Origin of the sequence: Flammeovirga sp. SubArs3, assembly GCF_947387565.1 — a bacterium.
GTDB lineage: Bacteria > Bacteroidota > Bacteroidia > Cytophagales > Flammeovirgaceae > Flammeovirga > Flammeovirga agarivorans.
In genome coordinates this window covers 117,843-216,389 of sequence record NZ_CANDOA010000009.1, presented here as the reverse complement: position 1 = coordinate 216,389, position 98,547 = coordinate 117,843, and the positions used below count along the sequence as shown (strand labels likewise).

General features: G+C 34.4%; 88 protein-coding genes and 1 other RNA gene (1 of these 89 cut by a window edge). 58 read left to right on the top strand and 31 right to left on the bottom strand.

Going from position 1 to position 98,547, the window contains the following annotated elements; genetic code table 11:
- The first annotated feature begins 203 nt into the window (after nt 1-203).
- Both QL232_RS22195 and QL232_RS22190 read left to right on the top strand, forming a co-directional pair.
- On the top strand, nt 204-1,664 hold the full coding sequence (locus QL232_RS22195; RefSeq protein ID WP_281615811.1) for a DUF5687 family protein: 1,461 nt from the start codon (nt 204-206) through the stop codon (nt 1,662-1,664).
- Nucleotides 1,665-1,668: 4 nt separating this feature from the next.
- Complete coding sequence (locus QL232_RS22190) at nt 1,669-2,382, top strand: ATP-binding cassette domain-containing protein (protein ID WP_281615810.1); 714 nt, start codon at nt 1,669-1,671, stop codon at nt 2,380-2,382.
- 101 nt (nt 2,383-2,483) lie between these two features.
- On the opposite strand, the gene QL232_RS22185 is transcribed toward QL232_RS22190, so the two are convergent.
- A complete protein-coding gene (locus QL232_RS22185) occupies nt 2,484-3,341 on the bottom strand; it encodes a lysophospholipid acyltransferase family protein (RefSeq protein WP_281615809.1) in 858 nt (285 codons plus the stop codon).
- A 183-nt stretch (nt 3,342-3,524) separates the two neighbouring features.
- Between QL232_RS22185 and QL232_RS22180 the strand changes: the two genes are divergently transcribed.
- Both QL232_RS22180 and QL232_RS22175 read left to right on the top strand, forming a co-directional pair.
- The gene (locus QL232_RS22180; protein WP_281615808.1) at nt 3,525-4,292 is read left to right on the top strand and encodes an AraC family transcriptional regulator; all 768 of its coding nucleotides are present in this window, start codon (nt 3,525-3,527) and stop codon (nt 4,290-4,292) included.
- 83 nt (nt 4,293-4,375) lie between these two features.
- The gene (locus tag QL232_RS22175; RefSeq protein ID WP_281615807.1) at nt 4,376-4,963 is read left to right on the top strand and encodes an SRPBCC family protein; all 588 of its coding nucleotides are present in this window, start codon (nt 4,376-4,378) and stop codon (nt 4,961-4,963) included.
- Between the two features lie 57 nt (nt 4,964-5,020).
- Here the strand turns inward: QL232_RS22175 and QL232_RS22170 are convergent, their stop codons facing one another.
- Nucleotides 5,021-5,686, bottom strand: a complete 666-nt coding sequence (locus tag QL232_RS22170; RefSeq protein ID WP_168885255.1) for a hypothetical protein — start codon at nt 5,684-5,686, stop codon at nt 5,021-5,023.
- 49 nt (nt 5,687-5,735) lie between these two features.
- Complete coding sequence (locus QL232_RS22165; RefSeq protein ID WP_281615806.1) at nt 5,736-6,842, bottom strand: glycosyltransferase family 4 protein; 1,107 nt, start codon at nt 6,840-6,842, stop codon at nt 5,736-5,738.
- A gap of 75 nt (nt 6,843-6,917) precedes the next feature.
- On the opposite strand from QL232_RS22165, the gene rpiB reads away from it, so the two are divergent.
- Nucleotides 6,918-7,352 carry a ribose 5-phosphate isomerase B gene (gene rpiB / locus QL232_RS22160; RefSeq protein ID WP_281615813.1) on the top strand — a complete coding sequence of 145 codons (435 nt, stop codon included), beginning with the start codon at nt 6,918-6,920 and terminating at the stop codon, nt 7,350-7,352.
- Nucleotides 7,353-7,377: 25 nt separating this feature from the next.
- Nucleotides 7,378-7,851, top strand: coding sequence for a DUF4293 domain-containing protein (locus QL232_RS22155; RefSeq protein WP_281615805.1), 474 nt, complete (start codon nt 7,378-7,380; stop codon nt 7,849-7,851).
- Nucleotides 7,852-7,956: 105 nt separating this feature from the next.
- On the opposite strand, the gene QL232_RS22150 is transcribed toward QL232_RS22155, so the two are convergent.
- Nucleotides 7,957-8,451 (bottom strand): hypothetical protein, encoded by a 495-nt coding sequence (locus tag QL232_RS22150; RefSeq protein ID WP_281615804.1) that lies wholly within the window; start codon nt 8,449-8,451, stop codon nt 7,957-7,959.
- A gap of 54 nt (nt 8,452-8,505) precedes the next feature.
- Nucleotides 8,506-9,633 (bottom strand): TRAP transporter substrate-binding protein, encoded by a 1,128-nt coding sequence (locus QL232_RS22145; RefSeq protein WP_281615803.1) that lies wholly within the window; start codon nt 9,631-9,633, stop codon nt 8,506-8,508.
- A gap of 389 nt (nt 9,634-10,022) precedes the next feature.
- On the opposite strand from QL232_RS22145, the gene rplC reads away from it, so the two are divergent.
- The 12 genes from rplC (at nt 10,023) to QL232_RS22085 (ending at nt 20,549) form a co-directional block, all read left to right on the top strand.
- Entirely contained in the window at nt 10,023-10,643 is a 621-nt protein-coding gene (gene rplC, locus QL232_RS22140; protein ID WP_168885250.1) for a 50S ribosomal protein L3, read from the top strand.
- Between the two features lie 7 nt (nt 10,644-10,650).
- Nucleotides 10,651-11,268, top strand: coding sequence for a 50S ribosomal protein L4 (gene rplD, locus QL232_RS22135; RefSeq protein ID WP_168885249.1), 618 nt, complete (start codon nt 10,651-10,653; stop codon nt 11,266-11,268).
- 11 nt (nt 11,269-11,279) lie between these two features.
- Entirely contained in the window at nt 11,280-11,567 is a 288-nt protein-coding gene (rplW, locus tag QL232_RS22130; protein ID WP_044229482.1) for a 50S ribosomal protein L23, read from the top strand.
- Between the two features lie 142 nt (nt 11,568-11,709).
- Nucleotides 11,710-12,534 (top strand): 50S ribosomal protein L2, encoded by an 825-nt coding sequence (rplB, locus tag QL232_RS22125; RefSeq protein ID WP_168885248.1) that lies wholly within the window; start codon nt 11,710-11,712, stop codon nt 12,532-12,534.
- An 8-nt stretch (nt 12,535-12,542) separates the two neighbouring features.
- The gene (gene rpsS / locus QL232_RS22120; RefSeq protein WP_066212191.1) at nt 12,543-12,821 is read left to right on the top strand and encodes a 30S ribosomal protein S19; all 279 of its coding nucleotides are present in this window, start codon (nt 12,543-12,545) and stop codon (nt 12,819-12,821) included.
- Complete coding sequence (gene rplV, locus QL232_RS22115; RefSeq protein WP_168885247.1) at nt 12,821-13,219, top strand: 50S ribosomal protein L22; 399 nt, start codon at nt 12,821-12,823, stop codon at nt 13,217-13,219. The genes rpsS and rplV overlap by 1 nt, the downstream gene beginning before the upstream one ends.
- A 14-nt stretch (nt 13,220-13,233) precedes the next feature.
- Nucleotides 13,234-14,010, top strand: coding sequence for a 30S ribosomal protein S3 (gene rpsC, locus QL232_RS22110; protein WP_168885246.1), 777 nt, complete (start codon nt 13,234-13,236; stop codon nt 14,008-14,010).
- A 436-nt stretch (nt 14,011-14,446) separates the two neighbouring features.
- Nucleotides 14,447-15,850: a sodium-dependent transporter gene (locus QL232_RS22105; protein ID WP_168885245.1), complete on the top strand. Its 1,404-nt coding sequence runs from the start codon at nt 14,447-14,449 to the stop codon at nt 15,848-15,850.
- 274 nt (nt 15,851-16,124) lie between these two features.
- On the top strand, nt 16,125-17,669 hold the full coding sequence (locus QL232_RS22100) for a glycine--tRNA ligase (protein ID WP_281615802.1): 1,545 nt from the start codon (nt 16,125-16,127) through the stop codon (nt 17,667-17,669).
- 76 nt (nt 17,670-17,745) lie between these two features.
- Nucleotides 17,746-18,408 (top strand): glucosaminidase domain-containing protein, encoded by a 663-nt coding sequence (locus QL232_RS22095; protein ID WP_281615801.1) that lies wholly within the window; start codon nt 17,746-17,748, stop codon nt 18,406-18,408.
- A gap of 62 nt (nt 18,409-18,470) precedes the next feature.
- Nucleotides 18,471-19,574, top strand: a complete 1,104-nt coding sequence (locus tag QL232_RS22090) for a helix-hairpin-helix domain-containing protein (RefSeq protein ID WP_281615800.1) — start codon at nt 18,471-18,473, stop codon at nt 19,572-19,574.
- A gap of 111 nt (nt 19,575-19,685) precedes the next feature.
- Nucleotides 19,686-20,549, top strand: coding sequence for a M28 family peptidase (locus QL232_RS22085; protein WP_168885242.1), 864 nt, complete (start codon nt 19,686-19,688; stop codon nt 20,547-20,549).
- A 1,247-nt stretch (nt 20,550-21,796) separates the two neighbouring features.
- Here the strand turns inward: QL232_RS22085 and QL232_RS22080 are convergent.
- Nucleotides 21,797-22,495, bottom strand: a complete 699-nt coding sequence (locus QL232_RS22080; RefSeq protein WP_281615799.1) for an SAM-dependent methyltransferase — start codon at nt 22,493-22,495, stop codon at nt 21,797-21,799.
- 170 nt (nt 22,496-22,665) lie between these two features.
- Here QL232_RS22080 and QL232_RS22075 point away from each other — a divergent pair, with 170 nt between their 5' ends.
- Nucleotides 22,666-23,784 carry a Na/Pi symporter gene (locus tag QL232_RS22075; RefSeq protein ID WP_168885240.1) on the top strand — a complete coding sequence of 373 codons (1,119 nt, stop codon included), beginning with the start codon at nt 22,666-22,668 and terminating at the stop codon, nt 23,782-23,784.
- Nucleotides 23,785-23,854: 70 nt separating this feature from the next.
- Here the strand turns inward: QL232_RS22075 and QL232_RS22070 are convergent, their stop codons facing one another.
- Both QL232_RS22070 and QL232_RS22065 read right to left on the bottom strand, forming a co-directional pair.
- On the bottom strand, nt 23,855-24,814 hold the full coding sequence (locus QL232_RS22070; RefSeq protein ID WP_168885239.1) for a hypothetical protein: 960 nt from the start codon (nt 24,812-24,814) through the stop codon (nt 23,855-23,857).
- The gene (locus QL232_RS22065; protein WP_168885238.1) at nt 24,790-25,593 is read right to left on the bottom strand and encodes a sulfite exporter TauE/SafE family protein; all 804 of its coding nucleotides are present in this window, start codon (nt 25,591-25,593) and stop codon (nt 24,790-24,792) included. The genes QL232_RS22070 and QL232_RS22065 overlap by 25 nt, the downstream gene beginning before the upstream one ends.
- 101 nt (nt 25,594-25,694) lie before the next feature.
- Between QL232_RS22065 and serS the strand changes: the two genes are divergently transcribed.
- The 3 genes from serS (at nt 25,695) to QL232_RS22050 (ending at nt 28,705) form a co-directional block, all read left to right on the top strand.
- Nucleotides 25,695-26,969 (top strand): serine--tRNA ligase, encoded by a 1,275-nt coding sequence (gene serS / locus QL232_RS22060; protein ID WP_168885237.1) that lies wholly within the window; start codon nt 25,695-25,697, stop codon nt 26,967-26,969.
- A 141-nt stretch (nt 26,970-27,110) separates the two neighbouring features.
- On the top strand, nt 27,111-27,368 hold the full coding sequence (gene rpsT, locus QL232_RS22055) for a 30S ribosomal protein S20 (protein WP_168885236.1): 258 nt from the start codon (nt 27,111-27,113) through the stop codon (nt 27,366-27,368).
- Nucleotides 27,369-27,598: 230 nt separating this feature from the next.
- On the top strand, nt 27,599-28,705 hold the full coding sequence (locus QL232_RS22050; protein ID WP_281615798.1) for an acyloxyacyl hydrolase: 1,107 nt from the start codon (nt 27,599-27,601) through the stop codon (nt 28,703-28,705).
- Here QL232_RS22050 and QL232_RS22045 read toward each other — a convergent pair whose 3' ends face one another.
- From QL232_RS22045 to proS, 3 genes are all read right to left on the bottom strand, one after another.
- Nucleotides 28,706-29,677: a radical SAM protein gene (locus QL232_RS22045; protein ID WP_281615797.1), complete on the bottom strand. Its 972-nt coding sequence runs from the start codon at nt 29,675-29,677 to the stop codon at nt 28,706-28,708.
- An 85-nt stretch (nt 29,678-29,762) separates the two neighbouring features.
- On the bottom strand, nt 29,763-30,470 hold the full coding sequence (locus QL232_RS22040) for a NeuD/PglB/VioB family sugar acetyltransferase (protein WP_348646760.1): 708 nt from the start codon (nt 30,468-30,470) through the stop codon (nt 29,763-29,765).
- Nucleotides 30,471-30,499: 29 nt separating this feature from the next.
- Nucleotides 30,500-31,975 (bottom strand): proline--tRNA ligase, encoded by a 1,476-nt coding sequence (gene proS, locus QL232_RS22035; RefSeq protein ID WP_168885232.1) that lies wholly within the window; start codon nt 31,973-31,975, stop codon nt 30,500-30,502.
- A gap of 197 nt (nt 31,976-32,172) precedes the next feature.
- Between proS and QL232_RS22030 the strand changes: the two genes are divergently transcribed.
- The 11 genes from QL232_RS22030 (at nt 32,173) to QL232_RS21980 (ending at nt 47,040) form a co-directional block, all read left to right on the top strand.
- On the top strand, nt 32,173-33,159 hold the full coding sequence (locus QL232_RS22030; RefSeq protein ID WP_211093417.1) for a hypothetical protein: 987 nt from the start codon (nt 32,173-32,175) through the stop codon (nt 33,157-33,159).
- Nucleotides 33,160-33,281: 122 nt separating this feature from the next.
- A complete protein-coding gene (locus QL232_RS22025; RefSeq protein WP_281615796.1) occupies nt 33,282-35,045 on the top strand; it encodes an outer membrane protein transport protein in 1,764 nt (587 codons plus the stop codon).
- 4 nt (nt 35,046-35,049) lie between these two features.
- Nucleotides 35,050-36,264: an HD domain-containing protein gene (locus tag QL232_RS22020; protein WP_281615795.1), complete on the top strand. Its 1,215-nt coding sequence runs from the start codon at nt 35,050-35,052 to the stop codon at nt 36,262-36,264.
- Nucleotides 36,265-36,342: 78 nt separating this feature from the next.
- A complete protein-coding gene (lpxD, locus tag QL232_RS22015) occupies nt 36,343-37,386 on the top strand; it encodes a UDP-3-O-(3-hydroxymyristoyl)glucosamine N-acyltransferase (RefSeq protein ID WP_317169966.1) in 1,044 nt (347 codons plus the stop codon).
- An 82-nt stretch (nt 37,387-37,468) separates the two neighbouring features.
- The gene (locus tag QL232_RS22010) at nt 37,469-38,869 is read left to right on the top strand and encodes a bifunctional UDP-3-O-[3-hydroxymyristoyl] N-acetylglucosamine deacetylase/3-hydroxyacyl-ACP dehydratase (protein WP_168885229.1); all 1,401 of its coding nucleotides are present in this window, start codon (nt 37,469-37,471) and stop codon (nt 38,867-38,869) included.
- Between the two features lie 89 nt (nt 38,870-38,958).
- On the top strand, nt 38,959-39,753 hold the full coding sequence (lpxA, locus tag QL232_RS22005; RefSeq protein WP_168885228.1) for an acyl-ACP--UDP-N-acetylglucosamine O-acyltransferase: 795 nt from the start codon (nt 38,959-38,961) through the stop codon (nt 39,751-39,753).
- A 100-nt stretch (nt 39,754-39,853) separates the two neighbouring features.
- Entirely contained in the window at nt 39,854-40,468 is a 615-nt protein-coding gene (locus tag QL232_RS22000; RefSeq protein ID WP_168885227.1) for an ABC transporter ATP-binding protein, read from the top strand.
- A gap of 82 nt (nt 40,469-40,550) precedes the next feature.
- The gene (locus tag QL232_RS21995; RefSeq protein WP_168885226.1) at nt 40,551-40,961 is read left to right on the top strand and encodes a hypothetical protein; all 411 of its coding nucleotides are present in this window, start codon (nt 40,551-40,553) and stop codon (nt 40,959-40,961) included.
- Nucleotides 40,962-41,137: 176 nt separating this feature from the next.
- The gene (locus tag QL232_RS21990; protein WP_281615794.1) at nt 41,138-42,373 is read left to right on the top strand and encodes a dicarboxylate/amino acid:cation symporter; all 1,236 of its coding nucleotides are present in this window, start codon (nt 41,138-41,140) and stop codon (nt 42,371-42,373) included.
- Nucleotides 42,374-42,534: 161 nt separating this feature from the next.
- Complete coding sequence (locus QL232_RS21985; protein ID WP_281615793.1) at nt 42,535-44,736, top strand: cation:dicarboxylase symporter family transporter; 2,202 nt, start codon at nt 42,535-42,537, stop codon at nt 44,734-44,736.
- A 120-nt stretch (nt 44,737-44,856) separates the two neighbouring features.
- Complete coding sequence (locus QL232_RS21980; protein WP_281615792.1) at nt 44,857-47,040, top strand: L,D-transpeptidase; 2,184 nt, start codon at nt 44,857-44,859, stop codon at nt 47,038-47,040.
- 88 nt (nt 47,041-47,128) lie between these two features.
- On the opposite strand, the gene QL232_RS21975 is transcribed toward QL232_RS21980, so the two are convergent.
- The 5 genes from QL232_RS21975 to QL232_RS21955 all read right to left on the bottom strand — a co-directional run bounded on the left by QL232_RS21975 (nt 47,129) and on the right by QL232_RS21955 (nt 53,576).
- Entirely contained in the window at nt 47,129-47,356 is a 228-nt protein-coding gene (locus tag QL232_RS21975; protein WP_168885222.1) for a hypothetical protein, read from the bottom strand.
- Between the two features lie 121 nt (nt 47,357-47,477).
- Nucleotides 47,478-48,410: a hypothetical protein gene (locus tag QL232_RS21970; RefSeq protein WP_168885221.1), complete on the bottom strand. Its 933-nt coding sequence runs from the start codon at nt 48,408-48,410 to the stop codon at nt 47,478-47,480.
- Between the two features lie 81 nt (nt 48,411-48,491).
- Nucleotides 48,492-48,986, bottom strand: a complete 495-nt coding sequence (locus QL232_RS21965) for a hypothetical protein (RefSeq protein WP_281615791.1) — start codon at nt 48,984-48,986, stop codon at nt 48,492-48,494.
- A 124-nt stretch (nt 48,987-49,110) separates the two neighbouring features.
- Nucleotides 49,111-52,635 carry a SpoIIE family protein phosphatase gene (locus tag QL232_RS21960; protein WP_281615790.1) on the bottom strand — a complete coding sequence of 1,175 codons (3,525 nt, stop codon included), beginning with the start codon at nt 52,633-52,635 and terminating at the stop codon, nt 49,111-49,113.
- A 326-nt stretch (nt 52,636-52,961) separates the two neighbouring features.
- Entirely contained in the window at nt 52,962-53,576 is a 615-nt protein-coding gene (locus tag QL232_RS21955) for a DUF4230 domain-containing protein (RefSeq protein ID WP_168885218.1), read from the bottom strand.
- Nucleotides 53,577-53,864: 288 nt separating this feature from the next.
- On the opposite strand from QL232_RS21955, the gene QL232_RS21950 reads away from it, so the two are divergent.
- The gene (locus tag QL232_RS21950; protein ID WP_281615789.1) at nt 53,865-56,786 is read left to right on the top strand and encodes an SNF2-related protein; all 2,922 of its coding nucleotides are present in this window, start codon (nt 53,865-53,867) and stop codon (nt 56,784-56,786) included.
- A gap of 124 nt (nt 56,787-56,910) precedes the next feature.
- Nucleotides 56,911-57,001, top strand: an RNA gene (gene ffs, locus QL232_RS21945) — signal recognition particle sRNA small type.
- A gap of 60 nt (nt 57,002-57,061) precedes the next feature.
- On the opposite strand, the gene QL232_RS21940 is transcribed toward ffs, so the two are convergent.
- The 8 genes from QL232_RS21940 to QL232_RS21905 form a co-directional block, all read right to left on the bottom strand.
- Entirely contained in the window at nt 57,062-59,293 is a 2,232-nt protein-coding gene (locus QL232_RS21940) for an FAD-dependent oxidoreductase (protein WP_281615788.1), read from the bottom strand.
- Nucleotides 59,294-59,295: 2 nt separating this feature from the next.
- Nucleotides 59,296-59,721 carry a DUF2141 domain-containing protein gene (locus QL232_RS21935; protein ID WP_281615787.1) on the bottom strand — a complete coding sequence of 142 codons (426 nt, stop codon included), beginning with the start codon at nt 59,719-59,721 and terminating at the stop codon, nt 59,296-59,298.
- A gap of 144 nt (nt 59,722-59,865) precedes the next feature.
- Entirely contained in the window at nt 59,866-60,723 is an 858-nt protein-coding gene (locus QL232_RS21930) for a LytTR family DNA-binding domain-containing protein (protein WP_281615786.1), read from the bottom strand.
- A 104-nt stretch (nt 60,724-60,827) separates the two neighbouring features.
- Complete coding sequence (locus QL232_RS21925; protein ID WP_168885213.1) at nt 60,828-61,394, bottom strand: hypothetical protein; 567 nt, start codon at nt 61,392-61,394, stop codon at nt 60,828-60,830.
- Nucleotides 61,395-61,653: 259 nt separating this feature from the next.
- Nucleotides 61,654-62,181 carry a ribosome maturation factor RimM gene (rimM, locus tag QL232_RS21920; protein WP_281615785.1) on the bottom strand — a complete coding sequence of 176 codons (528 nt, stop codon included), beginning with the start codon at nt 62,179-62,181 and terminating at the stop codon, nt 61,654-61,656.
- A 21-nt stretch (nt 62,182-62,202) separates the two neighbouring features.
- The gene (locus tag QL232_RS21915) at nt 62,203-62,955 is read right to left on the bottom strand and encodes an SPFH domain-containing protein (RefSeq protein ID WP_281615784.1); all 753 of its coding nucleotides are present in this window, start codon (nt 62,953-62,955) and stop codon (nt 62,203-62,205) included.
- Between the two features lie 3 nt (nt 62,956-62,958).
- On the bottom strand, nt 62,959-63,519 hold the full coding sequence (gene pth / locus QL232_RS21910; protein ID WP_281615783.1) for an aminoacyl-tRNA hydrolase: 561 nt from the start codon (nt 63,517-63,519) through the stop codon (nt 62,959-62,961).
- Nucleotides 63,520-63,570: 51 nt separating this feature from the next.
- Nucleotides 63,571-64,065 carry a hypothetical protein gene (locus tag QL232_RS21905; protein ID WP_281615782.1) on the bottom strand — a complete coding sequence of 165 codons (495 nt, stop codon included), beginning with the start codon at nt 64,063-64,065 and terminating at the stop codon, nt 63,571-63,573.
- An 80-nt stretch (nt 64,066-64,145) separates the two neighbouring features.
- On the opposite strand from QL232_RS21905, the gene QL232_RS21900 reads away from it, so the two are divergent.
- The 4 genes from QL232_RS21900 to QL232_RS21885 all read left to right on the top strand — a co-directional run bounded on the left by QL232_RS21900 (nt 64,146) and on the right by QL232_RS21885 (nt 66,647).
- Nucleotides 64,146-64,913: an alpha/beta fold hydrolase gene (locus QL232_RS21900; RefSeq protein WP_281615781.1), complete on the top strand. Its 768-nt coding sequence runs from the start codon at nt 64,146-64,148 to the stop codon at nt 64,911-64,913.
- Between the two features lie 66 nt (nt 64,914-64,979).
- Nucleotides 64,980-65,639: a nitroreductase family protein gene (locus tag QL232_RS21895; protein ID WP_317169965.1), complete on the top strand. Its 660-nt coding sequence runs from the start codon at nt 64,980-64,982 to the stop codon at nt 65,637-65,639.
- A gap of 137 nt (nt 65,640-65,776) precedes the next feature.
- Nucleotides 65,777-66,202 carry a hypothetical protein gene (locus QL232_RS21890; RefSeq protein ID WP_281615780.1) on the top strand — a complete coding sequence of 142 codons (426 nt, stop codon included), beginning with the start codon at nt 65,777-65,779 and terminating at the stop codon, nt 66,200-66,202.
- Nucleotides 66,203-66,233: 31 nt separating this feature from the next.
- Nucleotides 66,234-66,647, top strand: a complete 414-nt coding sequence (locus QL232_RS21885) for a hypothetical protein (RefSeq protein WP_168885205.1) — start codon at nt 66,234-66,236, stop codon at nt 66,645-66,647.
- A gap of 91 nt (nt 66,648-66,738) precedes the next feature.
- Here the strand turns inward: QL232_RS21885 and QL232_RS21880 are convergent, their stop codons facing one another.
- Together QL232_RS21880 and nagB are read right to left on the bottom strand one after the other, a co-directional pair.
- On the bottom strand, nt 66,739-67,986 hold the full coding sequence (locus QL232_RS21880; protein ID WP_281615779.1) for a DUF1343 domain-containing protein: 1,248 nt from the start codon (nt 67,984-67,986) through the stop codon (nt 66,739-66,741).
- Between the two features lie 185 nt (nt 67,987-68,171).
- Complete coding sequence (gene nagB, locus QL232_RS21875) at nt 68,172-70,100, bottom strand: glucosamine-6-phosphate deaminase (protein ID WP_168885203.1); 1,929 nt, start codon at nt 70,098-70,100, stop codon at nt 68,172-68,174.
- A gap of 406 nt (nt 70,101-70,506) precedes the next feature.
- Between nagB and nth the strand changes: the two genes are divergently transcribed.
- The 15 genes from nth to QL232_RS21800 all read left to right on the top strand — a co-directional run bounded on the left by nth (nt 70,507) and on the right by QL232_RS21800 (nt 84,190).
- Nucleotides 70,507-71,172 carry an endonuclease III gene (nth, locus tag QL232_RS21870; protein WP_168885202.1) on the top strand — a complete coding sequence of 222 codons (666 nt, stop codon included), beginning with the start codon at nt 70,507-70,509 and terminating at the stop codon, nt 71,170-71,172.
- 198 nt (nt 71,173-71,370) lie between these two features.
- The gene (locus QL232_RS21865) at nt 71,371-72,000 is read left to right on the top strand and encodes an RNA polymerase sigma-70 factor (RefSeq protein ID WP_168885201.1); all 630 of its coding nucleotides are present in this window, start codon (nt 71,371-71,373) and stop codon (nt 71,998-72,000) included.
- Between the two features lie 52 nt (nt 72,001-72,052).
- The gene (locus QL232_RS21860; RefSeq protein WP_281615778.1) at nt 72,053-73,351 is read left to right on the top strand and encodes a FecR family protein; all 1,299 of its coding nucleotides are present in this window, start codon (nt 72,053-72,055) and stop codon (nt 73,349-73,351) included.
- Nucleotides 73,352-73,444: 93 nt separating this feature from the next.
- On the top strand, nt 73,445-74,020 hold the full coding sequence (locus tag QL232_RS21855; protein WP_281615777.1) for a Crp/Fnr family transcriptional regulator: 576 nt from the start codon (nt 73,445-73,447) through the stop codon (nt 74,018-74,020).
- Nucleotides 74,021-74,139: 119 nt separating this feature from the next.
- Nucleotides 74,140-74,877, top strand: coding sequence for a type 1 glutamine amidotransferase domain-containing protein (locus QL232_RS21850; RefSeq protein WP_348646761.1), 738 nt, complete (start codon nt 74,140-74,142; stop codon nt 74,875-74,877).
- 168 nt (nt 74,878-75,045) lie between these two features.
- Complete coding sequence (gene mnmE, locus QL232_RS21845; protein WP_281615776.1) at nt 75,046-76,425, top strand: tRNA uridine-5-carboxymethylaminomethyl(34) synthesis GTPase MnmE; 1,380 nt, start codon at nt 75,046-75,048, stop codon at nt 76,423-76,425.
- A 196-nt stretch (nt 76,426-76,621) separates the two neighbouring features.
- Nucleotides 76,622-77,170: a helix-turn-helix domain-containing protein gene (locus QL232_RS21840; RefSeq protein ID WP_281615775.1), complete on the top strand. Its 549-nt coding sequence runs from the start codon at nt 76,622-76,624 to the stop codon at nt 77,168-77,170.
- The gene (locus tag QL232_RS21835) at nt 77,167-77,940 is read left to right on the top strand and encodes a hypothetical protein (protein WP_281615774.1); all 774 of its coding nucleotides are present in this window, start codon (nt 77,167-77,169) and stop codon (nt 77,938-77,940) included. Before QL232_RS21840 ends, QL232_RS21835 begins: the two co-directional genes overlap by 4 nt.
- 163 nt (nt 77,941-78,103) lie before the next feature.
- Complete coding sequence (locus QL232_RS21830) at nt 78,104-78,409, top strand: helix-turn-helix domain-containing protein (RefSeq protein WP_281615773.1); 306 nt, start codon at nt 78,104-78,106, stop codon at nt 78,407-78,409.
- Entirely contained in the window at nt 78,409-79,494 is a 1,086-nt protein-coding gene (locus QL232_RS21825) for a tyrosine-type recombinase/integrase (protein ID WP_281615772.1), read from the top strand. Before QL232_RS21830 ends, QL232_RS21825 begins: the two co-directional genes overlap by 1 nt.
- Nucleotides 79,495-79,577: 83 nt before the next feature.
- Nucleotides 79,578-80,969 carry a DUF3987 domain-containing protein gene (locus QL232_RS21820; protein ID WP_281615771.1) on the top strand — a complete coding sequence of 464 codons (1,392 nt, stop codon included), beginning with the start codon at nt 79,578-79,580 and terminating at the stop codon, nt 80,967-80,969.
- A 143-nt stretch (nt 80,970-81,112) separates the two neighbouring features.
- The gene (locus QL232_RS21815; protein WP_281615770.1) at nt 81,113-82,270 is read left to right on the top strand and encodes a DUF6371 domain-containing protein; all 1,158 of its coding nucleotides are present in this window, start codon (nt 81,113-81,115) and stop codon (nt 82,268-82,270) included.
- A 1-nt stretch (nt 82,271) separates the two neighbouring features.
- Nucleotides 82,272-83,300: a hypothetical protein gene (locus tag QL232_RS21810; protein WP_281615769.1), complete on the top strand. Its 1,029-nt coding sequence runs from the start codon at nt 82,272-82,274 to the stop codon at nt 83,298-83,300.
- An 11-nt stretch (nt 83,301-83,311) separates the two neighbouring features.
- Nucleotides 83,312-83,968, top strand: a complete 657-nt coding sequence (locus QL232_RS21805; protein ID WP_281615768.1) for a hypothetical protein — start codon at nt 83,312-83,314, stop codon at nt 83,966-83,968.
- 12 nt (nt 83,969-83,980) lie between these two features.
- The gene (locus tag QL232_RS21800; protein ID WP_281615767.1) at nt 83,981-84,190 is read left to right on the top strand and encodes a hypothetical protein; all 210 of its coding nucleotides are present in this window, start codon (nt 83,981-83,983) and stop codon (nt 84,188-84,190) included.
- Nucleotides 84,191-84,381: 191 nt separating this feature from the next.
- Here QL232_RS21800 and QL232_RS21795 read toward each other — a convergent pair whose 3' ends face one another.
- The 4 genes from QL232_RS21795 to QL232_RS21780 all read right to left on the bottom strand — a co-directional run bounded on the left by QL232_RS21795 (nt 84,382) and on the right by QL232_RS21780 (nt 87,591).
- Nucleotides 84,382-84,636 (bottom strand): hypothetical protein, encoded by a 255-nt coding sequence (locus tag QL232_RS21795; protein ID WP_281615766.1) that lies wholly within the window; start codon nt 84,634-84,636, stop codon nt 84,382-84,384.
- 24 nt (nt 84,637-84,660) lie between these two features.
- Nucleotides 84,661-85,176: a hypothetical protein gene (locus tag QL232_RS21790; RefSeq protein ID WP_281615765.1), complete on the bottom strand. Its 516-nt coding sequence runs from the start codon at nt 85,174-85,176 to the stop codon at nt 84,661-84,663.
- A 9-nt stretch (nt 85,177-85,185) separates the two neighbouring features.
- A complete protein-coding gene (locus QL232_RS21785; protein ID WP_281615764.1) occupies nt 85,186-86,649 on the bottom strand; it encodes an AAA family ATPase in 1,464 nt (487 codons plus the stop codon).
- A 123-nt stretch (nt 86,650-86,772) separates the two neighbouring features.
- Entirely contained in the window at nt 86,773-87,591 is an 819-nt protein-coding gene (locus QL232_RS21780; protein ID WP_281615763.1) for an Eco57I restriction-modification methylase domain-containing protein, read from the bottom strand.
- A gap of 303 nt (nt 87,592-87,894) precedes the next feature.
- Here QL232_RS21780 and QL232_RS21775 point away from each other — a divergent pair, with 303 nt between their 5' ends.
- A complete protein-coding gene (locus QL232_RS21775) occupies nt 87,895-88,083 on the top strand; it encodes a hypothetical protein (protein WP_281615762.1) in 189 nt (62 codons plus the stop codon).
- A gap of 288 nt (nt 88,084-88,371) precedes the next feature.
- Here QL232_RS21775 and QL232_RS21770 read toward each other — a convergent pair whose 3' ends face one another.
- Nucleotides 88,372-89,808: a DUF1214 domain-containing protein gene (locus QL232_RS21770; RefSeq protein ID WP_281615761.1), complete on the bottom strand. Its 1,437-nt coding sequence runs from the start codon at nt 89,806-89,808 to the stop codon at nt 88,372-88,374.
- 207 nt (nt 89,809-90,015) lie between these two features.
- Between QL232_RS21770 and QL232_RS21765 the strand changes: the two genes are divergently transcribed.
- The 3 genes from QL232_RS21765 to QL232_RS21755 form a co-directional block, all read left to right on the top strand.
- A complete protein-coding gene (locus tag QL232_RS21765; RefSeq protein ID WP_281615760.1) occupies nt 90,016-91,005 on the top strand; it encodes an AraC family transcriptional regulator in 990 nt (329 codons plus the stop codon).
- Between the two features lie 175 nt (nt 91,006-91,180).
- The gene (locus QL232_RS21760) at nt 91,181-92,857 is read left to right on the top strand and encodes a tetratricopeptide repeat protein (protein WP_281615759.1); all 1,677 of its coding nucleotides are present in this window, start codon (nt 91,181-91,183) and stop codon (nt 92,855-92,857) included.
- Between the two features lie 307 nt (nt 92,858-93,164).
- Nucleotides 93,165-98,547: the 5' portion of a S8 family serine peptidase gene (locus QL232_RS21755; RefSeq protein ID WP_281615758.1), read on the top strand. The gene runs 2,210 nt beyond the window's last position; 5,383 of the gene's 7,593 nt are visible here — the first part of the coding sequence; it begins with the start codon at nt 93,165-93,167; its stop codon lies beyond the right edge, outside the window.

The window sequence follows — 98,547 nt, the reverse complement described above, 5'->3', positions numbered from 1 at the left end:
CGAACAGAGCAGTTAAGCCCTACAGTGCTGATGGTACTGGGTTAACCCCCGGGAGAGTAAGTCGGCGCCACATTCATTAGATATAGAAGGTTAGTTAACACAAGATGTTGGCTAACCTTTTTTTTATATCTATATTTAATATATAAATAAGGAACAGCTGCTTTGTTCCATTTAATCTCTCTTTTAATCAATCCTTCAACTAAATGTTACTAAAACTAACGTACAATTACTTCTTGGAGAAGAAACGTCAAGTTTATGATATTCCAAGTGTAGTAACTTCATTCTTTTTGGTGCTATTGCTTCTATATTTTTCCGCCATAACAGTTCTTATGGGGGTTTTTATTGAAAAAATAATAACTAAGGAGTTCCCAGATCTAGATGTTTTAAGCGTACTTAATAAGTATATATTTTACTATGTACTTGGAGACCTTTTAGTAAGGTCGATTTTAGAAAGTACGACAAAGTTCAACTTGAAGCCATACTTGTACTTACCAATTAAAAAATCAACTCTATTGGTATTTCTTCAAGTGAGATCTTTATTTACTTTCTTCAATTATTTCCCCTTTTTGTTTTTGATATCCGTTTGTTTTGGGTCAGGAGTAGATAAAAGTTCATTGATTATTTGGTTAGTTGTTATGACTCTTCAACTATTTATCAACACGTCACTGTCCTATAATTTTGGTAAGACAATCGGGAAAAGGTTTTGGAGTTGGGTCTTGATAATGGCAGTGCTATCGGGTGTTTTGTATTTGGATTTTAAGCAATACATTTTCTTATCAGATTATTACCAAGTAATAGTAGATAAAGTTATAGCGATGCCTTTGCTATTAATAATTCCTGTAATCATTTATTGTGCTGTTTTTGCGATCACACATCAATTGTTGAAGAAAAAACTATATTTGGATGATGAAACAAATTCGACTTCCTATTCATCTTTTGATCTTGGAAATTTCATTCAAGGAGATTCGCAACTTTGGACCTTTATTGTTTATGAATCAAAAATGATTCTCAGGAACAAGAGAATGCGTCAGTCTTTAATCATGTCTGTTGTATTTATTTTGTATCCATTCTTCACCATTTTTGATAAGAATTCTGGAGATGTTCAATTGTTCTTTTTCTCATTTTTTCCTGCAACGATGATTCCTTCAACCTTTGGGCAATTTATGTTTGCATGGGAAGGTTCATACTTTAGTTTTATCAGAACTCAACCTTTTACGATGAAAGAATACGTAAAAGCGAAATATCTGATGTATGCAGGCTTAACAACGCTTGTTGTATTGCCTTTAAGTTTAATCTATTTAGCTATTAAGCCAATTGTAACAGTCATGATTTGTGTAGGCTATTTCTATAGTGTAGGAGTCAATCTTTTACTAATGATGTTTTTAGCCACTTACAATGAGAAGAAGGTAGATTTAGATCAACAGAATGCATTTAATTTTCAAGGAGTGCAAGCAAAACACATGCTGATGGTTTTCCCAATATTAATGGGAGTTCTCATCATATTTGGTGGATTTTATTATCTCATTTCGTTAAAAGCTGCACTTATTTCTATCGTAGTTATAGGAGTGCTGGGAATGCTGGTACATCGACCGTTAATCAATTTAGTTACTGATAACTTGATTGAAAAAAGATATAAAATGACTGAAGGATTTAAAAATAGCTAAGATTATGATACGAGTAGAAAAACTGACTAAAGTATATAAAACAAAGACAGCACTCTCATTAGATAACTTATCAATACAGCCCCAAGAAATTATTGGATTAGTTGGTAATAACGGAGCTGGAAAAACAACATTTCTAAGTTTATTATTAGATCTGATAGAAGCGTCTGAAGGCAAAGTTGAAATTAAAGAGGAAGATGTTTCCAAAACAGAAGATTGGAAAAAATTTACAGGTTCTTTTTTAGACGATACCTTCCTAGTTCCATTTATGACATCTTATGAGTATTTAGAGTTTGTAGCTAAGTTACATGGTTGGAATAAAGGTGATTTGGAAGATTTCTTAGAGCAAACAAAAAACTTCTATGGCGAAGACTTTATTTCTGGCAAGAAGTTAATCAAAGATTTATCCAAAGGAAATAAAAATAAGACAGGTATTTTAGGTGCTTTAATCGGTAACCCTGATCTATTAATTTTAGATGAGCCCTTTGCAAATCTAGACCCTACTTCTCAACAATGGTTACGTATGAAAATACAAAAATTAGCAGAAGAAGGTGTAACAGCTATTGTTTCAAGTCACGATTTACAACACGTTACTGGGATAAGTACAAGGATCGTTATGTTAGAAAATGGTGAAGTTGTGAAAGATGTTGAGAATTCAGATTCAACACTAGAGGAGTTAGAAAAGTATTTTGGAGATAAAATCTCAGAAGATTTGATATAAAACTTAAAATGTTGATAACTTTTCAAAATTACACTTGGTGAACAATGGTAATCTTGAAAAGTTATCAACATTCCTGTTAGTTGTGAATACTTATCAACAGATTATGCTGATAACTTCCAACGATTATGACTCCATAACCATAAATATGGTTGTTGATTGATATTTTCTTCAAGGGCTTTGGAGTATTTTTCAATAACTGAATGTCTCTGAGATTCTCTTGGCGATTCATCTAACACTATAAATTGGGTCTCATAGACTCCCCTTTTTACTTTAATACATTGTGGATAAATAACAGCACAGTTGTTTTTATTGGATATCACATCTGCTCCCATTAAGAATGCCGTTTCTCTATGAAGAAAGTGTGTCCAATATCTTGAAGATTTGTGACTAGGGCTTTGGTCACCAATAATTAAATTAAAGGTTAATTTCTTCTCTGCTTTCAACTTTAATAGTGTCTTATACCCATTTTGAGAAGGAATACATAAAACCCCCAATCTACTTCTTATTAATTTCATCAACTCATCAAAGTATTTATTTGAAAGTGGTTGATAGAATGCCGTTACTTTATGATCTAGAAATAATGGTAAAAAAGTACACCACTCCCAATTCCCTAAATGAGCGGAGTACAACACAATATTTTTATTTTGATGATAGAGTTCTTGAATTAGCTCTGGATTTTTTATTTTAAATCGTTTTTCGATTTCCCGTTTATTCATGGTTAGCGTTTTGATACTCTCGAACATTATATCACAGAAGTGATGATAAAATCGTTTTTCGATTTCTCTTATTTCTCGATATTTCTTTTCAGGAAATGATTTGATTAAATTATCCATTACAATGTCTCTTCTGTATTGAAATACTTTAAAGATAAATACGTACAGAATGTCAGAAAAAATATAAAGAACATTGATAGGGAGTAGGGATAATAAATAAAAAGGAGAAAACTTTAGCTTATTCATTGTTTTAGTAAAGTTAAGTGGTTTGATGTTAAGTTCACATTAGAGACAAATGAAACAAGATTTACCCCTATCTTTAAATAAGATTTTTTTTAACTTTTAAACTGTACTCCAATTCATCGTATTAGTTATTCATTGAATGATCAGCTTATTCTAGGCAAAGTTCAATTTCGACCTCCATATAAGGTGCAGTCACCTTTAGATAATCAAGCTCGATTAATTTATGTTTATCGGGGTAAATCAAAAATCATTTCATCTACAGATTTAATTCATATTAATGGTGGAGATATGTTGTTGATGAGATGTGGACAATTTGTAAATCATTGGTTGGAGAACAATGAGGAAGAGCCTTATGAGGTAATTGCTTTTCAGTTATTGCCCAATGTATTGCAGGATGTTTACAACAATGAATTGCCCATTGAATTACAATCTTTGAAAAATGAAGTAGAAGTGCCTCCTCTAATCAAAATATCTTCGAACAAGACTATTGACCATTTTTTTGAGGGATTAAGGTTTAATATTGAAAATAAGAAACTGGTGACAGATGAATATTTGAAGATCAAAGTACGAGAACTAATTAGTATTCTTATTTCTATTGATACTTCAGAGGCTAACTTTTTTTTAGGACAACTATTTCAATCGAAAGCGTATCAATTCCAGGAGGTAATAAATAAAAATCTCTTTGAAAATTTGAAGCTTGAAGACTTTGCTTTTTTATCAGGTATGAGTCTTTCCACCTTTCAGAGGAAGTTTAAGGAGATTTATAATATGACTCCCAAAAAATATATTGTAGGTAAACGGTTAGAAAAAGCTGAAGGACTGCTGAAGACTACTTCACTTAGAATATCCGATATAGCTTATGATTGTGGATTTGAAGATATAGCACATTTTTCTAAGTCTTTTTCAGCTATGTATAAATCATCGCCTAGAGATTACAGAAATAGCATTGACTAGTTTTGACAAGTTTTTGAAAAGATATCACAAGAGATAGGGAATAGGATAAGGTAGCTTTGTATATATCAATAATTCAACTAATTATGAAAATTAAAAGCATTATTCTTATGTCAGTTATCTCTATGTTATTCTCATTCAAAAATGCATCTGCTCAAAAAGTAAAAAGGACACATACTTTCTCAATTGAAAGAGTGATCCCGTCATCGGCGGAAAAAGTATGGAATGTTGTTGGGAATGAATTTGCAGATGTATCAAAATACCATGCAGGGATTGTCAAATCTGAATTAATTAATGGGAGTACTAAAAGTGAAATAGGGTGTGAGCGAGTTTGTCAATTGGACGATAAAGGGAAAAAACTAGTGAGGGAGGAGCTGGTTGAGTTCGATGAGCAAACTATGTATTTTAAAGCTAAAGTTTTCGATGGTGAAGGAGTACCTACAGTACCAGAATATACTTTTGCGGAATATGAAGTAAAGCCTATTGATGAAGAGCGTTGTAAATTAATTATCACACAAACATATAGAACTAAACCTGCTTTTATTGGAGGAATTGTAAAGGGAAAGTTTAAGCAATACACTAAAGAGCAAATGATTTTTATTGAGCATTATGTACTGACTGGTGAGGCAGTGAGCAAAGAAAATCAAAAAGAAATCTTAGGTAAGTATCAATAAGGTCTTTTAGCTTGATGGAAATACTCAATAATTGCAGATAATTTATTGAGTATTTTTTTATCCATTTTTCATGTTATGAAGAAGGTTGAATGTCTTGTTGATTTCCCTTTTTTCAATAACAATAGAGAATTCATGTTTGGTTGAGATAAATTCCACTACGTTAATTTTATTCCAGGCTAAAGTCTTCAAAATAAAATAAAAAACACCGGGTGCATCCTTGTCATAAGACATAGGCATCCTCATGGTAACAGCGGCAAGTTCTTGTATTTCTGTCAGCTTTTCTTCTTTCAGAAACAGTTCTCTTACTTTAGGGGCAAAAGATTTACTGGTAATTATATTGGTTTCATGCATTCCTTTAGAAGAGGCATGAAATAGGTCACTACTATTGCCTTGTACAAGTTCCAATAAGTTTTTTTGGCAACTAATCAGTGTTGGAGAGTTCTTATAAGCAAAATCGACAAGATCCGAACGGACGAGAATATCACCCATATGTCGAATGTATTCCTTTGCTTGTTCCTCCATTCTCGAAGGTTCAATTTTATGGGCCATTCTTTTTAAAGCCATTACAATAGCTCCTTCTTGGATCTCTTTATCCATTAATACATTTACCTCAGGGTTCATTTTTCTAGCCAATGCACTGTAATTGACAATGCCTTCTGAAATTCCTTCCTGAAGAAATGGTGATTTATTGATTAGATCCGCGATCGTTTCTGCTAAAGTCATTTTTAAAAATATAACGCCAAAAATTCTCTTAAAATTAAGTCCTAAAACCTTATGATAAAAGTCGCTTTAAAATTCGATCTGTGATCTTTTCCCAATTATGATAAGCATAGAACGAATTCGGAGTAGGTACTTTCTCTTTTCCGGATAGTTTTATGATTTCATCACTAAACGCTTGTGCATCTTGATCAGGGATCACTTTTATTTTTTCTCCTAATGTAGAAGTGTTTACTCCATAACTACCGCTTTTGTAAGAAATCGCCGTTGCGCCTAATGAAAGGGATTCCATGAGTTTGATTTTTACTCCTCCACCAATCCAAATAGGATTAAGCATTAAATCCGTTCCTTTAATATATAAATCAAGACTGTCTACAAAACCTAACCAAGTGATATCGTTTGAAGACGAGATATAGTTACTTTCTTTTTCTGATAACCCTTTTCCTGCAAGAAATAAGTGAAATTTAAAGTCTGTGTTTTTTCTTAAAATAGGAATGATTTCATATAACAAATTTTCTAATCCTTTTTGATTAGGAGCATAGTCCATTGGACCAAAATAAAACAGAGTAGTTATATCATTATTTAAGTGATATTCTTTATAAAGCTGTTTTTTATTATTAGGAATATCTAAAGGAAATTGGTTAACAGAAGTACCGTATGGCATATCGATACATTTATTAGGGTCAATGTTCATAGAGTCCATAGCAAACTGTTTATCTTCATTTGAAATGAAAAGGACCTGGTCAGCGTTTTTGTAGGTGAACGTTTCTAGTGCTTTCATAAGTGGCCACCAGATCTTTCCCATACTCTTAAATCTCATGAATTCAATATTATGAGAGAATATAAGAAGTTTTACTCCTAAAATTCTAGCAACTGGGATCATCAATAACCCCATAAAGGGTTGATTTAATAAAATATGTGTAGCTTTGAGCCGTTTTGCAGATTTATATATTTTCCAACCGACAAAAGGATTTATATATTTTGTAATTTTGTCGGCGAATACTTTTTCCACTTGAAAAGGAATCTCCAATTCAGGGTTGTTTGTGGTTGTAATACAAGTCAGTTCTGTTTTTTTGGAAATTTCTTCACAGACATGATAACAAGCTTTATGACCTCCATTTGTTGGAGGAAGAAAACGATAAGGCTCAATAACTATAAACATAACGTGAAGTAAGAAAAAGTATTGATAACTTTGCAAGTATCGTAGTAATAATACGCTTTAAAAACTTATAATTATATCATTATGAAATTGGCAATTGGTGGTGACCACGCTGGTTACGAGTATAAGAAGGCAATCATTGAACATTTAGAAAAAAATGGTCATGAAGTGAAAGATTTTGGTCCTTTCTCTGCTGAGTCTTGTGATTATCCAGACTATGTTCACCCGTTGGCAGAAGCTGTTGAAAATGGTGAAGCTGAATTTGGTATTACTATTTGTGGTAGTGGTATCGGAGTTTCAATGGTAGCAAACAAACACCAAGGTGTAAGATGTGGATTATGCTGGGAACCTGTCTTAGCACAATTAACACGTCAACATAATAATGCAAATGTATTATCAATGCCTGCTCGTTTTATTTCTTTAGTAAGAGCTATTGAAATTGTAGATACTTTCATCTCTACAGAGTTTGAAGGTGGACGTCATCAAAATAGAGTAGATAAGATTGCTTTATAATTAAACCTAAAGAGAAAATTTTAAGATGATTCAAAGAATTCAATCAATTTTCCTTTTCTTGATTGCAGTAGCGATGACTGCTGTAATTTTTGCTCCAATTTGGGCAGGACAAGGAGAAGGAGTAACAGCAACTTTAACAGCAACTGAATTAACGATCGATAAAGGAACAGAAGGTGATGCGATCAATACAATCGCTATTGCTATCGTTTCAGGTTTATCTGCAGTTGTTGCTTTATTTTCATTGATTTCATTCAATGATAGAATGAAACAAGTGAAAATTAATTTATTGAATGCTGTTTTGATTTTTGCAGTGATCGGTTTAAATATGTACTATGGGTACATGCAAGGGACAGAGATCGTTGGAGAAAACAATGGTAAGTTCGAAATCGGATTCTTCTTACCTGTATTTGCGATTGTATTTAATTCGATGGCAAATAGGTTTATCCAAAGAGATGAGAAAAAAGTAAGAGATTCTATTAGCGGTCGTTTAAGAGACTAAAGAGAGTTTCTCATAATAAAAGAAGAGGTAAGATAGATTATTAAAATCCGTCTTATCTCTTTTTATTTGTTTTAAGTGATAGAATCACTTTAGAATTATCAATTCCTAGATTTCGAATGAACGAACTGTTTCATCGATTTTTAAAGTACCATCGTTATATTCTTTAACGAATTTCTCGATGACCTCATCAGTTACTTCAGCAACATGAAGACAGATGTCGATTGGAGTACCATTTCCTTCATCATCTTCAGGACGTTCTTCAACAAATTCACCTACATCGTAAGTGTCGTCTTTTGATAAAGTTACAATAGCTTCATCAACAGCATCCATGTGAGGACCATCCATTGTATCGAAGTCAGCATCAGCGAACTTTGGATTCTCGTTGATAACATGTTGAACAGCTTCTTCATGAAGTTTCATCACATATTCCATTTCTAAAGTATATAGGAAAGCATCCATTACTTTTTCTTCACCACCTTTAGTACTGATGAATTGGAATTGTGCTTGACTATCGTCGTTCTCTTCTGGAGAAGAGTAAACAAATGATTTACCAGCTGCCTGACAAGCTGACTTTACGTTGTTTAATAATTTTGAGCTCATGTATTATATGAATATCAATATTTTAAGTGTCGCAAAGTTAAGATAATAATTGGTTTAAAGGTATTCTTGTATAGCATCAGTTGAAATTGTTGACCATTGTTTAATATTTTCTTTAAATGACGTAAAACTCTCGTAAACTCTTTTTGCAAATTCATCCGATTCTATAAGATCTTGAATAACGATGTCTGCATTCTTTTTCAATTCTTTCATTACGTCTTCGGGGAATGGTAAAATAATATTTTGTCCTTCTTTTTGAATCTTTTTTAGGTATTCAGTATTGAACTTTTCAAATTCAGACATCATACTACCATTGTATTTCAATGATACCGTTTTTATTAACTCTTGAAGATCTTCAGGTAATTTATCATAGGCTTCTTTATTACATACTAACTCTAAAGTAGCAGATGGTTCATGCCAACCAGGGTAGTAGTAATATTTTGCAATTTTATTAAATCCCATTAGGTAGTCATGGTAAGGCCCAATCCATTCCGTAGCATCAATTACACCTCGTTCTAGGTTGGTGTAAATTTCTCCTCCAGGAACAGTGACAGAAGTACCTCCAGCTTTGGTAAATACTTTTCCTCCTAATCCAGGGATACGCATCTTAATTCCTTTAAGGTCTTCAACAGTGTTTAATTTTTTATTGAACCAGCCTCCCATTTGTACTCCAGTGTTTCCACAAGGAAAAGGTTCTAAACCAATTTTATTATATAGTTCTTTCCAAAGTTCATTTCCGCCACCATATAATAACCAAGCATTTTGTTGTCTTGTATTCATACCAAATGGTGTTGCTGTGAAAAATACTGAAGCAGGAATTTTACCAGCCCAATAGTATGCAGCTCCATGCATCATTTGTACTCCGCCCAATTGTACTGCGTCGAAACATTCTAGTGCAGGTACTAATTCACCAGCTCCATATACTTTAATATTAAGACGCCCATGGGATAACTCTTTTAGTTCTTTGGCTAGATTATTAACACCTTCTCCTAGAATAGGAAAGTTCGGAGGCCAAACTGTCACACATTTCCAATTATATATTTTTTCTTTCTTCTTACTTTTTGTGCTTTCAGAATTTTGTTCTTTACTGCATGAAGACAAAGCCGCAGTGGATGCTAATGCCGCTCCACTTACTTTTGTAAACTGTTTGATAAAATGTCTTCTGTTTTTCTTGGGAGTAGACATAGTTAAGAAAGTATGTTAATGTAAAAGTCAGTTTATAGTAAATTGAGTCCATCCCTTTAAAAAGTACTCAATTTTATAGTGTTTTCATTTTGAATGAGATACAAAAATCCACTTTTCAGTATAATGATAGCTATAATGTCTGATAAATGTTAATAACATTAACCTATCTGACTGTTTTTAAGTGATATATAAATAAAAATTTGGCAAGTAAAATAATATGCTTACCTTTGCAAGCCGTTTGGAAGCTGTACACTATTGTTTAAGCTCCATGAAAGACACCAGATTGAAGGACCAGACGGGGAGTTCAAGATGAGTTTTTCTAACATGAGTGAGATAGTGATGAGTTGATATTCAGGCGTTAAATTAATTAATTTTTAAAGTAAAGAACAATGCCAGGACTTATTGCAAAAAAAGTCGGTATGACTAGTATTTTTGATGAAAACGGCAAGAACATCGCTTGTACGTTGATTCAAACTGGTCCTAACGTTGTGACTCAGGTTAAGACGGTAGAATCTGATGGCTATACAGCTATTCAGGTGGGCTTCGACGAGAAAAAGGAGAAGCGTACGTCCGCTGCTATGAAAGGTCACTTCTCAAAAGCTGGTACCACACCAAAACGTAAAGTGGTAGAATTCCGTAACCCAGTTATGGAAAGAGCTCTAGGAGATGTATTGAAAATGGACGAAATCTTCGCTGAAGGTGAATTCGTAGACATCGTAGGTACTTCTAAAGGTAAAGGTTTCCAAGGTGTAGTTAAGAGACACAACTTCGGTGGTGTAGGTCAAGCTACTCACGGTCAACATAACCGTTTAAGAGCTCCAGGTGCGATTGGTGCATGTGCAACTCCATCACGTGTATTCAAAGGTCTTCGTATGGCTGGACGTACTGGTGGTAAGCGTGTTAAAGTGATGAACTTACGCGTTATGAAAATGTACCCAGAAGACGGTTTAATCCTTGTTTCTGGTGCAATTCCAGGTGCTAAAAATTCTTACGTAATCCTTGAAAAGTAATCAGTAGATGGAAATCGCAGTATTGAACTCAAAAGGCGTTGAGACTGGTAAAGTTGATTTACCAGAAGCAGTATTTGGTATCGAGCCAAATGATCATGCTATCTATCTTGACGTAAAAGCGTATTTGGCGGCACAACGTCAAGGTACGCATAAAGCAAAAGAGCGTGCGGAGATCGTAGGATCTACTCGTAAGCTTAAAAAGCAAAAAGGTACAGGTACAGCTCGTTCGGGCTCTATCAAATCACCTGTTTTCAGAGGTGGTGGACGTATCTTTGGCCCACGTCCAAGAAATTACCGTCAAGACGTTAACAGAAAAGTTAAACAATTGGCTCGTAAGTCGGCGTTGGCATACAAAGCAAAAGAAAGCAATGTAACAGTTTTGGAGACTTTATCTTTTGATGCTCCACAAACAAAAGCGTACAAAGAGGTTCTTTCTAACTTAAACTTATCAGACGTTAAAACTCTTCTAGTATTAGGTGAGCAAAATGACAACGTTTATAAGTCTGCTAGAAACTTACCAAAAGCAAACGTAGTAGTTGTTGATTCATTAAACACTTACGAAGTATTGCACGCTGATAAGTTAATCATTGCTCAAGACGCAGTTGAAAAATTTTCTAACCTTTAAGCCTTAAAATAATGCAAGTATTAGTAAAACCTATCTTGACAGAAAAGGCTGCACTTGCTCACGAAGGTGGTGTTTACACTTTCGTTGTGGCTAAAGGAGCTAACAAGGTTCAGATCAAACAAGCTGTAGAAGCTAAGTATGGTGTGAATGTGGAAGCAGTTCGTACTGCTATCCTTCCAGGTAAATCAAAAACTCGTTACACTAAAGCGGCTGTTATTAACGGTCACACATCGTCTTTCAAAAAAGCGATGGTAAAAGTAGCTGAGGGTGAGATTATCGACATCTACGAAGGTCTATAGGATCTGATCTTATAATTGAAAGTATCTCGTTCAGAGTCTTCGGACTCTGAACATTGGTATAAGTTTAACCAATTTGCTGTGTATAGATGTGCTAGGAAAACCTATCTAGTGATCTGTAAGAGCAAATACGAAAGTTTGAAAAATGGCTGTTAAAAAGTTAAAGCCCACAACTCCGGGACAGCGATTCAGAATCGCTCCTACTTTCGAGGAAATCACGAAAAGTACACCAGAGAAGTCACTGACAGTTGGTAAGCACCGTTCTGGTGGTCGTAACAACTCAGGTAAAATGACTGTACGTAACAGAGGTGGTGGACACAAGCGTCGTCTTCGTGTTATCGACTTCAAGCGTAACAAGCATGGCGTTCCTGGTATCGTGAAATCTATCGAGTACGATCCAAACCGTACTGCTCGTATTGCCTTAATCTACTATGTAGATGGTGCTAAGACGTATATCGTAGCTCCAGAAGGATTACAAGTTGGACAGACTATCTTGTCTGGACCAGGTGTAGCCCCAGAAGTAGGTAATACACTTCCATTGTCTGAGATCCCTGTAGGTTCTATCATTCATAACGTTGAGTTAAAACCAGGTAAAGGTGCTGCTATGGTACGTTCTGCTGGTGCTTATGCTCAATTGTTAGGTCGTACTGGTAGATACGCTACAATTAAATTACCTTCAGGCGAAACTAGATTAGTACTTTTAGAGTGCTACGCTACAATCGGTACTGTATCAAACGGCGATCACATGAACGTTCGTTTAGGTAAAGCAGGTAGAAAGCGTTGGTTAGGTCGTAGACCACGTGTTAGAGGTGTTGCAATGAACCCAGTTGATCACCCTATGGGTGGTGGTGAAGGTAAATCTTCAGGAGGTCACCCTCGCTCTCGTACTGGTGTTTACGCTAAAGGTCAGAAAACACGTAATACTAAGAAGTATTCAAGTAAACTAATCGTTTCAAGAAGAAAGAAGTAATTTAAGTTATGGCAAGATCGCTAAAGAAAGGACCTTATATCGATTTTCGTTTAGTTAAGAAAATCGACGCAGCTAATGAGTCTGGGAAAAAGTCTGTTATTAAGACTTGGTCACGTAGATCTATGATCTCTCCAGATTTCATCGGTCATACATTTGCTGTACATAATGGAAATAAATTCATCCCTGTTTATGTTACTGAAAACATGGTAGGCCATAAATTAGGTGAATTCGCTCCAACTCGTACATACAAGGGTCACATCAACAAAAAAGATAAAGGCAGAAAATAATGGAAGCAGTAGCAAAACTTAACAATTGCCCTATCGCTCCACGCAAGATGATGCTTGTAGCGGACGCAGTAAGAGGTGTGCAAGTTATTGATGCACTGAATACACTCCGTTATGCTCAAAAAGCTGGTGCTCCTCTAGTAGAAAAGTTAATTCTTTCTGCTGTGGCAAACTGGGAAAACAAAAATCCTGACGAGTCTGTAGAAGATGCAGATTTATATGTGAAATCAATCTTTGTAACTGGTGGTCGCCAATTAAAGCGTTTCCGTCCAGCTCCACAAGGTAGAGCTCACAGAATCCGTAAGCGTTCAAACCATGTAACAGTGGTAGTAGACGCTCGTAACACAAGCCTTATCGACGTAGTCGCTGAGGGTACAGAATCAAACGAGTCAGACAACTAAAATAAGTTTTTCCCATGGGACAAAAAATTAATCCAATTGGTCTTCGTTTAGGCTATATCAGAGGATGGGAGTCTAGCTGGTATGGTGGAAAAGATTTCTCTGACAAATTAGTCGAGGATAACAAGATCAGAAAATATATCGCAGTTCGTCTTCCGAACCCACGTGCAGGTATCTCTCGTGTAGTTATCGAGCGTACTATCAAGCGTGTTACTTTAACTATTCACACGGCTCGTCCAGGTGTAGTTATTGGTAAAGCTGGTGCAGAGGTTGATAAAATCAAGGAAGAATTAAAGCGTTTAACTGGTAAGGATGTTCAAATCAACATCTCTGAAGTTAAGCGTCCTGAAACTGATGCGAAATTAATCGGTGAGTCAATCGCTCAACAATTGAAAAGCCGTGTATCTTACCGTCGTGCGATGAAGCAAGCAATTGCTAACGCTGTTCGTCACGGTGCTCAAGGTATCAAAGTAAAGCTTTCTGGTCGTTTGGGTGGTGCTGAAATGGCTCGTACTGAACTTTACAAAGAAGGTCGTATTCCATTGCATACATTGCGTGCGGACATCGACTACGCTTTATCTGAAGCTCTTACAGTATATGGTATCATTGGTATCAAAGTTTGGGTATTCAAAGGTGAAGTATTAGGTAAGAGAGACCTTTCTCCTCAAGCTGAAACTGGACGTCGTGATAACCGTAGAGGTAACGACAGAGGTAACAAGCGTGGCGACCGTCGTAGAGGTGGCCGTGGTGGCAGAAAAGGTGGTGGAAACAAAGGTGGTAACGCTAAAGCGTAATTACCTAAGTTAAATTACCAAGCCGACAGGTGGACCCAAGTAGTTTCAAACTACTTGGGTCTTTTTTTATTCTGAAATTAATATACTAATCATTAAATTGACAAAGGATTATCATATAAATTAAGCCTCTTTTTTAAGATTTGTTCTTACATCAAACTTTAATTTAAATAGACATTTATTCTGTATTCATAGAAAATAATTATAGAATAAAATTTGGGTAGAATTGATTGATATTATACTTTATTCTGTTTTAAGTATTCACAACATAACAAGTGATAATATTTAACATTTGCTTGACTAAATTCTTGTAGCATAAGCAGATAAGTATTTTATTGCGGCTTCATTTGTTTCTGATCTAACATTAAACTTCTTCAGAGCAATGATTATGATAACTCATTGTAATTATTATCACACGATTGAATTATAACACAACTATATGGCGGGGGTAACAGACAGTAGCCGAGGTGGCTTCTCAAACAAAATCGGATTTATACTAGCAGCAGCAGGTTCAGCAGTAGGTTTAGGTAATATATGGAAGTTCCCCTTTGAAGTAGCAGATGGAGGAGGTGGTGCATTTGTAATGATGTATTTATGCTTCTGTTTTCTTTTATGTTTTCCGGTGATGATGGCAGAAATTGCTATCGGTAGAAAAACTAATAAAAATGCAGTAGGTGCATTTAGTGCCAACGGACATAAAAATTGGTCTTGGGTTGGTAAAATGGGTGTCTTATCAGGAGCCTTAATATTATCATTTTATAATGTAGTAGCCGGTTGGGCTTTAGGATTTGCCATAGAGATGTTCTCGGGCAATTTTGAATTAGGAAAAAACTTTGGAGACTTTGTAGGTAACTGGCAATTGAACTTGTCGTTCTCTACAGTATTTATGTTTCTAACAATATATATCGTAATGAAAGGTGTTTCTGGTGGTATTGAAAAAGCATCAAAAATATTAATGCCTTCATTATTGTTTTTAATCTTGTCATTAATGGGATATGCCTTAACTCAAGATGGTGCTTGGAGTGGTGTAGAATTCTATTTAATCCCAGATTTTTCTGAAATCACTTTTGAAGTAGCTTTTTCAGCGATGGGACAGGCTTTCTTTTCTTTATCATTGGGTATGGGTGCATTGATTACTTATGGTTCTTATGTGGGAAAGAAAGATAATATCGCCCAGTCAACAGCAATGATTCTATTAACTGACGTGGGTATTGCCTTTATTGCAGGCTTAATGATGTTTGCGTTTATCTACTCACAAGGACTACAAGGTTCTGGTGGTGGAGCAGGCTTAATTTTTACAGTTCTTCCAAGTGCATTTGAATCGTTAGGACCATTGCTAGGTAGAATTATCGGAGGTTCATTCTTTGTACTTTTATCTTTTGCAGCGTTAACTTCAACAGTATCTTTATTGGAGGTGCCTGTAGCTTATGTTGTAGATGAGTTTGAAATTCGTCGTAACAGAGCTGTATGGTTAGTTGGAGGTGTTGTTTTTGCTTTAGGTATTCCATCGATGTTAGGTAATGGTACGGTAGACTTCTTTACTAATTTTATGACTTATAGTAGTGGTAAAACAGTATCGTTTATGGACTTCATTGAAAACCTAGCATCAGATACTTTCTTACCATTAGGTGGATTCTTTATTTCTATCTATACAGCTTGGATTTGGAGGGGAGATAATTTCAAAAAAGAAGTAGAACAAGGTAATCCAGGGTTTAGCAAATCGTTTATTGGAAACTATACGATTTTTGCCTTAAAGTATATGGCACCAATTATTTTAGGAGCGATTACTATTGTAACAATATTCAATAAGTTTTTAGGGATTGATCTTTTAGCAGGACTATAAAATGCTGAAAATTGATTTATAAGTATATACGAAAGAGGATATCAAAATTTGGTATCCTTTTTTATTTGATAATCTAACTTTGACTTTAAAGTGATACTTAAGAATCACTTAGTATCATAATGAAATAAATAAAGACTGGTCTTTAAGATTAGTAGAATCGTTAAAATTGATCTACTTTTTTATGATTTTCAATCATTTCGAAAAAATTAAATGTTTTAATTCCTACGATTTACTAATTTTGCGGCTGAATTTTTGAAAAAAGATCATTATTAAGATGGCTAAACAAGATAAAGAGAATATGTTCCAAAAGGTCGTATCTCATGCAAAAGAATATGGTTTTGTATTTCCTTCATCAGAAATCTATGGAGGTCTTCAGGCAGTATACGACTATGGATCAAATGGTGTTGAATTAAGAAACAACATTAAAAAGTATTGGTGGGCTTCAATGGTGCAAATGCACGAAAACATTGTAGGTCTAGATGCCTCTATCTTTATGGATCCTAAAGTATGGAAAGCTTCTGGTCACGTAGACGCTTTTAATGATCCTTTAGTTGATAATAAAGATTCTAAGAAAAGATATAGAGCAGACGTTCTTATTGAAGATTTAATGGCTAAGTATGGAGCTAAAATCGTAAAAGAAGTAACTAAAGCTCAAAAGAAATTTGGAGATGCTTTTGATAAAGAGCAATTCCTAGCTACTAACCCTAATGTTTTAAGAAACCAGAAGAAAATCGACGAGATCGAAGCAAAGTTTAAAATTGCTTTAGAGAACGAAGATATGGAAGGGTTAAAAACGATTATTGAAGAAAACAATATCGTTTGTCCTATTTCTGGAACTTGTAATTGGACCGATGTACGTCAGTTCAATTTAATGTTCTCTACAGAACTAGGTGCAGTAGCAGGTGATTCTAACAAAGTTTACCTTCGTCCTGAAACAGCACAAGGTATCTTTGTGAACTACTTGAATGTAATGAATACGTCAAGACAACGTCCTCCTTTCGGTATTGCTCAAATTGGTAAAGCATTCCGTAATGAGATCGTTGCTCGTCAGTTTATCTTCCGTATGCGTGAATTTGAGCAAATGGAGATGCAATTCTTCGTTCAGCCAGGTACTGAGATGAAATGGTATGAATTCTGGAAAGAGACTCGTATGAAGTTCCACACTATTGTTGGTAACCCTGACAATTATGTATTCCATGACCATTTAAAAACAGCTCACTATGCAAATGCAGCTGTAGATATCGAATTTAAATTCCCATTTGGTCAAAAAGAATTAGAAGGTATCCATTCAAGAACTGATTTTGACTTATCTGCTCACCAAGAGTTATCAGGTAAGAAACTTCAGTATTTTGATCATGAATTAGGTAAGAATGTCGTACCATATGTAGTAGAAACTTCAGTTGGTTTAGACCGTATGTTCTTATCAATCTTGACAGGTGCTTTCACTGAGGAAGAAGTTGATGGTAAGACAAGAACTTACTTGAAATTCCACCCAGGTTTAGCACCAATCAAAGCTGCTGTATTCCCATTAACGAAGAAGGATGGTCTTCCTGAAAAGGCAAGAGAAGTAATGAACGAAGTGAAATTTGATCACAACGTATCTTACGAAGAAAAAGATGCTATTGGTAAGCGTTATACTCGTCAGGATCTAATTGGTACTCCTTACTGTGTAACTGTAGATCATCAAACTCTAGAAGATAATACTGTAACGGTAAGAGAGCGTGATACTACTGAGCAGTTTAGATTACCTATCAGTGAATTGAAGGCATTCCTAGACAAAAATTGTTCATTAACAAGCCTGTTAAAGCAATTAGTTTAAGGAACTAAATTTGTATATTTAAGCTCAAGTGCTCTAAAAAGTGCTTGAGCTTTTTTTATAATTGTCATTTTTTAGAATGAGAACAAACTACGTAAAATTTATTGTAATTCTATCTATACTATTTTCAACAGCTTGTCAGACGACAAGTCAGTATACTTATCAGAAAAGAGTAGAGAGAAGGAATCAAAAATTAATAGCAGAAAACGGAGGTAATAATTCTGTACCATCTAATAATAACAGCTCAGAAACTGGAGGTAAGAAAAGAAAAAATGTAGAAGATAAGATACCACCAGGAAAAAAGTTATCGGTTCAAGAATACGTAGATATGTATAAAAAGTATGCGATAGAATCGATGCATCATAAAAAAGTACCAGCGAGTATTACACTAGCTCAAGGTGTATTGGAGTCAGGTATTGGTAATAGTAAATTGGCTAGAGCCACAAATAATCATTTTGGTATAAAATGCGGTAGTAATTGGAATGGTGATACATTTGACCATGATGATGATAGACCTAACGAATGTTTTAGGGTATATGATTCTGTATTAGATTCTTATGAAGATCATGGGAATTTCTTAAGAAAAAGTAGATATGCCCCATTATTTGAATTAAAAATAACAGACTATAAAGGTTGGGCTAAAGGGCTTAGAAAGTGTGGTTATGCTACAGACTCGAAGTATCCTTCTAAATTAATCAGTATTATAGAACAATATCGTTTATACGAATACGATAGAAAATAATAAAATAACTCTCTCTTCAATCTTAATATCATTGTTTAACGATTCTCTTACTAACTCTCTTTGTGAAAAAACTATTGATTGAATTAATGGAAAGCTTATCTCTAAATAAGCATTCATTAATTAGTGTACAACTATTGCTCCTAATTATTTCATTTATATGCTTATTGATTTTCTACATTTCTATTTCCCGGCAAAATGAGGAGAATAATATGATACAAAATATTCATTTATCCTCAATCAATAAAAAAGAAGTAAAAAAGATAGACCCTAATTTCTCGACAGCACGAGATTGGAATAGTATAGGTATTCCTTATTATTTAGGGAATAAAATTGTACGTTATAGGCTTAAGTATGGTCGATTTTCAAATATATCAGACCTTGAAATTATTGATGGCATTGATAGTGCGGTTTTATCTAGAATCTCGGAGTACTTGGTAATTCATCCTTGGAAAAAAGATACTAATAAAGGATTTACAGTTAAGAAAAAAAGTATCAGACCAACACCTCATGTCGTCATTCAGAAGCCCAAAAAAGTATTTAACCCTTTTCTTTTTAATCCTAATGATGCGACCGAAGAATTATTAGACAGTATTGGATTCACAGTTCGATTTACCAAGAGTTTGTTAGCTTACCGTAGTAATGGAGGGAACTTTAAGGTAAAAAATGATCTTTTAAAATTATATGGGATAGATTCATTAAGTTTTTCAAAATGGAAAAAATTTATTGATTTACCTGATTCGTTAACCACGGAGAAAGAAAAAAAGATTCTTTTCAATTTAAACTTAATTTCGGTCGATGAATTGAGACTAATAAATGGCGTTGGAAAAAAAACAGCTGAAAGAGTCGTAGATTTTAGAAGGAAATTAGGTGGTAGTTTTTATCACATGAATCAGTTGAAAGAGGTATTCTCATTAGATTCTACCCGTATAGAAAAACTATATGAACATACATTTATCACTCAAGAATCGGTGATAAAGATAAATATCAATACTTGCTCTTTTGAGCAATTAGCAACGCACCCATATCTGTCTTATCGACAGGCCAGGTGGATTGTAAACTATAGAAAACAACATGGTAATTACTCAGAATTTAAGGATCTGTTAAAAATTAAGCCCCTTAAATGGGATGATTTAAAGAAGATATTGCCATATTTAGAGATTAAATGATTATCATGTCATATTATGTCGCGAATCTTCATCATAGCATTTCTAATCTGTATATTATTAAACACCTCATACTTAAAAGGTCAAAACCGAAAAATTGACCCTATTAACCTATTGACGAACACCAGAATATTATCTTCTCCAGAATTTGAAGGAAGAAGAACAAATACCAAAGGTGGATTTAAGGCTAGAGATTATGTAGCAAATATGTTCAATGAAATTGGTTTAAAACCTTTAAACCAAGGGAGCTTTATTCAACCTTTTAACTTTCATAATAGACTTTTCAATATTACAGCGAAAGGGTATAATGTTGTTGGGTATGTTGAAGGAACAGAATGGCAAAACCCATCAGAAGGATGTTTACTAATCGGTGCTCATTATGATCATTTAGGTACTTTTGGAGGAAATATTTATTACGGAGCAGATGATAATGCTTCAGGTGTATCAGCTTTGTTTGAAATAGCGAGATCATTTGTAGAAAACCCACCACTATATCCAGTAGTCTTTCTTTCTTTTGATGCTGAAGAATTGAGTTGTACTGGTTCTCACTATTTTGTAAAATCTCAACTCTTACCCGTAGAAAGTATGTTTCTTTTTGTCAATATGGATATGATATCCATCAGCGATAAAAAAGAAATTATGGTAGCAGGTACTCATTATAATCATGAGTATAGAAAACTAATCCAAGAAAGTGCTTCGAAGGTACCTATGAAGGTGAAATTTGGACATGATAGAAGAAGAGATGATGGTCAAAATAATTGGGTATACTCTTCAGATCATGGAGAGTTTCATAAAGTAGGAGTCCCTTTTGTATACTTTGGTGTAGAGGAACATGAACATTACCATCGAACGACTGATACTTTCGATAATATTGACATTGGTTTCTTCGTAGAATCTAGCCAAATGATATTAAATTTCATGGATAAAGCCTCAAACAAAAAAAGCTTCCTACGTCTCCATAGAAAGCTTAATAAGTAGCTGTAAGGGAAGGATTCGAACCTTCACGGAGTGCTTAGCCTCTTGACAAATCGTGTATGCATCGCACGTTTAGTGGTCAACCCATTACCAAGTGTTTATCGCGAACCTCCACCCCCGAGACAGGAGGGCATGTCTGCCAGTTTCATCACCTTACAGTGTATTTCAATAGTTAATTCTCCGGTTGAGAATTTGTGTAGCTGTAAGGGAAGGATTCGAACCTTCACGGAGTGCTTAGCCCCTTGACAAATCGTGTATGCATCGCACGTTTAGTGGTCAACCCATTACCAAGTGTTTATCGCGAACCTCCACCCCCGAGACAGGAGGGTATGTCTGCCAGTTTCATCACCTTACAGTGTATTTCAATAGTTAATTCTCCGGTTGAGAATTTGTATAGCTGTAAGGGAAGGATTCGAACCTTCACGGAGTGCTTAGCCTCTTGACAAATCGTGTATGCATCGCACGTTTAGTGGTCAACCCATTACCAAGTGTTTATCGCGAACCTCCACCCCCGAGACAGGAGGGCATGTCTGCCAGTTTCATCACCTTACAGTGTATTTCAATAGTTAATTCTCCGGTTGAGAATTTGTATAGCTGTAAGGGAAGGATTCGAACCTTCACGGAGTACTTAGCCTTCTTGGCAAATCGTGTATGCATCGCACGTTTAGTGGTCAACCCATTACCAAGTGTTTATCGTGAACCTCCACCCCCGAGACAGGAGGGCATGTCTGCCAGTTTCATCACCTTACAGTGTATTTCAATAGTTAATTCTCCGGTTGAGAATTTGTGTAGCTGTAAGGGAAGGATTCGAACCTTCACGAAGCATTTAGCCTCCGAGCAAATCGTGTGTGCATCTCACGTTTCAGTGGTCAACCCATTACTCAGCGTTTGTCATGAACTCTTCACCCCCGAGACAGGAGGGCATGTCTGCCAGTTTCATCACCTTACAGTATTATGTTTTCTTAGAGGGGTTTGATTATCGTTTAATCTTTTTCCCTTTTCGTTGATACAAAGTAATGGAATTATATTTTTTAATGCAAATATTTCAATGAAATAAATGAATATTTATGATATTCATATAATTGTGTAAAAATGTTTGATATATTTTCAATTCAACCCTTTTATAAGACGGCTCTTTTAGTAAAATTTCAATTCTTGAATTTCTTAATAAAAAAAGCTTCCATTTCATGTATGGAAGCTTTCTATATCTAACACAAAAAATATCAGTGTTAGGGTACTTTTAAGTGTAGTTAGGCTTGTAAAATAAATATGGTTGGTTTCTTATGAATATCCACCTTTGTTTTACTCCATTCTTTAAGTGTTTTAGTTTTGATGTATTCATCTTCAGCATTGATATTACAAGCAATGCATAGTTTCGTTGTTGGAGAAAGGTTTTTACATAAGTCTTCGATCATGGCTTCATTTCTAAATGGAGTTTCCATAAAGATTTGTGCTTGATAAAGTTTAGAGGAATCCCTTTCAAGGTTTTTCATTGCTTTGACCTTATCTACTTTCTGAATTGGAAGATATCCGTGGAAAGCAAACTTTTGGCCGCTAAGCCCTGAAGCCATTAGTGCTAATAAAATTGATGATGGACCTACGAGAGGTTTTACTCTTATGTTTCTTTTATGAGCATATTGAACAGCTAGTGCTCCGGGATCTGCAACACCTGGGCATCCGGCTTCTGAAATTACACCCACATTTTCTCCTTTTGGAATATTTTTGAAAAGCTTCTCTACTTGTTCAGGTTTTGTCTTTTTATCCAGAATTTGAAAGTTTAATTCCTGTACGGTAACACCTTCAACTTTCCAACCTCCAATAAACCTTCTAGCAGTTCTTAAATCCTCTACTAAGAAATACTTTGTTGTACGAATGGCTTCTTTTGTCTCTGGAGGGAGTACAGCATAACTATCTGCTGCTAGAAGACTTGGGATTAGATATAAATTCACTTTATTATATTTTAGTATAAAAATTGTCTAGATAATGTAATTTTGTGTAAAATTACATTAATTCATTTTTTATTAATATTCCATGTTCTAAAAGCTATTAAACAATTTACTATTTTTGCGAGCTTAATGGATTATTCTAGAATTCTAGACGATACAATAAACTACATAATTTGAAGAATATACAAAATATAGATGTTAAAGGTGTTGTCATGAAAACCTTCGCAATGTTGGCGTCATTTTATGTGATGTTTTTAGCATTCGGAGTAATGAAATACTCTTTTACATTATTAGGAGGACAGTGGGCTGAGGATTTAGTTAAAGTATCCCATAATCCTTTTATTTACTTTTTTATTGGTTTATTAGGGGCGGCAGTATTTCAAAGTAGTTCTGCGGTAACAACAATTGTTGTAGGAGCAGTTGCTTCAGGAAATATGTCTTTAGATGACGCAGTTTTTATCGTCATGGGGGCCAATATTGGTACTACAGTTACAAGCACTATTGTCGCATTATCATATATAGATGAAAAGTCAGTGTTTATGAGAGCACTCTCAGGAGCTGCTTTACATGACTTTTTTAATATTAGTGTAGCCTTAATTTTCTTACCATTAGAGTTATTTACTGGTTTTTTATCCAACCTTTCACAAAAAATTGCCTTTAGTATCAATATTTCAGATATGGCGATTTCAAAAAACTACTTTAGTAATGTGGGTTTAGGGTTAGATAAATTGGTAAAGCTACTGTTTTCAAACTTGATCGATTACCCTTGGGGTATTTTACTGATAGCAATTTTAATGATTGTTGGAGCCTTGAAGTTAATTGGAGGGGTTACTAAACAAGTCTTGATGGAAGGGAAGGATTTCAATAGAGGAGAAGGTTTCTTTTTTAAGAATGATGCTGTTGCTTTAACCACAGGTACAGTTTTAACTTCGATTGTCCAGTCAAGTTCAATCACATCATCATTGATTGTACCTTTAACAGCTACTAAGAAAATTACTTTGCCTCGGGCATATATGTTTATTATGGGGGCTAATGTTGGTACTACTTTTACTGCACTTTTTGCTGCTATGGCAACAGGTACAGAGTTTGGAGTAGAGATTGCATTGACCCATTTTCTTTTTAATTTCCTAGGTGTATTGATATTTATATTAATACCTGGAATACGTAAAGTACCTATTTGGTATGCTAAGAAATTAGGGTTTATGGCTGCAAAAGATAGAATATTTGGTTTCTTGTACCTATTTACTTTATTCTTCGTAGTTCCTTTTATCCTCGTTTGGATAAGTTTATAATGAGCCTAAATAAAAAAGGTCTGTTTTCAATATTAGAAAACAGACCTTTTTTATTTACAGTAAAGTGGATTTAATTCCAAATCTCGGCTTCTTCTTTACTGTAAGTATATTTCATAGGCTTTTCTTTCATAGAGTTGGTTTTCCCTTTGATAGAAGAATTTTGGACAGTTTTGAAGTGAGGGGCAAATCTTTGTTTTTGTACTTGCTTACCTGCATTTTTACCATGCCCTTTACCATAATGCATCTTTGTTAAGGTAAGCTGTTGTTTAACTTTAATATAGTTAGGTTCGAAGTTGGCTGCTTTTTTTGCAATACGTCGATTTCTAGACCTGTCTACTACAACATATCCTCTATATTTTGCAGCATCTTTTACTACCTTTCTTCCTGGCTTTTTCTCTACTACTACATATCCTTTGTAGCCGGCAGCATCTTTAACAACTTTCCTTCCTGGCTTTTTCTCTACTTCAACATATCCTTTATATTTTTGGAAAGATTTATTCATCCTCTTTCCTGTAGTTTTATCTACGACAACCTCTACAGGATTATTTTTATGTTTCTGCACAGATTTATCTCTCTGTGTATGATCAACTTTTATTACAACAGGGTTTTTACCATGTTCACTTACTGCTTTCTTTTTATTTCTAGGATCTGCATTTACATAAGGTTTGAATTTCTTCATGTCTTTTGAGACACTTTCTCTCGCCTCACTTGAAAACTTTACAGTAGGATTGGTTTTGTGTGCATTACGTACCCCTTTCTTTGTTTTCTGCTCTTCTAATGGTTGGTTGGTTTGTGCTTTTTTATCAGAATAATAAACTCCTGAGTTACTATTCGTAGCACTCTTTTTAAGTTGTTTATTTTTTCTTCTTTGTTGATGCTGCTTGACAACTTTACTGTGTTCTGATTGACTTGAGGTATGGTCAGTCCTTTTCTCTTGAGCATTAGAATTGATGCTGATAAGAAGAAAGAACGAAATCACTCCAATAAGAAGAAATGAATTGAATTTTATGTGATATATTCTATTAACCATGTTAGTAAACCAAACATTTTTAAAATTGAGACAGCAACCATAGAAACAAGTAGCCATTTTATAAATATATTGACTTTTTCTGATCCTGATGCAAACTTACCTGCAAACCATGTGCCTATCACTTGACCAATAGCCAATAGTATCGCTGCGACCCATATAACTTGTCCTTTATAAACAAAAACTAAAAACACCGGGAATGTATACGCAGCAATGATCAGCATCTTTACCGCATTAGCTCTAATTAAACTCATTTTTCCTAGATTGGAGACACTTACTAAAATCATAATTCCGATACCTGCTTGTACAAAACCACCATAAAAACCAATACAGAAAAAGATGATATTGTCTCTCCATATCACAAAACTAGGTTTTTGATGTGCAGAAAAGTGTATTGAAGTCTTTTGTTTATTGCCTTTAATAATTGGGTAAAGCATGGCGGTCATGATTGAACCAATAATATATTGTAATGTTTGTTCATCTATATCAGCTACTGTAAATGCCCCAACAATGGCACCTAAAAGTGATGGAATTACATACTTCATTGAAGACGGAATATCCAATAAGTTACTTTTAGAAAATGTATAGGTACCGGTTATATTTTGAAATAAAATACCCAAGCGATTGGTGCCATTGGCAATTCCAACAGGCATACCAAGAAACATTAACAATGATAGTGTGAATAATGAACCGCCTCCTGCGAGAGTATTTACAATTCCAGCTATTATACCAGTAATTACATAGGCAACAATTGATGATGGGTCAAATAGATGAGAATCCATGGAAAGTTTTTAGGATTAATTTCTTTTTAGAAATATTTAGTAAGTGCACCTATTAAAAGTTAACTATATTTGCGGTTGAAATTCAAATAAATTGGTCAAAAATGTTATTAGTTTCATATATATCAGAAAATAAACAGGAAGTAATCCAAGGTTTAGAAAAAAGATACATCGAAAATGCTGCAGAAATCATTGAAGAGGTATTGAACTTGGATGAAGATCGTCGTCGCTTCCAGAAGGAAAGAGATGATGCTTTAGCAGATGCAAATAAGTCAGCTAAAGAAATTGGCATGTTGATGAAATCAGGCAAGAAAGAAGAAGCTGAAAAAGCTAAAACTTCTGCCTCTGAAAATAAACAAAAGGCCAAAGATCTAAGCTCTAAAGTTTCTGAGATTGAAAACGAACTAAAAGATAAATTATATCACATTCCTAACGTTCCTCACCCATCAGTGCCATTAGGTAAGACTGATGAGGAAAATGTAGAAATGTATAAGAAGGGCGATATCCCAACTTTACCAGAGGGAGCAAAGCCTCACTGGGACTTAATCGAACAATATGATATCATTGACTTCGAATTAGGAAATAAAGTTTCTGGAGCGGGATTCCCATTCTACAAAGGGAAAGGTGCTCGTATGCAAAGAGCCTTAATCAGCTTTTTCTTAGACGAGGCAGTTACTGCGGGATATTTAGAAGTACAACCTCCAATTGTAATTAATGAAGCTTCAGGATATGGTACTGGACAGCTACCAGACAAAGAAGGTCAAATGTACTTTATGGAGGCAGATAACCTTTACATGATTCCTACTGCAGAAGTGCCAATTACAAACATGTTTAGAGGTGATCTATTACAAGAGAATGAACTACCAAAGAAAATGGCAGGGCATACACCATGTTTTCGTCGTGAAGCTGGTTCATGGGGAGCTCACGTAAGAGGTTTAAATAGATTGCACCAATTTGATAAAGTAGAGATTGTTGAAATTCAAAAACCTGAAGATTCGGCAGATGCTCACGAAAGAATGGTGAAACATGTAGAAATGCTTCTTGAAAAATTAGGTTTACCATACAGAAGATTATTGTTATGTAGTGGTGACCTCAGTGTAAATGCTAATCTTTGTTTCGACTTAGAAGTATTTTCTGCAGCACAAGATCGTTGGTTAGAAGTTTCTTCAATTAGTAACTTCGGAAATTACCAAGCCAACCGTCTGAAATTAAGATACAGAGATAATCATAAAAAGACGCAACTACTTCATACTCTGAATGGTTCGGCTCTTGCATTGCCTCGTGTATTGGCTGCAATTTTAGAGAATAATCAGACAGAAAAAGGGATTTTAGTACCTGAAGTTCTTCAAAAATATACAGGATTTGATATAATTGACTGATAGATAGCAATATTTATCGTTGTTAACGTATTAGTTACTTGTATTTTAATTTTAAATACAATATTTTTGCATTCCGTTTGGGAGAAGTTCGTGAGGATTGTTCTACCAGACTTTATCTAAGAATTTTAATACTTATATATAATGGCAAATCATAAGTCAGCAAAAAAGAGAATTCGTTCGAATGAGGCGAAGCGCTTGAGAAATAGATATCAACTTAAAACTACTCGTACTTTTGTTAAGCGTTTACGTGAGACAAAAGATCACGCTGAAGCACTTGAGTTGTATAACAAAGTTGCATCTATGATCGACAAGTTAGCTAAGCGTAACATCATTCATAACAAGAACGCAGCTAATAAAAAATCTAAATTAGCTAAGCACGTTAACAAACTTGCTGCTTAATTTAGAAGTCAACTACTAGTTGAAAAAACATTCAGGTCAAGGTTTATTTAAATCTTGGCCTTTTTTTATATCTTCACTATTATCTTTCAACAATTCATCGACATACTTTTTTAACTATGCATATCAAGCAATTATCATTAAGTGTTTGCTTTATTTTGTTGTTTTCAATCACAATACAAGCGCAAACATATGATTTCTTAAAGTCGGATACGACGGATTCAAATAAAACAATGCCGAGGCAAATCTTTGGGCAAACTAAAGTACATTGGGGCGGGCATTTTTCTACAGGAGTAGATGGTTTAGAAGAAGTAGAAAATAACTATTTCAGTGCCTTAGAACTAAGAGTGGGCTGGAAAGGTTATGGTAGAAAAAAGTGGCAAGAGCTATTTGGTTATCCTAGTTATGGTTTTGGTCTTTACCAAGCAACATTTTACCCTGAAGCTAATATTCTTGGTAGTCCATCTGCTGTATATGGATTCTTTAATGCACCATTTAAAAGATATAATAAGTGGAGTCTCAATTATGATTTAGGGGTAGGTTTAGCTTATGATTTCTTTGGTTACGACCCAAAGGAAAATCCAGATCAAACAGCAATTGGTAGTGAGTTTAATGTATACTTTACAGTTTCAGTAGAAGGTCAGTTTAAAATTTCAAGACGATTGGATGGTACGGCTGGTCTATTATTTACTCACTTTTCTAATGGAAGAACTAGAACGCCCAATAAAGGGGTAAACTTATACGGTTTAGATCTAGGAGTAAAATATAACTTTAATGGCTATGTACCTAAAAAAGGAGGACGATCATTAAAGAAAGATCAAGACCCAAGAGTGAAAACAGTTCAATATGATTTACCTGAATTTCAACCTTTCTGGGAATACTATGTTTTTGGTGCTGGAGGTTGGAATACTTCACCGTATGATATTGAAGATAGAGAAAAGTATTATGGGGTGGCTACTATTGGTATGGATGTAGCAAGACATTACAGTTATAAAGGTAAATTCGGTTTAGGTATAGATATTTTTAGAGACGGATCGTTGGTAGAAGAATATCAAAGTCAATATCCAAACGGAGTACCAAACAGTAAATTATGGTATGCAGGTATACATGTATCTCATGAGTTATTAGTACATCGCTTTACATTGGTGACACAAGTTGGTGTTCCATTTATGAATGTAGAAGGCCGTGGTGGCTGGTATGCAAGAGTAGGCGGTAGATATGATCTAACAAGAAAAATCTTTGCTCACTTAGCACTAAAAACTCCAGGAGGCTTTATTGCTGACTTTGTAGAGTGGGGTATAGGTTTCAGAATGTATGGGAAGAAAGGTCCTAATATGTAATTAGAAGACATTTTTCCATGTCCCTTTCCACCAATTGTATTTAATGGTACTGGGCAGGGATTTCCAAAAATATTTGTTGATTTCAACACCAAAAGAAGGTTGCATATAGCAGTTAATTGCACAGCCTTCACATTCGGGCAATTTTCCTTCTTGTTGGACAATTGCCTGAATTTTTTTTGACTGGTATAATTCAAACAACTGATTATTTATAGGGAATTTATCTTTACCTAAATGATAACAAGGCAGTGTTAATTCATTTTTTGGTGAGATGACGATACTTGAACTAGCCGCTTTGCAAATAGGATGGTCGATGTGATTACCTCCATCTTCTCTAAGAGCTAGGAAGGCATCATTTAGAAAAACATACTTTTTATTTTTCCACTTCTTTAAATGATTGATTTCTTGTGATCCTAACGAAGATCCTATGTTGTCGTATTCAAAGATTGGATTAATAATTAATACGAGTTTATTAGGAAGTGTAATTTGCTGATAGATCTGCTGTATTTCACTGATATTATTATCCATAGCAGTAAACAATATATCAGGCTTTTCTCCTAACGATAAAGCAATCTTGATAGATTCTAAGACCTTGTCATAGCATTGAACACCCCTTCCTTTATCATGTACTTCTTTATCGAAAGAATCCAAAGAAAAGTGTAACATATCAATGAGACCTTTTAGTTGTTTTGCTCGTTTTGGGTAAAGGAGTCCATTGGTTGTTACAGTAGTGATAAACCCTCTTTTTTTTGCTAGTAATAACAGTTCATGTAATTGTTGATGTAATAAAGGCTCTCCCCCTGTAAAGTCAATCACTTTAACTCCCAATCGCTTAAGGTCTTTGAAGTTCTGATCGGCTTCTTTAAGAGTAATATAAGGTGATGGTTTTTCCCATATATCACAAAAATGGCATTTTGCATTACATCTATATGTAACGTAATAATTACAAAGTACAGGATGGGAAATGAGACGCATCTTAACTAGTAAATAGGAATTAGTAGACAGTAAGAAATATTCAAAAATGCTGAAATAACCTATTGTCTACTAATCAAAAACTATATTATATTTCCTTTGCAGGCATTCCAAATACTGTAGTATTTGGTTTTACCTCCATCATTACTAATGATCCAGGACCAATTTGAGCACCTTCTCCAATAATTACATTTGGAGCGATGATAGCACCCGAACCAATAAGAGCACCCTTACCCACTTTGGCACCTGCACCTATGATAGCACCTGAACCTACAGTTACGAGTTCTTCCAATTGTGCATCATGTTCTAGTACAGCGTTTGAATGGATAATACAGTGGTCTGAAATCTTTACATCATAGCCTAGACGGGCACCTGCATTGATAAAGTTTCCATAACCAATAAATGCTGATTCAGAGATACTAGTATCTTTATGGATAGCGTTAACAGGCTGAACTTTACGACGCTCTTTAAGCATTTTTACAATGCGCTGGCGTGTTTCATGGTCTTCAATAGCAACAAAAGCATCACACTTTTTACCAATATGCTTCAAGAAACCATCGTTTGATGGAGATCCCATTACAGTTACTTCACCAATTTCAGCACCATGTAATTCATCATCTGCATCAAGAAAACAGAAAACAAGAATGTCTTGACTCTTGAATATATCCAGAGCTGCTTTTCCTAATCCGCTAGCTCCGAAAATGATAACAGGATTAATTTCCATAATATCTATTTGTAATTGATTTAATGTTCTTTTAAAAAAGAACGGATAGTATCTGTAATTTACAAATACCATCCGTTTCTAAAGGTTTTATAGAGCAAAAATTAATACGCTTTTGCAAAAAGAACGCGTTGAGTAGATGGTTTACCTGTTAAAATACAAGTACCTTCTTCTTGCTCATTATTTAAAGGAATACAACGAATTGTAGCTTTCGTTAAATCCTTAATTTTCTCTTCTGTTTCAGTTGTTCCATCCCAGTGAGCAGCAATAAAACCACCTTTGTTTTCAAGAACATCTTTGAATTCATCAAAGTTTTCAACCTTTGTGATATGAGACTCACGGTAGTCTAATGCTTTGTTGTAAATAGCAGCTTGGATCTCATCCAATAATTGCTGAACAGTTTCAACAACACCGTCAAGTTGATGAGTATTCTTCTCTTTTGTATCTCTACGAGCAATCTCAACAGTGCCGTTTTCTAAGTCACGTTGACCCATAGCGATACGAACTGGAACACCTTTTAATTCCCAATCGGCAAATTTGAAGCCTGGACGAAGTGAGTCGCGGTCATCAAATTTCACAGAAATATTTAAAGCTTGTAATGCTTTTTGGATCTCTTTTGCTTTCTCAGAAATAGCATCCAATTGTTCTTGTCCTTTGTAAATAGGTACAATTACTACTTGGATAGGAGCTAATTTTGGAGGTAATACTAAACCTTCATCATCAGAGTGAGCCATAATTAACGCACCCATTAAACGAGTAGATACACCCCAAGAAGTACCCCAAACATGTTCTAGTTTGTTGTCTTTGTCAGAGAATTTCACATCAAATGCTTTTGCGAAATTTTGACCTAAGAAGTGAGATGTACCGGCTTGTAATGCTTTACCATCTTGCATCATTGCTTCGATACAGAAAGTATCTACAGCACCTGCAAAACGTTCGTTTGCCGTTTTTACACCTTTTACTACAGGAACACCCATGAAGTTTTCAGCAAAGTCTGCATAAACTTCAAGCATTTGTTTTGTTTCTGCTACAGCTTCGTCTTTAGTAGCGTGTGCAGTATGTCCTTCTTGCCATAAGAACTCCGAAGTACGTAAGAATAAACGCGTACGCATTTCCCAACGCATTACGTTAGCCCATTGGTTTACCAATAAAGGAAGGTCTCTATACGATTGAATCCAGTTTTTATAAGTACTCCAGATTACAGTTTCAGAAGTAGGACGAACGATTAGTTCTTCGTCTAGTTTTGCCTCAGGGTCTACAACAACACCCGAACCATCCTCTGCATTCTTTAAGCGGTAATGTGTAACAACTGCACATTCTTTAGCAAAACCATCTACGTGGTCTGCTTCCTTGCTTAAATAAGATTTTGGAATTAAAAGGGGGAAGTAAGCATTTGAGTGACCAGTATCTTTAAACATTTTGTCTAAAGTCTGTTGCATTTTTTCCCAAATTGCATAACCATATGGTTTAATCACCATACAGCCACGAACTGCAGAATTCTCTGCTAAATCCGCCTTTTTTACTAACTCGTTGTACCAAGCTGAGTAATCGTCGCTTCTCTTAGGTAAGCCTTTTGCCATGGTATATAATTATCTGAAATTGATTACAATCTTTGTTTAAGCCTCTTGAACTGTTAAAGTTAATGATATATTGCTTAATATTCTTATATTTGTAAAGAAGCTATCACTAACCTAATTTTTGTGCTTCACAAGAGGTTTGCAAATATAATAATTTTTTGTCCTCTTGCTGATTTAAAACCAATGTAACTAGGTTTATTATGAATAAATGGATATACACCGCTCTCAGTACTTTATTTGCCGTTTCTACTTCTTTTGGTCAGGAGTTCGACGACATGTATTTTACAAAGGCGGATAGAGAAGCATTAAGTGCTAAGCCTATTGCTGTTCCAGCAGACTTAGGATCGCACAATTTTCCGGCTTCACCAGACAGGCAAAATCCACAAAGCAGATTTTCAAATCCTGATGGTGTAGGCACAGGATACGGATATAATTATTATGTAACTGAAGAAGGAGTAATCCCTACTTCTATTCCTACTGAAGGAAATGCATACATGGAAGCAACACAAGGTGTAAGTATTGCTGAACAAGCAGGTACATCTAAGAAAGGAGGATTTTTCTCTAATCCTTCAATTAGTCTTGGCATGAGTGCAGGTACTTTTGGTACAGGAACAAGTATTGGTATTGGCTTTGGAAACAGTTCAGCATTCCAGCTTGGTTTAGGTATTGGAATGGGAATGGGTATGGGCATGTATCCTGGTTGGGGTTACCCTGGCTATGGTATGGGAATGTACCCTGGTTACGGAATGGGCATGTATCCAGGCTATGGCATGGGTATGTATCCGGGATATGGTTATGGATATCCAGGTTACGGAATGGGTATGTATCCTGGTTATGGATACCCAGGATATGGATATTATCCAGGTGGACGAGTTGTTGTTAACAGATCACCGGAGTATACGGCGAGAGTTAATAATGTAAGAACTCGTGTAAATAGCCCAGCAAATAAGCAGTTGCGTTACCCTTCTAGGTATCAACAACCTACAGGAACAGCGTCTTCATCGAGAGTTAATAATGGAACAAGACAGAATTCTGGTTGGAACCAAAGTAGACCATCTTCTGATCCATTTAAAAATAACAACTTTAACAGACCATCTTATAACAGTAATTCATCATTTAGATCATCTCCATCTGGAGGAGCAGGTAGAAGCTCAGGATCTGCAGGAAGATCTGTTAGAAGAAGATAGTTCATCTGTAAAGAAATTAATAAGGATGTTTCTAGTTATGGAACATCCTTTTTTTATAAATTTGTATATAACAAACAACAAGCCCTCTCCTCGTTTTTTTGAAAATACTCATCAATAAAAATATGATAAATAGAACTTATAGGAGATTATTTTTTTTAAGTGCATTATTCCTAATTTTTAGCTTATCAACATACGCACAAAATTTATATCCACCGATTGGTTACTATAATGATGCAGTGAGATTTTCTCAGCAGAATTTAGCAGGATCATCAAGAATCCGAGCGATTGGTGGAGCAGGTGTATCCTTAGGTGGTGATATTTCCCATGCCATGCTTAACCCTGCGGGATTAGGTTTTTTCAGAAAGTCGGAATACCACGTTTCTATGGGTATAGGAATGACAGGGACAGAAGCTTCTGGTAATGGTATTACAGGAGATGCTAACCAAACTAGATTTTTTCTTCCTGAATTAGGTATTGTTTGGGCCAAATCAAAGTCTGATAATAATAGCGGCAGTAAATGGAGAGGTGGTTCTTTTGCCATTACTTTCAATAGAATTGCTGATTATAATAGTGACTTGACTTATATAGAGGATGGAAGTAACCCGACTTCTTTATTGAATTACTTAGAAGAATCTGCCTTTGGTATTGCAAAATCGAACATGGATTTAGCATTACAGGATTACAACAATGGTTATGCTTTATTCTCTTTAGCAGAAATGGCTTATGCTATTGATTTGATTAAGCCAGTATATGGAGATGATCCTGATAGTTATAATTACTATTTTATTGCTGATAGAGATAATGGATATGGAGTGCCTTCAACACCAATTCAAGAAAGAAAGCAATCTGTAAAGACTAGAGGAGGACAATATGAGACAACGTTTGCCTATGGAGCAAACTATGATGATAAATTATATTTAGGAGCTAAGTTTGGAGTTCAAAATGTGAACTACTCAAAAACAACTGAATATTATGAGTTAAGAAATGAAGAGTTAACTTACTTAGGTTTAGCTGAAGATTTTCAAACTAATGGTTGGGGTGTTAACCTTTCTGTAGGATTAATTTGGAGACCAGTTGATGCGATTAGAATTGGTGCTACTTATACTTCTCCAACTTGGTATGCACTTACAGACTATTATCAAGCTACTATGGCAAGGGATTATGATAACAAGTCATGGGATGATGCTGAATACCAACAAAATCAATTTGTGACGGATCCTAATGGAAATTATACCACCAATGTATATAACCCTGAAGGAGCATTGTTGAGCAATCCGAACGCTTCTGATACAGGATCATATAATGGAATGAAGACAGCTTCTCATGAGCGTTTAAGAACAAACTATAACTTAAATACACCTTGGAAAACGTCTGGTGGTATCTCAGCATTTTTAGGTAAAAAAGGCTTTATTACTGCTGATGTAGAATATGTAGGTTACTCTGCAATGAAGATTAACAAGGGAGAGACTGTATATTTGGAAGGCACTTTTGATGCATTTACTGTTCCATTAAATTTTGAAGGAGATAACTTTATTTTAGGTGAAGAGTATAGAAATACCATCAATATTAGACTAGGTGCAGAATATAGATTAAATCCTAAGTTTATGTTGAGAGGTGGTTTTGCCTATTATCAAGATCCTCACAAAGAGGAGTATAATTTAGGAGTTGACCAAAGTAAACAGTTCTATACCGGAGGATTAGGTTATAGAAATAAGAAATTTTATATGGACTTTGCTGTGATCTTCAGTACATGGAAAAGTATAGACAGTCCGTATCAATTATCTGATAATGCATCTCAGGATGGGCAAACTATTTTAATTTATCCTATAGCAGATGTAAATAATACTCGTACTGAATTACAATTAAGTATAGGTAAACGCTTTTAATACTATGTACAAAATTATCAACGACCCAATTTATGGGTTCGTCTCTATTGATTCAGAGCTAATACTAGAACTGGTTAATCACCCAATATTTTTAAGACTGACTAGAATTAAGCAGATGGGGTGCTCAAGTGTGGTTTATCCCGGAGCACAGCATACAAGATTTAGTCATGCATTAGGTGCAATGCATTTAATGAAGTCTGCTATCGAGTCGTTGGTAAGAAAAGGTACAGAAATATCAAAAGAGGAAAAAGAGGCTGCAATGATTGCTATTCTATTGCATGATGTAGGGCATGGTCCTTTTTCTCATGCTTTAGAACACATACTATTGGATGTACATCACGAAGAGCTTTCTTTATTTTTAATGCACCGATTGAACGATGAGATGGATGGCCGTTTACAAATGGCTATTGATATGTTCACAGGGGATTATCAGAGAAAGTTTTTTCATCAAATGGTTTCTAGTCAACTGGATATGGATCGACTGGATTATTTGCAGAGAGATTGCTTTTTTTCAGGAGTAGTAGAAGGCAGTGTAGGAGCAAGCAGAATAATCAGGATGTTAGATGTCCATGATGATGATATAGTTGTCTTAGAAAAAGGTATTTATAGCATCGATCGTTTTTTAAATGCTCGTCGAATGATGTATTGGCAGGTTTACTTGCATAGAACAGGTTTGGCGGCAGAATTAATGCTACAAAGTGTAATTAGAAGAGCTAAGTATTTATTAGCTAAAGGAATTGATTTAGTGTGTGATCCTAACTTGAAATTCTTTCTAACTCAATCTATCACAAAAGCAGATTTTGAAAATGACAGTTCCATTGTAGAACATTACTTACAATTGGATGACTATAATATTTGGACAGCTTTAAAAAGTTGGCAATTTGGTGATGATCCAGTATTGAGATTACTTATTGATGGTCTATTAAATAGAAAACTTTTCAATGTTGATATGTCAATTGAAGAAATCGATGAGGAAAAGTTAAAATCTGTTCAAGAAAAATTATTATCAAAAGGTTTTGAAAAGGAAGATTTGTCTTTCCTTTGCCTCAAAGGGAGTGTAAGTAATGCTGCTTATACATCTGATAGAGAGAATATTAAGGTAAAGATGAAAGGTGGGGCAATTATTGATATTTCTGATGCTTCTGACTTACCAAATATTGAGGCATTAACGAAAATTGTCACAAAATATTACCTATGCCAACCCAAAGTTGTATCTTAGCGTGATTTTTTGTCTGTAGACAAGAAAAATAAAGAAAAAATCAATAATTCTTAGAAGTCATATAGGGAAGACCATACTATGAAATTGGAAATTACCGTACAACAGATTGCGATGTTACTTCAAGGAGAAGTAGTTGGAGGAGATGCTGAGGCTAAAATTTCAACAATTGCAAAAATCCAAGAAGGAGAAGCAGGAGCTATTTCATTTTTAGCAAACATGAAATACGAAGAGTTTATTTATTCTACGAAGGTGAGTGCGGTAATAGTGAGTAAAGATTTTGAACCGAAAAAGGAAGTACCTTGTGCAATGATTGTTGTAGAAGATGCTTACGCTGGTTTCACTGATTTACTTACAGAATATCAAAGAATGTTGAGTCTAGCTAAAGTGGGTATTGAACAACCTGCTTTTATTGACGAAAGTGTTGAGATGGACAAAGCAACTGCTTATGTAGGTGCTTTTGCATATATATCTAAAGGAGTGAAAATTGGTAAGAATGCCAAAATTCACCCTCAAGTATTTATTGGAGAAGGAGTTGAAATTGGTGACAACTGTGTATTATATGCAGGTGTAAAAGTTTGTCATGGTTCAAAAATTGGTAATAACTGTACTTTACAGGCAGGGGCCGTTGTTGGATCTGATGGATTTGGTTTTGCTCCTCAGAAAGATGGTACTTATAAAACTATTCCTCAGATAGGAAATGTTATCCTTGAAGACAATGTAGATATTGGAGCTAATACTGTTGTAGATAGAGCGACAATGGGGTCTACAGTCTTGAAAAAAGGAGTGAAGCTTGATAACTTAATTCAAGTAGCTCATAATGTAGTTGTAGGAGAAAATACAGTAGTTGCTTCTCAGACAGGTATTTCGGGATCAAGTGAAATTGGTTCAAATTGTATGATCGGTGGACAAGTTGGTGTATCTGGTCATATTAAAGTAGCAGATAGGACTATGATTGCAGCACAATCTGGTTTAGCTCAAGGAGTTAAGGAAGCAGGAACTCGTATTATGGGATCACCTGCAATCCCTTCGATGGAGCACTTAAAATCCTTTGCTGTTTACAGGAAGCTACCTGAGCTACAAAGAATTGTGAGAGATCTTGAGAAAAAAGTATTAAGTTTGTAGTCGCATTGGCAACAATCGCGAAATTTTATAAAAGAAATAACCAAGTAGTACGGCAAGAAAAATTGCTAAATCTATATAGATAATGTATACGAAACAGCATACAATTAAAGCACCAGTGACCGTTGAAGGCGTTGGAATCCACACAGGAGCCATTAGTAAAATGGTATTTTTACCTGCAGAAGTTAATCACGGATATAAGTTCCAAAGAGTTGATATCGAAGGTCAACCAATCGTTGATTGTGATGTAGACAACGTTGTAGACGTATCAAGAGGTACAACAATCGAACAAGATGGTGCAAGAGTAAATACTGTTGAACATGTTTTAGCCGCATTAGTAGGTTTACAAATCGATAACGTATTGATTCAAATCGATGGTCCTGAACCTCCAATTATGGAAGGTAGTTCTATTAAGTTCGTAGAAGCTTTAATGGAAGTGGGCTTAGAAGAGCAATCTATGTTACGTAACTTCTTTGAAGTACCAGAAGGTGTATTTTACAAAGAAGATGATAGAAAAGTAGAAATCGCAGCATTACCGTTAAACGATTACAGATTAACAGTAATGGTAGATTATAATTCACCAGTATTAGGTTCTCAGCATGCCGCTTTAAATAACATTGAAGATTTTGCTGCTGAAATTGCTTCATCAAGAACTTTCTGTTTCTTACATGAAGTAGAAGCTTTACGTAAAGCAAACCTTATCAAAGGTGGTAACTTCAACAATGCTATTGTAGTAGTAGACCAAGTGGTTTCGCCAGAAACTTTAGATGAGTTAGCGGAATTATTTGAATTACCAAGTGTTGAAGTAGCAGAAGAAGGTATTTTGAATAACGTAGAACTACGTCATCCAAATGAACCTGCTCGTCATAAACTATTAGATATGGTAGGTGACTTAGCGCTAGTTGGTCGTCCTATTAAAGGTCAAATTTTAGCAGCAAGACCTGGTCATGCGGCAAACGTAGCCTTTGCTCGAAAGTTAAAGAGCTTAATGTTAAAATCAGCTCGTAAGAATGTACCTACTTACGATCCATTACAGCCTGCAGTTTATGATGTGAATCAAATTGAGGAAATGTTACCTCACAGATATCCATTCAGACTTGTAGATAAAATTACAGAATTGACAGATAATTATGTTATTGGTATCAAAAACGTAACTATCAACGAAGAATTCTTTGCAGGTCACTTCCCTAGCAACCCAGTAATGCCGGGTGTACTTCAGATTGAAGCAATGGGACAAACTGGTGGTATCTTAGTATTGAACACAGTAGACAACCCATCAAATTATTGGACATACTTTGTAGGTGTTGAAGAGTGTAAGTTCAGAAGAATGGTAATGCCGGGTGATACATTAATTATCAAATGTGAATTATTAATGCCAATCAGAAGAGGTATTGCTAAGATGAAGGGTCAAGCTTATGTTGGTGATAAACTAGTAACAGAAGCGATCATGACTGCCTCATTAGTAAAAAAAGATAATAACGCTTAAAAATAATTAGGGAGGAGTAAATGAAATAATTCGTTTACTCGTCCTTTTCTTGCAAATTACTGTAAGAATAACTCATCACGATTTAAACGATGTCAAAAAATCCTTACACTGAAAAATATCCAATGACCAATATCCACCCTGATGCAAAAATTGCAGATAGTGTGGTAGTGGAACCTTTTGCTACAATTGAAGGTGATGTTGAAATTGGAGAAGGTACTTGGATTGGCCCTAATGCGGTCATTATGGACGGTGCTCGTCTAGGAAAAAACGTAAAAGTATTTCCTGGTGCTGTGATTTCAGGTGTTCCTCAAGACCTGAAGTTTCAAGGAGAAAAGACGCTTACTTACATTGGCGACAATACAACTTTAAGAGAATGTGTGACTGTTAGTCGCGGTACTACAGATAAAATGAAAACAGTAGTAGGTAGCAACTGTATGTTGATGGCTTACGTTCATATTGCTCATGATGTAATTATGGGTGATAACTGTATTCTTTCTAATTCTACTCAAATTGCAGGTCATGTTGAAATTGCTGATCATGTAATTATTGCAGGTACTGCTGCTGTTCATCAATTTGTGAAGATTGGTTCACATGCATTTATTGCTGGAGGGTCTCTTGTAAGAAAAGATGTTCCTCCATTTGTTAAAGCTGCAAGAGAGCCATTAAGTTATTGTGGTATTAACTCTGTAGGGTTAAGAAGAAGAGGATTTGAGAGTGAGGCATTGCAAGAAGTTCATGAAATGTATCGCTTAATCTATACTAGAGGTTTTACTATGGCTGAGTCTATGCGTCAGCTTGAAGAAGAAGTAGATCCTTCAGAAGAGAGAGATGCGATCTTAGAATTCTTGAAAAATTCAGAGCGTGGTATCATTAAAGGATACTAAGCAATTGATATAAAAATATTCTAACCATCTTTTCGATAGAGAAGATGGTTTTTTTATTCAAAGACTTTACATATTACAAGCGATAAATAGGCTTTTGGAAATGAAGATTACATTAGAAGGTTTAGGTAAAAAGTTTGCGAGAGAGTGGATATTTAGAGGGATAGATTACACATTAGAAAGTGGAAAATCATATGCAATTACAGGAGGTAATGGCAGTGGTAAATCAACTTTGCTAAAAATATTATCTGGAGTAGCAGACCCTTCTAAAGGTAAAATCATTTATGAGACAAAGCATAAAACCGTTGGTGTAGAGGAGATATGGAGATATTTAGTGTTAGCAGGTCCTTATACAGAATTGATTGAAGAGTATACTTTGCTGGAACAACTGACTTTTCATACTTCACTAAAAAAAATGACAAAGTCTATTGATGAAATCATCGAAACATTAGGGTTTGAGTCTGCAAAAAATAAGCAGATACAAGATTTCTCATCAGGTATGAAACAAAAGCTAAAGCTGGCTTTGGCCTTTTTTACAGAGTCAGAAATACTGTTTTTAGATGAGCCAACTTCCAATCTAGACCAGAAAAATATCGATTGGTATCAATCATGGTTGCCTCAGGTAAGTAACGATAGGTTAGTGGTAATCTGTAGTAATCAAACCTATGAATATGAGCACTGTGATGAAATTATTTCAGTGGAAAGCTTTAAAATATAATAACTTATATTATATTTGCTAACGTCGGTCTCCTTATTTCAATTGTCTCTATTACATTCTAAAACTTATAAAATCTATTGTAATGAAAAACATTTGGAAAAAAACAATTCTATTCTTTTCGTTAATTGGACTAATAGCGATGGTGACTAGTTGTGGAGGTAGTGATGATCCGGATCCAGGTACTACTACTGTAGTTTATGCTGCGAACCCTTCATCTACAAACCCAGCAGAAGTTACTGCGGACTTCAAATTAACGGTAGATACATCGAGTGGAAATGTGACTGTTTCAGGTTATGATGCATCATGGCCAATGCCTTCTGGCTTCTCTAACACTACTTTCTCAGCTACAGAATTTGCTGACTTAGGTTGGGATGACGCTACTTCAATCACTGGAGATGCTGCAACTGTATCTTTAGTTTACACTGAAGTAACTTCTTCTGCTAGAGTAAAAGAAACGGAAACAACTTACACTTATGTGTTTGATAAGCAATAAAGGATTTAGATTGTAAAGACTTATTGAAATTTAGACCCTGTTACTGAAAGTGATGGGGTTTTTTTTATGCCCAATTTTTAGAAACCGAACTATTTAAAAGCAATAACAATCAGAATGCTAATAATTTAAAGTCAAACATCTATTTTTAGCATATAATATTTATTTAAACTTATCATATGAAATTCTTTAAAATTGACCTAGGGGTTGCTATTCTAATTGCCATGGTATTAGGAGCAGCACTGGGTGCTATTTTCGGTGAAGATGTATCTGTAATTGCACCTGTAGGGAAAATTTTTATCAAACTACTATCGATGTTGGTTGTTCCATTAGTGTTCTTTTCAATCATAATGGGAGCACAGGCATTAGGGCAATCAAAAAATGCAGGGAAAATTGGTACGCTTACTTTTGGTTACTTTGGATTAACCTCATTCATTGCTGTATTTTTTGGGATTATTTTTCCTGTTCTGTTCAAACCGGGTTCTGGTTTAGATATTTCAGACCTCGCAAAAGATATGATGGACTCATCATTAGTATCAAAAGGTGAAGTTGCAGGCTTTTGGGATACTATGCTAGGAGCTATTCCAGCCAATCCATTTAGATCACTAACTGAGGGTTCAATTTTACAAATTATTCTTTTCTCATTATTCTTTGGAGTAGGAATTGGTAAACTTCCTGATGAAAAGAGAGAGTTAGTAAGTAAAACGATTGAAGGAATCAATGATGTATTAACTTGGATGATTATCAAAGTGATGTGGATTGCTCCATGTGGAGTATTGTCGCTAATGGCTGATGCTGTTGGAACTTTTGGTTTTGATGTACTATCAAGTATTGGTCAGTTGTTTATTTTATACATGGTCGCCCTACTCATCGTGGCGTATCCTATGTTTGGTGCTTTTGTCCATTTATTTAGTAATGTATCTGCGAAGAAGTTTTTTAAAGAGATGATGACGCCTCAGATCTTCGCCATATCTTCTGCTTCATCTTTAGCAACTCTGCCATTAAACTATGAAGCATGTGATAATATGGGAGTGAAAAAATCAATTTCCTCTTTTGTATTACCCTTAGGTGCGACTGTAAACATGGCAGGAAATGCAGTGTTTAATCCAATGGTTGCTATCTTCTTTGCTCAATTATATAATATCCCATTAGGGTTTGGAGATTATATTGCTATTGCAATTGTCTCTGTATTAGGTGCTGTAGGGACAGCAGGAGTTCCCGGGCCTACTTTGTTATCTGTAGCGGTCTTAATGGCTGTAGGGATACCTGTAGAGGCTTTACCGCTTATTTTTGGCGTAGATAGAATATTTGATATGTTCAGAACCGCTGTAAACATCACAGGCGATGCTTCTTGTGCTGTTGTTATGGAGAAAATTGATAATATGGGATCTACAACTGTAGAGAATCAATCATAAAGGTGAATAAAAAGCTTAAAGAGCTAAAAAAGATATAAAAAAATAGGCTACTCTTTTTTAATATAGGGTAGCCTTATTTTATTTTTTTCTAAATTGTACGACAAGATTTACAGATAATTTTTTGTACTCTGTAACTGCTTTAATAACTACACTCAATTTTTATGTCATTTAACTCATCTACTGAAGTCAAAGAAAAAAAGCCAATGACTTTATCGACTAAAATCCTTATTGGTCTTTTTAGTGGAGTTGCTGTAGGTCTATTTTTTGGAGAGTATTGTAAACACCTTAGTATTTTAGGTGATGCATTTATTGGTCTACTTCAGATGACCGTTTTACCGTATATCGTTTTTTCATTAATCGTAAATATTGGTAGACTATCATTAGAAGAAGGTCGAAAATTAATTATTCAGGGAATTAAGTTTCTAGCAATACTGTTGGCTATAGGGCTTACAGTGGTATTGATTTTACCTTTTGCATTTCCAGAATGGAAATCAGCCAATTTCTTTAGTACCAGTTTTGTTGCTCCCCCTCCAGAAATTGATTTCCTTGAGTTATATATTCCTTCTAATCCCTTTTTTTCTTTAGCGGAAAGCAAAGTACCGGCAGTGGTGCTGTTCAGTATTCTTGTGGGTATTGGCGTAATGCAGATAAAAGGTAAGGATAAAGAAATGTTACTGCATAGTTTGGATGCTTTTAACAAAGCATTAAACCAAGTAAACAAACTAGTAGTAAAACTAACACCAAGTGGGGTATTTGCCATTGCAGCAAGTACAGCGGGTACAATGACTTTAGATGAGTTGGGGAAAATGCAGGCTTACTTGCTTACATATCTTGTCGCGGTGATCATTATGGTATTTTGGGTGTTGCCTATGATTATTTCTTCATGTACGCCATTCAAATACAAGGATGTTTTCAAGTATACTAAAGCGACTCTAATTACAATATTTGCCACAGGTAAAATTATTGTAGTACTTCCTCAGTTGATAGAAGACGTAAAAGAGCTATATAAGAAATATGAGTTAGATAACGAAGAAAACAATGCTGGTATAGATATTTTAATGCCATTAGCCTATCCATTTCCCAACTTAGGTACCTTGGTGATTTTTATATTTGTTCCTTTTGCTGCTTGGTTTATAGGTAGTGGAATTGCACTTAAAGATACTCCGGTATTCGTTGGAGCTACGCTATTAAGTAGTTTTGTTGCTCCGGTGACTGGTATTCCATTTATGTTGGATCTACTGAAAATCCCGAAAGATATGTTCCAACTCTTCGTTGTATCTACGGTATTTACAGATAGAGTAAGAGTAGTATTAGGAGCCATGCACTTAATTACATTGACTATCCTTACAACTTCGTCTGCACATGGATTCTTTAAAATAAAGAAAAGTAAAGTATTGTTTAGTTTGGCCGTGACTGTTGGTCTTTTTGTCGCCACTCTAATCCCTCTTAGGATCTTCTTGGCTTATTCCTTGAAAGATGCCTATAAGAATGATCAAGTAATTGCAAATATGCAGTTAATACATAATCTAGTTCCTTTTACAGTTTTACCGGAATCAGTTCCCAACCCTGATCCATTAATGGAAGGTGAAACAGTATTGGAAAGAATAAAGCGTAGAAAAAAATTAAGGGTAGGTTTTTATGAAGATGAAATCCCTTTTAGTTATTTCAATGCTAAAGGTGAGTTGGTAGGGTTTGGTATTGATATGGCTCATGAATTAGGTTCTGCTTTGGATGTAGAATTAGAGTTTGTACCGATTACTATTGGCGATATGCCAGAAGAGTTAGGGAAAGATCATTTCGATATTGTAATGTCTGATATTTTTATGTCGACGCAATATTCAGCGGAGTTGTCTTTCTCTAAGCCTTATCTAGATGTAACCATGGCATTGGTGGTAAAAGATCATGACGATGCTTACAAATCATATGAGAAAACTGCAGCATTAGATTCTTTCACCATTGGATATTTTGAGAGGGGTGATGTCGCTAAAAAATTCTTGAATTACTTCCCAAATGCCAAAGGTGTAAGGTTGGATTCGGTAAATCAATTTTTTAAACAGCAACCTGGAGTTGAGCCACACTTAGATGGATTATTAACCAGTGCTGAAAGAGGAGCTGCCTTGACATTACTCTATCCAGAATGTCAAATTGCAAATCCACTGCCTTATAAAATTACCTTACCGCTTGCCTATCCTGTAGGTAATAATGATGAGGCAATGGCTAATTTTGTTACAGATTGGATTGAAGTCAATAAGAAAGACGGAACAATACAACGCTTCTATGATTACTGGATTCTGGGTGATGATCAGCTGAGAAGACAGGAACATTGGAGTGTAATAAAAGATGTTTTACATTGGGTTGATTAATTAATTGTCAAGAAGTGAGATAATTCTTACTTCTTGACAATTTTTTTTTAAATTACTATCCATTATTTTTTAATCTATAATGATAAATTATTTAGACTAACTCCTATAAAATCAATGCATATGCAAGTTAAATGCTCTTATCTTGTTTACCTTTTCATAGGTTTATTCTATTTGAATTCTTGTGCTCCACATCAACAAACAACAGACGTAAGTAGTCAAGATATTTTTGATACTCCAGACTTTAATTGGAGAGAACTTACTGGTGAAGATGTTTATGTGAGTTCTAGAGCGATGGTGTCTGAAGAAGTCTTGGTCGCTGTAAGTGCATCTACAGGTATGCAGGAGCTTTTTGATGCCAAAGAGAAAATGCCAGAAAGCTTAGCTTCTCTAACTCAACAGTTCATCAATGAATTGTATGAGAACTTTCCCAAGATGACGGAACATCAAAGACAGATGCTTACTGAGAATGCATACTGTCGAATGAGAGTATTATCTAAAGAGTCGGAAGAGAAAGATTTTGAATTAATCCATCAAAAATTAAGCAAAGCATTTATTTATTTACGACAAACCAAAGGTATCCGATCAGGGTATGCTTTTGTTGGTAATATTGCAAAGGCCAATGTCGGAGGACAGAAAGGATATTTGGTTAATATGTCTACAGGAGAGTTGGTTGAAATTCCAATTTCTTCTGCATGGAAAGGAGTAGGGTTTACGGAAGACTCAGGAAAAACACCACTCGGGTATTTTATGATCTATGAAAAATATTCACAGCCGGGGTGGCAATCAAGAACTAAAACAACTTCACCTAAAAGATTCTTTTGGAAGATTCATAGTCAAACATACGAAGGTGAAGCAAAATATATCTACAGAAAATCAACGAAAGAAGAGAAGGCTTTTATCTGTACAAATCAGTTTGGTCTAATTGGTCAGAATATGGGGTCAGAGTTTGTTGATCTTGCAGGTACTAAGTTCCTGGATAAGTCACAAGATGATTTTGCTTTTATTGATAATAGTAATTCTGGTATTCGTCAGTTATATATTCATGGTACTAATAGAGAAGACCAATTAGGTTTTGCTCTTTCTGGTGGATGTGTCAGGGTTTCAAATATCAATTCATTTATCATCAAAGAAATTCTGAAAAAACAGAAGACGATGCCTGTATTTTTGGATGCAGTTGCCTTGCATCCTCCGAAAAATATTAAAGTTCCTGGTTTCGATGATACAGATTTAGAATCTATTTATAACGAGCAACAAATTGTTATTCGTAAACAGAATATGTTGGATTCAATCACCTTGAATCAAAAGTTATATTCTAAAGTGTTACCTCCATTAGCAAGTTCAATTGCTTACCGAATGTCTAAGATCGATAAACAATCTGCTGATATTACAATCAGTATTAATGTGCCCTTCCCAGAATCAGCAATGAAATACTGGTTGCATATTCAAGACTTAGATGATTTATCAGACATTCCATTTCAACAGCATTACGGTTTTAGAGGGGAGTATTATAAAGATCAATTAAAGTTATCTAGTAATCATCCGTTCTTTAGAAATTATGATTACAGTGAGATCAGTACCTATTTTACAGGTCGCTTGAACGATACTCAAGATGTTCTAGTAAAAGACTTGAGTGACGAAATTGTCAAGTACCAAGATTTGGATACTGCTTTGATCTTTAAAAATATCAATATTTCTCAGCAGACCGTAATCGATAAATATTTCGAGGATGGTATTGATTCTATCAGAGGTTTAGAGTTCTTGTCAATATCAGATGAAAGAAAACGAGTACTCCATTATATGGGGCTTTTAGATACCTTAGCGATGGAATATCCAAGTCGTTTTAGAGAGTGGGAACACTTAACTTGGATCAATAGCTTTATGGATAAAAGAGAAGAGTGGCCAGGAATTCAATTTGAAGGCTCTATTGACTATTATGATGCTATCTTGGCTCAAGCATATATTTATGCTTTAGGAGAGATGGAGTTACAGCGTAGAGACATTAAAGAAGGTAAGTTGGTTCCTATTAGTGGGCAAGAGTATCAAAACTACCTTACTGAACGATTAGGAGGAGAAGGAACCCTTAACTTATTAGATGAGGCAGGGCTTTATGCTTTATTCGAATATTCTCATAGTTCAGAGAATCCGCATAATATAAAAATCACAACAGTGACCAACCCAAAAGCCGAAATGCTTTGGGGAATACACATGTTAGCCGAATCCTTTTATTCAAAATATAAATGGATATCGAATCAATATGTTATTACCTCAGAAGTGAATGGGGAAGCAATAACATTAGCAGATTAAAAAATAAATGTCGAACAAGAGGTAAACTTTCTATAAGGTTTACCTCTTGTTTTTTAAGATACCTAATAAAAAAAAGGAGCTTCCGTACTTAGACAGAAACTCCTTCCAATTCTATATAGATATCGATGACGCCATCCTCTTCAAGTAAATTTGATTTGAATAGTTCATCTTCAGTAAGGTCAAAACTAGATTCTTCGAAATAAGATTCGCTTGTGTTGTCGTCGAAGAATAGGGTTACTTTAAAGGATAAAGTATGTGAGTCAGTATTTTCAAAACCACCTTCCCACAAGTATTGTTGTTGATTTGCTATACTCATGATACAGACTTGTTAATTACTAATTAAAAATAATCAATCTGATCAAAAAAGTATAGTTTCCTTACTCTAATATTAGCTAATATTTAATAATTAATACAGCTTTAACTTTGGAGTAATATGATTAGAATTTCCAACCAACATACATACTTAAAGCAAATGTTCTAGTTAAACCATCAGGTCTTGCTTCTCTTGCCATTACAGGAAAACCTAAGTCAGAACCAAAAGTATATTTACCAACTGTTCTTGATATACCGCCAGTAATATTCAGCGTTAATCCACTAGAGTTTTCAATGTTCTTACGTTGGTTGTTGTCTTCTGTATCGATATAAGAATCTTCACCCATATGTACAATACCAAGTAAACCTGCTTTCCATGACCATTTTTCGAAGTTGGCTTTCGCATATTCAGCCCTGATAGCCATATCTGCAGCTCTTTCATATCCTGTTGTTGTTTTAAATTTTGCATCAGGATCTGGATCATTAGAAATGTATGTACTGCTATTTTGAGTTAGAGGTTGTTGATATCCTACAGAAAATAAGAAGTGATCAACATTGACAGCAACTCCGCCTAATAAATCAAAAGTACCTAAACTGGGCTGGTAGGCCATTGGTAATGCTACACCATTATCCATTACATTACCATCGTTTAAAGGTATTTTTGTACCTGCAAAGATGGTAGTTCTAACTTTATCATTTTTATAAACAGGAACAGACAATGAAAGCGTAATATCTCCAAGTCCTGTTGCAGTCCCTAATTCACCTGTGGAGATGACATAAGGCATCAGAAATTGAAAATAAACTTTATCATTAATGTTGTAATCAGCTTCAACTTGTAACCCAATAATACTGGTTTGTTTTTCTCCTAATGAATATGATGGCTTAAATCTAATTTCTCCTTTAGAAGGGTCATCTTCAGATATTTCATTATGAGTCATTGGTCCGATGCTACAAACACCAGCATCAGAGCAACCTTGTGCGTTTGAGTAGTTAGTTGTTACGAATGTTGAAAGCATAAAAAACGCTAGCGAACTCTTAAGCAACAGTGAGTATTTCATAGCGATAAATTGTGTGAGAGAAATGAATAATAGGATTAAGTTTTGTGAAATATACAAAAAATATTTGTTTGAACAATGATTTTAGAACACAGGATAGTTCGTAGAGATTTTTTTGAATAGGGAACTTACCTCTAAATCATCAGCTTTTGTAAAGACTAATCGTCTTGTAATGTCCTTGTGGGGAATATGAATATTGATTTGATGTGAACTGTGATCGTTCATCATTGTAAATAGTTTAATATTCTTCTCTTCATTAAAAAAGACCTTCTTTTTTGTTTCTTTTAACTCTAAAAAGTGAAGGTTGGTGGTAGGACAATTTATAGCAATAAGCTTCTCATCTTCAAAGAAGAAATGCCAATGTTCATTATGAGTAGTATCAAAAATGCGGATTACTTTTCTCTCGGTTACATCTACTTTGTCTAATAACCCTTCATCATCAATTTTATATATAACCGATGAGGAGATATTACTAGTTTGTGCACAAAGGGGGTTTTTAGTTAAGCTAAATAAGCAGATAAAAGTAAGTGCAGAGAAGTAATGATTTATTCTGTGTCTATATTTCTTATTTAATTTCACAGATTAAAGGTACGACCTACTTTTAAAATAGAAAAATGATTTTTAAGAATTTTTCACAAGTCAAAAAAATAGCGATAGAATGTATATTCTACCGCTACTCTATTCATTTTATGAATGATATCTTTTAGAAGATAGTATGACGATCGATTTTCTCCTCATCAGCAAGAAGTAAGGCATCTTCTTCTTCTTCGTTAATAATAACGTGAGGACGTACACCGATAATCAACATATCATCAATTTGTCTCTGATCTCCTTGGTGCATCCATTGATCCATGAACTTAGAAAGAGAGTCTCTTTGTACGTTCATTTCTTTCTGATGGATATTGAACAGAAGTTCTTTAAATGGTCTTTGCATTAGTTTTCTTCCATTCGGACCACCAAACTGATCTTGGTAACCATCCGAACAGATATAGAATACTTTAATTTCCTCGAGTGGTAATGAATAAGAATCAAAGACTTTTTTCTGATTCTTCTTACCACCAATACCGAATTTACCACCTTTCAGACGTTTCAGTTCTTCTGGTTCGCTGTTTTCGATATAATATAGAGGTCTACCTGCACCTGCGAAAGTAAGTGTTTTTCTCTTTGGTGAAACCACACAGATAGCGATGTCCATACCGTCACGGCTATCATCGTTTTCAGCTTGGTTCAAGGCTTGACGAATCATATCGTTCATCAACTTTAGAATTCTACCTGGATCAAGAATACCTCTTTCGTATACAATTTGGTTAAGAAGGTCATTACCAATCAGTGACATGAAGGCACCCGGTACACCGTGACCAGTACAATCGGCTGCTACAATAATGTAGTTTTCGTTTTTCTCACCAAACCAATGGAAGTCACCAGATACAATATCTCTTGGCTTTAAATAAACAAAACCATCCCAGTGAGTACCAATTGCTTGCATTTTATCTTCCATATCTGATGGTTTACCAAATACGGCAGTTTGCATTCTACGAGCATAATTTACGGAACTCTTTACCTTGTCATTGTGCTGAGAAAGTAGAAGGGCTTGTTCTTTTACAAGTTCGTTTTGTCTAAGGATCTGCTCTCGGTGAGATTTCATTTCGTGGTGTTGTTCACGAATTGTTCGAGAAGTTTCCTCAAGCTGACTGTTCTGATCTCGAAGTTTTGACGCCGCTTTTTCAGCATCTTTCTTAGCTCTTTCCAGTTCTTTTGTATTGTGGTTTAGAATGGCCTCTGATCGTTTTAGTCGGTTAAAGGCTTTTTCTAATTCGTAGTTCTTGTCTGTTAATTCTCGCGCTTGGTTCTCTACCTCCTTAGTACGCTTGTTTACCTGCTCCTCTAATCGCTTCTGCTCTCTTCTAGATCGGTAAGCATTAAATTGGATAGTAATCACAATGATTAAAATCGATACAAGGATATAGATCAAGTTACTCCACCATTGTTTGTAGAATGGAGTATATACAGAGAATCTATAAGTTAAAGGTCTTGACCATGAGAAGTTACCCGTTTTTCTACCTCTAATTTCAAGAGTATATGAAGAACCTGGTTCTAATTGGTCTATTAATAGACCTTCTGATTCTTTATCGAAGTTTGTCCATTCATCCTTTCCAGGGTAACCTAAAATTCTTTTTTGGAAGGCTACGTTTTGTGTTGGATATACTGAAATGTGGAAACCCACTTTTAAATAACTATCTGAAGGAACTTCTACTGTTTCGTTTAAGTCTATTCTGTCACTACCTACATTAATCTGTTCTAAGATTGGTCGAGGAGTTTCTTTTAATACCTGAAGGTTAGGAGCGAATCCAATACCTTTTGTTGTTGAGATGAATAACTTACCATAATCATCAATATATAGACCCCTAATGTTGAAGGTAGCATCAGGAAGACCGTCTTTGTTGTTATAAACAAGGTACTCATCATGATCGAAGTTATAACGAATTAACTCATTCGAAGAAGCAACCCAAAGTTGTTTTTGAGAAGGGTCAACTGCTAAAGCATTGTTGGTAATTGTTGTGAAATCACCAAAATTCAAACGTTTAAACTCTTCATCTTTTAAGATTAAAGTACCATAAGAAGTACCTAATATTACTTCACCTGTCTTTAAAGTAGTGATGTCATTCGTTTGGATATTATTTTCTACTTTAAACTTCACATCAGCAGTTAGGTTGTTAAATGCATCTACTGCTTCGTTGTATTGGAAGATCAAACCATCTTTAGAAGTACCACCAACGAAGATTTCTCCCGCATCGTTAATTTTAATAACAATTGGTCTACTAGAAATACCTTGTTCGACACTATAAATCTTTGGTTTGTTGTTTCTACCAATTTTGATCGCACCAACTACACCATCCTGACAGATCCAAAGGTTACCTTCTTTGTCTTGTTGTAAGATGAAAATGGCACCACCTAGATTCGATAAGTCAATCTTTTTCACTTCTCGACCGTTTCTCCATAATTGGATCAGACCATTCGCATCTGAGGTGTAAACACCTTCTTTTGTTGGTAAGATTCTTAAGAAAGAGTTACCCTCTGACGTTTTTACTTTACGTTCTAGGTTGAAATCTTTCAACGAGTTAACAGTACCCATATATAAGGTTCCACCATCTGAAAAATATAGATGATCGTCGTTACCGTTGATATTCTGTATGTATGATGTTGTTAAGTTGGATGCGAAAACGTTGAATGGTAACTGTTGGAAAAGAGAAATACCATTGTCTTTCGCTAACCAGATATCTAAATCGTTATAATAGATAGAATTACCATTATATACACCTAGTTCAGGGTCTCTGTAAAGGTTAAACCCTTCATATGTTGATTCTAAACGGTATAAACCAGATACAAAACCAGTAATTAAGAATTGGTCAGTACCAATCTCCTGGATATATGATGCATCAAATGGTTTTCCGATTTGGTTTCTTACTACTTTGTTTTTGAATACATCAATAAGTGATATACCCTTTTTACTATCTGCAGCAAGGAATGATGATTCAGTATACCAAACTACATGTTCGATATTCCTTAATCCAGAATTTCTTGTAATTAAGTCAAACTTGTTTTCTTCTGCATTGTATTTATATACTGATCCAGAATAATGGAAAGCATATAAGTTACCAGACATATCTTCTGCAAATTGGAACGATCTACTTTCGTTTTCACTAGGAAGATTGAAGTCATTAAAGACCATTTCAAACTGTCCATTTTCATTTTGCTTGAAGATCTGGTAATTATCAGCAGCCCATAGCTGACTTTTCTGGTCCTCGAATAAAACCTTACCATAGTGTAATTTACCAGGTGTAGGTTCTTCCGTTTCCATTTTGATTAATGTCTTGAATTTTACAGTGTTGGGTTTACTGAAAATCTGTACAATCTCCTTATTAGTAATTGCATATAAAGAACCATCTTTCTTTCGTAAGATATGCTTTACATAGTTACTCGTAAGGTGCTTAGATCCAAGGCTTTTAAATTTGTCACCATCATAACGTACTAGTCCGTTATCACTAGCAAGCCATAAGTAGCCAATGGAGTCTTTTGCGATATACTTCGTATAATCGGCTTTTAGACCATTATCTTTTGAATAGTGCGTACTGAGAATATTTTGTGCTGACAATGGGATGTTAGCAAAGCAAAGCATTATCAGAATTAAAAAATACGCTTTGTGTAGTTGTAAGTAATTTTGTCTCATGGCAATAATTCGCGAATGACAGAGTTCGAATAATTGTGACCAAATGATAAAAAAATGCACTGGTTTATGACTGTATTTTAATATTATTTATTAAAAAAATCAAAAATATAACGCCTAATGTATCAATTTAGTGTAATAAAAATGGGAGAAGAACGCCTAATGTACAGAAATGTATAAAAAATCACTTTTTGAAAAGCCAGTTTTTATCACCAAAAAATAATTAGGTCCACTAAAAATAATCAACCAAAAGTGTTAATATCTAGATAAAAGAAATTAAATAAGTGCTTTATAATGAGTAAAATAGGATGTAAGAAATTACCTCTTTTTTACTTATGCATATAATTTAGATGCACACTGTCTTTAAAATTGATCTTGATATTTTTATTACCACTAATCTTAGACAATATGGGTGCCAAATATTGTTTAGCGTTTTCTTTTGCGCGAGCTTCAAGTTGCATTTCTTGCCCTGTAACTTTCAGTTTCTTTTCAGCCTCAATATATAATTGGTTCATGGCGTCAGGGCCAGCATGTTCTGAAGAGTAGATTTTTACTTCTTTAGGATTCACTCTACCATCAATATGAAGAACAGGTAAATCAACAATCACAGTAGAGTCCATTAAATGGATATCCTTTTCATGGATCTCATTAAGATTGATATAAGCAACAATCTCTCCTCCGATAACAGCAAGAATTTTAGATTTGAATAATTCGTTGGCTACGGGTATATCTGCTAGGTATTCATTGTCAGCAGTATATTCCGCTACATCACGTACATGCGCTTTGTACAACTCTAAACGTCCTAAACCTTCAAGTTCTTCAACAATAAGTTGGTGTTCGTTGGCTTTGTCAGAGTAATTCTCGCAGTATAGGTCATAGCCGATATAGATCGACATGATTACAGCAAGTAGTGTTAGAATTGTAGTATGTAACTTGGAGGACATATAATTTCTTCTTCGTTAGCGAATTATTTCACTCAAAAATACCTGTTTACGACTAACTTAAACAAATATTCAAATCATTGAATTACAAATGTTTGCATAATTAGTGTTACTTAGTGCAACATTGGGGTTTATTTTAGATATAATTAACAATCTGCAAAATCCAATTAAGCTTTGTTGAAATAAAAAAATATACTTTTTTGGTTTGTCCTATTGTGCATCAATAGAAATATGCTAGTTTTGATAATTTATTATTGGAGTAAACTGCACAAAGAAAAGTGTATTGAATAGATGAAGGTTTCCACAAGTCAACCATTTCAGTTAGTATATTCATTATTTCAACACCAGTTTTTAGGGTATCTGTTTGAATCGTTTGTAGTTCAGTTAAATAAAGAAAATAAACTGACTTTACAGCATCAAAACATTTCTTCTAGGAATGCTCATGAGTTTAGTAGTAAACTAGACCAAACAGATTATGAGTTGATTACCCTAATGGATGAAATTCAACCCGAAGCTATTGTCAACCGTTTTGGTGGCAAGAAAAGAATGAAGCCTAACACTTTTTTCTTAACGATTTTTGATGAGAATAAAGGAGATAAAGTGTTACAGAAAAAAATACTGGACTTTGTTGAAAAGCAACGTTCCAACATCCTGGGCAAGCTTTATGGGAAGATGGTTTTTGAAATGGGAAAAGATGGAGATCCAATTTTTAAAACGATTCGAGTCCAAAAACAAAAAGCAGAAATCGAATTTCGCTTTTGGAGAAATAAAGAAGAGAAAAATACTAACTATAGACCTTTTATGTACCATGATGGTGAAAAGGTCGAGTTTCAATACAAAAACGCTGTCTTACTATCCAACACCCCAGCATGGCTTCTGTTAGAAGGAAAGCTGTATACCTTTAAAGGTGGTGTGGATGGCAAAAAAATAAAACCATTCCTCTATAAAAACTTTATTGCTGTTCCTCAAAAAATGGAGGAGAGCTATTATGAAAAGTTTATCACACACCTTATCGAAGATTATAAAGTAAAAGCTTCTGGTTTTGAAATCATCAATAGAAATGAAAAGCCACATGCATTTTTACGTCTAAAGGAACTTCACATTGAAGGACATGAAGAGGGGGATGTTGTGGATCGAAGTATACCAACAGATGTAGAATTAGGTCTTTTCTTTGATTATGCTGGAGAGGAAGTAAGTGCTGCAGATATTGGTAAAAGAAGTAAAGTAACTCTCGAATATGAAAATGATGAGTTTACATTTACCAAGACTTGGAGAGATAAAGACTATGAGTATAACATTATGAAAATAATGGAAGATACTCAATTAGATATTGCAACGAAAGGTGTTGTTACTTTATCAAAAAATGATGCTTTTACCTGGATTTCTCATCACTCTAAATTATTAAAAGAGCAAGGGCTTGAAATAAAACAAGAGGTAGATGATCAGAAGGTTTACTTTGTTGGAGAATCTACGTTAAATCTCGAAGTATCAGAAGATAAAGATTGGTTTGATATAAAAACAAAAGTAGTTTTTGGTGAATATGAAATTCCGTTTAAAGTAATTAGAAAACTGATTGTTTCTGGTAGACATGAATTTGAATTACCGAATGGAGAAATCGCAGTAATACCTAACGAGTGGTTTGCTCAATACCAAGAATTATTTTATTTCTTAGATAACGAAAGTGATGAGCCGCGTCTGCATAAACATCACTTAGCATTAGTTCAGGAGTTACAGGAAGGATCTTTGGCAAAGGTGAGTTTCGATAGAAAGCTTGCTCGCTTAAACGACTTCGATCAAATTGAAGAATATAAAGTACCAAGATCTTTTAAAGGTAAGCTTAGACCTTATCAAAAGGCAGGATACAATTGGATGAGATTCCTTTCTGAATATAACTTCGGAGGATGTTTGGCCGATGATATGGGACTTGGTAAAACGGTACAAACGCTAAGTATTTTAGAATACGAGAGGGTATCTGAGAACGGAACTTCATTGTTGATCATGCCTACTTCATTGGTATACAACTGGGAGATGGAGGCAAAGAAATTCACGCCTAAAATGAAGATCCTCAATTATACCGGTACTAATCGTTCAAAAGATCCTGAGCAGTTTGGAAAGTATGATATTGTAATTACCTCGTATGGAACAGCAAGAATAGATGCCGAAATTTTATCTCAATATTATTTCAATTATACTATTCTAGATGAGGCTCAAACGATTAAAAACCCTTCTTCTATTGTTACAAAGGCTGTAAATCAGTTAAAAAGTAGAAAAAGATTACTGTTGTCTGGTACTCCTATCGAAAATACAACGATGGATTTGTGGTCTCAGATGAACTTTGCTAATACTGGTCTTTTAGGTAGTCAGAACTTCTTTAAGAAAGAGTTTCTTAATCCAATTGAACGAAAGAAGGACGAAAAAAAATATGCAAAATTATATCGTCTGATTAAGCCATTTATTATGCGTCGCCATAAATCTCAAGTAGCATCAGAGCTGCCAGAGAAGGTAGAAAAGGTGATGTATATCGATATGACTCCTGAGCAAAAGAAAAAGTATGAAGAGGTGAAATCATCTTATAGAAATGATATCCTTGAACATATTGAGACAACAGGAGTGACAGGTTCACAGTTTATGCTATTAAAAGGGCTTACAGAACTGAGACAATTGGCTAACCACCCTAAGCTAATAGAAGAAAGTTACGGACATTCTGCAGGTAAATTTGACGAAGTGATTCGTTCTTTAAGCAATGCCATATCAGAAGGTCATAAGATTTTAGTGTTTAGTCAGTTTGTGAAACACTTGTCTATTTTCAGAAAGGAATTGGATAAGCAAGGAATGAAGTATGCTTACTTAGATGGAGCAACTAAGGATAGAAAGAAGGAAGTAAATGACTTCCAAAACAATTCTGATATTCAAATTTTCCTTATTTCACTAAAAGCAGGTGGATTAGGGCTTAATCTAACAGCAGCAGATTATGTTTTCATTCTAGACCCTTGGTGGAACCCTGCAATTGAAGCACAAGCTGTTGATAGAGCACATAGAATCGGTCAGGAAAATCAGGTGTTCGTGTACAAGTTTATCACTAGAGGCACCGTTGAAGAGAAGATTCTTGCTTTACAACAAAGTAAGAGAGAATTGGCGGATACACTAATTACAACAGAAGAGAGTTTTATGAAAAAACTGAGTAAAGACGATATCAAGACACTTCTTTCATAAATTTTTTGAAAAAAAATAAACTTTAAATTGTTGATAATAAAATAATTATAATTAACTTGATAGTTTTTGAATGAAAAAACAGAAAAAACCCTTGTGGAATAAAAAAATGTACGTACCTTTGCATCGCAAGTCAGGTCGATTTGCTCCCTAGAATCCCCCAGGTACGGAAGTAAGCAAGGGTAATAGGTTGAGCGATGCGTTCCTGGCTTGTTTTTTTATATCCAAAAGATACCTCAAAAAAGGGTAGACAGTTATTAAAATTGTCTACCCTTTTTTTATCCAAAATCGTCTACTAAAATATCCTCATTGTTGATACTAGGGTTACTCAATAACATTTCTTTCATTCCTTTATTGAAGCTAGAGTTTCCAACAATATAATATTGGAAATTATCCCATTGTTGAAGGTGTGAAAATAATGTTATTGCAGATATCCTTTCTTCCGTTTCTGTAAAAACAGGAACATAGTGGAAGTTCTCTAACTGCACTTCTTGTAGCTCATGATGATAAGCCGTTGATACTTCATTTTTGTTTGAATAAAACAAGTATACTGGGTTAGAATAATGCTGGTTTTCTAATTCTTTGAGTAAAGGTAGGATAGGGGTAATTCCTATGCCTGCAACAATAAATGAGATCCCTTTTGTAGCATTCTGAGTAGAAAAACTTCCTATAGGACCATAAATTTTACATACGGTATTTAAGTCCATTTCTTTAATCGATTTTTTGAAAGAGCTGTCACTATATCGCATAGCAAGTCTAATATTTTCCTCGCTAGGATGTGAGACGATGGATAAAGGTCTATGAGATATATCTAAATTTGTGTATTTCGGCGTAAGTAGATCTAAAATGAGGTATTGTCCTGCATTGTATTGAAAGGATACAGGCTTAGTAAAAGATAGCTCAACGGTATCTTCTGCTATTAACTTTTTCTCAATTAGAGTTACTTTGTTTTCTGTATCTAATGATGGTTCATTTTGGTCTTTAGAAACTACATTAGGTTGGTCTTGAATTTGAGTAGCACATAAATATCCACTGATAATTGCCCCTGTAAAACCTCCTCCGGGGAATGACCAAGAACCTGCAAAGTATAAATTAGGAATGGGTGATTTTAATGGTGTTCTATTTCTACCACTCTGACCTTTTATCTGTGCATACCCATAAGGCGTTCCATTTGGGCTATTAATATAACTTCTAATTGTTTTTGAGGTAGCTACTTCATAATGCTCAATTTCGTTTTTTATGCCCGGAAACTTCTGATCTAAGCGTTGAATAAATATTGATGCTACTTCCTCTTTTTTTGCTTTATAAGCATCAGAAGATAAACTTTCCCAATCTTGTATATAATCAGCACAGCAAATTACACCGAAGGATTTTCCTTTAGGAGCTAATCCTGCATCAATTTGTGAGTAGTCTACAAAAACAAAGTTGCGTTTTGTCCAATCTCCTTGGTAATTCTTGTGAACATCTTTTAGCGTTTCTACTTCTTTATGGGAGAAAAAGGTAGAATAATTTACGCTTCCATATTGTTTGATATCTCCTTTAAAGCCGATATAGATACTCAATAAAGAACAAGATGGTTTTAAGTGTCCAACTTTTTGATTGATTTTTAATGCCTCTTTATTGGGGAGCATTTTTTCAAGTACAGGAATAGCTGCATTGGAGATGATGTTTTCTGCGTAGACTCTATTTTCCGATGAATTCTGGTACTTATCATGATAAAGCACACCTTTTGCCTTACCCTCTTCAATAATTACTTCTTTAACCGTTTTGCCTAAGACTACCTGTCCTCCATTATTATTAATAATGGATACCAAATAGTCTGAAAGTTTTTGAGATCCACCTTTGATGAAATATCCACCTCCATTGATATAGCTGGTTTGTGCGGCAGCAAAGTAGATCATTGACATAGAGTATGGGTCATCATGGTAATAAAGCAGGTTGGCCTGAAGTAATAGCTTTAGATCTTCGTCTTTGAAATAATAATCCAACCACGCCCCTAAGCTCTTTCTAGAAGCCCTAACAATGTTAGGAAACTTAAGGGGCATGATCGGCAGAGTGATTGTTTGTTTCCATTTTTCTAAAGGAAACTGAGGTAATTCTGTTAGTATGTTATCCATAAAGGTGAGGAACCTTTGGATGTTTTTCGCCTCATTTGGAAAGTAACTTACCAATTTGTCGTAGGAGGCTTTTTTTCCGTGTGGGAGTGTAAAATCTAGTTTTTCTGATTTTAATCTAAAAACTTCAGGTACTTTAATAAGATTAATATTTTTATCTATTTCTAGATATTCGAAGATATCTTTTTTGATATCCTTCTCATAAAGCCCATCCATCTCATGGAGTCCCACCTCCATGATATAATCCTTTCTTTTAAAAGTAGTCGCACATCCTCCGGCCACATAATGTTGTTCCAATAAAAGCACTCTGTGACCTTTTTTCGTTAGTGTAGCACCGGCAACTAAACCACCTAAACCGGCGCCAATAATGATAGTGTCAAATTGATAATAGGTCATTTCTATTCTAAATTGATAGTAAGCTTTTTAGTGTCATTATTTTCAACTGAAAATGAAGCATCCTTAAATTTAGGAGGAGCGAAAGTACCAAATACATTATTAGAAAAACCATATTTTTCAGTTGGTTTTCCTACCCAATTTGTATTGAGTTCTTTGTCTTCATTCTCGTCATGCCACACAGCTATTGCATATTCCCCTTCAGGAATATTTTCTAAGGTAATGTAAACATCACCAGTCGACGGTTCAACAGAGACCCCCTCGATATGTTGTCCATACTTTGGAAAGTCATTACTGTTGTCATACAAGCCTACTTGTATTTTACCTTGGGTATTTTCAATCCCTTTAACGTGTATTATAATGGTAGTTGTCTTAAGGGAAAAGAAAGTATGTACGATACATATAAGGCTTAACAGGAAAGTCGTTTTCATAACCGTATGATTTTTGGTTCGTAACTCTAATGTATAAGCACTTTTTTGAAAAAGAAACCGATATGTGATGAACAGGAGATAATGGGGTGTATGGGCCTAAAAAATGAGGTTTTTGGGATGAATGGGACGAATGGGACGGCCTAATTATTTATAAATACTGATCATTTCTTTAGAAAAACTTCTTGATACAGGGATTGAAAAATCAAGGTTTTCTAGCTGTAGTTCATAGTTTCTAGCATTACCACTTACTTTTTGAATTTTATCAAAGTTGGCAATATAAGATCTATGACACTGGTGTACATTGTGATCTTCTTGAATTTGCTCTTTTGCCTTCTTTAAAGATAATCGTATCACTTCCTTTCGAATAGAACCGTTTTTTTCGCTGTAAACTTCTAAATAATTCCCTTCTGATTTGATACATAAAAATTGATGTAGTGGAATAGAAAATGATTTCTTTTCTAATTGGAAAAAGATAGTTTCCTGTGTTTCTTCAAGTTCTTGTTCTTGAATTTGTGTATTAATATGTTCTGCTTTCTGTTCCTTGTCTGATCTAAGTTTCCATTCTAAGAATAGTATAAAAACTATAGTGGGGAAGATACCTACAGAAATAGTGATTCCTATGAACTTAATAAATGAATGACTGATAAATAAAACCTCTTGCCCAATTGTAGAAGTATACAACCAGTTACAAATAGAAATGAGCAAAATAATTACTGAAGAAAAAAGAATGGCTTTAAGAACTGTCCACTTTTCAGGGTTGAAAATTTTTGTAAATATTTTCGGTAAAATGAAGAAGCAAAAAGCAACGTTACAGATTGTTATCAATGCGTACCCACCAATCAATAGAGGCTTATAAAAGACAACATCAGCAATACCAAAGGGCTGGAAGATATAAAGAAAGATGAAGACAAAAAGACCGAATAGAAATGAGGCTATACTTTTTATTTTATTGTCTTCGATTAACGGAAATGCAGCGTTTAGTTTATTGAGTAGATTAGTCATATTTAATTTAGGGATTCCTCGTATTGCAAGTACAATAAAAAAATCCTCATTCACTAATAAATTTTAGCAAAAGAGGATTTCTTAAGAATTATATAATCTACAGTTTATTTCTTCTTTTTAAAGTCTAAAGCCTTGGATACCATAATACCCCAGAACCACTGACCAGATGAAGTAACACCTGCTTCTACACCTAGCTGAGCTTTCATCTTAGTTAAGTTGTAGTATACATCAAACCAATAACTCTGGCTCCAGCTTGAGTAAGTCTCTGCAGGAATTTCTGATGTACCTGTACCGTCTCTTAATGTTTCATGCTGATTTAGCGTCCAGCCAATAGCAAAATCCCATCGTCCACCAGGAGCCCAATAATAACCATTGGTAAAAGAATAATTATTTAGATCCGACTTGACATCCTTATTGTATACCAAGTAAGGTAAAAATTCACCAATTAAACGGCCATAACCAATAGACAATGAAACGTTTTCGTTATCAAAGTCTTGGTACCCCACACGGAAGTTCAGTAAGTTTTTCTCATCGACGTTTTGCCAGACTGAAATTTGTTGAACGTTCCCCATTCCATAATAGTATTGTACGGAAGTTTGTGCTTCTGCTTCATTAGTGAACATCGCGCCACCAATAAAGAATAATCCAATTAGAAGTAGTAGTTTTTTCACGTAAAAGTAGTTTAAATACTTGATGATTCTTTGTAAACAGTCTCTTCTTTCTTTAGTGTAGTGTGAAGAGTATTATTAAAGTATGTATGCAAACAAATGTACGTGATTGGTGAGTAAATGAATGTTTATTCGTTTAAATGGATGATAACATAAACATCTGTTATCTAGATAAATATTAAAGCCCTTTCGGATTATATTAAATTATCCAAAAAGGGCTTTAATTTACTGTGTTATAACAGTTTTGGTTGTAGTGAAACAACTATTCTTCTAGGTAGATATCTAATAGACCTTCAGGTAAGTTGGTATGAAGTGTTTTGGCTTCATAGTCAGCTTTTTGTACAATATCTGCACTCACCGGAATAAGGATTTCTTTTCCTAAATGGTCCATCTCAATTAGATCTTGTGCACTGTTAGTATATACTTTTGTAACCACACCAAGTTCACCTAAATTCTGATCGACTACCTTAAAGTTAATGATATCATGATAGTAGAACTGTCCTTCTTCCAGTTCAGGTAGAGCTGAAAGAGGTAAGTAAAGCTGTACATCTTTTAGAGTTTCAGCATCTTCTAAAGTTTCAATATCTTCGAACTTTGCAATAAATCTATTATTATGTAATGATAGGTACTCCAAGAAGTAAGGAATCAAGTTTCCTTTTCTTTCTAAGAACACTACATCCAAACCTTCGTATTCTGAAGGATCATCAACGTCGGCAAAAATTAATACTTCACCTTTAAGACCGTGAGTTTTAGTGATTTTACCAAACTCAAAACATTCGTCTTTGTTCATAATATCTGAATTCTCCTTTATTTAAATTTTTTCTGTCATTAAGAGACTGATCAACTGCACCTGCATATTTGATTTTTCTTTGTCTGACAATGGTTTCAACTCGTGTATATCATTCACTAGTTGTTGAGCAAGCGTTAAAGCTTCCTCAGGGTTATGCTTTTTCTTTAATGATCGGATACCATTAAATCGAGCACTTTCTAATACTATACCTGCTTCAAGAAACTTCTTCTTTAATGCAGTAGCATATGCACTATTGATAGTACTTGAATGTAAACGCAAAGAAACGCGTTCTGTTCCATTATTTTCATATGGATACATTTCTATTAACGTTTGAGCAGTTTCTTTGGCAATAGATTGAGCAGATTCTTGTGGATCAGAAAGTTCATAAAATACCTTTGCAGCGTCTTCCACTCTCCATCTGATCTCAACACTCATTTCTAATTCAACACCATCTTTTGCAAAAGTATTCCATGGACCAATGTGATTGATATGATCTTTTTGGTTTAGTCGTTGAATTTTTCTGAATGGATGAGTCCAATAAAAACCAGAGTTTTTGACTGTCCCCTTATATTTTCCCATAAGAGAAACTAAAACTGACTCACCATTTTGAGCAGTAAAATACCCTCTTATTAAAACTAGGTCGATAAAGAAAATCAGCATAGCTACTGCCCCTAAGTTGGGAAGTGACAATACATAGGCCGCTCCTGCAAAAAGTGCTGCCTGAATGATTATCATCCAGTAACCAGATAAGCTTTTTAGTTTTTTGTCAGTCATTGATTATTTGTTGAATTGATTCATAGTTCTTGATAACCCAATTGCTGAGAAAGAAAGACACATATCAACAGATTTGTCAATTAATCCATCAAGATCAATTTTTTCATCTTCTGAAAACTCTCCAAGAACAAAATCTACTTGTTTTCCTTTCGAAAAGTTATCACCAATACCAAAGCGTAATCTTGGGTAGGCGGAAGTGGATAGTTGTGCTTCTATATCTTTTAAACCATTGTGACCAGCGGCTCCACCTTTGCCTCTCATTCTAAGAGTAGTATATGGAAGTGCTAAATCGTCTACAATGACTAGAATATTTTCAGTAGGTATTTTTAATTGATTCGCCCAATATTTTACAGCTTTACCACTAAGGTTCATAAAAGTTGTGGGCTTAATCACAGTAATACTTCTTCCTTTATTTTTAAAATCAGTAACGTAAGCCAATCGATCCATTTCAAATTTAGCATCAAACTTTTTTGCTAAAGCATCAGCTACCATAAAACCTATATTATGGCGTGTTTTTTCATATTCAGGACCAATGTTGCCTAAGCCGACGATCAAATATTTCATAGTTCTAATGATTTTTCTTTTGAAGCTGCAAAGATAGTTTTTTGCTTCTTCTTAATAAAGAGATAAGACCAACGCTTTGTGATTCAACTCAATTTGAAGGAGTTTTAGAGAATCGTTAACAACCTTTGGGTATGAATATAGGTAGGAAACCACTCGTCCGCCTTCTTTCTTACGTTGGATATTGTCGTCTAAATCAAGTTGATGCTCCATATTGTATTTATAGGCATCCCAAACTTGTTGTTCAATCATATCTGTAGGTTGTTGGCATTCTACCCATATCTTATTGATAAAATTGCTTGTACTATCCGGTAGTAATTTTAGATCATATGAACTACAATCCTCTACTTTGATCGTTTTAGCAAGTTCTTGACCTAAAACATAGGCTCTTTTGGCGATCTCAGGTTCTTTAATCCTTTTAATCTTTCTTTCTTTTATTTGTCTATTGACATCATTCGCATTGATTTTATCAGAAGTTTTAAGTCCACAGGCACTAAAAACGCTAAAAATGATGCTATAAAGTAGAATATTTTGATAGAATCTTTTCATTATCTCTTTTGAAAAAGATGATTTTATAAATTGCACTTCAAAACTAAGCGTTTCGTCTTTTAATTAAAATTACAGAGTAAATGAATTTGTTTTATAGAGAGCTAGGAGAAGCAGGCAAAACACCAATAATTGTACTTCATGGTTTATTTGGCCAATGTGATAATTGGTTGACATTGGGTAAACAAATGACTGAGAAGTTTCATGTTTTTTTAGTTGATCAAAGAAATCATGGTCAATCTCCGCATAGTGAGGAGTTCTCTTATCAAATTTTAGCAGACGATTTAAAAGAGTTTATAGAACAACATCAATTAGTAAAGCCAATTATTTTGGGGCATTCAATGGGTGGTAAAACAGTGATGCAGTTTTCTGCTAATTACCCTGAGATTGCTAAAAGAATGATCGTGGTTGATATTGCTCCAAGATTCTACCCAGTTCACCACCAAACGATTTTGGAAGGATTGAATGCTATTCCAATTAGTGAAATAAAAACTAGGGGAGAAGCTGATAAAAAATTGGCAGAATATATACCTGGATTAGGAGAACGTTCGTTCTTATTAAAAAATATATATAGACCAAAAACTGGAGGCTTTGCTTGGAGAATGAATTTACCAGTTCTTACAGCAAAAATCGAAGAAGTAGGAAAGGCACTAGATTGTAACCATATTATTGAAGTACCTACCTTGTTTATTGGTGGAACAAACTCTAACTATATTCAAGCTTTTGACATGTCTGAGATTGACGAAAGGTTTGCTTCCGTCCAAATTGAGATGATTGCTGATGCAGGACACTGGGTACATGCCGAAAAACCTAAGGAGTTATTGGAAGCCATATATAATTTTGTTTTATAATTTTGGTTAGTTTATATTGTACTTAGTCACTATAATGACCGATATAAACAATACGATCTATACTCAGTGGAAAATTTTATACCGTATAAACATGATGAGTTATCCAAAGCAGAGATGATTCAGTCTGCTAAAGATTACTTTGAAAAAATAAATAAAAGAAGATCATTAAGGGAGTTTTCAGACAGACCAGTAGACAAAGAAGTGATTGCTAATGTAATCAAGGCAGCAAGTTGTGCACCATCGGGAGCAAACAAGCAACCTTGGATGTTTTGTGCTGTATCTGATCCTGAGGTAAAAAAGAAAATTCGAATAGCAGCGGAAAAAGAAGAATACGAAGGCTACCATGGTAGAATGAGTGAAGAGTGGTTGGAAGACTTAAAACCATTTGGTACAGATTGGAATAAACCATTCTTAGAAAAAGCTCCATGGTTGATCGTTGTTTTTAAGCAAGTCTATGAAATAGATGAGTTTGGAGTTCGTCATAACAACTATTACGTCAATGAATCTGTAGGTTTAGCAAGTGGATTTTTACTCAATGCTATCCATGAGGCAGGGTTAGTAGCGTTAACACATACTCCATCTCCAATGAATTTCTTAGCGAAGGAATTAAGTCGACCCGCTAATGAAAGGCCATTTCTATTAATTCCGGTAGGCTATCCTGAAGAGGAAGCAACAGTACCTAATATTACAAGGAAGTCTTTAGAAGAAATTAGTCAGTGGTATTAATAGCTACATTTTATAATTAAAAGGTGAATAGGTGTTCTAAACTTATTCACCTTTTTTTTTCAGTTTTTCTTACCATACCTCAATAGAATAAAAATGTTTGATATCTAATTTTGTAGTCATCAATAAATCAGATAGATATGAAAAACATTATCACCAAAAATTATTTTCTTGTTACAGGTATTCTGACCTTATTGGGTGCATTACCTGTCATGTTATCGCCAGAGTTAGGGACCTATTTATTATTTGATTTTACATCGAATACTCCAACTGAATACTTACCTATTATTATTCATTGGGGTGTTATGGCAGTTGGATTAGGAGGGATTATGATTGCAGCCCATTATCATCCTACAATTCGTTGGGCTACAGCTTTATTTGCTGTTATATCAAAAACATATATTGTTTTCTGTATAGTATGGTTCATTTTATCAGATTATAACCAAGTTTCCATCCACTCTTTTGGGGTAGTAGCAGATTATTCTATGCTTATGGTATTGGAAGCATTAATGGTAATTGCAGGTGTGTTTACACTACAGACATTATCAGAAAAAAAATTAGCCTAAACTCTTATTTATTACCCAAAATAAAAGAACAATGAACGAAAAAGCGATAAAATATTATTTCTGGATTACAGGCTTTATTACTGCTGTAGCCAACATTCCTATGATCTTTTCTCCGTTTCTGGGAACAGAAGCTTTATTAAAATTAAATTTACAGCAATTACCTTTTGCAGCTCCACTTTATGGACATTGGGCCATGATGGTAACTTGTATTGGTGTGTATTTATTTATGGCTGCAACAAATAAAAAATACAGAACTTCTGCTGTTTTATATTCTAATTTTGAAAAGGGAATTATGGCATTAATGGGGTGGTATTTTATGTTTACACAACCCGACATTACTATAAACCATTACTTGATTGTGACTATAGGAGATACTTTATTTACCATTGGAGGTATATTTTATTTACTATCACAAGCCAAAGAAAGAAGAATAGCAGTAGCTTAACCTCTTCTTGGAGGAAATAAAAAAACAGTCATCTTGTTATGTGTGAATAACATAATAAGATGACTGTTTTGTATCAAACCGTAAGGTTATTTTATCGATACATCATATACCCAGATGCTTTTTTAAGGAAAGTAGTTTCATCTTTTCTCCAATAAGCTTTGATGTCCTCAAAAGAAAAGTTCTGAGTGAATTTCAATCTTATCTGATCACTACCACATACTTTATCAAACATGCTGTATCTGTTTTCCTTCCCTTGGAACAGATTTTTTGTTGGATATAATTTCTTTAGAACAGCTAAGGCATGGAATTGAATTTCAGAAAGTCTCACTTTATCAAAGTCTATGATATATACTTGAACACCATGTAATTTCACTCCTTTCTTATCTTTATAATAAGGTGTAAATGTAATTTGTCTGAAGTACACACCTTCCAATTTTAGAGCATTCATTGCTGCAGCATATTTTAATCCATCGATCCATTCGGCAGCAAAAACATCAAACGGTAATGTATAACCAATACCAATAAAACTAGCTTCCAGTTCACCGATAATACCTGTGGCAGGGTAAAGTTCAGCGGTAGCTACATTTGGAATATGTGGTGATGAGGGAACCCAAGGTCTTCCTGTATCTTGAAAACGCATATTTCTGTTCCACCCTTTCATTGGGATCACTTTCAGTTTACACTGTTTCTTACCTTTAAGCCACCCTTCATAGTTCATCATATAGGCAAGTTCACCAACAGTTAAACCATAGATGTAAGGAATAGGAAATTGACTTACGAAAGAAAAGAAACCGGGTTCAACAATATTTCCTTCAATTTTCTTTCCCCCTAATGGGTTCGGTCGATCTAAAACAATTACTTCTTTGTTATTTTCTGCCGCAGCTTCCATCACAAGTCCTAAAGTACTGATGAAAGTATAAGACCTTACTCCGATATCTTGAATATCATAAACAATAACATCAATGTTGCTGAGCATTTCGGGAGTAGGCTTTCGTGTTTTTCCATATAATGAGTAAACATTAAGTCCTGTAATTGGGTCGATATAGCTGTTGACATGAGCACCTGCATCGGTATCACCTCTTGCACCATGTTCAGGTCCATAAATAGCCGTTAGGTTTACATTCGGAGCCTGATGTAAAATATCAATGGTAGAGGTGAAATGAATATCAACACCCGTCGGGTTAGTCACTAATCCAACTCTTTTACCGGCTAGTGCCTTGAAGTTTTGGTCGCGTAAGACTTCAATACCTACTTTAACATAGTTGTTTTCTTGGGCGATTAAAGTGGTATTTGTAATTAAGAGTAGAGTGATTAAAAAGAAAAAATACAGCCTTTTCATCAATAGAATGGATAAACGTTCTTGAATTAAAATCAAAAAATAATCATTCTAAAAAAACATTCCTAATGATTAAAAGCAATGCAAAGTGGGGAGAGTTTAGAATGAGAAAGTTATGTGCAAAGAAAAAGCATCCAAGCTGACGCTCGGATGCTTAATAATTCAATTATCGCACTCACTTAGTATTTTTAGAAATGGTAACGCACAAACGCTTCCATTGCTTCATATTCTGCCATACCTAGTGCATTGTATAACTTGGCAGTATCTGAGTTACGCTCTTCCGCTCTTTGCCAGAATTCACGGTCATCAGTACCTTGGAATACAACACCATCTTTTTGAGATTCGTGGAAGAAAATTGCTGTACGCTTTTTCAACACTTGCTCAGGAGACATTGGAACAGCCATTTCGATTTCGTCGATTGGCCACTCATGCCATGCGCCTCTATACATCCATACCCAACAGTCTTTCATGTAATCTTCAGCTTTTAGCTCTTCAAGAGAAGCGAAGATGGCATCAAGACAAACACGGTGAGTACCATGTGGATCGGCTAAATCACCTGCTACATAGATTTGGTGAGGTTTGATTTCTGAAATGATCTCATTGATGATCTTAATATCAGCTTCACCTACAGGGTTTTTACGAACTTTACCAGTTTCATAGAATGGTAAATCTAAGAAGTGAACTTGTGATTCAGGAATACCTGTGTAACGACAAGCTGCAATAGATTCATCTCTACGAATCTGACCTTTGATTTGACGAACTGCAAATGAATCGATGTCTCCATCTTCTTTAGCATCCAAGAAACCAGTGATTTCTTTGAATTTTGATCTAGACTCTGCAGAATCGAAACCTAAGTTCTTCATCATTGACTGAGTAAACATTGCATATCTACGTGCATCGTCATCTGATACGGCAATGTTACCAGAAGTTTGGTAAGCGACGTGTACTTCATGTCCTTGATCCACTAAACGTTGGAAAGTACCACCCATTGAGATTACATCATCGTCAGGGTGTGGAGAGAAGATAATTACACGTTTTTTAGCTGGTTCAGCTCTTTCTGGACGTTGTGAGTCGTCTGCAGAAGGCTTACCACCTGGCCAACCAGTAATTGTGTGCTGCAACATGTTGAATACTTCGATATTCAATTCGTATGCAGAACCTTTTGTTGAAAGCAAGCTATCAAGACCGCTTTCTAAATAATCATTAGTAGTAAGTTTTAAGATTGGCTTTTCAGCTTTGTATGCCAACCAAACAACAGCCTTTTTCACCATTGCTGGTGTCCATTCTACTTCACGAACTAACCAAGGAGTAGTTACACGAGTTAACTGCTCAGAAGCTGCTTCGTCAAGGAAAACAGAAGTATTATCGTGATTCTGAAGGAATGTTGCAGGAACCTGCATTGAAATGTTTCCTTCTACCATTTGTTTAACGATAGGAGCTTTACCAGAACCCCAAGCCATCATTACGATACGCTTAGCTTTCATAATTGGTTTAACACCCATTGTAATCGCGCGTTTTGGAACGTTTTCGATACCGCCAAATGATGGAGCAGCATCAATACGAGTCACAGCAGCTAAAGTAACCATACGAGTACGGCTGTTTACTGTAGAACCAGGTTCGTTAAAACCAATGTGACCAGTACGTCCAATACCTAATATCTGTAGATCCAAACCACCTGCTTGCTTAATTTTTGCTTCGTAATCAGCACAGAAAGCATATACATCTTCCATTGCTAATGTACCGTCAGGGATATGGATATTTTTCTCTTGAATATCGATGTGATCGAATAAGTTTTCATTCATGAAACGAACATATGAATGTACCGAATCTGGTTGCATTGGATAATATTCATCCAAGTTGAAAGTGATCACATTTTTAAATGAAAGTCCTTCTTCTTTATGTAGACGAATTAACTCATCATATACTTTAAGAGGGGAAGAACCTGTAGCAAGTCCTAGAACAGCATTTTCTCCTTTTGAAGCTTTATCACGGATCAAATCAGCGATCTCATGAGCAATAACAACTGATGCATCAGCACTTGTGTTAAAAGTAAGTGTTTCTAAACGTTCAAACTCTCGGTCTGTCATCATTTGTTGGTTCAAAATTGTAGTGTTCATGTTAATAATGCTTTGTTTAAATCAATTGTGGTTATTCAAATGATTTTAAGATGTAACACATTCATTGTGTTGTGATTAAATCATTGAATACGTTACAAAATTAGAGATACGGGGGGCGCATCCATAATTATTTCGATACAAGACGTTCGTCGATAGATAAACGCCGTTGGTCGTTGATAAGTTTGCTTTTGAGCGATATCTTAATATTTATTTAATATATAATCTTACAACACTCCAAAATGAGGATTATCGGAATTTTTTTAGCCTAAAAAGCTGATACTTAATTTAAGTGTATAAAAAACGTCTAATAGTACAATTGTGCTTCAATTTTAAGGGTTGCAAAATTTAAAATGGGTAATATTTTCGGAATCATATAAATTGCAAGATCAAACATCAAAATCATAAAATGACAAAGCAAGAGAAGGTTCAAGATATCGTAAATACTTTACAGACTTTATATCCTAATCCACCTATTCCATTAGATCATAAAGACCCTTTTACATTATTAGTGGCTGTAGCATTATCTGCTCAATGTACAGATGAAAGAGTGAACAAGATTACACCCTTATTATTTGCAAAAGCAGACAACCCTTATGATATGATGCAGTTAACGGTTGAAGAAATTAAAGAAATCATTAAACCATGTGGATTATCGCCAATGAAGTCGAAAGGGATTCATGGAATGTCAAAGATTATTGTAGAGAAGTTTGATGGTAAGGTACCAGATAATTTTGAAGACCTTGAGTCACTTCCAGCAGTTGGGCATAAAACCGCTTCTGTAGTGATGTCACAGGCTTTTGGTGTTCCTTCTTTTCCGGTTGATACTCACATTCACCGTTTAATGTACCGATGGGGACTTTCTACAGGAAAAAGTGTTACCCAAACAGAAAAAGATGCCAAGCGATTATTTGAAGAAAAAGATTGGAACGACTTGCATCTACAAATCATTTATTTTGGTAGAGAGTATTGTCCTGCACAGAGACATGACCCTAATACCTGTCCTATTTGCTCGAAACATGGTCGAAAGTCCCTTTTCAATGCTCCAGCAAAAAAGAAAAAGACAAAGAAGTAAATCAGCAATTTTGTCTATAATCTTCTAAAACCGTCAAATTAAAATGACGTAATAGGAAAAATAATTCGTCATTACATAAAAAAAAGCCGAATATAAGCCTGTAAAGTAGGATAGGGATATTTATCATATACCTTACTTCCTAAAACTTTGTATATTAGGCAACAAAATAAAACTTTCGTATAAGTGATATTAGTATAAATGAGTTTTGAAAATATAGAAGAAGGCGAATTGATCGACTTAGTAAAAGGAGGAGATCGATTGGCTTGGGAATATATCACAAAGGAATATTATCAAGCGATTCTTAATTTTATTAACAGCATGGTCCACGATTGGGAAACTGCTGAGGAATTAGTGCAAGACATCTTTGTGAACTTTTGGACGAAGAGAGAAAACCTAAATATTAATTTATCTTTAAAAGCATATTTATATAGAGCGGCAAGAAACCATACGCTCAATTTTATAAAAAGAAGAAACTTTGAAAGGGAATACCAAAGAGGGGTAGCCGAAAGAATGGAAGTTTCGAAAAACGAAACAGAAGATGCTTATCATTTTTCTGAATTAGAGAAAAGATTAACTTCTGCTATCGAGGAACTACCGGAAAAAATGAGAGAGATTTTTAAAATGAGCCGTTTTGAAGATCTAACTTATAAGGAGATTGCAGAAGCATTGGATATCCCTGTAAGAACAGTGCATTATCAAATCGGGTTAGCTTTAAAACAACTAAGAGAAAAGTTAAAAGGGCATGCAGACCCAAGTTTAATGTCGTTCGGTGGATGGGCAATAATTGGATTAATTATAGAAAATCTTCTTGAGGGGAAATTTTTTTAGATTTTTTTTGTCCACAACATTTACCTAGTTGTCAATAGATTGAAGCGTAACTATGCCTAAGCTTTACGTTTCTACTGTGGATCGAAAAGGTAAGAACTTTCACGAAATACTAGAAAAAAGATTAACGAGTAATTATAAATTTATCCGAATTTTTATGGATAAGGAAATTAACATTGATTGGACACTGATTGCTGAGTGTTTGGGCGGTGATGACCAAGCGGTTGTAAAAGCCAAAGAGGTTGCTGCTCAGGATGCTACTTTCAAAAGTGTTTTATCAGAAGTGACGGAGATCTGGAATACAGCAGGCTCCATGGAACAAGGCCGACGTTCGAGGACGAATGTTGAAGCTTTGGATGAAAAAGTAGATCAGATCTGGCAAAAGATTTTAGAAATCGAATCTGAAGAATCTGAAATGGCTGCTTCATTAGAAGAAAATAATTCTAATGTAGATCAGGATGTTCTTGACATCTGGAAAGCATCTTCTTCTTTGGGTCATAAACAAAGAAAAGAAGTTTCTGGTGAAGAGATGGATGCTGCTATGGCAAAAATGCTGCTTCGTATGAGTGTTGATGAGAAGGAAGAAAAGCCTCAAAACACCACTTTCAAGGTAGAAAAGAATACAGCTGTATCTCAGGGCAAGAAATCGATGTGGAACTTCCAAGTAAGAATGGCTGCTTCTGTGGCTGTATTACTAACGGTTGGTTTTACGTTGTACTTCTCTTTAACTGGAGAGGCTGATCTGAAAACATTTGAATCAGGAAGTGTTGTAGCATTGGTTGAATTACCAGATGGTACTGAGGTATGGTTGAATAAAAACAGTTCAATTACCTACCCAGAAGAATTTGCTAGTGATTCAAGACAAGTAACTCTAAAGGGGGATGCGTTTTTTGATGTTCATCGAAATCCACAAAAGCCGTTTAGTATTATCACTGATAAAGCAAAAACGACTGTATTGGGAACATCTTTTCATTTGAAAGAGAATGAAGTAGAGGTAGTGACTGGTAAAGTAAGATTTGAAGATAAAAACTCGGGTGACTATGTTGTTTTAGTTAAAGACGAAAAAGGTATTCTGTCTACAGAAGGAGTTAACAAACTTACTTACGATAGCCATGATGCATTGTCTTTAAGACAGTCCAATTTAGTTTTCCAAGGAAATACTTTAAAAGAAGTGACAGAAGTATTGTCAAAAGCATATGGTGTTGATATAGTTATCGAAAACCAAAACTTAGAGGCAAGAAAATTCACAGGAACATTTAATAACAAATCAATTGAAACAGTTATTGAACAAGTAACTGAAGTAATTGGTTGTTCATCAGGTGTTACAGAAGATGGTAAAGTATTATTAAAATAGATTACTGATTATCATTCAAAATATATCAAGGCTACTCTTTAATAGGGTAGTCTTTTTTTGTATCTTATTTTTTCGGACTGATTAAGATTTTGAATGGAAGATTTGATAAAAGCAGCTTTTAACGGAGTTGATTTAACTGAAGAGGAATGGCAGTTTATAAAGGCTCGAATAGCACTTCAGCATTTTAAAAAAGGAGATATCCTCTTAAAGGAAAAAGATGAAGTTCTCACCCAATATTATGTGATAGAAGGCTGTCTCCGCTCTTTTTTTATTGATACTCATGAGAGAGAACATACTTTGCAGTTTGCAATTCATGATTGGTGGATAAGTGATTATACTGCTTATTTTGATGCATCAACAGCTATACTTACAATAGAATGTATTCAGGATACAACGGTTTTAGAATTATCAAGAATAACTCAAAAAGAGGTTTTTGAAAAGATTCCCAAAGTCGAGAGTTTTTTTAGAGATAAGCTAGAACATAGCTTTGGAGCTTTTCAACAGCGTATAATAAATAACCTTTCAAAAACAGCGAAAGAGAAGTATCTCGATTTCCTAACATCGCATAAACAAATCGAGAAGCATATTAAGAATTATCATATTGCTTCTTACCTTGGAATCACTACAGAAAGCTTAAGTAGAATAAGAAGAGAACTAGCGAAGCAATAACTTTTCTTATCATAGATCAATTTTATAAGTGAATTTATTTTTTGAGTTTTGCATTGTTAAAAAATAAAATTCAAATGATCAATTTAAAGCATTTATTAATCGGTCTTATCTCTTTATTAATGTTCCAATCTTGTGGTTCAGAAAAGACCTCTCAATCAAATACAGAAGCACAACCAAAAAAAGTTTTATTTGTACTTACCAGTCATGACCAAATGGGAAATACTGGTGAGAAAACAGGTTTCTGGATAGAAGAATTTGCCACTCCATATTACTTCCTAAAAGATCAAGGAGTTGAAATTACATTAGCATCACCAAAAGGAGGGCAACCGCCTTTCGATCCAAGAAGTGATGCAGACAATGCACAAACACCATCGACAAAACGTTTTAAAGCGGATCAAGAAGCACAGAAGCAGATGGCGAATACACTAAAATTATCTGCCGTAAAAGCAGATGATTATGATGCTATTTTCTATCCTGGTGGTCATGGACCCTTATGGGATTTATCAACTGATAAAACGTCCATTGCTTTAATTGAGTCTTTTTATAACGCAGGTAAGCCTGTTTCTGCCGTTTGTCATGCTCCAGCAGTATTCAAAGAAACAAAGGCAAAAGATGGTTCACCTCTAGTAAAAGGGAAAAAAGTAACAGGTTTTTCAGATGAGGAAGAAGCAGCAATTAATTTAACTGAAGTTGTTCCTTTCTTAGTTGAAGATATGTTGAAAGAAAATGGAGGTATCTACTCTAGAGGAGATAATTGGGCTGCTTATGCAGTAGAAGATGGCTTATTAATTACAGGTCAAAACCCTGCTTCATCAGAGTTAGTAGCTAAAAAGTTATTAGCAAAACTGACAAAGTAGAACTTATAAATATCGGTTTGTCCTTGTATTCAAAGGATGAAATTAAAGGTGATAAAGCTCCAAATGGTAGTTTTATCACTTTTTTATTGCTCATATATGAATGAGTCTGAATAAAAGTTTTCTTAATAAAATAAGCTGTATCTTTGCAAGGAATTTAAAATCAATCGAATGCATCATACGATAGAATTAGATACAATTGTTGCATTAGCAACAGTACCCGGTCAGTCTGCAATACACGTGATAAGACTTTCTGGTCCGGATGCGATTAAAATAGTAAACAAAGTATTTAAAGGAAAAGATCTAGAAAAACAGGCAGGACATACCGCTCATTTCGGAACGATTCGCGACGAAGAAGGCGTAATTGTCGATGAGGTTTTAGCTACAATTTTCTACGGTCCTAAATCATATACAGGTGAGAATACGGTAGAAGTGTCTTGCCACGGTTCACAATTTATTGCAGACCAACTTCTACAACTTTTTATGAAAGTAGGAGCGAGGTATGCAAAAGCAGGTGAATTTACACAAAGAGCTTTTGCGAATGGCAAATTAGACCTAGCACAAGCAGAGGCCGTTGCCGACTTGATCGCAGCAGATTCACACGCTTCAAGAGATGCCGCAATGCAGCAAATGCGAGGTGGTTTCTCTCGAGATATCAAAGCACTTAGAGAAAAGTTGATTCACTTTGCTTCGATGATAGAGTTGGAATTAGACTTCTCGGAAGAAGATGTGGAATTCGCTTCAAGAGATGAACTAGTAGAATTAATCAATGAATTGAAAAGAGTAATTAAAGCATTGATTGATTCTTTCTCTATGGGTAATGTCTTGAAGAATGGTGTACCTACTGTTATTGCAGGTAAGCCAAATGCGGGGAAATCAACCTTACTAAATGCATTACTGAATGAGGAAAAAGCCATAGTTTCTGATGTAGCAGGAACAACCAGAGATTTTATTGAGGATGAAATCAATATTGGAGGTGTTACTTTCCGTTTTGTTGATACTGCAGGGCTTAGAGAAACTCAAGATAGAGTCGAAGCCATTGGTGTACAACGTTCTTATGAGAAGATGAAAAAAGCATCATTAATCATGTATATGTTTGATGCAGCAACGTCGTCTATTGAGGATGTAAAACTAGAAGTTGATGCATTAGAAAAGTTAGGGGTACCTTATATTTTGGTTGCCAACAAACTGGACCAATTGGCCAATGGGTTAGCTGCTGATTTCAATGAATTCTCTGATCATTTGATCAAAATCTCAGCAGATCAAGGTACTGGTGTGGAAGAATTGAAAGAAAGAGCCTTACACTTGGTTAACCTTGACAAAGTTCAATCAGGGAATACAATGGTTACGAATGCACGTCACTACCAATCACTTCGAGAAACTATGAAAGCATTAGATGATGTGATTAATGGTGTTGAAATGGGTATGACTGGAGACTTCTTAGCATTGGATATCCGAAATGCACTATACCATTTAGGTGAGATCACTGGTGAAGTAACTACCGATGATTTACTGGAGAATATCTTTAGTAAGTTCTGTATCGGAAAATAAATAGGACTTTTACAAGTTTACTTCATTGAAAGTGATACTCAATGATACAAAAAAGGGGAGAAATCCCCTTTTTTCGTATTTGGATATTACTTTTTTGTTCTGCAATTTGTCCGTCGGAAATTAATTAAAAATTCAATAGTCAATTAGTGGACTCATTGGTACAAGATGATACACATTGATATAACATGGTACAGAAATGCAGATAGAAAAGAGGTGCCAGTATTGCAATAAAAAGTTTATTGCTCAGAAAGTAACTACTCGATATTGCTCTCATTCTTGTAATCAGAAACATTATAAGCAAAAGAAAAAAGATGAAAAAGTACAAAAAGTTAAAGAAGATACAAAAGCAGTTGATTTAGTCTATATTCAACAAAAAGAATTATTGACACCCACTGAAGCAAAGCAACTATTAGGGATAGGGAAAACATATATGTATAAGCTACTTTCTGAAGGTAAGATAAGATCAATTAGAATTACTCCTAGAAGTATCAGGATACCAAAAACAGAAATTGAAAACTATTTATTGGAGCAATTGAATAAAGAAAAATCAAAAGTTCAACCGCCCCCTACAACGCTTTCTAATAATATGAATTTCTATTGGTCAATTTCAGAGATTGAGAAGATTTATGAAATTTCTTCTAAAGCTCTTTATGACCTACTAAAGAGAAATAATATTCGTAAGCTCCAGAAAGGAGCAAAAGTATATGTAAAGAAATCTGACATCAAAAAAATATTTGACTTATGAAGTTACTCATTGAAAAAATTATGGATAGTGTTTCTACAATTACAGCACTTTCAGATAAACTGACAGAATTGAACCCTGAAGAAGAACAAATTTTGAGTGGTCAATACGACTATAAAGGGCTTTTTGATTTTATTGGACCTTGGATTTTTGACATGGATAAAGAGTATCGATATATTCATGATGCTAAGGATAGAGAGTCTTATAAGCAAACCTATTATCGTCAGATAACTTTAGTGACTCAACATTTTAATGATATCTTATCAACTGAAGAGTATTATGAGGAATTAGAAAGTAATGAAATTGAATCCTTAGAAAATGCTCTATTTATCCTTAGAGATAAGGCTAGTTTATTTTATAGTGATGCAATCAATTTTGAAAAAGGAATTATATCCGATCAAATTTCTAATGTGGAGAATGCTATATGCATTTTTATTTATGCTGATTTAGGAGATACCTATACCACTAATGTAGAATGGAAAGAGAATGATGAAATATCAAATAAAAAAATTGCCCAGTTCTTTTTTGTTCCTGATTTAAAAGTATGTTTAAAAGGTATAGATGATGTCGGTTTTTGGAGTTACGTCTATAATAATCAGAGAGGGAAATTAGATTTATTTGGTAAGTTTTCTTCTAAGCAGATAGTATTAGAGATGGGTAGAATAAAAAAAATATTATCATCCGATGCTTTATTAAGGTATGATAATATTAGATTTATCTTAGAGGATTTACTCATGAAAATTGAGGAAGCGAGCGAACTACTACTAAATTAATTTGTGAAAAGCAAATTTATAAGCTTTGAAGCTTGTTATTTTCTACTAGTGTTTTTTTCGTACCACCTTGCGTAAGTAATCAGAATTTAAAACAAGCTCTGAGATTATTCACCCAAGAACTAACTGACTACAAGAATGATTAAAGAGTTGAAATATTTATAATATGGCATTACAAAACGCTGATATTATTCTACATGGAATGAACTATGAAACATTCGTAGAACAATTAAGAAAAGATTTATTTAACGACAATGGTTATGTATTTAATAAATTCTTGACTTTTCAACAAACGATGGACTTTTTGGGTTTTTCAAGGGCTCATCTTTACAGATTAATCCGAACAGGTGAGATTCCTTTTAAGCAAAGAGGATCAAAGAAGTTTTTCCTTAGAGAAGAATTAGAAGAGTGGATTGCAACAGGTGATACCTTACAAGAGTTTGATATTGATAATTTAAACGACGAATTTTAATGAAGATTGCCGTTAGAAGATATCGTTCTCGATCTAAAAAAAAGGAAAATAATAATCGTATATATTTATACCTCGATTTTTATCATTTAGGTGTAAGAAAAAAAGAATACCTTAAAGAATTTGTTTTTGAGGTAGCGAAAAATAAGGAACAAAAAGATCACAACAAACGAGTTATTGAATATACAAAGAGGGTTCGAGCAGAACGATTACTAGAAATTCAGTATGATCCTCAGAATCTTTTTGTCCATGAACGTAGAAAGCAATTGGTTGTACCAAAGCTAAAAGAATATATTAAAGATAGAAAAGGAGGTGATAATTGGAAGTCTATGTTTAAAAAGGCGGAAAAATATCTAGCTTCAAATTTGACTTTTGAAAACTTTTCTCATCGACATATTAATGATTTTCGTCAAAAGCTATTAGATGATGAAGCTATAAATCAAGATACTGCTTCAGCATATTTTAATTTGATGATGATTTTTTGCAGAGAGAAGGTTGAAGATGGTGTTTTGTCATCATCTAAGATGAAACTTTCTAGGGTAAAGAACATCCCAAATCAAAAGAAGATACAACCGTATCTGTTAGAGGAAGAAGTAACACAATTAGTCAATACTGATTTTCATGATCAAAACTTTAAGAATTACTGTACTCTTAGCATTTTTTCAGGATTAAGAGGTTGTGATATTCGAGATTTAAAATGGACAGATATTGAAGAATCATACCTAATGAAGACTCAAAATAAAACAAAGAATGATGTTTTCATTCCTAAAAATAAGATGGTCAATCAAATTTTAGAATGCCAAAAGGAGATAAACAGTCAACAAGAATACATTTTTGATTTGCCTACTTCCTTTATGGGTAGAAAAAAACTTTTGAATGACTATTTGGCGAAAGCAGGAATTAAGAGAAGAATCACATTTCATTCATTTAGAAGAACATTTGGTACGTTATTACATGCTACAGGAAATGACCTTTACACAATTAAAGAGATGTTAGGTCATCAGAATATAGCAAACACTGAACGTTACGTCTATTTTATGAATGACAAAAAAGAAAAAGCAAGTAAATCTTTAGATCAATTTATGTAAGAATAAACCGCAAGGCATAAAAAAAGTATAACAATGGGGGTTGTTATACTCTTCAAATTTGTGTCTTGCACAAATCTCTATGTATGGTAAAAGTACCAAAAAAAGTAGACTTGAACAACATTTCAAGCCTAGAAGAGACTGTATATCCAGTAAATACAGAAAATAAGGAGGTGAAATATCCATTTCCTATACATGTATTTCCAAAACACATTCAGGATCTCCTATTGGAATTACAGGGTGTATTTTCATTTGAGATACCATATACAGCAATGACATTACTTGTTGTATTTAGTGTGATTGTAGGAAAATACATGAAAGTTATTGTAAAAGAGGGGTGGGTAACTATACCTAGTATCTATACTGCTATAATAGGAAACTCAAGTATAGGCAAATCTCCTGCAATCAATATTATACTAAAAGTTTTGACTTCTATTAATGAGAAAGAGATAGAACGATATGAAATAAGAAAATCTGAATGGGATGATGCAATTGCAGGAATGAGTGAAGCAGAAAAAAAGGAATATAAAGCAGAAAATGAAGAACCTACTCGAAAGCGATTAATTACTTCTGATGCTACTCAAGAATCACTTTGCCATTTATTAGCAAAAGATGCTTTGGTGCTTTACAAAGATGAGTTGATAGGTTGGATCAAAAGTATGAATCAATATCGTCAAGGTGCTGATACTGAGTTTTTCTTGAGTGTATTTAATGGGCATGTTGGTGAGGTGGATCGTGTAGGTAAGAATCTCTATGTGAAAGATCCATTTCTTTCAATAATTGGAGGCATTCAACCTAGTATTTTGCCTCAACTTACAAAGAATGGAAATGGAGAAAATGGATTCTTATATCGAATTCTATTTGTCATGCCAGAAAATGAGAGTGTAAACTACCTTTCAGAGAAAGAGCTCTCCAGTAATCGTTTAGAAACATTCTATAAGAAAATGGAGGGGTTATATGATGTCCTAGAAGGTGAGGAAATGAGATATATTCCTTTATCAAAGGAAGCAAGAGCCTATTTTATTAGTAGCTTCAATCATTATTTGAAAGTAGCATCTGAAACTAAAGATGATGCTATTATTTCCGCTTATAAGAAAGTTGGTGATTACATGCCACGTTTTGCATTGTTGCTTGAAGTGCTTCATCAATTATTTGATGATGAACTTGGCGTATATGTAGAAAGTGTATCGTTAGTAAGTATGGAAAAAGCTAAATTGCTTTGTGATTATTTCATAGAAACAGCAAATGTAGTGTTAGAGCAAACTCATGGTAAACCCACATTGCAAGGGAATCATCAATCCTTTTTAGATTTGATTCCTGAAAATACGCTTGTAACAACATCTGAACTTAATAAAATCGCTGAACAAGTGGGGATTAAAACTTCCAACTTCAAAAACAGAGTACTCCCAAAATTACTTGAAAAAGGGATACTGATGAAGACAGATAAAAGGGGTGAATATATCAAAAACGTCAGCTAGTGTATACTATGTATATTCTGTATACTAAGGACAAAAAACACCCATTTTAATATCAAAAAACAGTTTTTCAAAGGAATGTTAGTCTACATTGTGTGTATACTATGATGTAGACTAACACCCAAAAATTAATAAACAATAAAAAAATGACACTTTTAAATCAAAAAACATGGAGTATCCGGCTTGATACTCGACAGGGAACTCACACCCCAAAAAAAGTGATATGCCCCAATTGTGGGAAGAAATCATTTGTACAGTATCGTAATTTCAATACAAATGAATATCTCCAAGAAGACGAAGGAAGATGTGACCGTCAAGAGAAATGCGGTTATCATAAGAAGCCTACTTATTCCAAAAGCGATGTGATCTTTCGACCTAAAAAGATTTCTGTAAAAGAAGAGTTTGGTGTTTTAGAGAAGCAGTCACTTTATCAGCAAAAAGGAGAAAGTCAATTTGCTAATTCGATACTAAACAAATTTGGAACAGGTGCCTATTGGTATTTACATCTGAAGTATCATTTGAATGCTTACAACTTCAAAATCAATCATTCTTTAGATGATGCAGTGATGTTCTGGCAAATCGATAAGCAGAATCGAATTCGCACTGCTAAACTAATGAAGTATGACCATCAACTGAAACGGGTGAAAAGTGGATATTCAACGGATTGGTTACACAGCACTCTAAAGAAAGAAGGTAAACTAAACTCAAACTTTCATTTAAAGCAATGCTTCTTTGGAGAGCACCTATTGAATCAAGATTTGAATAAGATAATTGCTATTGTAGAGTCTGCAAAAACAGCTTTACTAGGTGATCTTTGGATGCCACAATATACATGGTTATCAGCAGAAGGATTGAATGGTTTGACACTCGAAAAGGCAGAAGCTTTAATAGGTCGAAAGGTAATTCTGATACCTGATTTCAGTGAACAATCTAGAGAACTATGGAAAGAAAAAGCAAAGGATATCCAATTGAAATACCAAGTGGATATACAGCTGTCAAACATTGGAGAATCATTAAAAGATGGCTCTGATTTAGCCGATCTAATCCTAAGCAACAAAGAAATAATCGATAGTATCAAACAACGTTTTGGCAACGACTTAATGCTACATCCTAAAAACATAGTGGGGCTTTATAAACCACTGTTTAAGAGTGGATATTCGTATTCTTTTATGGATATACAGGATGTTTTAAGTAGTTGTAATACAAGTGTGTATTCTGTATATCCATGTCTGGATAAAGTAATGATCTCATTAATCGAATGGGGTTGCAAAGAAATTATTAATGACAAAAAAATAATATTTTAAAATGAGAAAAATTGAATTGGCAAACTATATAAAATTGGTCGATAGTTATGCTGAATTATTAGAATCAAGACCTTATGGAATGCGTTATAAAGCACTCTACAAAACAGTTCATGTATTGGTTTATTTTCTACCAATTATGAGTATTTGCTCAGGAGTCTGGTTTGTGAAATCAACATTTGATTTACTCTTTCAACCTATGGTTGCATTAATCACTTCGGGGATTGTGATATTGATTTGGGAGTATGCAAAGTCAGTGAGTATTTCGTCTTTGTTTCAATCCAAATACAGAAAAGAACCCATTGGTCTATTGGCAATATTAGCATTGCTATTTAGTATAGGAAGTATCTATTTTTCCTGTAAAGGAATTGATCAATGGTATGTTGAAGTAAAATTAGATACGACTGAAATAACCGCAAACTATGCATCTGAAAAGTATTCGTTGGATAGTATTGCTAATACAAGGAAAAGCTTCTATGAAATGAAGCTTCTACAATTGGATAAGGCAAGTAAGAAACGCTGGGGGCAGATGCTTTCAAAAGAGGAAAATCTAAGGGTTTTACAGTATGAAGATCGAATTAGACAAATTGATTTAAACCTTCAAAATGATAAAAAGAAGCTTGAAGACACCTATCAAACCAAGGTTAAGAAGCTAAGGAATGAAAGTAAAGAGCCTAGAATTATTTTGGTGATATTATTCCTTCTCATTGACTTAGGAATTGCATTCGGATATTGGTTTATCGTCTACTATCAATATCAATCTGTCAACGAACTTTCCACGCTTATTAAAATAAAGCCAGATTGGAAAACAGCCTTGACAACACTACATCAAGAACTACATGACCATGACATAAAATATGGAAATCATAACGATAAAGGCGGTTTGCCTAGTACCGACCCCATTTCTTCAATCAAAGAAAAAGAAGAAGCACTATTGTCAGCAATACATAGTGGATGCAGAGATATGAGGAAACTATGCAGTTTAGGGTTCAATCCCACTCAAGTTAAACAAGCTCTTAAGGAGCACATCTAATTTTATTAAAAATGGAAAACTTAACAGAAAAAGTGATAGCCCTCTATGAGGAAGGGCTGTCTTATCGCAAAATTGGGGCAGAAGTAGGTTTGTCTCACGGAAAAGTAGGAGAGATTATTAGAGGAAGAACCTCTCTACAAGGAAATTCTCCTATGGATGGAACAGAACATGAACAGATTAATGACGTTTTTGTTCCAACTGAAACACCTTCAAAGAAGATGAAGAAAAAGTCTAAGAAAGACAAGGAAGCGAAAGCCATGAAAAAACAAATGGCTAAGATGAAAAACGAATTACAGTTTTATAAAGAAGAGCTTGAAAAGAGCCAATCTAAAACGTATGAGTTAAATGGCGCCCTAGAGTTTCAAGAAAAAGAAGGACAACTTCAACAGGAAATAATAGGGCACTTTGAAGAAGTTTTAGCTATAGATGGAGTAAAGCTGTGCCATGAGGAAGTGTTGCATCTATTTAATGAATTTTGGGATTGGAAAACTGAAGTCTCAGAAGCACCAAAATTCTTTAAAGCATTCAAGGAAGAATATTTCCTTGTAGTCAAACTTTCGGATTACTTTGAGCAAGGACTAAGAAAATTTGACGAAAACAACTTATTGGAGGAGGTGAAATTTAACTTCTCACCAGAAGTAGTATCAGAAATCGAATCATTCATTTAAAACCTAAAAACAATGTTTAATCTAATATTAAAGCAGTATCATAATCAAGAAGAAGAATTCAACAATGAAGAGTCAATAGTGGATGTTGAAGCAGATCAAACGGAAATTATAGAGGACACTTCAGAAGAAGAAGAGTCAGAAGAATCACTTTCAGGAGGTTTCACAGATGATTATTACCGATTGATAGAGAAAAGAAGAAGTACAGAAATTTATATAAAATAGTACTAAGTAATTTCCCATTTTTAAAGCAGATTTTCAGCAAGGAGGTCTGCTTTTTTAATTTTACATAGTTAGTCTACATTGAAGTATACAGTGCAATGTAGACTAACTTTGATTTAAAAACTGTAAATACAGTTCAAAATTGAAGGTTTTGGATAGTTAGTATACAAAATATACATAGTATACACTACCTATTACATATAAGGTTCGCAAATTTTCCAAGCTTTATCTATTTCCTTAGAAGCATTTTCCAAATCTTTAGAAGCTTGATGTAGGTATTTAGATAATTGAACTCTATTTCTTTGAAAATCTGCATCCCCATCCATATTAATTTTTTTGCTTAAAGCATCAAGAAATAACGCTAAGGAGTCATAAGTCAAATCGCCTAATTCTTGAGAAAGTTGCTCTAATGTACCTTTGTAGCTTTTGAGTTCTGTTTCGTGTTTCATTGCTTTTATTAAAGTTTACGCTCTTTAACTAGAACTTAACATTTTATCTACTAATATTTTAGAACTATTCCATTTTTTTGGCTTTATACACCATCCATCATTATCGAATTTGAATTTAGTGGTTGTCGTTTTTCTTTGGGGGGTTTTAGAGAGATTAGTACCAACGCATACACCTCTAATTACTGGTGCATAATTTTTTTTGTAAACACGATTTATGGTACTGATAATATATTCAGCAAATAATTTACTTGCTAAATATTGTTTTTTAGCTTCATTTGGTCTGTCTCCATCTTTCATTTCACTAATTAAAATATAAGGCCTTCCCGATTTAGTTTCAAGAAAGATAATTGCATCGGCTTGTTTTCTTACTCCAGCTGTTAATTTAAAAAAAGGGAATATATCCCCTTGATTATTAACATCATATTTAAATATGGAAGTATTCGAACTTGTAGATAAAGAAAATGTAATTCCTTTTTCAATAATTTGTTGAAACTTAAAGTTATTATGAAGTACGTTGTCTAGTTCTGTTAAAAAGCCCATATAATAAAGTTAATCTAAACCATTTAATGCTGTTAAAAGCTCATCAGTTGTGTCATTCAATTCTTCTATAGTTCTATCTATTGAATCAATATCAAACCCTTCTGATGTTACCTCTAAAGGTTTAACTTTAGCCATAGTTTTTGTATCAAAATAGAAGTAATTTACTTTAATATCATTAGGTTTTATTTTTTCGTCTTCACCATAGCCATTTTCTTCTGCTATTTTTTTTACTTCTTCCTTTTCAGAGGATAGCATTATTAAATTATTAATTTCTCGAATGATATAATCACTATGAGTACTTACAGTAAGTTTTAAACCTGCATTGACTAACCTAACTAATATTTTTGCTATAGATCTTTGATGGTCAGGATGAAGATTCATTTCTGGTTCGTCAATTATTAACATGTCTCCTCTTTGAGCTAAATGCTTTAAATAGAAAACCATACCAGATAAACTTTTTATCAATGACGCAGATGATTGGATTGGAACTGCATTTTTTTTAGCTCCTTTATTAGATGTGAAAATTATTTCGTTTTCTTTAGTAATAACTACTTTTCCATCTAAAATATCTTTTTCTAGTTTTTCTGCAAAAGAAACATATTCAGTTTCAACCTTACTAAAATTGAATAAATCCTCAGACACGGTTAAACCATCTCTAACGGCCATTGGATAGCGAGTTAATCTTCTATTTAGTAAATCAAAAGGATTTTGACTCTCTTCATCTCCAAATAAATCTTGAATTTTATCTATTGTATCTTGTCTTTTAAGAGATAATTCTTTACTGAAGGTATAGATAGAGTTTCTCTCAACTGGTAAGAGGTACGTATTGAAATCAACGAATGTATCCCAATAAAATTCAATAATATTTCTCCCGACAGACTGATATAATGAATGTGATTCATTTTCATTTTTCAAATAAAGGCAAATTGATGAGTCACCCTCTTTTTTAAGAACTAGTATCTTATTGTTACTATCGATTGTTATTGAACCTTTATATTTTTCCTTAAACTTATCAACGAATGATTTATTTAGGGTAATATTTAATTCAGTTTTATCAAATAATCTTTCGACATCATGCTTACCAAGCCCAAATAAAGAATGGAAACTATTTTTTTTATAGTTATTTATTATTTGATTAATAATATCTGATACCATTTGGATATCAAAAGAAATTGTTTTCTTGAACTGTGGTATGAAATTGAAATTATCTTTGGTAGATAATCTTTCTATTTTATCTTTTACCTCTTGGCTTTCATTCTCTGGAACGAGAGATAAATTATTTGTTTTAAATAAAAGCTCACAACTAGAGTTATTGATATATGATTTAGGGTCTAATTTACCTAAGCCATATAGTAAATAAGAAATATAAGTTTTACCAGTTCCGTTAGGTCCACAAAAAAGATTTAATTTACTGTTTACACATATATTTGATTCTCTTTTTATTGCACCAAAATTATTTATGGTAAATTTCATCTTTTCTTTCTTTTTGTGTTTAAAATTTCTTTGTAAAATTAATCAAACTATTATAAAAACATAGTTCAAATTATCATTAAAAGTCAAACTAATTATTAATTGTTTTCCCTTTTTAGGTTGAAACTAAGACTTCATTGGTTTAATCATTTTTTCTATGTAACTAATGTCCTCGCTTGTTAAATTATATTTCTGATAAAGAATATTGTTAATTTCATCAATAGATTTATTCCAATCTATATCAGAATTTGATGTAAAATCTTGAATAGGAACCCATTGATATGAAGATTTAGTTGCATCTTGTGTCATTTTTCTTAAAGACACTAAGAATCTGAAAAATTTAGTTCGCAAATATTTTTCAAGTGAAATCGCCTTTTCTTCAGTGTCTAAGTAGAAAAATAAAAATGATTGAGTACAAACAGAAGGTGTTTTTACGGTCATAGGTTTTCCTAAAACGATATCGGGTATTTTTTTGCCTCCATCAGACCCTGCTTTAGGTATAAGAACTTTGTATGTATCTACTAAGTTAGGGCTTTTAAATATTTTTTCACGTTCAATCCACCCAACTCTTCTGTCTGCCTTTTTTATATAATATAATGGTATATATCCATTTATCTCATTTTTATTGAATCCATCAAAATTTGATGTCCATCCAAATTCTTTATCTACAGATAGAATAGTAGTTATTGAAGTACTATTTATAGATAGTACTTTATTTAATATTTTTACTGCTCTGCTATCGCGAACTAAAATATCAAAATCATCTAAATAACGCTCATGAGGACCAGATATGTCATTACCCCTGATTGTTGTAACTTTACATTTATCATTATGGTTATTATCCCATAGTAAATAACTAATACCTCCTTTTACTTCTACTCCTGGGAACACATAATTAGAATCTGGGTAATCTGTCAATTCTGAAATTTTTCTATCTTTTTCCATACTTTTTATAATCATCAGTTCCCCAAGTTATATTATTTTTTGAAGTATGGTCACGTAATAGGATCTCGAGAACACCAGGGTAATATTTAATTATATCATTTTCTAATATGTCTGCTCCAATATCCACTAATCTTTTTCTTTTATTTCCTTCCTTAATTTAATTCTTAACAAGAACACACAAGTTAATCATTAACATGTTAGAATTCACGAGTGTCATCATTAATACTTGACTTAATGTTTTAAAATTAGACTATATTTAGAGAAGCTAATAACAGTTGTGTTTTTTATATCAAATTATAAATAATGGGAAGAAAATATTTATATGTAACTTTTGAAATTACCTACACTGATGGTACAGTAAAAGAGAAGGAGGATGAATTTACTGGATCAAAAGCGGATGAAAAAGCTGACGATGCCATTAATGAAATGGAATTAGACTCTGAAATAGAAAGTGTGAAAATTATACGTACCTACTATCATGGTGACTGGTAAAGCCTATTCATGTGCTCAGCAAGTTGAGAAGTGTAATGATGATTAAAATAATGTTAAAATCAGATTTATTTTAGTACTTCAAAAGTTCGAAAAATCATATTTATCGTTTTTGTACACTATTTGTCCGCTCAAATTTTAAAAATAGCCTTAACACTATCAAAAACGTAGATTTTAGGGGTGTTGTTACTTTCTGTATCGGAAAATAATAGCATTCAAAAAATGTCTGATAGTTTACTATTTAAGAGTAATCTACCAGACATTTTATTGTTTTTTATATTCACTGTTAGCTTATTTCATATTATTTTGATTGAGTTTTATGATTTTAGATAATTGATATTTCCCTTGAAACAATTCCTTTTTAGGACCATAAAATCTAAAATATGGGAACCAACCTTCTCCAGCTTGTGTGGGTACATAATTTGATTCAGGAACATCTTTTGGTTTTGTCGGACCAAAGTATATATCACAAGAACCGTCTGCATTGAATTCTAATTTTTCGGTAGATGCTACTCCATATTTATCTACATTATCGATAAAAGTTGCATCATTATATTCGTAAGCTAATACAGACCAGAATTGATTAACAGGGCAATTTGCAGGTACTGTAAATTTATAAGTATGCTCCCCTTTTAGCTTATCTCCATTAGCATCCCTACTTGTTAAAAGGTACATTGTAGGAGGATTTGTCAGATTAAATTCTTCTGCTGATGAGAAAAAAGCAAAATAAGAACTTCCCCTATCATCTAATGCCATAGCACCAGATTCTACTACCCAATTAAATACCGTTTGATATGAAGTTGCTGGTGTAAGCACTGTCCAACCATTACCTAAATTAGCTTTTGGTGAGTTATCAAAATAGGTATCCTGAAGATATTCTTGAGCCTCTTTTGCAGCTACAGATAATATTTCTTTTTCTCTTTTAGAAGGTGTATATTCAACTCCTTTTTCGATCCCCATTCCTCTAAGCATCCCTAAGGCTACAGCATCTCTTTCTTCCAATTTATCTTCTTGGATAAAATCGGCAATCATTTCAAATAAAGACATATCAAAATGCACTACACCATCAATATATTTATTTGCCATATCAACATGTTTTGTAGGCTTAGGTTTTTCCACACTATATACCTTCATTTTCTTTGTGAAATTAATAGCAAGATTCATTGATTTTTCGCTATCATCAGGAATAATTGGTCTTAGAAGAGTGTATCCATTCTTTGTCTTTTGAGTCAACACATAATCAGCATCATATGTTTGTCCAGTATACCCCTCAGGAACAATCAGATATTTTGCACCTTTACCTTTATCTCTTCCTTTAGCTCCAACATCTGCAAGCGGTCTTTGCCAAACATCCATTAGAGCTCCCCATAATCCTACATTATTTTCTATTGCAGGAATTTCTATCATTACAGGACCATTTTCCAATGTCCAAAAAGACAAAATATATGGAGTTGTATTGTTCGGTGTAGTTACCGAAGCTTTGTAATCTTGAATTTCTGAGAAATAGGCCACATTATTAAAACCACATCCTTGATCTTTAAAACCATTTCTCATGGCTAAAGTATTCGTTAATGGCATGGCCCATACGGCAGTTTCTACACCTCTTCTGTAAAGCATCTTTTCTTGGGTTGTTAAATCCAAAGAATTATTTTGTGCAGTACCTTCAAGGGAAAAGTTTAATAATAGCATAGCTATAAAAACGGCTAAAATGGTATTCTTTTGACTCATTTATCTAGTGTTTAATTTGAATAACACTCTATCTAACGTCATTTGACAGTCATCGATTTTCTGATTTAGATCATAAATTTTTCGAATTAGACATACTTATTTTTTTGCTAATTCATGGGGATATTAATAATAAGTTCTCTAAAATTATATTGATTTTTCTAGGATTGATTTATCTTGAAATGAATATCAAATAAATTATTGGATAGGATGAATGAAATTAAACTTCAAACGGGTAATGCTTTATATATTTTTGAGTTACTTAAAAAAAAATTCAATGGTACAATAGAAAATAATGTATTAACTATTCAACACCCAAAGATCCAGCTCCAATTCGAACTTTTTGATAGTTTACTTGGTCTACAGATTATTCTCCATGATGTGATTTACAAAGAGGATATCACCTTTATTATTGATGGTAGTAATGAAAGCAACAAGATGTTGTATTTCCGTTTTGAAAATAAAGGAAATATCATTTTCAAAACACCTTTTGATGATATTCCTGCAGCAAAATTCGGACAAAGTATGAGTATGTTAGGAACACACTTACCAATAACTTTCAAAGGTAAGAAAGGGGTTCACAACCAATGGGTTTCTATAAGAATAAGTGAGGAATTCATTGAAACTAATACTGCTTTCCTTAGAGATAATTTCAAAAAAGTATTAGATATAAATAAAGATTGGGTCTTTTTTGAAATGGCACCACTTGAAGTATCCTTAAGATTAAAACATCTTTTTTCGTTTGATGAAAATGATTCTAAAATCTTAAAAAAAGGTGCTGTGCTTGGACAAAGTATAGAAATGATTAGTTATTTCGTAGATCTACTTTTGAATAGAGATGAACTCCAATCAATACGAGGATTACATAAAGAAGACATCGAAAGAATGTCTACCTTAAAAGAAGAACTAACTCAATTATTTGATAAAACCCCCACATTACCAATTTTAGCTCAAAAATATGCTGTTTCTGAGTCTAAGCTAAAAAGAGATTTCAATGCGGTCTTTGGTACAACAATACCTAGATTCCACTCAAACTATAAATTAGAAATAGCACATCAGCTATTGGTTACTTCTAATTATTCTATACTAGAGATATCCAGAAAACTTGGTTATTCATCTATTTCTAAATTTTCTGATGTATTCAAAAAGAAATTTGGTGTTCCCCCAAAAAAAATCTCAAAAAAATATAATAAAAAGTAGGGTTCAATAGATTAATATAGATATGTAATTTATGTTGAAGAGATTTATACATCATTTGAGCTAATCAATGAAAAAGTTGACATAATCAAGTAAAACACCTTTAGATGTATTTGGTATAATTAATAAATAGAGACTAGATAAGTCCCTTATTTTATAAAACTACACACTAATGTTAATGAAGCCTTTATTCTCATTTACTATTTCAATATTTTTTTTACTTGCTACTAATTCTTCTATTGATAGTCTGCGTTCTAAGCTTTCAATTGAGTATGAGAGTAATAAGAGGGGACTTATCCTAAAAGAAATAGCACAAGTGTATATTAAAAGTAACCTTACAGAGGCATTGAAATATGTTGATGAAGCGATATTATTGGTAAAAGAGGAAAGTCCGTCTGAACTTTTAGGAGAACTTTACCACCTAAAGGGGAATATCTATTTAAAGCAAGGGCTTTATAATCAAGCAAAAAAGAGCTACTTACAAGCAGAAAGTATATTTATACAAACTATTAGTAGAGAGCACTTATTTAAAGCAAAACTCAATCTTTGTATCATTTATCATATGGAAGAAAATTATGATTTTGCAGAAAGTGAGTTTATTAAACTTAAGTTTAAATTAACCAAAGAAGACATTCCAAATAAAAATAAATATCTCGCAACTATTTATCTTAATTTAGGAACTCTTTACTCAGATCAAGAAAGAAACGAAGAAGCAATTCAAGCTTATTATAAAGTGATAAATTATTGTGATAAGGATGAAAAACTATTGCATCTTAAAGGCAAAGCATTACATAATTTGAGTAATCAATATATATTACTTGATAGATTGAAAGATGCTCAACTGTCAGTTGAAAGATCATTAATGATAAAAAATCAGATTGATGATACAGAGGGAATCATTAATTCATTAAATATATTAGGGAATTTATATTTACAAATGAACCAACTTACTGATGCACAAGCAAACTACATGAAAGCTTTAGAACGAGCAAAACAGTTACAATCACCTATACTTTTACGAAATACCTACCAGAATATATATCTATTTTATAAAGAACAAAAAGATTATAAAAAGGCAAATGAATATTTATTGCTTCATAAAGAATTTTCTGATCAATTGCTGTTAAACGATTATGAAAAGAAAATAGATCAATTAGAAACTGAACATCAAATGACTTTGGCGCAACAAGAGTTGATGGATCAGAAGGAAGACCGGGAGTTGATTATCTATGGTTTAATATTGTTGTTTTTGATATTGCTTTTTACATCAATTATCGTTTTCAGAAATTCTAAATTGAGATTGAAAAATCAGAAAGGTGAAAACGATAAGATCTCCCTAGAAATGAAGCTTACTAAAGTAGAAGAAGAAAAGCTAAAGGAAAAGATTGCCTATAAAGATCGAGAACTTAAAACCAATATCATGCATCTGATGCAACAATACGAGACTATCAACGAGGTCTCCGAATTATTGATGAAAATACATGATAAGGTAGATGTGGAGATGAAAAAAGAGATCCGATCAATCGTATTTACCTTACAAAGCGAAACCAACAGAGATTTGTGGAAAGAACTGGAATTTAGATTCGAAAAAGTAAACGAGGAGTTTTACGAGAAACTAACCAATGCCTACCCTATTTTAACCCCTAATGATAAAAAAATGTGTGCCTACCTGTACTTAAATTTAAGTACAAAAGATATTTCGAATATTACCCATCAAAGTATAAAAACTATTGAAGTGGCACGTTTTCGTCTCAGGAAAAAACTTGATATGAATAAAAAAGATATTGATTTCCAGACTTTTTTTAGTAAGTTTTTTAAAGAAGAACTTGAAAATAATGAATATGTAAACATTTAATTGTCAATATTTTATTATTCATGTAGTAGTGTTGTAGTGGTAGTTTTGTATTATAATAAAGGTAGGTGAGTATTTGTATAAAGGCATAATTTGATGCACCCAAAGGCGTGAGCTTTATTATTGTTGAAATTTTTTTCGAGACAATTTTTCAAGCTATGAAAAACCAAGAGACAAAGGATTCTACTATCGAAAGAGAAGAGATTCTTCGACTCATAGCAGAACGAAAAAAGGAGATTGACGTTCTCAAGAGGGTTTATGAAAAATTATCCTCTTCATCCAATTCAATGATTAAAACAGACTCACGCAAATGAAAAAATTATCACTTTTTTCTTTACTGCTGCTTTTTTGTCTGATGATGGGACTCCACCCAAATCTACAAGCACAACAGCGGATCAACAACAACTATAGCTTCAATACAAAAGGAGAAGCTAAAGGAGTGGTTCGAATTAAATTCAGACCACAATCTATTCCTAAAATCGAACAACAAGTATCTGTACAACAATTAGGGCAACCGACTAAGTTAGGTTTAGCTGCTTTCGATGTGGTCAGTACTCAAGTAAATGCTCACGATCTAAAAAGAGTTTTTCCATATCATCCAAAATTCGAGGATAAACTTGTAAAGCACGGTTTACATTTATGGTATCAAATCGAAGTAGATCCACAAGCGGATATTCATCAAGTACTCTCTGCTTATAATTCGGTAGCCGAGGTCGACATTTCTGAAGCAATTTTAGAAAAAAAATTGATTGGGGGAGAAGCTGGAACATATGTTTTATCAAATGATGAAATCACAAACATTACGGCTAAATCTACTTCCATCCAATCGTTTGATGACCCTTTGTTAGCTGACCAATGGCATTATTTTAATGACGGAACCAACGGAAAATTAGCAACGGCAGGGATTTATCTAGATAAAGCATGGGAAGAAGTAACAGGAACATCAAATGTTATTGTTTCCATTCACGATGAAGGTATTGATGTTAAACACGAAGATTTGGTCAACAATATGTGGATCAATGAAGCAGAATTAAATGGAACACCTGGAGTTGACGATGATGGAAATGGATACATCGATGATGTATATGGTTTCAATTTCGCTACCAATAGTGGAGTGATCGACCCACAAACTCATGGAACACACGTTGCAGGTACAGTTGCAGCAACAAACAATAACGGCATTGGTGTCGCAGGTGTTGCTGGCGGATCGGGTAATAACGATGGTATTCGTTTAATGTCTTGTCAGATTCTAGGCGGACAATCTGCTGCCGATATTGCTCAATCGTATGTATATGCGGCCAATAATGGAGCTGTTATTTCTCAGAACTCATGGGGTTACAGAAATATCGATAGCTACGAGCAATCAGTACTGGATGCCATCGATTATTTTATCGAAGAGGCAGGCGATTATGAAGGTAGCCCAATGAAAGGTGGTATTGTCATTTTTGCTTCAGGTAACTCTAATGTTGACGCTAAAATGTACCCTGGATATTACGACAAGGTATTGGCAGTTTCATCAACAGGATCGGAGCGTAAGAAAGCAAGCTACTCTAACTTTGGTAGCTGGGTAGATATTTCAGCACCTGGTGGAGATCAAAATACATATGGAAATTCACACGGTGTTTTAAGTACTTTACCTTCGGATAACTATGGATATTTACAAGGAACATCAATGGCTTGTCCACATGTTTCTGGTGTGGCAGCACTTATCGTTTCCAAAATGGGAGGAGAAGATTTTACTCCAGATATTTTATGGAATCAACTAATTTATTCTGTTCAATCTTTAGAAGATGATAACCCAGATTACTTAGGTAAAATGGGTACGGGTTTAATTGATGCTTCTATCGCCATTAAAGAAAATAGTGGCATTGCTCCTAACAAAGTAACTGATATTGCATTGTATGCAATTTCAAATGATTTTGCTAAACTTCAATGGACAACACCTACTGATGAAGACGATACTAAACCAAGTAAGTATCTTATTCAAGTTTCAGAAGGAGCATTTGATGACGCCACAGCACAAAGGTTATTCGCCTTTACTTCTTTAGAAGCTGGTGAGGTAATGAACTACATGCTGGAAGACTTAAAAAGCGAAACAACGTATTCTATTGTAATTACTGTATATGATCGTTGGGGGAATGCCTCAGAGGCATCAGAAATATTCTCTCTAACAACGAATAATGGTCCATCTCTTGATTATCCCAAAGTAGATTTTGAATGGCAGAATGCTATTGAGATGTCGGGTAATATTAATGATGGAGAAACTGTAGAAACAGATTTTGTGATCAGTAACACCAACGATGCTTTACTGTATTGGGACATCCAAAAGAGACAAAAAGCATTTAGTGTTAAAACATGGTCGGCCATATCATTTGATAAGAAAGTGGTAAAAGGCGATCCTATTCAACAATTCGAAGCGGTACCATTCAGAGAAGTTTTCGAAGAAGAAAAGCCTAACGATAAACTTACTCCATTTAAAGAAGATTGGTTAGCTTATACAGATGCGATTTATGCAAGTTTCGTCATTGGAGAAGAAGATCTTTCTAAATCTCACACTACAGTAGCTGCCTACAGAGTAGAAAACGAAAACGGGTTTAACCTTACTTCATTAGATGTATTTACCAACGAGATTACTCATGGAGAAGTAACTGTAGAAGTTTACCACGGTCCTATTTTCTCTGAAGCCAAATTGGTACTATCGAAAAAGATCGAAGACAAAACTATTGGTCCAAAATATATTTATTTGGAGAATGGAGAATCGTATTATTTCCAACATAATGATGTGGTTTGGTTAAAGGTACATTATCCTAAAGGCAACCAATATCCATTTGGGGTGAGCGATGCCAATGACCATCCAGATGCAAGCCGTTATCAGTGGCTTTCTTTTGATGAAGGACAGACTTACCAAGTGATTGAAGATGCTATCGGAAAACCTAATTATTCTTTCACTCAAGGATTAGTTACTCGCCAAGAATATCAAGGAGACTATCTGACAATAACGCCGACAGAAGGAGAAATAAATGGTGAAGGTGAAGCAACAATTCATCTATCAGCAGATATTTCAAAACTTAAAAATGGTTCGGTGACTACTGCCCTTATCATTCAGTCTAACGACCAGAATAACCAAGGAGTGAGAGTGAATACTGTGATCAATGTAGATGGACATACACCTGCCCTCGTTGTTCCTGGAATAGTAGATTTTGGTGCCGTACAGATCGGTAGAGAAAAAGAAGTGATCGTAAAACTAAATAACTTTGGTTATGGTGTTTTTAAAGGAGGAATCACTTGGGAAGGTTTAGATGGAACAGCATTCGAATTGGTTTCAAGACCTTGGAATATTGCTCCAAGAGGAACACAAGATTTGGTGGTGAAATTTACCCCAACGGTAACAGGAAACATAAGTGGTATACTCACTATTACTGATCGTGATGGTCACTCTACTCAAGTGAACTTTACAGGTGTGGGTGAGGCTCCATCAGAAATTAATGTTACCCCACAAGAGCAGACATTGCATTTAGCCCACCATTCCTCTACTCAAAGCAGTATTACTATTGAAAATACAGGGAACTATCCTTTGTCTTTCAACATTCCAAAATATAGCGATAAAGCATCCGAGGCAGGACACAAGTTTGGTTATGCTTGGGAAATGAAAAAAGAAGGTTTTATCTGGGAAGAACTCGACGGAGCAGAAGGTGCTGTAGATGTATCCGAACAATTTAAGACCAATCCATTTTTAGATTATGTGGAAGTAGATTTAGGGTTCCAATTCCCTTTCTACGATACGCTAGTGACAAAAATGTACATGTCGCATATCGGTATGGTAGCGGTAGATGAGAAAGATCCAGTGAACGGATCGTTCGGACAGTTGTTAGGAAAAGACTTCACTTCCAACGGCTATTTTGCCATAATGTACGATTATTTCGACCTTTTAGTAGATAGTAAAATAATCTACAAAGTATTTGATGATCATGTGGTTTTTGAGTGGAAAAATGTTCATTCAAGAGTAACTTCTTTCCGTTCTGGAGATCCGATGACTTTCCAATTGGCATTGTATTATGATGGTCAGGCGCAAATGCGTTACCTCGATTTAAATTGGTCAAACAGTAATTCTATCGATCCATTTGTGGGTGTAGAAAGTCCAGACAAACAAGATGGTTTTTATATCTACGAATTTGTGATGGCTCCGGAATTGATCTTCCAAAACAATTATCAAAATGTATGGATTGATTTGAAGTATCCTGGTCCTCAGATTATCTCGAACTTATCAAAAACAAATGGTGTGGTTGGAGTTGGTCAGTCGTTGGATATCACTTTTGATGTTTCATCAGAAGGATTAGTCGATGGAGTGAACACTCAGAATATAGCTATCGAAAATAACGATCCTACTCAACCTTTGGCACATTTTACAGTACATGTTGATGTGAATGGAGGAGGTGAAGCAGTCATCAAAACCTCGAACAATAGCATTGACTTTGGTAGAGTATTAAAAGGTACCGAAAAGTATGATGTGATCACTTTCTTGAATGAAGGAAATAGTGATTTGGATATTGTTTCGGCTACTTTGATGGACGGATCAAAAGTGACTTTAGAGAAAACAACTTTCCCTTTAAAGGCAAGGTTGGGTACTACTGTAAAAGTATATCTTGATGCTTCTGAAATCGGTAAAATTCAAGACGAAATAACATTTAGCGATGAAAATGGAGAAACATATATTTTCGATTTATATGCTGAAATTGCACCATCACCAGCGATTGATATTGCTGATCTTTCGACTAAATCATTCAATTTAGATCATGGAGACAAAACATCGTTTACGATAGAAATATCTAATGTAGATGGCGATACCACTTTAAGAATGATTCCTTCTGGAACACATTGGTTGTATCAAAGTGAATTGGTCGAATCGATGAATCAAACCATTTTTGATTTTGATTATTTCATGAAGGACAATGCAGACCAATTACAAGGTGTAGACGATCATCAGGCTCCAACTTATCAATGGATTGATATCACTAAAATTGGCGGTAGAAAATTAGATTTTAGCTTTACTGATCTATGGGCTGCTGTTGAATTAGAACAGCCGGTAAAATTCTATGATAAAACGTACTCAAAAGTATGGGTGGGTTATCCTGGTATTATCACTTTTACAGAACCAACAGCTGAGGCCCCATTCTGGAATAGTGCTATTCCTAAAAAAGGTGGAATTGATAATTTTATTGCTCCTTTCTGGGGACTAACGGGCTATGATGGCTACGACGAACATCCTGATAAAGGAATGTGGTATTATGCCGATGAAGAGAAAACGATCATCAGTTTTGAACGTTGGGTTCATGCATTTGGCGAAGGAACAGGATCATATGTACATGCACAGGTGATTATCTTAAATGATGGTCGTATTAAAATGCAGTACAAAACGATTAACCAAGAGACCGTAGATCGTTGGAATAATTCAGTGGTTATTGGTATTGAAAACGAAGACGGTTCTCAAGGTGTTCAGGCAAGCTATTATACAAGTTATGTTACCGATGGTTTGGTATTGGAATATACTCCTGCTAGGGTAATTAATATTGCTGCGGGTGAATCAAAAACAATCGAATTTGAGGTAAATGCTGAAGAGCTTATTGCAGGGAATTATTATGCTGATCTTACTTTTGTAAACCATACACCATCGAAGGAAAACATCAGTTTACCAA

Bases quoted from the DNA above. Each gene is read 5' to 3' on its own strand.
- QL232_RS22165 (WP_281615806.1), bottom strand. From the start codon at position 6,842: ATGTTTATAGTTATTGAGCCTTATCGTTTTCTTCCTCCAACAAATGGA.
- QL232_RS21940 (WP_281615788.1), bottom strand. From the start codon at position 59,293: ATGACCTATTATCAATTTGACACTATCATTATTGGCGCCGGTTTAGGT.
- QL232_RS21815 (WP_281615770.1), top strand. From the start codon at position 81,113: ATGACACTTTTAAATCAAAAAACATGGAGTATCCGGCTTGATACTCGA.
- nagB (WP_168885203.1), bottom strand. From the start codon at position 70,100: ATGAACACTACAATTTTGAACCAACAAATGATGACAGACCGAGAGTTT.
- QL232_RS22150 (WP_281615804.1), bottom strand. From the start codon at position 8,451: ATGAGCTCAAAATTATTAAACAACGTAAAGTCAGCTTGTCAGGCAGCT.
- QL232_RS22050 (WP_281615798.1), top strand. From the start codon at position 27,599: ATGCCGAGGCAAATCTTTGGGCAAACTAAAGTACATTGGGGCGGGCAT.
- QL232_RS21960 (WP_281615790.1), bottom strand. From the start codon at position 52,635: ATGAGACAAAATTACTTACAACTACACAAAGCGTATTTTTTAATTCTG.
- QL232_RS22020 (WP_281615795.1), top strand. From the start codon at position 35,050: ATGTACAAAATTATCAACGACCCAATTTATGGGTTCGTCTCTATTGAT.
- QL232_RS21765 (WP_281615760.1), top strand. From the start codon at position 90,016: ATGAATGAAATTAAACTTCAAACGGGTAATGCTTTATATATTTTTGAG.
- QL232_RS22195 (WP_281615811.1), top strand. From the start codon at position 204: ATGTTACTAAAACTAACGTACAATTACTTCTTGGAGAAGAAACGTCAA.
- QL232_RS21915 (WP_281615784.1), bottom strand. From the start codon at position 62,955: ATGACTGACAAAAAACTAAAAAGCTTATCTGGTTACTGGATGATAATC.
- QL232_RS21865 (WP_168885201.1), top strand. From the start codon at position 71,371: ATGAGTTTTGAAAATATAGAAGAAGGCGAATTGATCGACTTAGTAAAA.
- rplD (WP_168885249.1), top strand. From the start codon at position 10,651: ATGGAAATCGCAGTATTGAACTCAAAAGGCGTTGAGACTGGTAAAGTT.
- QL232_RS22000 (WP_168885227.1), top strand. From the start codon at position 39,854: ATGAAGATTACATTAGAAGGTTTAGGTAAAAAGTTTGCGAGAGAGTGG.
- nth (WP_168885202.1), top strand. From the start codon at position 70,507: ATGACAAAGCAAGAGAAGGTTCAAGATATCGTAAATACTTTACAGACT.
- QL232_RS21955 (WP_168885218.1), bottom strand. From the start codon at position 53,576: ATGTCCTCCAAGTTACATACTACAATTCTAACACTACTTGCTGTAATC.
- QL232_RS22175 (WP_281615807.1), top strand. From the start codon at position 4,376: ATGAAAATTAAAAGCATTATTCTTATGTCAGTTATCTCTATGTTATTC.
- QL232_RS21805 (WP_281615768.1), top strand. From the start codon at position 83,312: ATGGAAAACTTAACAGAAAAAGTGATAGCCCTCTATGAGGAAGGGCTG.
- QL232_RS21780 (WP_281615763.1), bottom strand. From the start codon at position 87,591: ATGGAAAAAGATAGAAAAATTTCAGAATTGACAGATTACCCAGATTCT.
- QL232_RS22145 (WP_281615803.1), bottom strand. From the start codon at position 9,633: ATGTCTACTCCCAAGAAAAACAGAAGACATTTTATCAAACAGTTTACA.
- QL232_RS21850 (WP_348646761.1), top strand. From the start codon at position 74,140: ATGTTCCAATCTTGTGGTTCAGAAAAGACCTCTCAATCAAATACAGAA.
- QL232_RS21935 (WP_281615787.1), bottom strand. From the start codon at position 59,721: ATGAAAACGACTTTCCTGTTAAGCCTTATATGTATCGTACATACTTTC.
- proS (WP_168885232.1), bottom strand. From the start codon at position 31,975: ATGGCAAAAGGCTTACCTAAGAGAAGCGACGATTACTCAGCTTGGTAC.
- QL232_RS22095 (WP_281615801.1), top strand. From the start codon at position 17,746: ATGAGAACAAACTACGTAAAATTTATTGTAATTCTATCTATACTATTT.
- QL232_RS21995 (WP_168885226.1), top strand. From the start codon at position 40,551: ATGAAAAACATTTGGAAAAAAACAATTCTATTCTTTTCGTTAATTGGA.
- QL232_RS21790 (WP_281615765.1), bottom strand. From the start codon at position 85,176: ATGGGCTTTTTAACAGAACTAGACAACGTACTTCATAATAACTTTAAG.
- QL232_RS21885 (WP_168885205.1), top strand. From the start codon at position 66,234: ATGAACGAAAAAGCGATAAAATATTATTTCTGGATTACAGGCTTTATT.
- QL232_RS21980 (WP_281615792.1), top strand. From the start codon at position 44,857: ATGCAAGTTAAATGCTCTTATCTTGTTTACCTTTTCATAGGTTTATTC.
- QL232_RS22170 (WP_168885255.1), bottom strand. From the start codon at position 5,686: ATGACTTTAGCAGAAACGATCGCGGATCTAATCAATAAATCACCATTT.
- QL232_RS21900 (WP_281615781.1), top strand. From the start codon at position 64,146: ATGAATTTGTTTTATAGAGAGCTAGGAGAAGCAGGCAAAACACCAATA.
- QL232_RS22065 (WP_168885238.1), bottom strand. From the start codon at position 25,593: ATGGATTCTCATCTATTTGACCCATCATCAATTGTTGCCTATGTAATT.
- QL232_RS21990 (WP_281615794.1), top strand. From the start codon at position 41,138: ATGAAATTCTTTAAAATTGACCTAGGGGTTGCTATTCTAATTGCCATG.
- QL232_RS21855 (WP_281615777.1), top strand. From the start codon at position 73,445: ATGGAAGATTTGATAAAAGCAGCTTTTAACGGAGTTGATTTAACTGAA.
- QL232_RS21950 (WP_281615789.1), top strand. From the start codon at position 53,865: ATGAAGGTTTCCACAAGTCAACCATTTCAGTTAGTATATTCATTATTT.
- QL232_RS21820 (WP_281615771.1), top strand. From the start codon at position 79,578: ATGGTAAAAGTACCAAAAAAAGTAGACTTGAACAACATTTCAAGCCTA.
- QL232_RS21825 (WP_281615772.1), top strand. From the start codon at position 78,409: ATGAAGATTGCCGTTAGAAGATATCGTTCTCGATCTAAAAAAAAGGAA.
- rpsS (WP_066212191.1), top strand. From the start codon at position 12,543: ATGGCAAGATCGCTAAAGAAAGGACCTTATATCGATTTTCGTTTAGTT.
- QL232_RS22155 (WP_281615805.1), top strand. From the start codon at position 7,378: ATGATTCAAAGAATTCAATCAATTTTCCTTTTCTTGATTGCAGTAGCG.
- QL232_RS21840 (WP_281615775.1), top strand. From the start codon at position 76,622: ATGCAGATAGAAAAGAGGTGCCAGTATTGCAATAAAAAGTTTATTGCT.
- QL232_RS22025 (WP_281615796.1), top strand. From the start codon at position 33,282: ATGATAAATAGAACTTATAGGAGATTATTTTTTTTAAGTGCATTATTC.
- QL232_RS21800 (WP_281615767.1), top strand. From the start codon at position 83,981: ATGTTTAATCTAATATTAAAGCAGTATCATAATCAAGAAGAAGAATTC.
- QL232_RS21880 (WP_281615779.1), bottom strand. From the start codon at position 67,986: ATGAAAAGGCTGTATTTTTTCTTTTTAATCACTCTACTCTTAATTACA.
- QL232_RS22040 (WP_348646760.1), bottom strand. From the start codon at position 30,470: ATGGTATTTGTAAATTACAGATACTATCCGTTCTTTTTTAAAAGAACA.
- QL232_RS22030 (WP_211093417.1), top strand. From the start codon at position 32,173: ATGAATAAATGGATATACACCGCTCTCAGTACTTTATTTGCCGTTTCT.
- QL232_RS21835 (WP_281615774.1), top strand. From the start codon at position 77,167: ATGAAGTTACTCATTGAAAAAATTATGGATAGTGTTTCTACAATTACA.
- pth (WP_281615783.1), bottom strand. From the start codon at position 63,519: ATGAAATATTTGATCGTCGGCTTAGGCAACATTGGTCCTGAATATGAA.
- QL232_RS21860 (WP_281615778.1), top strand. From the start codon at position 72,053: ATGCCTAAGCTTTACGTTTCTACTGTGGATCGAAAAGGTAAGAACTTT.
- QL232_RS21905 (WP_281615782.1), bottom strand. From the start codon at position 64,065: ATGAAAAGATTCTATCAAAATATTCTACTTTATAGCATCATTTTTAGC.
- QL232_RS21810 (WP_281615769.1), top strand. From the start codon at position 82,272: ATGAGAAAAATTGAATTGGCAAACTATATAAAATTGGTCGATAGTTAT.
- QL232_RS21830 (WP_281615773.1), top strand. From the start codon at position 78,104: ATGGCATTACAAAACGCTGATATTATTCTACATGGAATGAACTATGAA.
- QL232_RS22010 (WP_168885229.1), top strand. From the start codon at position 37,469: ATGTATACGAAACAGCATACAATTAAAGCACCAGTGACCGTTGAAGGC.
- QL232_RS21770 (WP_281615761.1), bottom strand. From the start codon at position 89,808: ATGAGTCAAAAGAATACCATTTTAGCCGTTTTTATAGCTATGCTATTA.
- QL232_RS21775 (WP_281615762.1), top strand. From the start codon at position 87,895: ATGGGAAGAAAATATTTATATGTAACTTTTGAAATTACCTACACTGAT.
- QL232_RS21985 (WP_281615793.1), top strand. From the start codon at position 42,535: ATGTCATTTAACTCATCTACTGAAGTCAAAGAAAAAAAGCCAATGACT.
- QL232_RS21785 (WP_281615764.1), bottom strand. From the start codon at position 86,649: ATGAAATTTACCATAAATAATTTTGGTGCAATAAAAAGAGAATCAAAT.
- QL232_RS22105 (WP_168885245.1), top strand. From the start codon at position 14,447: ATGGCGGGGGTAACAGACAGTAGCCGAGGTGGCTTCTCAAACAAAATC.
- QL232_RS21975 (WP_168885222.1), bottom strand. From the start codon at position 47,356: ATGAGTATAGCAAATCAACAACAATACTTGTGGGAAGGTGGTTTTGAA.
- rplV (WP_168885247.1), top strand. From the start codon at position 12,821: ATGGAAGCAGTAGCAAAACTTAACAATTGCCCTATCGCTCCACGCAAG.
- rplB (WP_168885248.1), top strand. From the start codon at position 11,710: ATGGCTGTTAAAAAGTTAAAGCCCACAACTCCGGGACAGCGATTCAGA.
- rpsC (WP_168885246.1), top strand. From the start codon at position 13,234: ATGGGACAAAAAATTAATCCAATTGGTCTTCGTTTAGGCTATATCAGA.
- QL232_RS21970 (WP_168885221.1), bottom strand. From the start codon at position 48,410: ATGAAATACTCACTGTTGCTTAAGAGTTCGCTAGCGTTTTTTATGCTT.
- lpxA (WP_168885228.1), top strand. From the start codon at position 38,959: ATGTCAAAAAATCCTTACACTGAAAAATATCCAATGACCAATATCCAC.
- QL232_RS21930 (WP_281615786.1), bottom strand. From the start codon at position 60,723: ATGACTAATCTACTCAATAAACTAAACGCTGCATTTCCGTTAATCGAA.
- mnmE (WP_281615776.1), top strand. From the start codon at position 75,046: ATGCATCATACGATAGAATTAGATACAATTGTTGCATTAGCAACAGTA.
- rplC (WP_168885250.1), top strand. From the start codon at position 10,023: ATGCCAGGACTTATTGCAAAAAAAGTCGGTATGACTAGTATTTTTGAT.
- rpsT (WP_168885236.1), top strand. From the start codon at position 27,111: ATGGCAAATCATAAGTCAGCAAAAAAGAGAATTCGTTCGAATGAGGCG.
- QL232_RS22185 (WP_281615809.1), bottom strand. From the start codon at position 3,341: ATGAATAAGCTAAAGTTTTCTCCTTTTTATTTATTATCCCTACTCCCT.
- QL232_RS21890 (WP_281615780.1), top strand. From the start codon at position 65,777: ATGAAAAACATTATCACCAAAAATTATTTTCTTGTTACAGGTATTCTG.
- lpxD (WP_317169966.1), top strand. From the start codon at position 36,343: ATGAAATTGGAAATTACCGTACAACAGATTGCGATGTTACTTCAAGGA.
- QL232_RS22190 (WP_281615810.1), top strand. From the start codon at position 1,669: ATGATACGAGTAGAAAAACTGACTAAAGTATATAAAACAAAGACAGCA.
- QL232_RS22100 (WP_281615802.1), top strand. From the start codon at position 16,125: ATGGCTAAACAAGATAAAGAGAATATGTTCCAAAAGGTCGTATCTCAT.
- QL232_RS22070 (WP_168885239.1), bottom strand. From the start codon at position 24,814: ATGGTTAATAGAATATATCACATAAAATTCAATTCATTTCTTCTTATT.
- QL232_RS22045 (WP_281615797.1), bottom strand. From the start codon at position 29,677: ATGCGTCTCATTTCCCATCCTGTACTTTGTAATTATTACGTTACATAT.
- QL232_RS21760 (WP_281615759.1), top strand. From the start codon at position 91,181: ATGAAGCCTTTATTCTCATTTACTATTTCAATATTTTTTTTACTTGCT.
- QL232_RS21795 (WP_281615766.1), bottom strand. From the start codon at position 84,636: ATGAAACACGAAACAGAACTCAAAAGCTACAAAGGTACATTAGAGCAA.
- rplW (WP_044229482.1), top strand. From the start codon at position 11,280: ATGCAAGTATTAGTAAAACCTATCTTGACAGAAAAGGCTGCACTTGCT.
- serS (WP_168885237.1), top strand. From the start codon at position 25,695: ATGTTATTAGTTTCATATATATCAGAAAATAAACAGGAAGTAATCCAA.
- rimM (WP_281615785.1), bottom strand. From the start codon at position 62,181: ATGAACAAAGACGAATGTTTTGAGTTTGGTAAAATCACTAAAACTCAC.